The sequence below is a fragment of the Aquitalea sp. FG25 genome (genome assembly GCF_057809375.1).
In genome coordinates, this window is sequence record NZ_JBMDJV010000003.1 from 53091 (window position 1) to 154345 (window position 101255).

General features: G+C 52.6%; 149 protein-coding genes (2 of these 149 cut by a window edge). 125 read left to right on the forward strand and 24 right to left on the reverse strand.

Annotated features, from left to right (window positions below):
• The 20 genes from csy1 to pilV (ACODR9_RS03445) form a co-directional block, all read left to right on the forward strand.
• A protein-coding gene (gene csy1 / locus ACODR9_RS03350; RefSeq protein WP_488807604.1) for a type I-F CRISPR-associated protein Csy1 crosses the window boundary here: on the forward strand, nucleotides 1-748 show its 3' portion. It extends 617 nt beyond the left edge of the window; 748 of the gene's 1365 nt are visible here — the last part of the coding sequence; the start codon falls outside the window, past its left edge; the stop codon is at nucleotides 746-748.
• Nucleotides 738-1787: a type I-F CRISPR-associated protein Csy2 gene (gene csy2 / locus ACODR9_RS03355; protein WP_488807605.1), complete on the forward strand. Its 1050-nt coding sequence runs from the start codon at nucleotides 738-740 to the stop codon at nucleotides 1785-1787. Before csy1 ends, csy2 begins: the two co-directional genes overlap by 11 nt.
• A 2-nt stretch (nucleotides 1788-1789) precedes the next feature.
• On the forward strand, nucleotides 1790-2833 hold the full coding sequence (gene csy3 / locus ACODR9_RS03360; protein ID WP_488807606.1) for a type I-F CRISPR-associated protein Csy3: 1044 nt from the start codon (nucleotides 1790-1792) through the stop codon (nucleotides 2831-2833).
• Entirely contained in the window at nucleotides 2833-3426 is a 594-nt protein-coding gene (gene cas6f, locus ACODR9_RS03365) for a type I-F CRISPR-associated endoribonuclease Cas6/Csy4 (RefSeq protein ID WP_488807607.1), read from the forward strand. The genes csy3 and cas6f overlap by 1 nt, the downstream gene beginning before the upstream one ends.
• A 164-nt stretch (nucleotides 3427-3590) precedes the next feature.
• Nucleotides 3591-3749 (forward strand): hypothetical protein, encoded by a 159-nt coding sequence (locus ACODR9_RS03370; protein ID WP_488807608.1) that lies wholly within the window; start codon nucleotides 3591-3593, stop codon nucleotides 3747-3749.
• A 251-nt stretch (nucleotides 3750-4000) separates the two neighbouring features.
• A complete protein-coding gene (locus ACODR9_RS03375; RefSeq protein WP_488807609.1) occupies nucleotides 4001-4828 on the forward strand; it encodes a hypothetical protein in 828 nt (275 codons plus the stop codon).
• Between the two features lie 475 nt (nucleotides 4829-5303).
• Complete coding sequence (locus ACODR9_RS03380) at nucleotides 5304-5771, forward strand: hypothetical protein (protein ID WP_488807610.1); 468 nt, start codon at nucleotides 5304-5306, stop codon at nucleotides 5769-5771.
• 688 nt (nucleotides 5772-6459) lie between these two features.
• The gene (locus tag ACODR9_RS03385) at nucleotides 6460-7203 is read left to right on the forward strand and encodes a head GIN domain-containing protein (RefSeq protein WP_488807611.1); all 744 of its coding nucleotides are present in this window, start codon (nucleotides 6460-6462) and stop codon (nucleotides 7201-7203) included.
• A 13-nt stretch (nucleotides 7204-7216) separates the two neighbouring features.
• Nucleotides 7217-7498: a hypothetical protein gene (locus ACODR9_RS03390; protein WP_488807612.1), complete on the forward strand. Its 282-nt coding sequence runs from the start codon at nucleotides 7217-7219 to the stop codon at nucleotides 7496-7498.
• A 103-nt stretch (nucleotides 7499-7601) separates the two neighbouring features.
• Nucleotides 7602-9014 (forward strand): shufflon system plasmid conjugative transfer pilus tip adhesin PilV, encoded by a 1413-nt coding sequence (pilV, locus tag ACODR9_RS03395; RefSeq protein ID WP_488807613.1) that lies wholly within the window; start codon nucleotides 7602-7604, stop codon nucleotides 9012-9014.
• Nucleotides 9015-9059: 45 nt separating this feature from the next.
• A complete protein-coding gene (pilV, locus tag ACODR9_RS03400; protein ID WP_488807614.1) occupies nucleotides 9060-10376 on the forward strand; it encodes a shufflon system plasmid conjugative transfer pilus tip adhesin PilV in 1317 nt (438 codons plus the stop codon).
• A 102-nt stretch (nucleotides 10377-10478) separates the two neighbouring features.
• Nucleotides 10479-11834 carry an O-antigen ligase family protein gene (locus tag ACODR9_RS03405; RefSeq protein ID WP_488807615.1) on the forward strand — a complete coding sequence of 452 codons (1356 nt, stop codon included), beginning with the start codon at nucleotides 10479-10481 and terminating at the stop codon, nucleotides 11832-11834.
• A gap of 183 nt (nucleotides 11835-12017) precedes the next feature.
• A complete protein-coding gene (locus tag ACODR9_RS03410) occupies nucleotides 12018-12578 on the forward strand; it encodes a hypothetical protein (protein WP_488807616.1) in 561 nt (186 codons plus the stop codon).
• A 123-nt stretch (nucleotides 12579-12701) separates the two neighbouring features.
• The gene (locus tag ACODR9_RS03415) at nucleotides 12702-12995 is read left to right on the forward strand and encodes a hypothetical protein (RefSeq protein WP_488807617.1); all 294 of its coding nucleotides are present in this window, start codon (nucleotides 12702-12704) and stop codon (nucleotides 12993-12995) included.
• A gap of 220 nt (nucleotides 12996-13215) precedes the next feature.
• Nucleotides 13216-15315, forward strand: coding sequence for an SPFH domain-containing protein (locus ACODR9_RS03420; protein ID WP_488807618.1), 2100 nt, complete (start codon nucleotides 13216-13218; stop codon nucleotides 15313-15315).
• Between the two features lie 165 nt (nucleotides 15316-15480).
• The gene (gene pilV / locus ACODR9_RS03425) at nucleotides 15481-16806 is read left to right on the forward strand and encodes a shufflon system plasmid conjugative transfer pilus tip adhesin PilV (protein WP_488807619.1); all 1326 of its coding nucleotides are present in this window, start codon (nucleotides 15481-15483) and stop codon (nucleotides 16804-16806) included.
• A gap of 120 nt (nucleotides 16807-16926) precedes the next feature.
• Nucleotides 16927-17649: an HNH endonuclease gene (locus ACODR9_RS03430; protein ID WP_488807620.1), complete on the forward strand. Its 723-nt coding sequence runs from the start codon at nucleotides 16927-16929 to the stop codon at nucleotides 17647-17649.
• 215 nt (nucleotides 17650-17864) lie between these two features.
• Entirely contained in the window at nucleotides 17865-19268 is a 1404-nt protein-coding gene (pilV, locus tag ACODR9_RS03435; RefSeq protein ID WP_488807621.1) for a shufflon system plasmid conjugative transfer pilus tip adhesin PilV, read from the forward strand.
• Between the two features lie 246 nt (nucleotides 19269-19514).
• A complete protein-coding gene (pilV, locus tag ACODR9_RS03440) occupies nucleotides 19515-20780 on the forward strand; it encodes a shufflon system plasmid conjugative transfer pilus tip adhesin PilV (RefSeq protein ID WP_488807622.1) in 1266 nt (421 codons plus the stop codon).
• Nucleotides 20781-20952: 172 nt separating this feature from the next.
• Nucleotides 20953-22410: a shufflon system plasmid conjugative transfer pilus tip adhesin PilV gene (gene pilV / locus ACODR9_RS03445; RefSeq protein WP_488807623.1), complete on the forward strand. Its 1458-nt coding sequence runs from the start codon at nucleotides 20953-20955 to the stop codon at nucleotides 22408-22410.
• Between the two features lie 238 nt (nucleotides 22411-22648).
• On the opposite strand, the gene ACODR9_RS03450 is transcribed toward pilV (ACODR9_RS03445), so the two are convergent.
• Entirely contained in the window at nucleotides 22649-23134 is a 486-nt protein-coding gene (locus ACODR9_RS03450; protein ID WP_488807624.1) for a hypothetical protein, read from the reverse strand.
• 150 nt (nucleotides 23135-23284) lie between these two features.
• Here ACODR9_RS03450 and ACODR9_RS03455 point away from each other — a divergent pair, with 150 nt between their 5' ends.
• The 54 genes from ACODR9_RS03455 to ACODR9_RS03720 all read left to right on the forward strand — a co-directional run bounded on the left by ACODR9_RS03455 (nucleotide 23285) and on the right by ACODR9_RS03720 (nucleotide 55701).
• Nucleotides 23285-23629 (forward strand): hypothetical protein, encoded by a 345-nt coding sequence (locus ACODR9_RS03455; protein ID WP_488807625.1) that lies wholly within the window; start codon nucleotides 23285-23287, stop codon nucleotides 23627-23629.
• A gap of 42 nt (nucleotides 23630-23671) precedes the next feature.
• Nucleotides 23672-24631, forward strand: a complete 960-nt coding sequence (locus ACODR9_RS03460; RefSeq protein ID WP_488807626.1) for a hypothetical protein — start codon at nucleotides 23672-23674, stop codon at nucleotides 24629-24631.
• Nucleotides 24632-24649: 18 nt separating this feature from the next.
• Nucleotides 24650-25588, forward strand: coding sequence for a hypothetical protein (locus tag ACODR9_RS03465; protein ID WP_488807627.1), 939 nt, complete (start codon nucleotides 24650-24652; stop codon nucleotides 25586-25588).
• Nucleotides 25585-26133: a hypothetical protein gene (locus ACODR9_RS03470; protein WP_488807628.1), complete on the forward strand. Its 549-nt coding sequence runs from the start codon at nucleotides 25585-25587 to the stop codon at nucleotides 26131-26133. The genes ACODR9_RS03465 and ACODR9_RS03470 overlap by 4 nt, the downstream gene beginning before the upstream one ends.
• A gap of 95 nt (nucleotides 26134-26228) precedes the next feature.
• Complete coding sequence (locus ACODR9_RS03475) at nucleotides 26229-26447, forward strand: hypothetical protein (RefSeq protein ID WP_488807629.1); 219 nt, start codon at nucleotides 26229-26231, stop codon at nucleotides 26445-26447.
• A complete protein-coding gene (locus ACODR9_RS03480) occupies nucleotides 26444-27298 on the forward strand; it encodes a hypothetical protein (protein WP_488807630.1) in 855 nt (284 codons plus the stop codon). Before ACODR9_RS03475 ends, ACODR9_RS03480 begins: the two co-directional genes overlap by 4 nt.
• 263 nt (nucleotides 27299-27561) lie before the next feature.
• Nucleotides 27562-27912, forward strand: coding sequence for a hypothetical protein (locus tag ACODR9_RS03485; protein ID WP_488807631.1), 351 nt, complete (start codon nucleotides 27562-27564; stop codon nucleotides 27910-27912).
• A gap of 9 nt (nucleotides 27913-27921) precedes the next feature.
• A complete protein-coding gene (locus ACODR9_RS03490) occupies nucleotides 27922-28674 on the forward strand; it encodes a hypothetical protein (protein ID WP_488807632.1) in 753 nt (250 codons plus the stop codon).
• On the forward strand, nucleotides 28664-29044 hold the full coding sequence (locus ACODR9_RS03495; RefSeq protein WP_488807633.1) for a hypothetical protein: 381 nt from the start codon (nucleotides 28664-28666) through the stop codon (nucleotides 29042-29044). Before ACODR9_RS03490 ends, ACODR9_RS03495 begins: the two co-directional genes overlap by 11 nt.
• Nucleotides 29045-30121 (forward strand): hypothetical protein, encoded by a 1077-nt coding sequence (locus tag ACODR9_RS03500; protein ID WP_488807634.1) that lies wholly within the window; start codon nucleotides 29045-29047, stop codon nucleotides 30119-30121.
• Nucleotides 30108-30431 (forward strand): hypothetical protein, encoded by a 324-nt coding sequence (locus ACODR9_RS03505; protein WP_488807635.1) that lies wholly within the window; start codon nucleotides 30108-30110, stop codon nucleotides 30429-30431. The genes ACODR9_RS03500 and ACODR9_RS03505 overlap by 14 nt, the downstream gene beginning before the upstream one ends.
• A 182-nt stretch (nucleotides 30432-30613) precedes the next feature.
• Nucleotides 30614-30922 carry a helix-turn-helix domain-containing protein gene (locus tag ACODR9_RS03510; protein ID WP_488807636.1) on the forward strand — a complete coding sequence of 103 codons (309 nt, stop codon included), beginning with the start codon at nucleotides 30614-30616 and terminating at the stop codon, nucleotides 30920-30922.
• A complete protein-coding gene (locus ACODR9_RS03515; RefSeq protein ID WP_488807637.1) occupies nucleotides 30912-32264 on the forward strand; it encodes a type II toxin-antitoxin system HipA family toxin in 1353 nt (450 codons plus the stop codon). Before ACODR9_RS03510 ends, ACODR9_RS03515 begins: the two co-directional genes overlap by 11 nt.
• Nucleotides 32265-32366: 102 nt before the next feature.
• On the forward strand, nucleotides 32367-33722 hold the full coding sequence (gene pilV, locus ACODR9_RS03520) for a shufflon system plasmid conjugative transfer pilus tip adhesin PilV (RefSeq protein WP_488807638.1): 1356 nt from the start codon (nucleotides 32367-32369) through the stop codon (nucleotides 33720-33722).
• Between the two features lie 98 nt (nucleotides 33723-33820).
• On the forward strand, nucleotides 33821-35293 hold the full coding sequence (pilV, locus tag ACODR9_RS03525; protein ID WP_488807639.1) for a shufflon system plasmid conjugative transfer pilus tip adhesin PilV: 1473 nt from the start codon (nucleotides 33821-33823) through the stop codon (nucleotides 35291-35293).
• 3 nt (nucleotides 35294-35296) lie between these two features.
• Complete coding sequence (gene pilV / locus ACODR9_RS03530; protein ID WP_488807640.1) at nucleotides 35297-36760, forward strand: shufflon system plasmid conjugative transfer pilus tip adhesin PilV; 1464 nt, start codon at nucleotides 35297-35299, stop codon at nucleotides 36758-36760.
• 115 nt (nucleotides 36761-36875) lie between these two features.
• Nucleotides 36876-37118, forward strand: a complete 243-nt coding sequence (locus ACODR9_RS03535; RefSeq protein ID WP_488807641.1) for a hypothetical protein — start codon at nucleotides 36876-36878, stop codon at nucleotides 37116-37118.
• Nucleotides 37119-37126: 8 nt separating this feature from the next.
• Nucleotides 37127-39229 carry a hypothetical protein gene (locus tag ACODR9_RS03540; protein ID WP_488807642.1) on the forward strand — a complete coding sequence of 701 codons (2103 nt, stop codon included), beginning with the start codon at nucleotides 37127-37129 and terminating at the stop codon, nucleotides 39227-39229.
• Nucleotides 39230-39256: 27 nt separating this feature from the next.
• On the forward strand, nucleotides 39257-39514 hold the full coding sequence (locus tag ACODR9_RS03545; protein WP_488807643.1) for a hypothetical protein: 258 nt from the start codon (nucleotides 39257-39259) through the stop codon (nucleotides 39512-39514).
• Nucleotides 39507-40016 (forward strand): hypothetical protein, encoded by a 510-nt coding sequence (locus ACODR9_RS03550; RefSeq protein ID WP_488807644.1) that lies wholly within the window; start codon nucleotides 39507-39509, stop codon nucleotides 40014-40016. The genes ACODR9_RS03545 and ACODR9_RS03550 overlap by 8 nt, the downstream gene beginning before the upstream one ends.
• Nucleotides 40013-40387 carry a hypothetical protein gene (locus ACODR9_RS03555; protein ID WP_488807645.1) on the forward strand — a complete coding sequence of 125 codons (375 nt, stop codon included), beginning with the start codon at nucleotides 40013-40015 and terminating at the stop codon, nucleotides 40385-40387. Before ACODR9_RS03550 ends, ACODR9_RS03555 begins: the two co-directional genes overlap by 4 nt.
• Before the next feature lie 3 nt (nucleotides 40388-40390).
• Entirely contained in the window at nucleotides 40391-40798 is a 408-nt protein-coding gene (locus tag ACODR9_RS03560; RefSeq protein ID WP_488807646.1) for a hypothetical protein, read from the forward strand.
• Nucleotides 40799-40810: 12 nt separating this feature from the next.
• The gene (locus tag ACODR9_RS03565; RefSeq protein ID WP_488807647.1) at nucleotides 40811-41008 is read left to right on the forward strand and encodes a GATA-type transcription factor; all 198 of its coding nucleotides are present in this window, start codon (nucleotides 40811-40813) and stop codon (nucleotides 41006-41008) included.
• A 93-nt stretch (nucleotides 41009-41101) separates the two neighbouring features.
• The gene (locus ACODR9_RS03570) at nucleotides 41102-42112 is read left to right on the forward strand and encodes an AI-2E family transporter (protein ID WP_488807648.1); all 1011 of its coding nucleotides are present in this window, start codon (nucleotides 41102-41104) and stop codon (nucleotides 42110-42112) included.
• A complete protein-coding gene (locus ACODR9_RS03575; RefSeq protein ID WP_488807649.1) occupies nucleotides 42109-42387 on the forward strand; it encodes a hypothetical protein in 279 nt (92 codons plus the stop codon). The genes ACODR9_RS03570 and ACODR9_RS03575 overlap by 4 nt, the downstream gene beginning before the upstream one ends.
• Nucleotides 42388-42667: 280 nt before the next feature.
• Nucleotides 42668-42883, forward strand: coding sequence for a hypothetical protein (locus ACODR9_RS03580; RefSeq protein ID WP_488807650.1), 216 nt, complete (start codon nucleotides 42668-42670; stop codon nucleotides 42881-42883).
• Between the two features lie 151 nt (nucleotides 42884-43034).
• Nucleotides 43035-43208 carry a hypothetical protein gene (locus ACODR9_RS03585; protein ID WP_488807651.1) on the forward strand — a complete coding sequence of 58 codons (174 nt, stop codon included), beginning with the start codon at nucleotides 43035-43037 and terminating at the stop codon, nucleotides 43206-43208.
• Nucleotides 43209-43383: 175 nt separating this feature from the next.
• The gene (locus ACODR9_RS03590; RefSeq protein ID WP_488807652.1) at nucleotides 43384-43794 is read left to right on the forward strand and encodes a hypothetical protein; all 411 of its coding nucleotides are present in this window, start codon (nucleotides 43384-43386) and stop codon (nucleotides 43792-43794) included.
• 66 nt (nucleotides 43795-43860) lie between these two features.
• Nucleotides 43861-44235: a hypothetical protein gene (locus tag ACODR9_RS03595; RefSeq protein WP_488807653.1), complete on the forward strand. Its 375-nt coding sequence runs from the start codon at nucleotides 43861-43863 to the stop codon at nucleotides 44233-44235.
• Between the two features lie 346 nt (nucleotides 44236-44581).
• On the forward strand, nucleotides 44582-44896 hold the full coding sequence (locus ACODR9_RS03600) for a hypothetical protein (protein WP_488807654.1): 315 nt from the start codon (nucleotides 44582-44584) through the stop codon (nucleotides 44894-44896).
• Between the two features lie 165 nt (nucleotides 44897-45061).
• On the forward strand, nucleotides 45062-45322 hold the full coding sequence (locus ACODR9_RS03605) for a hypothetical protein (RefSeq protein ID WP_488807655.1): 261 nt from the start codon (nucleotides 45062-45064) through the stop codon (nucleotides 45320-45322).
• A gap of 13 nt (nucleotides 45323-45335) precedes the next feature.
• Nucleotides 45336-45599 carry a hypothetical protein gene (locus tag ACODR9_RS03610; protein WP_488807656.1) on the forward strand — a complete coding sequence of 88 codons (264 nt, stop codon included), beginning with the start codon at nucleotides 45336-45338 and terminating at the stop codon, nucleotides 45597-45599.
• Nucleotides 45600-45861: 262 nt separating this feature from the next.
• Complete coding sequence (locus ACODR9_RS03615) at nucleotides 45862-46173, forward strand: hypothetical protein (RefSeq protein WP_488807657.1); 312 nt, start codon at nucleotides 45862-45864, stop codon at nucleotides 46171-46173.
• A gap of 143 nt (nucleotides 46174-46316) precedes the next feature.
• Nucleotides 46317-46637 (forward strand): hypothetical protein, encoded by a 321-nt coding sequence (locus tag ACODR9_RS03620; protein ID WP_488807658.1) that lies wholly within the window; start codon nucleotides 46317-46319, stop codon nucleotides 46635-46637.
• Nucleotides 46638-46671: 34 nt separating this feature from the next.
• Complete coding sequence (locus ACODR9_RS03625; protein ID WP_488807659.1) at nucleotides 46672-47100, forward strand: hypothetical protein; 429 nt, start codon at nucleotides 46672-46674, stop codon at nucleotides 47098-47100.
• 10 nt (nucleotides 47101-47110) lie between these two features.
• Entirely contained in the window at nucleotides 47111-47716 is a 606-nt protein-coding gene (locus ACODR9_RS03630) for a hypothetical protein (protein WP_488807660.1), read from the forward strand.
• A gap of 198 nt (nucleotides 47717-47914) precedes the next feature.
• The gene (locus tag ACODR9_RS03635) at nucleotides 47915-48190 is read left to right on the forward strand and encodes a hypothetical protein (RefSeq protein ID WP_488807661.1); all 276 of its coding nucleotides are present in this window, start codon (nucleotides 47915-47917) and stop codon (nucleotides 48188-48190) included.
• A 308-nt stretch (nucleotides 48191-48498) separates the two neighbouring features.
• A complete protein-coding gene (locus ACODR9_RS03640; RefSeq protein WP_488807662.1) occupies nucleotides 48499-48774 on the forward strand; it encodes a hypothetical protein in 276 nt (91 codons plus the stop codon).
• A gap of 306 nt (nucleotides 48775-49080) precedes the next feature.
• Nucleotides 49081-49362 (forward strand): hypothetical protein, encoded by a 282-nt coding sequence (locus ACODR9_RS03645; protein WP_488807663.1) that lies wholly within the window; start codon nucleotides 49081-49083, stop codon nucleotides 49360-49362.
• A 1-nt stretch (nucleotide 49363) separates the two neighbouring features.
• On the forward strand, nucleotides 49364-49717 hold the full coding sequence (locus tag ACODR9_RS03650; RefSeq protein WP_488807664.1) for a hypothetical protein: 354 nt from the start codon (nucleotides 49364-49366) through the stop codon (nucleotides 49715-49717).
• Between the two features lie 116 nt (nucleotides 49718-49833).
• Complete coding sequence (locus ACODR9_RS03655) at nucleotides 49834-50181, forward strand: hypothetical protein (RefSeq protein ID WP_488807665.1); 348 nt, start codon at nucleotides 49834-49836, stop codon at nucleotides 50179-50181.
• Between the two features lie 68 nt (nucleotides 50182-50249).
• Nucleotides 50250-50537, forward strand: coding sequence for a hypothetical protein (locus ACODR9_RS03660; RefSeq protein WP_488807666.1), 288 nt, complete (start codon nucleotides 50250-50252; stop codon nucleotides 50535-50537).
• A gap of 303 nt (nucleotides 50538-50840) precedes the next feature.
• On the forward strand, nucleotides 50841-51263 hold the full coding sequence (locus tag ACODR9_RS03665) for a hypothetical protein (RefSeq protein WP_488807667.1): 423 nt from the start codon (nucleotides 50841-50843) through the stop codon (nucleotides 51261-51263).
• A 2-nt stretch (nucleotides 51264-51265) separates the two neighbouring features.
• Nucleotides 51266-51421 carry a hypothetical protein gene (locus tag ACODR9_RS03670; protein ID WP_488807668.1) on the forward strand — a complete coding sequence of 52 codons (156 nt, stop codon included), beginning with the start codon at nucleotides 51266-51268 and terminating at the stop codon, nucleotides 51419-51421.
• Nucleotides 51422-51537: 116 nt separating this feature from the next.
• Nucleotides 51538-51954, forward strand: a complete 417-nt coding sequence (locus tag ACODR9_RS03675) for a hypothetical protein (protein ID WP_488807669.1) — start codon at nucleotides 51538-51540, stop codon at nucleotides 51952-51954.
• Between the two features lie 72 nt (nucleotides 51955-52026).
• The gene (locus ACODR9_RS03680; protein ID WP_488807670.1) at nucleotides 52027-52362 is read left to right on the forward strand and encodes a hypothetical protein; all 336 of its coding nucleotides are present in this window, start codon (nucleotides 52027-52029) and stop codon (nucleotides 52360-52362) included.
• Nucleotides 52363-52387: 25 nt separating this feature from the next.
• A complete protein-coding gene (locus tag ACODR9_RS03685) occupies nucleotides 52388-52753 on the forward strand; it encodes a hypothetical protein (protein WP_488807671.1) in 366 nt (121 codons plus the stop codon).
• Between the two features lie 13 nt (nucleotides 52754-52766).
• Entirely contained in the window at nucleotides 52767-53015 is a 249-nt protein-coding gene (locus tag ACODR9_RS03690) for a hypothetical protein (protein ID WP_488807672.1), read from the forward strand.
• Between the two features lie 524 nt (nucleotides 53016-53539).
• A complete protein-coding gene (locus ACODR9_RS03695) occupies nucleotides 53540-54064 on the forward strand; it encodes a hypothetical protein (protein ID WP_488807673.1) in 525 nt (174 codons plus the stop codon).
• A 66-nt stretch (nucleotides 54065-54130) separates the two neighbouring features.
• On the forward strand, nucleotides 54131-54403 hold the full coding sequence (locus ACODR9_RS03700; RefSeq protein ID WP_488807674.1) for a hypothetical protein: 273 nt from the start codon (nucleotides 54131-54133) through the stop codon (nucleotides 54401-54403).
• A 76-nt stretch (nucleotides 54404-54479) separates the two neighbouring features.
• A complete protein-coding gene (locus ACODR9_RS03705) occupies nucleotides 54480-54845 on the forward strand; it encodes a hypothetical protein (RefSeq protein ID WP_488807675.1) in 366 nt (121 codons plus the stop codon).
• 98 nt (nucleotides 54846-54943) lie between these two features.
• Entirely contained in the window at nucleotides 54944-55147 is a 204-nt protein-coding gene (locus ACODR9_RS03710; RefSeq protein ID WP_488807676.1) for a hypothetical protein, read from the forward strand.
• Nucleotides 55148-55175: 28 nt separating this feature from the next.
• Nucleotides 55176-55412: a hypothetical protein gene (locus ACODR9_RS03715; protein WP_488807677.1), complete on the forward strand. Its 237-nt coding sequence runs from the start codon at nucleotides 55176-55178 to the stop codon at nucleotides 55410-55412.
• Nucleotides 55413-55416: 4 nt separating this feature from the next.
• Nucleotides 55417-55701, forward strand: coding sequence for a hypothetical protein (locus ACODR9_RS03720; protein WP_488807678.1), 285 nt, complete (start codon nucleotides 55417-55419; stop codon nucleotides 55699-55701).
• Between the two features lie 63 nt (nucleotides 55702-55764).
• On the opposite strand, the gene ACODR9_RS03725 is transcribed toward ACODR9_RS03720, so the two are convergent.
• Entirely contained in the window at nucleotides 55765-57966 is a 2202-nt protein-coding gene (locus ACODR9_RS03725) for a helicase C-terminal domain-containing protein (RefSeq protein ID WP_488807679.1), read from the reverse strand.
• A gap of 84 nt (nucleotides 57967-58050) precedes the next feature.
• On the opposite strand from ACODR9_RS03725, the gene ACODR9_RS03730 reads away from it, so the two are divergent.
• From ACODR9_RS03730 to ACODR9_RS03745, 4 genes are read left to right on the forward strand one after another with little or no spacing between them, the layout of a single operon-like run.
• Complete coding sequence (locus ACODR9_RS03730) at nucleotides 58051-58764, forward strand: hypothetical protein (protein WP_488807680.1); 714 nt, start codon at nucleotides 58051-58053, stop codon at nucleotides 58762-58764.
• Nucleotides 58751-59479 (forward strand): type IV CRISPR-associated protein Csf1, encoded by a 729-nt coding sequence (csf1, locus tag ACODR9_RS03735; protein ID WP_488807681.1) that lies wholly within the window; start codon nucleotides 58751-58753, stop codon nucleotides 59477-59479. Before ACODR9_RS03730 ends, csf1 begins: the two co-directional genes overlap by 14 nt.
• A gap of 11 nt (nucleotides 59480-59490) precedes the next feature.
• Nucleotides 59491-60501: a type IV CRISPR-associated protein Csf2 gene (gene csf2, locus ACODR9_RS03740; RefSeq protein WP_488807682.1), complete on the forward strand. Its 1011-nt coding sequence runs from the start codon at nucleotides 59491-59493 to the stop codon at nucleotides 60499-60501.
• Nucleotides 60501-61151 (forward strand): hypothetical protein, encoded by a 651-nt coding sequence (locus tag ACODR9_RS03745; RefSeq protein ID WP_488807683.1) that lies wholly within the window; start codon nucleotides 60501-60503, stop codon nucleotides 61149-61151. Before csf2 ends, ACODR9_RS03745 begins: the two co-directional genes overlap by 1 nt.
• Before the next feature lie 290 nt (nucleotides 61152-61441).
• On the opposite strand, the gene ACODR9_RS03750 is transcribed toward ACODR9_RS03745, so the two are convergent.
• From ACODR9_RS03750 to ACODR9_RS03760, 3 genes are read right to left on the reverse strand one after another with little or no spacing between them, the layout of a single operon-like run.
• Nucleotides 61442-61708, reverse strand: a complete 267-nt coding sequence (locus tag ACODR9_RS03750) for a hypothetical protein (RefSeq protein ID WP_488807684.1) — start codon at nucleotides 61706-61708, stop codon at nucleotides 61442-61444.
• Nucleotides 61683-61931 (reverse strand): hypothetical protein, encoded by a 249-nt coding sequence (locus ACODR9_RS03755; RefSeq protein WP_488807685.1) that lies wholly within the window; start codon nucleotides 61929-61931, stop codon nucleotides 61683-61685. Before ACODR9_RS03755 ends, ACODR9_RS03750 begins: the two co-directional genes overlap by 26 nt.
• Nucleotides 61919-62122 (reverse strand): hypothetical protein, encoded by a 204-nt coding sequence (locus ACODR9_RS03760; RefSeq protein WP_488807686.1) that lies wholly within the window; start codon nucleotides 62120-62122, stop codon nucleotides 61919-61921. The genes ACODR9_RS03755 and ACODR9_RS03760 overlap by 13 nt, the downstream gene beginning before the upstream one ends.
• A 41-nt stretch (nucleotides 62123-62163) precedes the next feature.
• Here ACODR9_RS03760 and ACODR9_RS03765 point away from each other — a divergent pair, with 41 nt between their 5' ends.
• From ACODR9_RS03765 to ACODR9_RS03785, 5 genes are all read left to right on the forward strand, one after another.
• Nucleotides 62164-62439, forward strand: coding sequence for a hypothetical protein (locus ACODR9_RS03765; protein WP_488807687.1), 276 nt, complete (start codon nucleotides 62164-62166; stop codon nucleotides 62437-62439).
• A complete protein-coding gene (locus tag ACODR9_RS03770) occupies nucleotides 62429-62710 on the forward strand; it encodes a hypothetical protein (RefSeq protein WP_488807688.1) in 282 nt (93 codons plus the stop codon). Before ACODR9_RS03765 ends, ACODR9_RS03770 begins: the two co-directional genes overlap by 11 nt.
• Nucleotides 62710-63045, forward strand: a complete 336-nt coding sequence (locus ACODR9_RS03775) for a hypothetical protein (protein WP_488807689.1) — start codon at nucleotides 62710-62712, stop codon at nucleotides 63043-63045. The genes ACODR9_RS03770 and ACODR9_RS03775 overlap by 1 nt, the downstream gene beginning before the upstream one ends.
• 162 nt (nucleotides 63046-63207) lie before the next feature.
• Complete coding sequence (locus tag ACODR9_RS03780) at nucleotides 63208-63417, forward strand: hypothetical protein (protein WP_488807690.1); 210 nt, start codon at nucleotides 63208-63210, stop codon at nucleotides 63415-63417.
• A gap of 15 nt (nucleotides 63418-63432) precedes the next feature.
• Nucleotides 63433-64251, forward strand: a complete 819-nt coding sequence (locus ACODR9_RS03785; RefSeq protein WP_488807691.1) for a hypothetical protein — start codon at nucleotides 63433-63435, stop codon at nucleotides 64249-64251.
• A 218-nt stretch (nucleotides 64252-64469) separates the two neighbouring features.
• Here ACODR9_RS03785 and ACODR9_RS03790 read toward each other — a convergent pair whose 3' ends face one another.
• Together ACODR9_RS03790 and ACODR9_RS03795 are read right to left on the reverse strand one after the other, a co-directional pair.
• A complete protein-coding gene (locus tag ACODR9_RS03790; protein ID WP_488807692.1) occupies nucleotides 64470-64781 on the reverse strand; it encodes a hypothetical protein in 312 nt (103 codons plus the stop codon).
• Nucleotides 64782-64817: 36 nt separating this feature from the next.
• Nucleotides 64818-65117: a hypothetical protein gene (locus ACODR9_RS03795; RefSeq protein WP_488807693.1), complete on the reverse strand. Its 300-nt coding sequence runs from the start codon at nucleotides 65115-65117 to the stop codon at nucleotides 64818-64820.
• A gap of 147 nt (nucleotides 65118-65264) precedes the next feature.
• Between ACODR9_RS03795 and ACODR9_RS03800 the strand changes: the two genes are divergently transcribed.
• The 4 genes from ACODR9_RS03800 (at nucleotide 65265) to ACODR9_RS03815 (ending at nucleotide 68902) form a co-directional block, all read left to right on the forward strand.
• Complete coding sequence (locus ACODR9_RS03800) at nucleotides 65265-65786, forward strand: hypothetical protein (protein WP_488807694.1); 522 nt, start codon at nucleotides 65265-65267, stop codon at nucleotides 65784-65786.
• Between the two features lie 56 nt (nucleotides 65787-65842).
• Nucleotides 65843-66925: a hypothetical protein gene (locus ACODR9_RS03805; RefSeq protein ID WP_488807695.1), complete on the forward strand. Its 1083-nt coding sequence runs from the start codon at nucleotides 65843-65845 to the stop codon at nucleotides 66923-66925.
• 348 nt (nucleotides 66926-67273) lie between these two features.
• Nucleotides 67274-67972 carry a hypothetical protein gene (locus ACODR9_RS03810; protein WP_488807696.1) on the forward strand — a complete coding sequence of 233 codons (699 nt, stop codon included), beginning with the start codon at nucleotides 67274-67276 and terminating at the stop codon, nucleotides 67970-67972.
• A 231-nt stretch (nucleotides 67973-68203) separates the two neighbouring features.
• Nucleotides 68204-68902 carry a response regulator transcription factor gene (locus ACODR9_RS03815; RefSeq protein ID WP_488807697.1) on the forward strand — a complete coding sequence of 233 codons (699 nt, stop codon included), beginning with the start codon at nucleotides 68204-68206 and terminating at the stop codon, nucleotides 68900-68902.
• 13 nt (nucleotides 68903-68915) lie between these two features.
• Here the strand turns inward: ACODR9_RS03815 and nrdG are convergent, their stop codons facing one another.
• From nrdG to ACODR9_RS03830, 3 genes are all read right to left on the reverse strand, one after another.
• On the reverse strand, nucleotides 68916-69374 hold the full coding sequence (gene nrdG, locus ACODR9_RS03820) for an anaerobic ribonucleoside-triphosphate reductase activating protein (RefSeq protein WP_488807698.1): 459 nt from the start codon (nucleotides 69372-69374) through the stop codon (nucleotides 68916-68918).
• Between the two features lie 4 nt (nucleotides 69375-69378).
• Nucleotides 69379-71559, reverse strand: coding sequence for an anaerobic ribonucleoside-triphosphate reductase (gene nrdD, locus ACODR9_RS03825; protein ID WP_488807699.1), 2181 nt, complete (start codon nucleotides 71557-71559; stop codon nucleotides 69379-69381).
• Between the two features lie 276 nt (nucleotides 71560-71835).
• Nucleotides 71836-72540 (reverse strand): hypothetical protein, encoded by a 705-nt coding sequence (locus tag ACODR9_RS03830; RefSeq protein WP_488807700.1) that lies wholly within the window; start codon nucleotides 72538-72540, stop codon nucleotides 71836-71838.
• 205 nt (nucleotides 72541-72745) lie between these two features.
• Between ACODR9_RS03830 and ACODR9_RS03835 the strand changes: the two genes are divergently transcribed.
• From ACODR9_RS03835 to ACODR9_RS03855, 5 genes are all read left to right on the forward strand, one after another.
• Nucleotides 72746-73132 (forward strand): hypothetical protein, encoded by a 387-nt coding sequence (locus ACODR9_RS03835; RefSeq protein ID WP_488807701.1) that lies wholly within the window; start codon nucleotides 72746-72748, stop codon nucleotides 73130-73132.
• A gap of 163 nt (nucleotides 73133-73295) precedes the next feature.
• Nucleotides 73296-73715, forward strand: coding sequence for a hypothetical protein (locus tag ACODR9_RS03840; protein ID WP_488807702.1), 420 nt, complete (start codon nucleotides 73296-73298; stop codon nucleotides 73713-73715).
• Between the two features lie 53 nt (nucleotides 73716-73768).
• A complete protein-coding gene (locus ACODR9_RS03845) occupies nucleotides 73769-74098 on the forward strand; it encodes a hypothetical protein (RefSeq protein ID WP_488807703.1) in 330 nt (109 codons plus the stop codon).
• Nucleotides 74099-74143: 45 nt separating this feature from the next.
• Complete coding sequence (locus ACODR9_RS03850; protein WP_488807704.1) at nucleotides 74144-75019, forward strand: hypothetical protein; 876 nt, start codon at nucleotides 74144-74146, stop codon at nucleotides 75017-75019.
• A 77-nt stretch (nucleotides 75020-75096) separates the two neighbouring features.
• Nucleotides 75097-76248, forward strand: coding sequence for an AcrVA2 family anti-CRISPR protein (locus ACODR9_RS03855; RefSeq protein WP_488807705.1), 1152 nt, complete (start codon nucleotides 75097-75099; stop codon nucleotides 76246-76248).
• Nucleotides 76249-76462: 214 nt separating this feature from the next.
• Here the strand turns inward: ACODR9_RS03855 and ACODR9_RS03860 are convergent, their stop codons facing one another.
• Nucleotides 76463-77323: a hypothetical protein gene (locus tag ACODR9_RS03860; RefSeq protein ID WP_488807706.1), complete on the reverse strand. Its 861-nt coding sequence runs from the start codon at nucleotides 77321-77323 to the stop codon at nucleotides 76463-76465.
• 268 nt (nucleotides 77324-77591) lie between these two features.
• Here ACODR9_RS03860 and ACODR9_RS03865 point away from each other — a divergent pair, with 268 nt between their 5' ends.
• From ACODR9_RS03865 to ACODR9_RS03875, 3 genes are all read left to right on the forward strand, one after another.
• Nucleotides 77592-77909, forward strand: coding sequence for a hypothetical protein (locus ACODR9_RS03865; RefSeq protein ID WP_488807707.1), 318 nt, complete (start codon nucleotides 77592-77594; stop codon nucleotides 77907-77909).
• A 137-nt stretch (nucleotides 77910-78046) separates the two neighbouring features.
• Nucleotides 78047-78367, forward strand: coding sequence for a hypothetical protein (locus tag ACODR9_RS03870; RefSeq protein WP_488807708.1), 321 nt, complete (start codon nucleotides 78047-78049; stop codon nucleotides 78365-78367).
• 62 nt (nucleotides 78368-78429) lie between these two features.
• Complete coding sequence (locus ACODR9_RS03875) at nucleotides 78430-78660, forward strand: hypothetical protein (protein ID WP_488807709.1); 231 nt, start codon at nucleotides 78430-78432, stop codon at nucleotides 78658-78660.
• 578 nt (nucleotides 78661-79238) lie between these two features.
• On the opposite strand, the gene ACODR9_RS03880 is transcribed toward ACODR9_RS03875, so the two are convergent.
• The 5 genes from ACODR9_RS03880 to ACODR9_RS03900 are packed head-to-tail and all read right to left on the reverse strand — an operon-like array spanning nucleotide 79239 to nucleotide 80856.
• On the reverse strand, nucleotides 79239-79742 hold the full coding sequence (locus ACODR9_RS03880) for a hypothetical protein (protein ID WP_488807710.1): 504 nt from the start codon (nucleotides 79740-79742) through the stop codon (nucleotides 79239-79241).
• Nucleotides 79743-79750: 8 nt separating this feature from the next.
• On the reverse strand, nucleotides 79751-79963 hold the full coding sequence (locus tag ACODR9_RS03885) for a hypothetical protein (RefSeq protein ID WP_488807711.1): 213 nt from the start codon (nucleotides 79961-79963) through the stop codon (nucleotides 79751-79753).
• On the reverse strand, nucleotides 79950-80300 hold the full coding sequence (locus tag ACODR9_RS03890; protein ID WP_488807712.1) for a hypothetical protein: 351 nt from the start codon (nucleotides 80298-80300) through the stop codon (nucleotides 79950-79952). Before ACODR9_RS03890 ends, ACODR9_RS03885 begins: the two co-directional genes overlap by 14 nt.
• Before the next feature lie 15 nt (nucleotides 80301-80315).
• On the reverse strand, nucleotides 80316-80639 hold the full coding sequence (locus ACODR9_RS03895; protein ID WP_488807713.1) for a hypothetical protein: 324 nt from the start codon (nucleotides 80637-80639) through the stop codon (nucleotides 80316-80318).
• 28 nt (nucleotides 80640-80667) lie between these two features.
• Nucleotides 80668-80856: a hypothetical protein gene (locus tag ACODR9_RS03900; protein ID WP_488807714.1), complete on the reverse strand. Its 189-nt coding sequence runs from the start codon at nucleotides 80854-80856 to the stop codon at nucleotides 80668-80670.
• Between the two features lie 122 nt (nucleotides 80857-80978).
• Here ACODR9_RS03900 and ACODR9_RS03905 point away from each other — a divergent pair, with 122 nt between their 5' ends.
• The 18 genes from ACODR9_RS03905 to ACODR9_RS03990 all read left to right on the forward strand — a co-directional run bounded on the left by ACODR9_RS03905 (nucleotide 80979) and on the right by ACODR9_RS03990 (nucleotide 91377).
• Entirely contained in the window at nucleotides 80979-81440 is a 462-nt protein-coding gene (locus tag ACODR9_RS03905; protein ID WP_488807715.1) for a hypothetical protein, read from the forward strand.
• 74 nt (nucleotides 81441-81514) lie between these two features.
• Nucleotides 81515-81679 carry a hypothetical protein gene (locus tag ACODR9_RS03910; protein ID WP_488807716.1) on the forward strand — a complete coding sequence of 55 codons (165 nt, stop codon included), beginning with the start codon at nucleotides 81515-81517 and terminating at the stop codon, nucleotides 81677-81679.
• Between the two features lie 136 nt (nucleotides 81680-81815).
• On the forward strand, nucleotides 81816-83135 hold the full coding sequence (locus ACODR9_RS03915) for a DUF8535 domain-containing protein (RefSeq protein WP_488807717.1): 1320 nt from the start codon (nucleotides 81816-81818) through the stop codon (nucleotides 83133-83135).
• 659 nt (nucleotides 83136-83794) lie between these two features.
• On the forward strand, nucleotides 83795-83971 hold the full coding sequence (locus tag ACODR9_RS03920) for a hypothetical protein (protein ID WP_488807718.1): 177 nt from the start codon (nucleotides 83795-83797) through the stop codon (nucleotides 83969-83971).
• Nucleotides 83972-84320: 349 nt separating this feature from the next.
• Nucleotides 84321-84557, forward strand: coding sequence for a hypothetical protein (locus ACODR9_RS03925; protein ID WP_488807719.1), 237 nt, complete (start codon nucleotides 84321-84323; stop codon nucleotides 84555-84557).
• A gap of 108 nt (nucleotides 84558-84665) precedes the next feature.
• Complete coding sequence (locus tag ACODR9_RS03930; RefSeq protein ID WP_488807720.1) at nucleotides 84666-84869, forward strand: hypothetical protein; 204 nt, start codon at nucleotides 84666-84668, stop codon at nucleotides 84867-84869.
• A 5-nt stretch (nucleotides 84870-84874) separates the two neighbouring features.
• The gene (locus ACODR9_RS03935) at nucleotides 84875-85114 is read left to right on the forward strand and encodes a hypothetical protein (protein WP_488807721.1); all 240 of its coding nucleotides are present in this window, start codon (nucleotides 84875-84877) and stop codon (nucleotides 85112-85114) included.
• 103 nt (nucleotides 85115-85217) lie between these two features.
• Nucleotides 85218-85499, forward strand: a complete 282-nt coding sequence (locus ACODR9_RS03940; RefSeq protein ID WP_488807722.1) for a hypothetical protein — start codon at nucleotides 85218-85220, stop codon at nucleotides 85497-85499.
• 51 nt (nucleotides 85500-85550) lie between these two features.
• Nucleotides 85551-85835, forward strand: coding sequence for a hypothetical protein (locus ACODR9_RS03945; RefSeq protein WP_488807723.1), 285 nt, complete (start codon nucleotides 85551-85553; stop codon nucleotides 85833-85835).
• A 663-nt stretch (nucleotides 85836-86498) separates the two neighbouring features.
• Nucleotides 86499-87032 carry a shufflon system plasmid conjugative transfer pilus tip adhesin PilV gene (gene pilV, locus ACODR9_RS03950; RefSeq protein WP_488807724.1) on the forward strand — a complete coding sequence of 178 codons (534 nt, stop codon included), beginning with the start codon at nucleotides 86499-86501 and terminating at the stop codon, nucleotides 87030-87032.
• A gap of 1326 nt (nucleotides 87033-88358) precedes the next feature.
• Complete coding sequence (locus tag ACODR9_RS03955; protein WP_488807725.1) at nucleotides 88359-88556, forward strand: hypothetical protein; 198 nt, start codon at nucleotides 88359-88361, stop codon at nucleotides 88554-88556.
• Between the two features lie 72 nt (nucleotides 88557-88628).
• Nucleotides 88629-88964: a hypothetical protein gene (locus ACODR9_RS03960; protein ID WP_488807726.1), complete on the forward strand. Its 336-nt coding sequence runs from the start codon at nucleotides 88629-88631 to the stop codon at nucleotides 88962-88964.
• A gap of 28 nt (nucleotides 88965-88992) precedes the next feature.
• Nucleotides 88993-89424, forward strand: coding sequence for a hypothetical protein (locus ACODR9_RS03965; RefSeq protein WP_488807727.1), 432 nt, complete (start codon nucleotides 88993-88995; stop codon nucleotides 89422-89424).
• A 69-nt stretch (nucleotides 89425-89493) separates the two neighbouring features.
• Entirely contained in the window at nucleotides 89494-89928 is a 435-nt protein-coding gene (locus tag ACODR9_RS03970) for a hypothetical protein (RefSeq protein ID WP_488807728.1), read from the forward strand.
• Between the two features lie 46 nt (nucleotides 89929-89974).
• Entirely contained in the window at nucleotides 89975-90211 is a 237-nt protein-coding gene (locus tag ACODR9_RS03975; RefSeq protein WP_488807729.1) for a hypothetical protein, read from the forward strand.
• A gap of 14 nt (nucleotides 90212-90225) precedes the next feature.
• Entirely contained in the window at nucleotides 90226-90567 is a 342-nt protein-coding gene (locus tag ACODR9_RS03980) for a hypothetical protein (protein ID WP_488807730.1), read from the forward strand.
• A 17-nt stretch (nucleotides 90568-90584) separates the two neighbouring features.
• Nucleotides 90585-91160 (forward strand): hypothetical protein, encoded by a 576-nt coding sequence (locus tag ACODR9_RS03985; RefSeq protein WP_488807731.1) that lies wholly within the window; start codon nucleotides 90585-90587, stop codon nucleotides 91158-91160.
• A 25-nt stretch (nucleotides 91161-91185) separates the two neighbouring features.
• Nucleotides 91186-91377 carry a hypothetical protein gene (locus tag ACODR9_RS03990; protein ID WP_488807732.1) on the forward strand — a complete coding sequence of 64 codons (192 nt, stop codon included), beginning with the start codon at nucleotides 91186-91188 and terminating at the stop codon, nucleotides 91375-91377.
• Between the two features lies 1 nt (nucleotide 91378).
• Here the strand turns inward: ACODR9_RS03990 and ACODR9_RS03995 are convergent, their stop codons facing one another.
• From ACODR9_RS03995 to ACODR9_RS04025, 7 genes are all read right to left on the reverse strand, one after another.
• Nucleotides 91379-91825: a hypothetical protein gene (locus ACODR9_RS03995; RefSeq protein WP_488807733.1), complete on the reverse strand. Its 447-nt coding sequence runs from the start codon at nucleotides 91823-91825 to the stop codon at nucleotides 91379-91381.
• Nucleotides 91826-91858: 33 nt separating this feature from the next.
• Nucleotides 91859-92530, reverse strand: coding sequence for a hypothetical protein (locus tag ACODR9_RS04000; RefSeq protein WP_488807734.1), 672 nt, complete (start codon nucleotides 92528-92530; stop codon nucleotides 91859-91861).
• A gap of 157 nt (nucleotides 92531-92687) precedes the next feature.
• Entirely contained in the window at nucleotides 92688-92909 is a 222-nt protein-coding gene (locus tag ACODR9_RS04005) for a hypothetical protein (RefSeq protein ID WP_488807735.1), read from the reverse strand.
• 71 nt (nucleotides 92910-92980) lie between these two features.
• Nucleotides 92981-93349: a hypothetical protein gene (locus ACODR9_RS04010; protein ID WP_488807736.1), complete on the reverse strand. Its 369-nt coding sequence runs from the start codon at nucleotides 93347-93349 to the stop codon at nucleotides 92981-92983.
• Entirely contained in the window at nucleotides 93346-94044 is a 699-nt protein-coding gene (locus ACODR9_RS04015; protein WP_488807737.1) for a hypothetical protein, read from the reverse strand. The genes ACODR9_RS04010 and ACODR9_RS04015 overlap by 4 nt, the downstream gene beginning before the upstream one ends.
• The gene (locus ACODR9_RS04020; protein WP_488807738.1) at nucleotides 94044-94250 is read right to left on the reverse strand and encodes a hypothetical protein; all 207 of its coding nucleotides are present in this window, start codon (nucleotides 94248-94250) and stop codon (nucleotides 94044-94046) included. The genes ACODR9_RS04015 and ACODR9_RS04020 overlap by 1 nt, the downstream gene beginning before the upstream one ends.
• A gap of 3 nt (nucleotides 94251-94253) precedes the next feature.
• Nucleotides 94254-94379, reverse strand: a complete 126-nt coding sequence (locus ACODR9_RS04025) for a hypothetical protein (protein ID WP_488807739.1) — start codon at nucleotides 94377-94379, stop codon at nucleotides 94254-94256.
• 446 nt (nucleotides 94380-94825) lie between these two features.
• Between ACODR9_RS04025 and ACODR9_RS04030 the strand changes: the two genes are divergently transcribed.
• From ACODR9_RS04030 to ACODR9_RS04070, 9 genes are all read left to right on the forward strand, one after another.
• Nucleotides 94826-95413 (forward strand): hypothetical protein, encoded by a 588-nt coding sequence (locus tag ACODR9_RS04030; protein WP_488807740.1) that lies wholly within the window; start codon nucleotides 94826-94828, stop codon nucleotides 95411-95413.
• A gap of 27 nt (nucleotides 95414-95440) precedes the next feature.
• On the forward strand, nucleotides 95441-95971 hold the full coding sequence (locus tag ACODR9_RS04035; RefSeq protein WP_488807741.1) for a hypothetical protein: 531 nt from the start codon (nucleotides 95441-95443) through the stop codon (nucleotides 95969-95971).
• A gap of 163 nt (nucleotides 95972-96134) precedes the next feature.
• Nucleotides 96135-96374, forward strand: a complete 240-nt coding sequence (locus ACODR9_RS04040) for a hypothetical protein (RefSeq protein WP_488807742.1) — start codon at nucleotides 96135-96137, stop codon at nucleotides 96372-96374.
• Nucleotides 96375-96428: 54 nt separating this feature from the next.
• The gene (locus ACODR9_RS04045; protein WP_488807743.1) at nucleotides 96429-96680 is read left to right on the forward strand and encodes a hypothetical protein; all 252 of its coding nucleotides are present in this window, start codon (nucleotides 96429-96431) and stop codon (nucleotides 96678-96680) included.
• A gap of 72 nt (nucleotides 96681-96752) precedes the next feature.
• Nucleotides 96753-96980 carry a hypothetical protein gene (locus ACODR9_RS04050; RefSeq protein WP_488807744.1) on the forward strand — a complete coding sequence of 76 codons (228 nt, stop codon included), beginning with the start codon at nucleotides 96753-96755 and terminating at the stop codon, nucleotides 96978-96980.
• Between the two features lie 10 nt (nucleotides 96981-96990).
• Nucleotides 96991-97221, forward strand: coding sequence for a hypothetical protein (locus tag ACODR9_RS04055; RefSeq protein WP_488807745.1), 231 nt, complete (start codon nucleotides 96991-96993; stop codon nucleotides 97219-97221).
• A 207-nt stretch (nucleotides 97222-97428) separates the two neighbouring features.
• Nucleotides 97429-97698 carry a helix-turn-helix domain-containing protein gene (locus tag ACODR9_RS04060; protein ID WP_488807746.1) on the forward strand — a complete coding sequence of 90 codons (270 nt, stop codon included), beginning with the start codon at nucleotides 97429-97431 and terminating at the stop codon, nucleotides 97696-97698.
• Nucleotides 97691-99013, forward strand: coding sequence for a HipA domain-containing protein (locus ACODR9_RS04065; RefSeq protein WP_488807747.1), 1323 nt, complete (start codon nucleotides 97691-97693; stop codon nucleotides 99011-99013). Before ACODR9_RS04060 ends, ACODR9_RS04065 begins: the two co-directional genes overlap by 8 nt.
• Nucleotides 99014-99174: 161 nt before the next feature.
• The gene (locus tag ACODR9_RS04070) at nucleotides 99175-99360 is read left to right on the forward strand and encodes a hypothetical protein (RefSeq protein WP_488807748.1); all 186 of its coding nucleotides are present in this window, start codon (nucleotides 99175-99177) and stop codon (nucleotides 99358-99360) included.
• A 27-nt stretch (nucleotides 99361-99387) separates the two neighbouring features.
• Here ACODR9_RS04070 and ACODR9_RS04075 read toward each other — a convergent pair whose 3' ends face one another.
• Entirely contained in the window at nucleotides 99388-99822 is a 435-nt protein-coding gene (locus tag ACODR9_RS04075) for a hypothetical protein (RefSeq protein WP_488807749.1), read from the reverse strand.
• Between ACODR9_RS04075 and ACODR9_RS04080 the strand changes: the two genes are divergently transcribed.
• The 3 genes from ACODR9_RS04080 to ACODR9_RS04090 form a co-directional block, all read left to right on the forward strand.
• Nucleotides 99805-100044: an Arc family DNA-binding protein gene (locus ACODR9_RS04080; RefSeq protein WP_488807750.1), complete on the forward strand. Its 240-nt coding sequence runs from the start codon at nucleotides 99805-99807 to the stop codon at nucleotides 100042-100044. The genes ACODR9_RS04075 and ACODR9_RS04080 overlap by 18 nt on opposite strands.
• Before the next feature lie 15 nt (nucleotides 100045-100059).
• The gene (locus ACODR9_RS04085) at nucleotides 100060-100518 is read left to right on the forward strand and encodes a hypothetical protein (RefSeq protein ID WP_488807751.1); all 459 of its coding nucleotides are present in this window, start codon (nucleotides 100060-100062) and stop codon (nucleotides 100516-100518) included.
• Nucleotides 100519-101020: 502 nt separating this feature from the next.
• Nucleotides 101021-101255 carry the 5' portion of a hypothetical protein gene (locus ACODR9_RS04090; RefSeq protein WP_488807752.1) on the forward strand. Its footprint extends 41 nt past the window's final position, so only the first 235 of its 276 coding nucleotides appear in the window; its start codon is at nucleotides 101021-101023; its stop codon lies off the right edge, out of view.

Sequence of the window (101255 nt, forward strand, 5' to 3'; positions counted from 1 at the left end):
CCTTTCGTACGAAATATTCCTGCGAATCTCAGAACACCGCTTCGGTGAGGCTGCGAAAGAAGCAAGAGCGGCAAGGCGCGAAATGCGTACCCACCCAACAGGCTTTTGTGAATACCCAGACCTAGCAATTGAGGAGAAAGGTGGATCGAACGCCCAGAACGTTTCCTATCTGAACGCTAAGCGCACCGGCATCAACTACCGGCTCGCCTCGCTTCCGCCAAACCAGTTGAATATCCCCCAGGCTGATCCCGAGTCTTTAGATACTGTATTTCGCGATTCGTGCAAAACCAGAGAGGTTCGCACGGCGCTGAATGCACTTCGCGATTACTCCAGCAGTGATGATTCTGAAGCCGGCAGGGGAAAGAAGAAGCTGAGTGGATCTGATAAAGCGCAACTTCTCCAGGTCATTTTTGATGGGTTGATGCAGCACACCGCGACATTGCGTTCCCAGCTGAAAACAGGTTGGTCTCGTGATCCTGATCTGGAATGGCCATCCGAAGAACGCTATTGGCTTGATCCACTGCGTGCTGCAACAGAACCTTCATTTCTCAATGCGATTGCCAAGCAGGACTGGGCGTTCCTGATTGCAGAGGGATTCGCGGCCCATGTAGCCAAAGCTGCGAATTGGCCGGCCATCCTGCATATGCAGTCTCTTATCGCCGAATGGACTGCTGAAATCCATTTCGATTGCTGCGCAATCGTTGAAGAGGCCGGTATCAATATGCGTGAGGTAGATAATGCCGTTTGATCCAACAAGTCGCGTTGAAGGCCTGCTAGTTCTGCCTTTCCAGCGAGTTCAGAATGCGAACACATTCGCAGGTCAACACACATGGGGATGGCCCGCCATCACCAATTTCACGGGATTCATGACTGCGCTTGCTCGCAAGCTTGGTCCCAAATCTGGTTTGGAGTTCCATGGTGTAGGTGTTGTTGCCCACGGCTACCAAACTCAGGTTTACGGCGGCTTCATCAAAAAGTTCGTTCAACCACGCCATCCGCTCAATAAACATGGCACACCGCCGCCCATCATCGAGGAGGGGCGCATTCATCTGGATTTGACTCTTGTCTTTGGAGTGTCGGGGAAATCTCTCAGCCGAGACGCAGAGGGGCGTGACGCGCTTGCTGCTGACATTCTTGAAGTCACCCAGTCCATGCGCTTGGCCGGAGGCTCATTCGTTGAGCCAGTCCGGATCGCTCAGCCACGACTCATCCCGTTGCCGGCTGATGAAGATCGTCGTGTAGACATCATCCGGCAGGTTCGCCGCAGCTGGCTTCCCGGGTTTGCCCTTGTAAGCCGTGATGCCGTTCTGGATGAGCATCTGGCACATCTGTCTACCGATGATTCTCAAGCAACACGTCTCGATGCATGGCTGGACCTTTCTCGCCTGAATTTTCGACCGATAGAAGAAACGACTGCGGCTGGCGAAGAAGGTGCTGTATCCGAAGTGGCTTCCATCGACGATGACTCCCCAAAGCCGGTTGAGTGGCGCATTACCAAATCCAGCCTGTCGGGGTGGATTGTGCCTATCGCTGTTGGTTATGGCGCTGTGTCTCGTGTTGTACCGCCAGGCTATGTCGAAAATTCACGCGATAAGAGCGTTCCGTTCGCTCTGGTCGAGTCGCTTTACAGTATGGGCGAATGGCTTTCACCCAGGCGTCTCGCCAACGTCAAAGATTTACTCTGGTATCCAGATCATGACCAGGCTGCCGGTGTTTACCGGTGCCGGAATCACTACCAGCCAGCAGTACCCGTACCGTTCAATGAAACCGAAGCAGCAGGAGAGTAAGCATGGCCAAGAAAGCAGCAAATACCGATTCCAAATTGCCTAAAGTCCCGTCTGTTCTGGCCTTTGAGCGCAAGATCGATCCCTCTGACGCCATGTTCTTTTCCGGTGTATGGGGTGAGCGTGATGCAGATGCAGCGTGGGAGCCTGTGAGTGTTACGACCAAGTCTGTTCGTGGCACTGCGTCGAATCGCATGGCCAACGAAGAAGACCTGAATAAGAAAATCAAGAACCCCAACCTTCAGACAATCGATGCAGCGGCATTGCCCTATGAGCATGACACGCTGAAGATTCGCTTCACCGTTCGGTTTATGGGAAATATCGCAGTGCCGAATGCATGCAACGATTCAGACTTCCGCGCACTGTTGGAAGAAGTCGTGCGCGGCTATGAAAATGAGGTGGGCTTCGAAGAACTCGGCTACCGCTACGCCTACGCAATTGCTTCCGGTCGTGCAGCCTTCCGTAACCGTATCGCAGCACAGCAAGTAGAAGTCCGGGTACAGAAAACAGTCAAAGGCGAAATGGCCAAGGGGCTCCTGTTTGATGGACTCTCATTGCCTTTGCGCGAGTTCGATGAGCATGGCGATGTGCGTGCGCTGGGCAACCAAATTGCCGAAGCATTTTCCGGCAATGACCCACTCCTGCTCGAAGTAGTGATGTATCTCCAGTTGGGCCACGGAGCAGAGGTATACCCATCCCAGGAGCTGATTCTCGACAAGAAGGCCGACGAGAGTGATGGCAAGAAGTCCCGCACGCTGTATAGCGTCACGCGTGGTGGCATCAGCATTGCAGGCATGCACTCTCAGAAGATCGGCAACGCCATTCGTACGATTGATGACTGGCATGGCGATGAAGATCAAGGCCCGATTGCAGTCGAACCCTACGGCTCCGTCACTACCCAGGCCAAGGCATACCGTTCGCCAAAAACCAAACTCGACTTCTACACGCTCTTCGACAACTGGGTTCTGCGTGGTGAAACGCCCGAGTTGAATCAGCAGCACTACCTGATCGCGAACCTGATTCGCGGTGGTGTCGTCGGGGGCGCTTGATGGACCACTTTCTGGATCTGCGATTTCTGCCGGATGAGTCGTTCTCCCTGAACGTGCTGCTGAGTGCGTTCTATGAGAAGTTTCACCGCAATCTGTGTGAACATCCGAGGCAAGTTGGCATGACATTCCCCAAGTACAAGCAGGCCACCAATTCCCGCCGTGGGACCAATACGACCTACGTACTGGGGGGCTGCATTCGACTTATTGGCAGTCAGCATGACCTGAATGAACTCCGGGAAGCAAAATGGCTCGGTGGTATTCGCGACAACCTGATGGTCGGCAAGGTCAATCGGGTGCCGACTGATATCGCAGGCTTTGTAAATGTTCGTCGCGTGCAACCACCGACTGCCAGCAAGATGCGTCGGGAGATTAAGCGGTGTGTTGAACGTCTCTCTATGACGGAGGAGGAGGCGATTGCGAAGGTGTCAGGCCTGAATAGCAAGTTGTCGCCACTCCCGTTCATTCAGATGCACAGCCGGTCAACTGGCCACAACTACAGGCTCTTTATCGAACAAACTCCGGCCGACTCTTCCGTGCCGGGGGAATTCAATACCTTCGCAATCTCCACGATTGCATCCCTGCCGATCTGGTAGCGCATATGGGCCGGTCCCTCAGGGGGGCCGGCAAATGTGCGCATGGGCAGCTTCGAGAACACTTGGACCTAGACACTATGTCTGAACCTGCCGGAAGGCAGCTATGAATCAACAGTGCAGCACTGACTGCCGGCCAGGCAGAAATACCAAACCGGAGAGCCCACATGTCTCGCGATGAGAAGAACTCTGCAGCCTACGAGGATTGCGCAAAATTTGCCGAACCATCATATCCAGGTGACCCGGTATTCATGAAGTTCTATCGGTACTGGAGGGCGATTGCGCGCTTCCCGGGTGATGAGTGTGAATTGGATTTTCGCGAATGACCAAAAGCCATGCAGGGCCTCAGTCGTTGTGCGATTTATTCAATAAGGCATGTCCTATCGGAGGTGGTATCCAGTACAAACCGCTTTGGGACAGTCAGCCTAAGGTCACAAGGACAAGGTCAAAGGCCTACGTCCGTAGTGATGGGCTCTAGTAATTTTCGTTGATGGAAGCGGCCATCATGTTGATCTTTCCTGCTGCGCCCCTCTTATAAGCGCGCAGCAGAACCTCAGTTCAGAAGCTCAATCCAGATATGCCACAAAGTAATTTCAATACCGCCGGCGCACTCGCGCTATCCCTTGAACTTGGCATTGAAGCATTCCGGTACTCGCTACTCGGTACGGGGTATTCGCAACTTGCGCAACTTGCCTTTGTCGCTGGCAGTGCGGCAGCGACAGAAGGGCATCCCATCGGCAACTCGTTTGTTGATCGCTATGGGAATCTGGACGATGGATGGCGATCACAGTGCCTGCGGTGGTATTTCCAAAAAGGATACTGGTCAACCTCGAAAGAGTTGGCCACCGAGGATTTTTACTCTTTGTCCTATGAGAATGGTCGAGTTCGCATCATCAGCAGGTGCGTGGACGGGGCAACGGGCGATATTGTGCTTAACCAGGCCATGATCACCCCCTTGTTCAACTTGCTTGCCAACTCTGACCCTTCCAGCTTTATGCAGTGGGGAATGGATCCTTTTCCAGTGGGTGGCCACCCAGTATTTCTGTTCATCGATGATGCAAATCACCCGCAGTCTGGCCAACTCATGATTAATCCCGATACGCACCCGTGCAGAGGCAGCATCTCATTTGGCGACCGTGATCGTGAGTGCCGGCAGATCGGGGCATTCCTTCAACTCGAAAGTCAGGTTCGCAACCTCTTTGTTACCCGACAACCATCAATAAGCGCCAGGCAGATGGCGAAAGACCGTCTACAGGTTATCGCTGACAGGGTAGGCATCCACTTCCTTCCCGACGATGGCTACTGTACGTCTTGCGATGGCGATGTCACGTATGTGTTGGCAGATGTTCCGGCGGGGGCGTCAATCACAGGCTGCCCACTTTGCCATGCGACGTGGTGCGACTAATGCGGCTGACGAACGACCACTTCATAGCGCTGCGATCGTTGGCACAGTGCAAATGGCGGCAAGACGATGTTTTGTACTGGAAGGTGAGCGGCAGGTGGGTAGCTGTATATCCCGATTCACTCAGCATTTATGCGCGTTTCCGGGTAACGGCGTATGAGCTGATTGATGATCTGGTTGAGCGTGGACTGGCAGAGCGTTCTAACCGAACTTGCTGTGAACACCATCGACATGAGCTTGAGTGGAGGATTACGCCGAAGGGCATGGCAATGATCCAGCCGTCTGCGAATCGAGCGCCAGGCATTGAAAAAGTTGCGCCGCGCAGAAGGGGGCGTTTCGCGAGGTTTCTTGCCTATATCAAGTGGCGGCTCAAACCCTATCTCCCGTTCATGATTTCGCGGAAAAATTGATCTCTTGTTTCGTCCTGCTACTGTGACTCCCTAATTTGGCAAAACCCTATTGGGGAAACACATATCTCATGAAGTCAGTTTTCTATCTTCTTATTGCAGGCCTCTTTGCAAGTCAAGTAAACGCAGCTGAGACAGTGGGCGGCGATGCTAATCTTCAGCGCATCCGTGAGGAATCGCATTCGGCCAATGCGCCTACGCATGTGCCTTTTACTCTTCACACCGGCAAGGGCCAGCTCGAAACGAAGATGGCTGACCTTTTAGCCTCTCAAATCACTAAACATGAATACGTTGCTTCTATTGCCGGCCCTGTAAATTGCAAGATGCCCGCTGATCCGCATAACCCCAAGAAAGGGGAGTGTTCCGTCCACTTGGCCACCATGCAAGAAGGCTGGTCGTTGGTGAAGGTTGATGATGCCTGCTATCGCTCGGAGTTAGTTCTGGAACGCTGGGAAAGCATGGAAGTCATGGGTCGCAAGATTGAACTGCCGGTAGCGCAAGAGACGATGTCGTCAGTCCCATGCCCAGGCAAGGGATAGAGCAGTCCCTTGGTATCTTGTATTAGTCGAAGCAGCTGAAGGATTTACGATTTATGGACGGTAAGCAGGAAGAGCAGGGCCATGAGGCACCCGCTGGCAAGACTAGTGTGGTTCCTGTGTGGGTCTCAATCGTTCTGCTCATAGTGGCTACAGCTGCGTTGTGGCGATTCTGGGAATGGATTTTCGACCTCATTTCCGCTCTTTGATGGATGATGAGAGTGTCCGGCCCCTACCTGACTATTGCTGCAGAAGCATTTTCGCGACTATCTTCGGCAACCGGCCAGTTTGTGACGAGTGTGGGCAATGCTCATCCCTTTGTACTGTCATTTCTGATTCTAGGTTTCAGTTCATATGCAGCTTGGGTGAACCTCAGTTGCTTGAACATAAACAAGTCCCATGCAAGGGTGCTGAGGATTCTCAGTGTGTCCGGGAGCGTGGCAAAGGTTGGCTTCCTGTTGATGCTGCCGGTCTGCTTGTATCTGATGGCGAGTCCTGATCCATGGTTCGTGCTCCCCATTGCAACACCATTCGCGCTTTTTATCGGAAACTTCGCATCTACGCGGCCTCAAGAGACATAGGAATGCTCCAGACGCCGGGTGAGCGCCTAGACTCGACTCCAACCGCAATGTGCGGCACTTCTTCACTATACTTGCCAGTTCAAAGGCAACTTGGCCATCAAGGTTTTCCGATGCATACATATTTCCGTAAGTTGTTCCTATCGTTGTCTGCCATGCTCATAGTGCAAGCAGCCGCAGCATCGAACACCATAATTATTGACGGCAACACTGTCTACTCTGGCTCTGGCAACGTCACGATTGTGAATGGCGCAATTGTCGGGGGAGGAGGCAAGGCCGTTCAGGCGAAAGGGGCTCCCCAATCGCAGGTACGATCTGTTGGCACGTTCACTGGTATCAGGGTTGATGCGCCAGCCCAAGTGGCTTGGACAGCAGGCAGTGTCCCCAGCCTGAAAGTGATTGCCCCACCGAACATCCTGCCTCTTGTAGAAACGAAGGTCGAATCCGGCAAGCTCATCGTCAAACTGAATGGTTCAGTTTCCATGTCCAGCCCCATCCAGGTAGTTGCTGTCGGGCAGTCACTGGAGGATATCAAGATTGCTGGCAGTGGAAGCCTGGTCGCTACCGGGATTCATGGCCAATCATTTAAGGTGCGAATCAGTGGTTCCGGCGAGGTCACCGCCAGTGGGGTTGTGCGCCAGGTCGATGTTGGGGTGAGTGGTTCGGGTGATGTCGATATTCACCAGATCAAAGCTGTATCGGCCAAGGTCGAAGTATCCGGGTCGGGTGATGTGAAGGCCTTTGCGTCTGAATCCGCAGATGTTGAGGTGGCAGGCTCCGGCGATGTCTCTATCTACGGGAGGCCAGCAAAGCGCAATAACGACAAGTCTGGATCTGGTAGCATTAGATACCCCTAAATATCCAGGGGGCATGATGCCAATCGTTCGTATATTCGATAATCAGTGGGCGAACACCAATGCGGTTGGTGGCGTTAAACATTCCGTTGAGGTCGTCGGTGAGGAAGAACGGGAAGTGACGGAGCTGACGTACTTTTCCGGTGATCGACTTGCCATCCTGATAACGACAACATTGCTTTCCGACAGGGCAATGTTGGATTTAAGGCGTGCCGTGCACCGTGAGGTGATCGCCGCTCTTCAAAATGGGCGTGACGCCAAGACGATTCAGGAGATCATCTCAAACGAACCGTTCTGACTTTTCAGCACAACAATCCAACCCGGCACTGCCGGGTTTTTCTTTTCATTAGCGAGAATGGGGAGTTACAGGTCCTTTTCACGAGTTGGCCATGTGATTACTGATGGCAACCTCATGGGTTATGAAATGGATACCTGCATCGGCCCGCCAGGCGGGTGTGTCGCTACTCGAAATCTTACTTGCACTCGCGATCAGTACATCATTGCTGATCGGTATTAGCTCGTACATCTGGGATCAGACGCGGTCCCAGCAGGATGTCATTGCGGCTCAGTATCAGAACATGATCGCGCAGGCCGCCCAAAATTACATCAGCGACAACTACACCACCATGCTGTCAGGCAGTTTTCCGGCATCGATTACGGTTTCTCAGTTGATTTCCGGCGGCTACCTATCCTCAGGCATGTCATCGACCAACGTCCTCGGTCAAACCGTCTGTGTGAAGGTGACTTCACCTGTATCGAACGCATTGTCAGCCCTTGTCATGGCAACGGGGACTTCAACAACCTACGCCAGGGCTGCACACATCGCAACGCTCATCGGTGCCCTTGGTGGTGCTGTTGACTCGACAAGCTCAATGAAGGGCACTGGCGGGTCGTGGGTTATCAGTTCTTCAAACTTGAGTTCCTACGGCACATGTTCCAGCGGCTCGATGAGCGAAGGGCAATTTGCTTCGTTCCTGTACTTTGCCAACGGCAGTCTGGTATCTGATTTCTTGCATCGTTCGTATGTTGGGAGCCTATCCGCAAACACGATGAATGTTCCTTTGGGTCTATCAACTCAGACGCTTGGGAATGGATGCTCATCGAGCTACGTAGGATTTGTCGCCAGGGATACGACTGGAGGAATCCTCTCGTGTATGAACAATTCGGGTGTCTATACATGGACTGCCGTCGGGGGGACATGGAAATCTCCGGTGACTACTCATGACAATCTCCCCACCACTGGCAACACATCCGGGGATGTACGGATCACGACAGATACTGGTCGTAGTTTTGAGTGGAATGGCACGACATGGCAAGCCCTCTCTGTTGACGAGTCCGGCAATTTTGCCGTCCCCAACGACCTGACTGTCACTGGCAATGTCACCGCTTCAGGCACGCTTGCTGTGACAGGTGCCATCACTGGCGGAAGTACTGTCTCTGCCTCAGGGCTAGTTTCCGGTAGCACTCTCGCATCCACCACTACGGCCACTGCAGGAGCTGCATGCACGACCGTAGGCGCTTTGGCTCATGACTCTACCGGCAGTGTTCTCTACTGCAAGAAAACCACCATGGTTTGGACGGCCCTTTCTCAGACTGTATTCGGGACAGGTGTTGGCCAGTACTGGTGGACCTTCGGGTGCAACACGACCGCCCCAAATCCAGCAAGCAGTACGTCTACAACATGTGGCGGGTATTGGTACAACGGCCAGACTGTTGGCTTCGGAACATGGACGTTGATTGAGCAGCTTTATACCGGACAGACGGTCGGTGGCAACGTAAACCTTTATTGGGGCCTGTACCTGCGTACGTCCTGACCCTTTAGTGGGCAAATAAATACCTTTCAGAAATTAGGATGATGGATGAATAAGCAGCAAAAGGGCGTCACGCTTCTTGAAGTTCTGTTTGCGTTGGCCATAGCTACTTCCATGCTGATTGGTCTTAGTTCCTACCTATGGGATCAAACCAGGTCACAACAGGATGTGCTGCTTGCCCAGTACCACAACATCGTCACCCAGGCTGCACAGAACTACATCCAAGACAACTACACCACCATCCAGGCGGGGACGTTTCCGGCCACCGTCACGATTAGCCAACTTATCTCTGGTGGCTATCTGTCTTCTGGGATGGCCAGCACCAACACTCTCGGGCAGACCGTCTGCGTCAAAATTATCCAGCCCACTAGTAGCACTCTCTCTGCACTGGTGATGGGTACAGGGGCAGTTACTACATATGGCCGCGCCGCGCATATCGCAGGCCTGATTGGCACACTTGGTGGAGCAGTCGATTCGACTGGTGCTGTGAATGGTGCCGGCGGTAGCTGGACGATCAGTTCAAGCAATGCGGCGTCGTACGGGGCATGCAGTAGCGGTGCACTGGCTATCGGGCAGTTCGTTTCGATGTTGTACTTCTCGAATGGGGCGCTTGTTTCCGATTTCCTCCATCGGTCGTACGTGGGCAATTTATCTGCCAATACGATGAATGTCCCTCTGGGCCTGTCCGTCCAAACTTCAGGCACGACATGTTCATCCACCTATGTAGGCTATATTGCCCGGGACACTTCAGGCAATGTACTGGCATGCGTCAATTCGAGCGGTACGTACACATGGACTGCTACCAGTGGTTCGTGGAAGTCGCCTGTGACCAACTATGCGGCTTTGCCGCTTTCAGGCAACAGTGACGGCGATGTCCGCATGGAGCTTGGGAATTATCGGGCCTATGTCTGGAGTGCATCCGGGTCCGCATGGAAAGCCATTGCCGTGGACAACAGCGGCAACTTGTCGGTGCCAGGAACGCTGACTGCCGGCGCATTGAGCACCACTGGCACAGTTACAGCAAGTGGAACGATAACGTCCTCAACAACCGTAGTCGGCAAGACTCTTTTATCCACTCTTTCAGCTACAGAGTCTTCTTCATGCGCTGGATATACAACCGGTTCTATCGCTACAAATGCGGATGGATCAGGCACGGTATTGAGTTGTCAGTCTGGGGCGTGGCAGAAGAGCCCAACTGCGATTCCGTCTGGGACGATCTGCGGATATGTTACTAACAATGGTGCTACGGGGTCCTTTTGTCAGGGATACAACCCGACATCGGGCTGTCCTTCTGGCTACTCCCGCAGTCAGTGGAATATTTCTCCTATTGGAAATGGCATCCTTTCATTCTGCTACAAGAATTAGCAGCGTTACTTAAGTGACCAAAATTGATGATTTAGTCGAAAAGTTGCGTGAGATTCTGTTGGAGCTAGAGTCGAGGCCATCTTTCCATCAGAGCAGGATCGTATGGCTTCTTTTCCTACTTCCTTTCACGCTTTTGAATCTGGATGGCGTCAGGTCACGGCGCTGTTGCTTTCATTTGTGTTCGTCGCTCTTTGCAGCGTATCTCACACGGTCGCACTTCGGTATGTGATCCAAGTTGTACTGCTAGCGCTTGCGTTCCCTCCCTCGCCGGCGTTACTGCCACTGTTCCGGAAGTGGGCAACTCCGCTGGCGCTTTTTGCGATGCTCGTGTGTTATGCAGCCCTTCATGCATTCCTGCTTTCCTATTGGACGGAGCAATCCGTTGCTGAGGTCCGCTCTCAATTGGTCATTCCTGCATTGTGGTTGATTGCCGGTCTAACCACTTTTTATGTGCAGCGGCGATTCAGCATTGTCGATGTGGTGATTGCCGGTGGCATCTTCCTCGCTCTTGCTGAGTTTGGGCTTGAGGCCTATCACTTCGTGAAAGAGGGGAGTTGGCCTTACCTTGAGACCTTTTCGACTGCCACTCACCTTGAGTTCACATTCTTCATCAACTTTGTGCTGGCCTTTGTAGTTTCGTCACTGTGCTTCGGAAACCTTGGCAAGAGCAGGCCGACGAAATTCAGCAAGGGTTGGTTGATGGTGATTATTTGTCTGTTCGTATTCGTCAGCCTGCGGGCTGCGGCACGAAATGGAATGATCGGCATGGCTTATCTGAGCATGTCCATGCTTGTGCTCTATTCGCTCATCAACGGCCAAAAAAAGAGTTTGGCCAGGATGGCTTTTATCTGGGTTGTAGTCTTGGTCACCATGGGTGCGCTTGTCACTTATGCAATCAAGAAAGATGTACGTAATCTCAGCTTCGTCGAGTCAGTGAAGGAGGGGTGGGACTACCAGCATCACCCGGCATGGACCGGGATTGGCAAGTTACCATTAATGCCAAATGGCCAGACCGTTGATGATTCAGCGTTCAAGCGGACGGCGTATATCCACAGCGGGTTGGATCTGATGATGGCGAAACCGCTGGGTTACGGGTTTGATCGTGGGGTATTCCACAAGGCGGCTGAGGTCGCCGGAATCAAAAACGCCTTTGGTCATGCTCACAGCGGCTTTATTGACCTCGCTGTGTCTCTCGGGGTGCCAGGATTGGTGCTGTGGTTTGGCTTCTGCATGAGCTTGTTCCTTATTGGCTATCGGCAGCTCCGGTTTTCGCACAATGTGCTGGGACTCATGCTCATGCTCATGGTCGGGGGCTTTGTCGGTCGAATGATGATCGAAAGCATTTTTCGTGACCATGAGCTTCAGTTGTTCATGTTTGTGGCTGGCGCTCTGCTGGCAGAGATGTCTTCGCAAATGGCAGGTGGATTGGAGATCGAACGTGGCAAGTCAGCGAACTGAGTACATTATGTTTACCGGCATCGCGTGCTGATCAACGGTGCCACGGCTACTGGGAGGACCACACTCAGTCGGAGAGTGGCAGACGCTATCCGTTCGAGCGCTCTCTTGCAAAGCCCTAGCATTGCACCGGTCCAGATTGTCAGTATTGGCCGATGCGGCAATGAAATTCATGCGGAAACACATTTGTCGATTGACGACCCGGACTTTGATGAGCGTCTGGCGGGGATAGATCTGAAAAAGAGCGTGCTGGTTATTGATGATGCGTTCGATGATCAGGCCGGTCTATCACGCTGGATTGATCTGGCTGAGCATGCTGTCGGGATGATGGTCGTTTCTGTCCATCTCGGCCATTTCATGAGAATACCGGCGGATCAAATCGAAGAGTTTCAGGTAATCCCACTTTTCAGGTCTTCCGGGGAAGTTCCATTCCGCGTAGCCATCGATTCCCCGGTGGACAGGGCAGAGCGGCGACTGGCTAGACTTCTGCGCTATGGGTCACGACGGACCAAGGTATTTATCAGAAAGCACGCGCACTGGTCAGCTCCACTGACGTTGTACAACTTGAAGCCTCGGCCTGTGTGGAATCCTATGGAAAACCTGAGTGCCGCCGATCTTTCCACTAGGATTGCGAATTTGATGTCTTCGCCTCATGAAGACGATTTGTTTGAACGGCGAGGTGCCGAGATGGCGAAGTTGATGCAAGGCACCATGTTTGTATGTCAGGACTGTGAAGATCAAGGCTGAGATGCTTGGTGATTGCATTGCGGAAGCCTGCGGGTAGACTGGGTATTCAATAGTCGTTACCGGGTCACGCAGTGCGCAATGAACTTCTAATCGGTCGGCTCAATACAGCGATGGATGATGATTATGGATAAATTCAGCTTTGTTTGGCGCAAAAATCGCGATGCTACGCACACTGGGCCATGGGTGCGTAAACATATTGTCGCAGCGTCTCCGGAAGATGCTGTCTCGCGGATGAACAAGCACATCGCGGCTTCGATGAAGCCAGGGCATGTAGCTGATCTTGATTACCTGTTCCACAAGATTGGTGTTGGTGGTCTCCATGGAGACGACGTGGTCAACTATACGCTGAAGGCGAATGATCCATGCTCAGACAGGGTGTTCGTGCGCTGCGCCAATCTCTGTTGCAATTTGGCATAGCATCCAATGTACGTGATTTTGTTAGGCTTTTAGACAGTCCTCCGTTTGGGGAGGATTTTTTTTGCCAATGATGTTGCAGAAAATTTGTAATTTGAAATTGGAGGGAGCAATCTGGCCCCGTTTAGATGTAATTGAGATTGTAAAAGTGATTTTGAAGCAGGCTCATAAAAATGGGCTGGCCATAATCAAAGTTAAATATTATTAGAGGGCGCGTTACATCATGCATGAAGTTATCGATTTCGTTATGGCGGTAGTGCCATGGCTTTTTGCAATTATTATCCTCATCACTTTTTTTACTTCCACAATTGTTTTCGTACCTGCTGACAAGTTGAAAGTGCCTGAGCGCAAGTTTTTTGGCAAAGAACTGCCAGACGGTCGTGTCATCGCAATGTCCAATGAAGTGGGTATCCAGGCAAGAACATTGAAACCCGGCCTGCACTTTTTTGTGCCTTTTCTTTATACCTTTCATGATGTCGCTCTCACAACGATTGCGGATGATGAAATCGGTCTTGTTGAATCGATCGATGGCAAGCCCGTTCCTCAAGGCCGAATCTTCGGTGAAGTTGCTGAAGGACATGATCTGTTCCAGGATGGCGAAGCATTCATGAAGTCCGGCTTTAAGGGCCGCCAATTGCAGGTTATCCCTCCGGGGCAGTATCGCATTAACAACAAGCTCTTCAAGGTTTCGAAAGTAAAGGCAACGGAAGTTAAGAGCGGCTTCATTGGCATCGTAAAAGCACAGGATGGTAAGGCTCTGGAAACTGGCCTGCTGGCACCCAGTGTTTCAGGTCATAGCAATTTCGAAGATGCCGCTGCGTTTCTAAAAAACAATGGTTATCGTGGTCCGCAGATTGATGTGCTGCGCGCCGGTCTGTACCGTATTAATACCTTTCTTTTCACTGTTGAAATCATCCAACAAGTTGAGATTCAGCCTGATCATGTTGGTTTAGTCACTGCTCTCGATGGCAAACAACTGCCCGCTGGCGAGTTCATTGCGATTGAAGTTGATGGCCATGAAGACTACCAAAATGGCCAGGCGTTTATTAATGCTGGTGGTCAGCGTGGTCCGCAGCTTACTGTCCTGCGCCCGGGTCGTTACAACATTAACCCACTGCTGTTTGTGGTTGAAATGGCCGACGCTGTCAAGATCGAACGGGGCCAGGTTGGTGTAATCATTTCAAACGTCGGCATGAAGTACACACCGCCATCCAAACCGAAAGCTTTAAGCTCTGCACAGAGTGTGACTGCGGTTGAAGGTGAATCGGTTGAAGAGATGGTTTTTGTTGATCCGCATGCCGAACCAACGGAGCACTATGTTGTTCCTGAAGGTTACAAAGGCATTCAGAAGCATGTCTTGCAGCCAGGTAGTTATTACATAAACACCCGAGCTGCTATCGTCCACAAAGTCCCGACCACTAACGTGACAGTTGATTGGGATGATGATGAAAAAACGAGGTTTGATCCTATTGTTGCCATCAGCAAAGATGGTTTCAAGATCAACATGAACGTCAAGGTGATTTTCCGTGTAATGCCGGATTCTGCACCCTATATGGTTGCAAAGATCGGTAGTATTGAAAACCTGCTGAGTGGCGTGCTGCATCCGCAAATTGACTCTTCGTTCCGCAATTCCGCCAGTGTCGCGAATGGCATGGCATTTATGCAAAATCGAAGCGTTCAGCAGGAAGAGGCTAAGAACCATACTGCTGATTGTCTCAATAAATATCATGTTGAGACTGTGGACGTTCTCATTTGCGCAATTGAGTTGCCACAAGATTTGATGGATACCCAAACTCGCAAAATCATTTCTAATCAGCAGATTGAGATGTTCAAAAGCGAGGAGGAGGCTCAGAGTGCTCGAATCCAGGTCGAGAATAAGAAAGCCGAAGCGAATGCTCAAGCTAAGCTAGTTGACGCGAATATGGCTGTGAGTATCGAAGAGGCCAACAAAAAGCGGATCGTCATTCAGGCACAAGCCAAGGGCGAGGCGCTTGTTATTGAGGCCAAGAGTGACAAAGAAGCTGCAGAGATTCGAGGCCAAGGTGAAGCAGCGCGAATCGAGGCCGTTGGTCAGGCAACAGCTGGTGCTTACAGTGCCCAGGTTGCAGCACTGGGTGCTGGCTCTGTTGCCTCCATCGAGATGATCAAGATGATTGCCGATAAGGGCGTCAAGATCACCCCGGATGTCTTGGTAACCGGTTCCGATGGTTCGTCAGGCCTGCTGAATACCTTCCTTGCCCAGAGTATTGTTGGCAAGAGTGACTTGCTGAGTAAGCAAGTCGGTGCTGATAAGACTCTGGCCGGGAGTGCGCAGGAAGCATAACGCGTTCCGATTTGTAGTGATTCCGAAAAGCAGCCAACTGGCTGCTTTTTTCGTTCTATGCAACATGGTGGATTATTTTAGAAAAGAGGTAGTTACACGTCCTTTTCGCAGCCTTGTCGATCTCTTACATCGGTAATTATGGTTCATCTGTAATTGGATGAGCACATGGATTACGCAATGAGGTCCCCTATTTCGCAACTGGGGGCTACCCTTTTAGAAATACTGCTGACGCTTGCAATCGCCGCTTCACTGCTCATTGGCATAAGCTCGTATCTTTGGGACCAAAGTCGCAGCCAGCAGGACATCGTAGCCGCTCAGTTCCAAAACCTTATCGCTACGGCAGCCCAGAACTATGTCCAGGATAACTATCAAACGCTCCTTTCGGGATCATTGCCGGCCACGATTACAGTTTCACAACTGATTACTGGTGGCTACCTGTCTTCCAGCATGGCGTCCACAAACGTTCTTGGCCAGACGGTTTGCGTCAAGGTGGTATCGCCAGTATCAAATTCCCTTGCGGCACTTGTGATGGCCACCGGTACAGCGACTACCTATGCACGGGCAGCACATATTGCGGCACTCATTGGCGCTCTCGGAGGTGCTGTCAACTCCAGCGGCGATCTCAAAGGCACTGGCGGCAGCTGGTCCATCTCATCTTCAACTCTCAGTGGCTATGGCAGCTGTGCATCTGGCTCTATGGTGGAGGGGCAGTTTGCCGCCTTCCTTTACTTCTCAAATGGATCACTGGTTTCTGACTTCCTGCACAGGTCCTATGTTGGGGCTTTGTCGGCCAACACCATGAATGTTCCACTGGGTCTTGCCGTGGAAACCTTGGGAGGAGGGTGCAGTTCTACTTATGTGGGCTTCGTTGGAAGAGATAGCACCGGGCAGATTCTTGCATGCACTTACAACGGAAGCTCCTACATCTGGACAGCGACCGGCGGTACATGGAAAACGCCAGTTACGGACTTTTCATCGCTGCCAACATTGGGCAATTCCAATGGCGACGTACGGATGGAACTGACCAACTATCGGGCCTATGTATGGCAAGCCACGCCTAAAACGTGGAAGGCCCTCGCCGTCGATGACAGCGGAAACATGAGCATCCCCGGAACGCTCACAACTGCCAATATTTCGGCTTCCGGCACCATTGCAGCGACAGGAACAGTCACATCCAGCTCGACAACATCGGGCAATACCCTTGTTTCTAATCTTCTGGCCACCTCGGGAGCTTCATGCACGGGTTATACGTCAGGTGCGATTGCCAGGAACTCCGATGGCACCGGCAAATTGCTTTCTTGCCAAAGTGGCGTGTGGGCCAATCTGGGGGGATTGTCTGAGAGCAATTGCGCGTGGTACGGGACATCATCCGGTGGTGACAATACTTGGCATACCGATATGTGTCCGACCGGCTACTACATGAAAGGTTGGCATGCCTTTGCCTCGACTTACCTTGACGATAACGATGCAGCGTATTGTTGCCAGCCATGAGACCAGAGGGCTGCATCTGGTCTTGCTTGCTCCTTAATTTGACTATGCGGACTGTACCGGCACTTTCGTGGGCAGATGTCCGCACAGGGGTGCAGAAATGACTGGTGGAGAGCAAGGTTAATGGAGCAGTTGGACAAGTTGCTGTACATCCAGGGCGGGCGTTGTTTCTTCTGTCGCAAGGTGATGACCAAGGACGAGGCAACAGTTGAGCACTTGGTTGCGATAGCGAATGCCGGCGGCAATGGCGAAGACAACACGGTCGCCTGCTGCAAATCGTTGAATCAACTTCTCGGCTCGCGGTCGCTTAAGGAAAAGCTGCACATCCTGTTGGCACAGGGTAGTAATTTCTCATGCCCTCCAGTTGGCGTCCGTCTTTTAGACACGGGCTATCCAGCGAAGTCAGTAGCATCCGTTACGGTTGTTTCTGGCAAGCAAAAAAAGGGCAAGTCGGCAGGTTGCAAGAAATCGAAGCCCAAGGGAAAGCCATTGACACATGGAGGTCATAAGACGGTGCCAACGAATGTGGTGCCCATCTCCTCGGTTCAGGCTGATGCAAGCGGGCTGGATGTCATGCGCACCATTGCGTTGGTCGTGAAAGACCCGCGCCTTGCTCAGTCAGCCAGTCCCAAGCGCCGTCTCTCATTCTGCAATCACCTGCTTGCATCAAGCTTATTGAAGAGCGCGGGACTGACCACTCGGGATCATGCAAGCGTGGTGTACGAAAAAATGATCAATCTTGGCCTGCTTGTCGAGCACAACGGCAATCTCGTCTATCGGTTTGATCAGAGCCGTTTAGCGAAGGTTCTTGCAGTGGACCAACACATCTGCATGACGAACGCATAATTATGATGGATCTTTTATTTAGTATTCCCGGGAATACACGCAAAATTTGTATTCCCAGGAATACTCGCGAAGGTTGTATTCCCGGGAAAACATAAGAAATGCCACGGGCATAATGACGATCTTGTTGGCCTATTCGTATAGTTACATGGTCTTTTCATAGACCCCTGTCTTCGAGCCACCTATTAGCATTCCCTTAGCCGAATCAGGGAATAGCAATGAAGACGCATAATGGAAGTTCGTGTAGGACGTTGTTGAATCAGGCGGGGCTCTCACTGATTGAAATCTTGCTTGCGTTGGCTATCGCCACGTCCATGCTGGTAGGTCTGAGTTCCTATATGTGGGATCAGACCAGGTCCCAACAGGATGTATTGCTTGCCCAGTACCACAACATCGTCACCCAGGCTGCACAGAACTACATACAGGATAACTACTCCTCCATCAGCGCTGGCTCGTTGCCGGCCACCATCACCGTTGCGCAACTCATCTCCGGCGGCTATCTCTCAACAGCAGTCAGCAGTACAAACGCGCTTGGCCAGACCGTGTGCGTCAAGGTTGTTCAGCCAGAGAGTGGTTCCTTGTCAGCAATGGTCATGGGGACTGGGACAAATACAACCTACAGTCGGGCCGCACATATCGCATCGCTGATTGGCGCTTTGGGTGGTGCAGTTGATTCAACCGGCGCAGTGAAGGGTGCTGGTGGTAGCTGGAACATCGACTACAGCACCGCAGCAACATACGGCACATGCAGTAGTGGGGTACTGTCGGCCGGTCAGTTCGTCAGCTTCCTGTACTTCTCCAACGGTTCATTGGTCTCGGACTTTCTGCATAGGTCCTATGTCGGCAGTTTGTCTGCCAATACGATGAACGTACCGCTTGGGTTATCTTTAAAAACAGCCGGTGTTGATTGCACCGGCTACGTCGGCTTCATCACTCGCGACACTTCAGGCAACGTACTGGCATGCGTGAATTCGAGCGGTACGTACACATGGACCACTACTAGTGGTTCGTGGAAGTCGCCAGTGACCAACTATGCGGCGTTGCCGCTTTCAGGCAACAGTGACGGCGATGTCCGCATGGAGCTTGGAAACTATCGTGCCTATGTCTGGAGCGCTTCCGGGGCGGCGTGGAAAGCCATTGCCGTGGACAACAGCGGTAACATGTCCGTGCCAGGCACCCTGACGAGTGGGCCCATTAGTGCATCAGGGACGGTAACCACTACCGGCCAAGTTTCCGCAACAGGTGCTGTGAGTGGGTCTACATTACTCGCGAATTTGACTGCGACGGCAGGAGCCAGTTGTTCCTCTTATCCCGCTGGCTCGATTGCCAAGGACAATACCGGCAAAGTTTTATCCTGCCAGGGCGGGCTATGGGCAAGTAGTACGCTATCCCTCACCACAGTAACAGCTGCTTTAACAGGATGGTCGTGGCCAGCTACAACCGCGTCTTGCGGTGCTGGGAAGACCATTATATCGGGTGGGGTTGACTGCAGTAGCGGTGGCGGTGCTTCGGGCGTCGAAGTAAGCAGGATGAATGGCAATGGCTGGTACGGGCAGTGTTTTACCCAAAATGGCTTTGGGCGCAATTTGACCGTCTATGTCTATGCGTATTGCGCGGGGTAGGGTGATGACTCCCGGCCCAAAGCAAAGCTGATTGGTCTAAGTTCATACTGTGACTTGCTTCAAATGAGAAGAAAACAGGCGGGTCATTTGTGTATTACAGGACTTGTAGGGTCTTTTCGCCGCAGGCCAGGATAGGGTCTCTAAGTAACATCCCTTTAACAGAAAGGGATGTTGATGATGCGTGGCAAGCGAAGGCACAGGCAAAGCGTTAGGCCGCAGTTCGGTATCAGCCTCATTGAGGTGTTGATGACTTTGGCTATTGTCACGTCCATGCTGATTGGTCTCAGTTCCTACCTATGGGATCAAACCAGGTCACAACAGGATGTGCTGCTTGCCCAGTACCACAACATCGTCACCCAGGCTGCACAGAACTACATCCAAGACAACTACACCACCATCCAGGCGGGGACGTTTCCGGCCACCGTCACGATTAGCCAACTTATCTCTGGTGGCTATCTGTCTTCTGGGATGGCCAGCACCAACACTCTCGGGCAGACCGTCTGCGTCAAAATTATCCAGCCCACTAGTAGCACTCTCTCTGCACTGGTGATGGGTACAGGGGCAGTTACTACATATGGCCGCGCCGCGCATATCGCAGGCCTGATTGGCACACTTGGTGGAGCAGTCGATTCGACTGGTGCTGTGAATGGTGCCGGCGGTAGCTGGACGATCAATTCAAGCAATGCGGCGTCGTACGGGGCATGCAGTAGCGGTGCACTGACTATCGGGCAGTTCGTTTCAATGTTGTACTTCTCGAACGGTAGCCTTGTTTCTGACTTTCTCCACCGCTCGTATGTAGGGAATCTATCGGCGAACACGATGAATGTTCCCCTTGGACTACCGCTGAAAGCAGCAGGTGTTGATTGCACGGGCTACATGGGTTTCATCGCCAGGGACAGTTCAGGCAATGTGCTGACGTGCGTGAACTCTTCAGGGTCGTACACGTGGACTGCAACAAGTGGTTCATGGAAGTCGCCGGTAACCAACTATGCGGCTTTGCCTATTACCGGCAATAGTGACGGCGATGTCAGGATGGAGCTTGGTAATTACAGGTCCTATGTCTGGAGTACTTCCAGTTCTGCGTGGAAGCCTCTGGCTGTGGATGATAGTGGCAACATGTCTGTACCAGGTACGCTGACAGCTGGGAACCTATCGACGACAGGGGCAGTGATGGCTAGTGGCACGGTAACGTCCTCAGCGACCATCTCAGGCAAGACACTTCTTTCAACGCTTTCTGCTATATCAGGGTCTTCTTGCGCAGCCTATACACCAGGTTCCATAGCAACCAATTCTGACGGCACAGGATCAATTCTCACATGCCAAGGTGCTTTGTGGACCAAGTTAAGCTCGATGCCGACAGTTGCCACTGGTAACGGAGGGACTTTGCCGGCAGGCGGGACATGGACATGGTACGCATCGCGAGGTGACCAGTGGCGTGCTGCTGGAACTAATGCCGGTGGCACGGCCCCCTTTTGTAGTATTTGCTGGTGGATTGCGATCAAAGTTAATTGATCGCTTGTGTTAGGTAGATCAGCTGCGTAGCGAGAGAGCGGGTAGGATTTTGAATCCTTCAGCTGAGATAAAATAGGCTGGTCATTTGTTTATTGCGGGACTTAGAGGGTCTTTTCGCCTCAGGCCAGGATAGGGTCTTTAAGTAGCATCCCTTTAACAGAAAGGGATGTTGATGATGCGCAGCAATCGAAGGCACGGGCAAAGCGTTGGGCAGCAGTTTGGTATCAGCCTCATTGAGGTGTTGATGGCTCTGGCTATTGCCACGTCCATGCTGGTAGGTCTGAGTTCCTATATGTGGGATCAGACCAGGTCCCAACAGGATGTACTGCTTGCCCAGTACCACAACATCGTCACCCAGGCTGCCCAGAACTACATCCAGGACAACTACTCCACGATCAGCGGTGGCTCGTTGCCCGCCACCATCACTGTTGCGCAACTCATCTCCGGCGGCTATCTCTCATCAGCAGTCAGCAGCACAAACGCACTTGGCCAGACCGTGTGCGTCAAGGTTGTTCAGCCAGCGAGTGGTTCCTTGTCTGCAATGGTCATGGGGACTGGGGCCAATACAACCTACAGTCGGGCCGCACATATTGCATCGCTGATTGGCGCTCTGGGCGGTGCAGTTGATTCAACCGGCGCAGTGAAGGGGGCTGGTGGTAGCTGGAGTATTGATTACAGCACTGCAGCAACATACGGCACATGCAGCAGCGGAGTGCTGTCGGCCGGCCAGTTCGTCAGCTTCCTCTATTTCTCGAACGGTTCTTTGGTCTCGGACTTTCTGCATAGATCCTATGTCGGCAGTTTGTCTGCCAATACGATGAATGTTCCCTTGGGTCTCGCACTTGAATCACTTGGGACAGGATGCAGCTCAAACTATGTTGGATTCGTAGGTAGAGATAGCACCGGCCAGGTTCTTGCGTGCGTGAGCAATGGCAGTTCTTACTTGTGGACTGCGCTGGGTGGGACGTGGAAGTCACCAGTCTCGGATTACAACTCACTACCCATGACAGGTAACAGCACGGGGGACTGCCGGATCACATTGGACAACGGCAGAACTTTCGAATGGAATGGATCATCGTGGCAGGCCCTTTCTGTTGATCAAAGCGGTAACCTCACAGTCCCATCGACTTTGACTGCAGGTGCAGTGGCCGCCTCAGGGACAATTACCTCGGCATCTACCGTTTCTGGCAAAACGCTGATCTCTACTCTGGCAGCAACAAGTGGGGCCTCATGCTCTGGTTATTCAGCAGGTACGCTGGCGAACAATGCAGACGGATCAGGATCAGTACTCTCCTGCCAATCTTCAAAGTGGGCAAAACTAGGCGGCGGGATAACCGGGAGCTACACGAATATAGGGACAGGGACGGGAACCTACACTGGATATAACGCCAATAGCTACGCAGTCATGATCATGGTGTCTGGTGGTGGCGGCAGTTCAAATGCTGCGCAGCTTTTCGCTTCGGTTGGGAGTTTCGGTACTGTCGTGTCCAGCTCTACAAACAATATGAACTATTCCAAATATGTGAGCATCACTTTTGCAGTACCAGCCTATACCTCCTACACGATTACATCCTATCCGTATGCGAGTGGAGCCGCTTCATTTACCATTACACAGTTCAATTTGAACTAACAAGAAACCGCCTTGGAGGGCGGTTCTGGCCGGGTTTCAAAATGTCAGTAAACGGACCTCAATTGCTCTCGGCCGGCTTCTGTGAGTATGAACGTATCAGGCTCTGCGACACATAACATCCCGGCCTTGCACAGCGCGTTTATGGTTTGCTTGGCATGCCGCTCTGCAGCCTTTCCGACCAAGTACAACTTGCCGTCGCCTTTGTAGGCATCAAGCAGCGCATCTTCCTGTTTTGGAGTTAGTTGCATGCGGCGGCACCCAGGATGCGCAAAGCTTGGCGTACGGTATCGGACTCTGCCATCTGAAGTGGGTCATTCGTATCAGCCCAATGCTCTTTGGCGTAGTCTTCTAGGTGATGAGCACTCGCCGGTAACTTGCCCGTTTTCTTCCAGACGCTCACTTCAGGGCAGCGATGAACAACACTGTCACCGTTCGTTGATACTTTCAGTGCGGAATTGATCCGGGCCAGGCCCTCAAGAGTGATGGCCGGCATCCCCGACTCGGTCGCAGATGCTGGATCGCCTGAGATAATTGACTCAATTAGTGCAAGGCCAGCCTTGGCCACCTCAACTGCATCGCTTGTGGACAAGATGGGGCCATCCCCAAAACTGCGGCATTGGCCATGGGCAGTCCAGTCCAGTGTCTGGCCAACTTGCTTCAGTGCGTCAGCTACCAATTTCAGCTTATCGGCATCCGCCGTGATAGTGGTGCTTACTGTGCTCATAATTGCTCCAATGTCTATGCAGCTATCCTATTGGGGAGCGGCAGAATGTCAAATTGGAAGATTTGTAGTTCGCAGGATGATTTCCCGGCTTTTTTGACATTGGGTTAGCTCTTGGTACAGTACGGCACAAACAACCGGAAGGATTCAGTCTTGGCCGAAGTGCAAACGAGCGGTGCGATTTTCAAACTGTTTTATGGCGACGAAACTATCTGGGTAGGCGACACTTTTCATGATGACACTCTGATCAGAGTCGATGGTAAGGAATACGACAGTGAAATTATCGTCGAAGAAATTTCGGATGGGTCTGTAGTTGAAATCGTGCATGGCTATGTGGTCATGGACTCAGACCAAGAATGCAGTTTTGAGGTTTTCTTCAACAAGTGGCTGGCCATGCAGAGCCAGGCAGATGAGCAGGTGCTTGTGGTCCGTGTAGCAACTGCAAATCTGGACGCAGTGAAGGCAGCAATCGAAGCTGCTGGTGGTCAAATTCAATAGCGCCATGACCCGGTCGGGTAGGGGTGCATCAAGGCAAATACTGTGAAACAAGATTTCGAAACCATGTTCTGGACTGATTTGGTCCAGAAGCTTCACAAAGCGAACCCGAGCGTTGGGCTTTATGTAAGCCCTTCGATGCTCACCATGCTTGATCTCAGCGAAAACACCAGCGAAGCGCGAAATAAGGTACGCAAGATGGTGCTCGAATGGGCCGCATCACCCAAGCGCTGGAAGCAAGCTATCCCGGAGGATCACGACAAGGCGATTTCCTTCGAGTACCGGGACGATCACGTTTACATCAAGGCCCAGGGTGATGGTGATGATTGGCACTTCCACGTCGAGCACGACGATTCCCGAAATCCCCGTGTGTGGGTGACTGAGGTAATGGTCTCCTACGACGAATACGGCAGCATGGTTGGTGTTCGCAATGCATGTACCGCATTCGGCCAGGCCACACCCACGTATTCGACGCCGGCAGTGCTCAAGTCAATGATTCAGGCCGGCATGCTGAAGGACTTCGAAATGCAGGTTGGTGTAGCGCCCATTTTTGTCAGCGACCAGCAGGGCGTTGATAAACTGGTGGATTTCCTTGATGACCAGAATCGCACGCTTCCTGTGATGATTTTCACGCCTCTTGATGACAAGGGTATCTATCCGCTTGATGTGCGGATGGTTGCTTACACAATGCAAGGTGTTGCGCATGTTTTTGCACTAGACGGCTGGGCTGCGCGTGAGTTGAATAAAGAGTTCGGCCGGGCGCTGGGCGCGTTTGGTGGGGCCATCAGAACCTACCTACCGATGCTGAATCGAGCCGAGCCTCAGAAGCATCCCCTGCTCCTGCACAGGTCGATGCATGGCAAAAAACCCGCTGACCTTGAGAACATCCTGATTCGCTGTTCTTTCCGGACAAACTCTCACCAGGAGCAGGTCTTCAAAGAGTGGGAGGATATCCAGAAGTCCTTTGTTGGTAAGCCTGAGTTTGCCAAGGTTGTGCCCATTTAGCGCCGGATATTCGCCCAGATGAAGAAAGCCACCGAAGGCATGTTCTGGACAGATCAGGTCCATGCCCTGCAGCATAGAAACCCGTACACATGCGTCTTTGCGCAGCCCAACACCATTTCATTCATGGATCTGGTGGATGACAGTGAAGAGTCCCGGGCAAGCATCCGGCAACTGGTGCTGGAGTGGGCCGCTACAGAAAGGCGTTTGCGAAAGGGCATTCCTGCTGAGCGCGGCGGCATTCTATGTCACGAATACGAGGACTCGAATCTCTTCGTTAAAGTGCAGGGCGATGCTGACTATTGGCACTTTCATGCGGAATGTACTGAAGGCACCGGTCGTCGAGTCTGGGTGATTCAAGTCATGCTTACTTGCCAGGATGGACTGTGTAGAGTGGGTGTCCGAAACGCGTTTGCCACCACGACGGATTACATACCATCCTATGCGTGCCCGTCGATCATGCCAACCCTAGTTCAGAGTGGCTTGATGGTCGATGCCGACTTTCCAATTTCGTCTGAGCCCACTCGCGTGTACGGGTACGATTCGATTGAAGCACTGATGGAGTTCGTCAAGAACGAAAGCCGTGTGCTGCCCATTCTTCTTTTCAGCCCGTATCCCGGTCAATCGCATACGCCGAGTGATCACAAACTCTTCGCGGAGCAGAATCAAGGGACAGTACACGTCTTTGCGCTCACCCCTTGGGCAGAAAATACAATGCGCCGTAAGTACGGACAGGATATTGCAGTGTTCGGTGGTGGCGTGCGTATATTCCGAGCACTGTCGGGGCCTTTCATCGAGACGGATCATCCTGTGCTGTCCCTCAAGCACATAGCTGGCAAGTCCCGAACGTCGATAACCAACAAACTCCGGCGTCTCTCATTTGGCCAAGAGCTTCATTTGGCATCTATGTTTGAGCGCTGGCAGAAGTATGCGCGTCCCAAATCCGAGGTCCTGTCGTGAACCGCAATACCAAAATCATTCCGCTGCCAGAACTCACAGAGGACCTGACGCGCCATCCCTTTGCGTACGCCAGAGTTTCGCGCCCGTTCATTGATGATCTGGTGAAGCATATTGCTGGTCGGCGCGTGCTTGAATTGTTTGCCGGGCGGGGAATGCTGGCCGGCTACCTGCATGCGGCCGGGGTGCAGGTGACGGCCACGTCGCTGCATTCCGGTTATGATGGCCACTCTCAGGGTACTTATGCCGAGGTCTTGATCCACGAAGCCGAAGATGCCGTGTTGCAATTCGGCAAGCTCGCCGACATCCTGCTTATTGCATGGCCAGAAGTGACTGAGAGCGTGCTGTCTTCATGCCGGCTATGGGAAGCGTTCCACCCGGGTGGGGAAGTCATCTATATCGGTGAGGTGACCGACTATGCGGAAAGCCAATATGCAGGTTGTGCATCGGATGCTTTCTTCGAAGCCATGGACTGGCATCACCGATTTTCGAGCTATCCGACACCGAACTACATGGAGCGGGCTTTAGTTGGGCGTATTAAAATTTAATTTGTGATCGGATGGAGTGAGCGTAATTTCTCGGAAAACTTGCATTCAAATGTACTCATGAGACGATGCCCCCAATCTAATTTGGGGGCTTTTTTATGAACCGACGCATCCTTGTCGAGGCACTGATGGGGGCCAGTTTGCGCTCGAATGTCAGCACCTTGCGGGTATCGCCTAAGAAGGGCAAGCCGCACATCTTCAGTTCGCATGGCTGTTTGGTCGTAGCCAGCGGAACAGCCAGGCCGGAATCGAAGGTGGATGCCCTGATGTATTGTGACAACCGCTATCAGTCGCGGCAGGCAGTGGGGCAGGCATGATCGAATCCATTCATGCACTGAACTTCGCGGGCGTCCCGCATCTGGAAACATCCAGGTTCATGCTGTCTCACCCCGAAGGCATCACATTTTCCAAGGTCAGACCCAACGTTATCATCGGGCCGAATGGCGCAGGCAAGTCATCGCTGCTGACAACCATGTCCCTGCTGACACTCACCTACACGTTGGGTATCTCCCATCCCGACCGAATCTATCTGGATTTCAACCCCACGAGCCGGGACCCGCAATTGTGGTCGCAGCGCAAGAAGTATCACGAATGGTTATTCATGGATGGACTGACCGTGAAAACGGACAACGCGCCAGCGATGTACTTCCGTCCGTATCACATCCCCGGCAACGAGAAAAATCCGACGCATGCCCTGTTTTCAGGCTATAGCAGCCAGGCAAGATCCTATGTGCATTTGACGCGGCACAAATCGTCCGGCCAGCAGCTGCAGGCCTTGCTGGGAAGAATTGTTGCGGTGCTCAAGGGGGAGGAAAGCGTCCCCCCGCACAACATCCACACATGGGTTCGGGAGAAAGAGCGGCTTGAGAAGGAAGGTGGCCGGGAACTGTGGCGCGACGACTTCGCACGCCTCAAGGTGATTGTTGACCGTTTTGGTTCTGCGCCAGCTGACGCGCTGCCTTTGGTTATGCTGGATGAGCCTGACCAGAGTCATGATGCGATAGCCACGCGTAGCCTGTGGCAGGCCATTGAGAGTGCCGACACCAGCCGGATGCAGATCATCGTTGCAACTCACAGCCTGTATCCGATCATGCATCCCGACAAATTCCACATCATTGAAGCCGTTCCAGGCTATGCCAGTGAGGTGATCAAGGCGTTTGGCCTGTGAGCCAACTTGCGTTTCATCCGCCTTGTGTGAGCATGTCGCATAGATAATTCGTGGGGTTGGCGGAATGTAAGATGTGGCTCGAAATGATGTTGTGGCGCTGGAAGGTATTGAATACCAAGCAATTGAACATAAGGGTGGCGCGTGTGGCTTGTGTTCCGCTCGCCGCAATGAACAACTCTCCCTGTGCCTGCCACCGTGTGATCCGAATGTGAGACCGGAAGGACGAGCTTTGCGCTGGGCAGAAATTCGGAAGGAGAAGAATTATGCAGGTTGATGGTCGCTTGCTGTCGAAGGACGAATTAGCCGGTATTCGCGAGTATGTGCGTGCCGAAGTCGCGGGTGCCGCGAACGAAGGTAGTGCCGAGGTGTGTATTCGAATTGGTATCGGTGATGTGAAGCGCCTGTTTGGACATATTGATTCCCAGGCGGCATTGCTAGCTGAACGTCCTCAGGTTGCCGGTAGTGCCAAACATGAACGGGACATGCTGGCAGAGGCCATTCGTGATGCGGCAGTCAAAGCCGGGATTTGTTCACCGGATGTTCCTCTGACAGGCCCGCAGCTGCTGATGTTGTGCAACGACCTCGGTAGCAGTACGGCATCAATTACTGGCTAAGTGAAGAAGATGAAACCTACCATCCGTGAAGAGAACGGCGGCGAGCGCCGTGACGATCGTTATACCTTGGATCACCCCGCATTTGGAATCATGGAGGTCAGCCGGGTATCGGGTGGTGACCAGCGCCTGTACGGTTCTGATCTACGCCACAACAACGTGATTCGCGTTGCCATCCACACATCATGTGAATCGCGGAGCTTGTCACGTTGCGTACGGCACGAAGAGAAGCGGCTGGCCGAGTGGTATATGTCCGAGGCCCAGTGGGCACATTTCGTTTCTTCCATCGGTGGGGCCCATGGAACGCCAATCACCTTCAGGCTGCGGCCAGGCGATGATGCTGAGGTTTCAGCGGTGCCTCGGATCGATGTGGACCATACCGAGCGTGAGATTCATGCCAGGGAACTCATTCAGGCCAGCCGTGACGCATTGGCCAATGTCAACGAAGTGCTCAAGCAGGTGACCGAGTTGCACGCCAACGGCAAGGCCAACAAGACCCAGCTTGCGGAAGTCATCGAATCGCTGAAGTCCCTGAAATCGTTGCCCAACCACCTCGATTTCATCACCGAAAGCTTCGACAAGGCCATGGACAAAACCGTTGCGGCTGGCAAGGTGGAGATGGAAGCCTATGTGTCCAACCTGATCAGCCAGACCGGGTTGGAAGTGCTGCGAAAGCAGAGCGGGATGCTGTTGGGAGGTCATGGCCAACCGGCACCAACCGAAAAGCTGATTAGTGACCAGGATGAGTGCCGAGATGATCAGTAAGGACATGCTGGAAGGCCTCCGTGTCAGGCTTGAAGATATCAAGGGCTGGCGGTCGTGTTTCAGCGACCATTGGCCGGTGCCTGCAGATGATGTCGGGGCAATAGAACCCGGTGTGCATGTTGTAGGAAGTATCGATGATTCCGGCGAAAAGTACCCTCTTATCACCATCGATACTGCGCAGTACGACGAGGAGGAGGGCGCAGCCAAGATAGCGGCCCTTCTGGTGGCTACCAATCCGAATGTGGTGGCCATGCTGCTCGATCATATTGAACATCTTGAGCAAGAACTTCAATCTGCGAGGAATCTGCAAAAGTTGCATGATTTTCGAGGGCTGGCTGCAAAAAATGTTACTTCAGGGGAGTGTCAGTAAATGCCAACGAAAGGCGAAATTGTGGGCTTGCAGGAACGTCTCCTTGAGACGGTCGGTATCAAGACCACCTTGTCGAGCCATGTTATCGAAGCTGCGCCAGATCACCTCGCACCAGGCTTGTCCATTTCGCTACCGGGCGCTGAAGAGCAGGCCGCATTGCTGGTGCTGGAACAGGAAGGTGTAGATACCCCCTTCACCGACTCAAGGTCTGATGAACTGCAAGCAGCTGTAAGTCCTTCGGTTGTGGCCACGTTGCTGGATAGCATTGATCAGCTGAAAGCCGAGTTGGCCAGTGCCCGATTGCTTGCCGATGCGAACTCCGCGATGGTCAAGCGTGCCCAGGAGGAAGTTGCACTGATGAGCCGGCACCACTCGGTATCGGGCATTGATTTTGATCGCTACTGGGCGAAGCACTTCGCAAGCGACGGGTACGACAGCAAAGCCATGGAGGCAGCCCGGCATGCCTATGGTTCTGCCTATCCCGACTACATCATTGGTCTGGCCGATGGCATGCGCGAAGAGACGGATCCGGCGGACACCCAGCAGATCATTTCTGCGCTTGAATCTGGTATCGGCGTCATCACATCGCTGAACGACGGGCGCATGTATCAAGGGACGATTGCCGGCGATGACGAGCCGGTCTATTGGCAGCGACAGGAGTTCATCCGTTGGGCGAAGCAGGAAATCCGCCCTGAGATTCAGGTGGTGCTCGACCGCCTGAAGGACTCGGTTGAGCATTTGACCCGGTTCCCCGGAATGTTTGCCGCTGGTGGCCTTGTTTGGCTCGATGCGGCCATGCATGAGCCCCCCGAAGACTCGCTGTTCCTCATCACGCGTCAAGAAGTGGCTGATGGTGATGATGAATCGGGGATTTGCGACATGGCGGCAGGTTTCTTTGCCGAAGGCGAGTTCCATACCGGAACGCTATTCGCCGGCGAGCCGCTGGAGGATGGCGTCGAAGTGTTGTTCTTTGCCAAGCCTGTCTGGCCTGAGTTCTTCGACGCCAATGGTGTGCGACAATGCCAGCACTCCAGCGACAAGGACAGCAGGAAAGGTGAGCGCGATGACAAGCAGTAATATGGAACGCTACAGGATGGACGTGGGAAGTGCAGTTCTGCACGTCAAGGATGCCAGTGAGGCCGGTATCATCACAGAGCTGGACGACAAGTTCGATCTGGGTGAAGTAACGACATGCCGGGTAGTGTGGGGGGCTGACTCATTGGAGGATGCCCTTGCCACGCCCCGGGAGGACCAGGACATCCAGTGGACAAACAAGCTTGTTGCCATCCGTGGTGAGCCAGACGAGCGGGCGGAGGTGGACTTGCTCGACATCTTGCAGAAGGCCGACCCGCTTTTTGTCACCCTGCCGGCATTGCCGCCCGCCTGACCGGGTACTCCAGCCGCACAATCAATCGCCTTCGGGCGATTTTTTATTGCCGATGGCTAGTGCGGAGGTGTGCATTAAAGTATCCATTTCGTCCTTTGTGAATACTTTGATGCACCTTAAATAGCAGGCAGGGGTGCAGTGCAGTATACTTATTCCATCAAATGCCTACTTTGGTGTACTCAATGCGTACTCTTGCCGCTCTTGCCAAAGCACTCACCACTAGGATGAGCAAACTCACAATGACGAAGGTGGCCTTCGCCAATAAGTCCGGCGTCACCAAGCGCACGGTATACAACGCATTGAGCGGCACCGAAGACATCAAGGTCACTACCCTGTTCGCCATGGCCGATGCGCTGGGGCTGGAGGTTGTGCTTGTGCCCAAAGAAGCAGCTAAAGCTCTCGACACCAGCAGCTCGACTCATCATATCCCTTCAATTGTTGATATTGCCCTTGGTCACCCGCGCCAGTTTGGAGATTCCAATGATCGTTAAAGCACTGCAGATCAGGCTAGGAGAGATAATCGTTGGCAATCTCTTCCAGCTGGGCGCGGTAAATAGCAGTCCCCGATTCCGCTTCGTCGCGGAGGATGCGTTTGCACGGGAGGAGGCTAGCCAGTGCCTGTCGCTGTCGATGACCCCACCGCCGGGAGTTGAGCCGGTAGCCTTCTGGTCTGATCGTACTGCACCTCGTTTCAATGGTCGTATTGTCGGAGCCGAAACAGAACTTCCCGCCTTCTTCCAAGGCCTACTGCCAGAAGGCGTCTACCAGCGCCACATTGCCGAAATTCGGAATTGCGAACCGTCTGACCATTTCGAAATTCTTGGCGCGTGTGGGCTTGATCTGCCCGGCAAAGTGTATGCGGTGCCGGTGAATCTTGATGAGGCAACCTTTGCCGGTGTTATTGCGGGGACGGGGGGTAACATCGAATTTGAGGTTGACCCAGCTCCCATGGAGGAAGGTGTTTCCCTGTCTGGCGTTCAACCCAAACTGGGGGTTATCAAGGAAGGTGGGCGGTATGTGGCCAGAACCAGGAATCACGACACGCACATCATTGCCAAACTGCCGGTCGTAAACCAGCCGAATCTGCCTGAACTTGAAAAACTCTCACTTGAAATGGCCAGGGTGGCGGGAGTGAATACCTGCAATGCAGAATTGGTCCCCCTGTCTCAACTCCAGGTGCAGCACAACTATGATCTGGGCGATGTCGATACCCAAACCATGATTCTGGCGGTAGAGCGTTTCGACAGGTCACCCGCCCGCCGGATTCATGCAGAGGACTTTGGCCAGATTCTGGGCATATGGCCAAGGGACAAGTACCGTCCGTCGTACCTGCACATCGCCCGGGTGATGATGGCAGTGCCCTCGCTGGGTGACTCCGCAGTCTACGAATTGCTTCGCCGCATTCTTGTGAATCAGATGCTGGGCAACCCGGACATGCATGCCAAGAATATCGGGGTCATTTATCCGGGTGACGGGAAGGACGCCATTCTGTCGCCAGCCTACGATGTGGTGGCCTATGCAGCATACAACACCAGGGTTGGCCATGCGCTGCATATCATCCCGCCAGGCGGAGATGGGGCGGCAAAACCACGCATGCGTGCTCCAGCGGAAGGGGAGGCCCTGCCCGGCAAGCCAGCACTCACCAAGGACATGCTGCGAGTGTTTTGCAACGAACTTGGACTGCCGGAGAAAGTTGCGTCGAGAGCACTGAATGAATGCGTAAAGCATGCGTGTGGCCAGTGGCCGGCAATGATTAAGTCGGCATCACTAACTGAAATGCAGAAGGAGCGACTGCTGGCTCACTTCGATGCGCATTCCCGCATCAAGTTCTGATACTTGATTATATAGTTTGCGTAAAGACCTAGTTACCCTTGCTTTTCGGCCCATTCACTCAAGTTCACCTGATTGACAATCTCCCCGTCCATTGGGAGGTTTATGCGTCAATTATCTGCAAGGGTAAATTTCAAAGAGGCTGGGGTGTCGTTGGTGGAAGTGCTTTTGGCTCTATCCATTGCAACGTCTTTGCTAATCGGCATCAGTTCGTATCTGTGGGAGCAGAGCAGGGCCCAGCAAGATGTCGCGGTAGCCCAGTTTCATAATGTGATCACCCAGGCAGCGCAGAACTACATCCAGGACAACTACAGCACAATCCTCGCAGGATCGCTCCCTGCCACAGTCACCGTCTCCCAACTCATCTCTAGTGGCTATCTGGCTTCTGGGATGTCCAGCGCCAACTCACTTGGCCAGACTGTCTGCGTCAAAATCATCCAGCCGACTTCGAACGCGCTTTCTGCACTAGTCATGGGCACAGGAGCAACCACTACCTACAACAGGGCTGCGCATATCGCCGGCTTGATTGGTGCGCTTGGAGGTGCAGTGGACTCGACCGGGGCAATCAAAGGCACCGGTGGTAGTTGGACCATCAGCTATTCTGATGCTGCATCCTATGGAACGTGCAGCACCGGTACGTTGGCCATCGGCCAGTTCGTTTCGATGCTGTACTTCTCGAACGGCAGTCTTGTCTCTGACTTCCTTCATCGCTCCTACGTCGGCAGTACGTCGGCGAACACCATGAATGTTCCGCTGGGCCTGTCCACGAAAACAGTAGGCGTGGACTGCACCGGTTACCTCGGCTTCATCTCACGCGACACCAGCGGCAACATCCTCTCATGTGTTCAGAGCGGTACAGCTTATACATGGACGGCAACCGGCGGGTCGTGGAAGTCTCCCGTGACCAATTTTAATGCTTTGCCGTCAACGGGTAATTCGGATGGGGATGTCCGGATGGAGACCACCAATTACCGGGCATTCGCATGGAAGGCTGCAAATACCACTTGGGTGGCGCTGGCAGTGGATAGCAGCGGCAACATGTCTGTGCCAGGTACTTTGACAACCGGAGCATTGAGCACCACCGGCACGGTGACAGCGTCCGGGACAATCACATCCGCTTCCACTACATCAGGTAAAACACTGCTGCCAACTCTTTCTGTAACGGCAGGGGCAAGCTGCACTGGTTATACAACAGGGTCTGTAGCATTGAATGCTGATGGGACAGGAGCATTAGTGACATGCCAATCAGGATTTTGGACAGCTGTAGGGGCTTCAACAACGACCGCCGTTTCTATGGTGTACGGCGCAACGACAGTCGTGGGCCTCTACAAATTCTGCGCAACGGGTTTTGGAGCAAATGCAGGCTCTGTGTATCCGATAAGTTCTGCGAATGCCAATGGGCAATACACTTGGTATTTCACTGTTGGTACTGGTAATGGGCGCGTCAACTGTTTTAATTGAAGTTCCTGTTTATTTGCGAGAATGCCGAGTTACAGGCCTTTTTCGATCTCTTCTGATCTGGCCATCTAATTGACAATCTCCCCAATATCGGGGGATTCATGCGTCAGTTGGTGTCTAAATCAAGATTGCAACAGATTGGGGTGACCTTGCTGGAAGTGCTTTTGGCACTGACCATCGCGACATCGCTTCTAATTGGCATCAGTTCATATTTGTGGGATCAGACGAGGTCGCAACAGGATGTAACCGTCGCGCAGTTCCACAATCTGGTCACCCAGGCTGCCCAGAACTACATCCAGGACAACTACTCCTCCATCCAGTCCGGCACATTCCCGGCCAGCATCACCATCTCTCAACTCATCTCTGGTGGATATCTGGCTTCCGGGATGTCCAGCACCAATTCACTCGGGCAGACCGTCTGCGTCAAGATCATCCAGCCCACTGCCAGCACGTTGTCGGCACTAGTGATGGGCACCGGGGCAACCACTACGTACAACCGGGCCGCACACATAGCGGGCCTGATTGGCACCCTCGGTGGGGCGGTGGACTCGACCGGTGCAATCAATGGCACCGGCGGCAGTTGGACAATCGGATCAAGCACGACGGCAAGCTACGGAAGCTGCAGTAGCGGCTCACTGGCCATCGGACAGTTCGTCGCGATGCTGTACTTCTCGAATGGGAGTCTTGTCTCCGACTTTCTGCATCGGTCCTACGTCGGTAATCTGACTGCGAACACCATGAACGTGCCGCTGGGCCTGTCTGTTCAGACCTCAGGCGCAACGTGCTCATCGACTTACGTTGGTTTCATCGCCAGGGATAGCTCCGGGAATATCCTCGCCTGCGTCAATTCGTCCGGCACCTACACATGGACTGCAACCAGTGGTTCGTGGAAGTCGCCAGTTGCAAGTTATTTGGCACTGCCTACAACTGGTAATTCTGATGGTGATGCCAGGGTCGAACTGACCAACCATCGGGCCTATGTGTGGAATGCGACAGCTGCAGCATGGAAGTCCATAGCGGTCGATGACAGTGGGAATATGACCATTCCCAACATTCTTACAGTCGGATCTTCAACGATTGCCGGAAGCTCTACCAATACGGTTATTGGTCAGTCCGGTTCCCTCAAGGTAATGGATTCCACAGGCACCTCATATACCGATGCATATGTTGGCCGAGTTGTCGTGAATGCAACCGCTAGTTTAGGTGCTGCATGCAATCCGAATGGAGCGCTGGCTCAGAACGGCTCAGGCACGTTTTATACATGCACAAGCGGCTACTGGACGGCCATGGGGCAAAAGATAATTTGGGCCCAATTCAACGGTACAACAAATACATTTGTTGCAAGTAGCGGATTTTCCAGTGCAACACACACATCGACTGGTCACTGGAACGTCTATTTCACAACAGCATTTTCATCGGCCAATTATTCAATTGTGGCTTCGTCTCAGACAGACGGCAGTGTTGCATGTGGTGCGGTTCCAATGACAACAACCTATGCCTATGTAACCTGCACATTCCCAAATGTCGGCTTTTACGACATGACAAAAATTAGTCTCATGGCAATTGGGAATTAATACATGGGAGATCGCCGAAATCGTTTCTTCGGATGTGCCGGGCGAGTTTCACAATTCGGCCTTTCACTGCTGGAAGTCCTTTTGGCTCTAACCATCGCAACGTCACTTCTCATTGGCATCAGTTCATATTTGTGGGATCAGTCCAGAGCGCAGCAAGATGTGGCGGTGGCTCAATTCCACAATCTGGTCACCCAGGCTGCGCAGAACTACATTCAGGACAACTACTCAACCATCCAGTCCGGCACGTTCCCGGCCAGCATCACCATCTCTCAACTAAGCTCTGGTGGATATCTGGCTTCCGGGATGTCCAGCGTCAACTCACTTGGACAGACCGTCTGCGTCAAGATCATTCAGCCCACGGCCAGCACGCTGTCGGCACTGGTGATGGGCACCGGGGCAACCACTACCTACACCCGTGCCGCGCACATAGCGGGCCTGATTGGCACCCTCGGTGGGGCGGTGGACTCGACCGGTGCAATCAATGGCACCGGCGGTAGTTGGACAATCGGATCCAGTAATACTGCGAGTTATGGCACATGCAGTAGCGGCTCTCTTTCCATCGGCCAGTTCGTATCGATGCTGTACTTCTCGAATGGGAGTCTTGTCTCCGACTTCCTCCATCGTTCCTACGTTGGCAGTACTGCTGGGAACACAATGAATGTTCCGCTGGGCCTGTCCACGAAAACCTCAGGTGTGGACTGTACCGGCTACCTTGGCTTCATCTCACGAGACACCAGCGGCAACGTGCTTTCGTGCGTACTCAGCGGTTCGGCTTATACATGGACAGCAACTGGAGGGTCGTGGAAGTCCCCGGTGACCAGCTATGGCTCGCTTCCATCTACCGGCAATACTGATGGCGATGTCCGGATGGAGACCACCAATTACCGGGCCTTCGCATGGAAAGCAGCAAGTGCTGCATGGGTGGCGCTGGCTGTAGACAGCAGTGGGAACATGGCAGTACCAGGCACGTTGACTGCGGGCGCACTGAGCACCACCGGCAACGTGAATGCTTCGGGAGCAATCACTTCTGCATCAACGGTAACCGGCAACACCTTTGCCCCAACCTTGACCGCGACAGAGGGGGCCTCGTGTGCGGCCTATCCTTCAGGGTCGGTTGCGAATAACTCGGATGGTAGTGGGCTTGTACTCACTTGTCAGAGTTCGGTTTGGCACACGCAGCTTGGAAGTTACAACCTTTCATGCGGGACGGTCTCCAGATCGCTTGGCGTAACCTATACAAACCCACTGTACAAACCCATCACTGTTTCTCTCAACATCAACCAGAGCACGGGGGTTGGTGGATATGCGGTGTATGTGAATGGCGGGATGGCGTGCTACTTGGTATCTGATGTTGGGTACTCTCAGGGTACTTGTACTGTGACGGTGCCGGCCAAGGGGACGTACATGGGGACGTACGCGGCTGGGGTGAATGCGCCAGCAAGTGCCCTGTGGAATGTGTGTTCGTAATTCTTATGGCTTTTGAAACAGCCCAGTCATTTAGTCCAAGACTTGCAAGCTTCGTACTTTGGCGTACATTCCGGCCATCGAATAATTGCAGGTATTACCTGCAGGCGGTGTTGAAATGGAAACGAAGGATACAGGTGCGCTGGTTACAGATCAGCAGCTGAAGCAGTGGGAGCATGACCTCGCCAGGTTGGCCAGCAAGATTGCGTCGGCACGGGGCAAGCAATGCGCGGTTGTGGTCATCACGCCGGCCATTGAGGACTACGAAGATACATGCCCTCAGCTAATCGTTGAGGATGCGCTGTGCATTAGTGAGCGCGGCTGGCCAGATACGTTTGGTTTCAACATCTTGAACGCCTGAGGCCGCTTGTGCACACCGAAGAAGAGCGCATCGAGGACTTGCTCAACAGTCCGCATTATTGGAGTGTCGGCAGTCTCAATACCCGTGGCGTCAAAGTCCCTCCAGGCGTGCGGCATGCTTCTGCGCTTAAGCGCCAATGGCTGGCCATGGGTAATCCAAAGCGCGTTGAGGACTTGGCCAGGATCGAAGCATGGATGGAAGAGCAGGGCTATCTAGTCAGCCCGATCTGCGGTAAGGGCCGCTGGTTTCTGCTACATCCCTCGGCACCAGGCCAAACTCAACTGTTCAACGAGCGGATGGTCCGCAACGTGTCTCACACCGTTTCGACTTCGGACATGCTCACCGTATTCGATGCGGCCGGCGGCAAACTGCATGTGTTCCATCTCTTCATGGAAATGCTGGAATACATCCATAATGATGGAGAGGTTCGCAGTCTTCGCCATCTGTTTGAGGCCGCTCGTTCGCAAGTTGCCATGGCCCACATCCGTGGGTTCGTGCGCTGGACCTTGTCTGGTGATGCCGGCACATACTCAAGATTACGCTTACCGGGCCGCGTCATGCACTTGCTGGGCCGCGTCTCAGAACATGATCGCCATGTGCTTATGTTCGGCTTGAATCTTTCACGCGTGAAGGATATCGCAGGCCTCAACTGGGAAGCGTACCGGGAGGTGAAAGCAAAACCGCGCAAGGTGTTCCGCTACCTGCCTGAGATAGAGCAGTGGAAAATCCTTACCGGATACTCCAGTCCTGATTTACGCCTCCCTTCTCTCGATGGTTTTAAGGTCGGGGTACTCAAGGCCTTGCTTCGTGAAATTGGCACCGATATCGCTGGTGCTGATGCTGTAATGCGTGAATTGTTGAACTGCTCAATTCGGTTGGTCCGGCTGTTCGCGTCGGTGGATGCGATCAAGCAGTTCATTGCGGCCAAGGGGTACGCGTTCGACCCGCAGGGCGTTCATGATGCGGGCCAGTTTACAGTCCCGTCCCGACATGCTCAGTGGACACCTGCCAGGTGGGCTCCGTTATGCCTCAGACACCCGGAGGCAGTCCGTCATTCAGGTAATTTTCCCGAGCTGGAGAAGCGGCGCATTTTCCCACAGTCGCTCAACGAACTGAGAGATTGCGTAGGGATGCTTTCCTACCCCGGAGTCTTGGCCAAGGAAAAGCCGCTGGCAATCATGGGGGCCAAGCTCGGTCTAGGCGAAGAAGAATTCAAGAAGCTGCAGAAATTCTGGCGATTGAAGAAGCCGAAAACTGCTTCCTTCGTTCCCGGCATACACGTTTCCGGCGAAACGGTTGGGCTTCCAGGGTGGGTGGTGAGAACCCTTCCTGAGTATGACATCCGTGGTCCGGTGCTTGGGAAGATGTCTTCCTGCTGCCAGCATATTGATGGCCACGCATGGTCACCGTCTATTGCCGGTGCCTCAAGCATCTATTCAAGTTTCATGGTGGTAGAAAAGGCCGGCCATGTGATGGCGCAGATGTGGGTCTGGAGAGGGCGTACAGGGTCGGTGGTTATCGACTCCATTGAAAGCACGCACCGCGAAAAGCCAGCACTTGCCGATATCCGCACCATGCTAGTTCACGCCTTGCCGTCGCTCATCAGGCCGGCCATGGGTGTGCATGCCGTTCTGATTGGTTTGAGCGGGACCGGGAGGGCCGCAGGCAATATCGGGCACGAGATGTTCCCGGACGAATTCGTTTCCAACGGTGGACGCAAGAAGACTCTCGATCTCCAGGTAAGTGACGCAGGGTATTCCGATGCCTACTACCAGTCGTGCCTTGTCGGTTCCACTGAAACCCAGCGTGCGAATGGTGCCGTTAGGGTCGAGCACGCCCCTGATACCGACTTTGAGGACATGCTGATTCAATTCGCGAAACAACAATTACTCGGGGTTGATGCGGATGATTTCAGGTTCTACGTTGAGGGCGGTGGGTTTGCATCTACCTATATGCGTCTCTTTGCACCGGACGAAGAACGTCCATCTCAAGGCCGACGCAACCGTGGACCAGCAGACGTGCGGCATGCTTTCCTGTCTCTTCCTCTTCCAATCGGTGACGCGTTCCGGATCAGGGATCGTCTGTTCGATGGCCCGGGATATTCATTCTGACAAATTCATTGAAAAGCAGTTTTCGATATGAAGCTATCAAAAACACAGCAGCGCGTAGTTGATCTGATGCGCACCGGCTGGGAGCTGCACTCTTCGGACCTTGGCGTCCTGTTGCAAGAAGGTGGCGTAGGGCGTGGCGGTGAGACCGAGAAGGTGTCTCGGTCAACCCTTGAAGCGCTCCTCGATCGTGGCGTCATTGTTCGTGGTGAATCGGAGTACCCGGGCGTCAAGTACCGCTTGGCGATAGGTAACCAATCAAATTCAGGGGAAGCTACTCATGAGTGAACATCCATTTGGAAAGCCAGAAGGTGGGATCAGTTTCCTGTCTACGGAAATTGCCGCAGGCACAGTAATTTTTGGGGTCTCTTGCACTGGCAGGAGCCGTTTGCTGCAGCAGATAGCAGACCATCAGGGCGTGAGCTATGAGGAGATCGTGCGTTCATGCGAACCCACGCCTGAAGAACTTGAACGACGCCGCGCTGAGCGGGAGGAAGCAAACATGAAAGAAGAGAAGCGACTCATGGCAGTGCGCGAAGCGTTCTGGCTAACCACCGCCTCAGATGATTCTGAGTTGTCACCCCTCCATGACTCTCTGGTATCGCAGATACCAGGGGTGACCGAAGTATCGTATGAACAAAAGCGCATCTTGTTCATGATGCTGCCGGCCAGCATCATTGGCGGAGCGATCAGTTGGGGACTCGACGATACTGAAGTCCGGGATGAGGTGTACGTTTTCGTGCGGGACAACATCGTGGCCGTAAAAGCAGCGCTGGGAATCGAAGCATGACCCTGCTGAAGCTCTCCATCGCCTCCGTTTTCATGGCTGCATCCCTTGCTGTGCATGCAGGCTTCTCGACCACTATCAAGGACATCGCGGTAACCGCGCCACCGGTGGTCAATGATGGCTACCTCAAGGTGTTCTTTCACGGTTACGAGGGCACCCAGGTAATGGTTTGCCCTCGCGGCTCTCATCTGGATCTGACAACGAAAACGCTACGATGTATTGGCCACTTTTCTCCAGACGGAAAGCCGGTAACCCCACAGCGTGCCCTTGACTTGGCCTTCGGCAAGGACAAGGTAAAGCTGGTCGGGCTGGCTCCGTTCCATAAGTGGGGCCAGGATGAAGAAGTGGTTCTTTTCTACCAGAATTGGAAGTAGAGAATGCGCATTCATTCCGTTCTGGCCAGCCTGATTGGTGGTTGCTTTGCGTCGGGAGTGACCTTTGGTGCTGGTTTGGGGCGTCACTATGAACCACCTGAGCCGAAGCCGGCACCGGTGATCTATGAGCAGCCTTCGTTTCTCATGGTGAACGATGGATTCATCAAGGTGATGACTACAGGCTTTAATGGCCCGGTGATGCTGGTATGCCCCCGTGGCGTGGCGACCTCGCTGGTGGCCGGGCGCATTGCTTGCATGAAGGGCGGGGAAGTCGGAGATCCGCCAGTTACTGGCCAGGGCGCACTCGATCTGGCATTTGGGAAAGGTGTGGTGCGAATGGTTGGAATTGCACCTGCCAATGATGGACGCGCCAACGCCGTCATTGTGTTCTATCGAATTGCAGCTCGGTAAAGGAGAAGGACCATGCTTGGGAAAAAACCAGAGACTGAAGCTTTGCCGGTAGTGCGCGAGGTGTACGCACTGGAATTCACCATGGCATGTCCGTCATGTGGAACCTTGCAGCGCGACTGGTCACAGTGGCCGCTCGGCGAGGAGACAGAATGTGATCGCTGTGGTGTGAAGTTCAGAATCGCCAAGGACGCCAAGATCATTCAGCGTTGAAGGCAAGCTGTGCATGGGCCAGAGAGCCCGGTATGTCGAATTTTTTCAAGGGAAGCACAATTGGGTAACAAGATTCAGTCTGGTGTAGCGGGCATGGCGTTCGCGCTGTGCATTCTTGGTTTTTTGATGGCGCACGCGGTGCCGGCATTGCTGTCCGGACTGCTGATGTTTCTCGTAACGCGCAAGCTAAAGGACGTTCTGGCCGCAAGAGCGCCGGCCAGGTTGCGGAATGTTCATGTGGCCGGTGTGCTTGCAGGCTTTCTCAGCGTAGGTCTGCTGGTGCTTGTTATCCTGATTGCCAGGACATACTTGGGTGCCGATGCGCTCGGGCCGATGATGATGACTGCAACTGATACCCTGCAGAATCTCAAGCATTACTTGCCGGCCGACATCAGCGCCGCCATTCCTGATCGCATCCAGGACGTGAAGGACCTTCTGGTGGCCACGATGAAGGAGCACTCGAAGGAGTTGGCAGGCGCTGGAACCGGGATGCTGCATGGCCTCTTGCAAGTAGTACTTGGATGGGCAATTGGTATTTTCATCGCGATCAATCCCATGAAAGTGAATTCAGGCAGTCCTTTGTTTGCGCAAGTCTGGCTCGATGCGTGGATCAGATTGTGCCGAGCGTTCTCTGCCGTTGCTCGTGGTCAAGCTAAAATCGCTGCCCTGAATGCCGTTGTAAGCGGCATCTTCCTGTTTGTGGTTATGCCCCTTTTCGGTTGGCCACTGCCATTTGTGAAAACGATGATTCTTGTGACCTTCATCTGCGGCCTTATCCCTGTTGTCGGTAACTTCGTTTCCAATACGGTGCTTTGCGCAATAGCGTTGACAGTCTCATTCCATGCCGCACTGGCAGTCCTAATTTTCATGTTGATTGCCCATAAGGTTGAGCTGTTGTTTTCCGCAAGAATTCAAGGGCACTCTATGGGTGCGTGCATCTGGGAGTTGTTGATCGTGCTGTTCGTGATGGAATTCCTTTTCGGGCCGGCCGGGATGGTCCTTGCCCCGGTGCTGTATAGCTTCGGCAAACATCTGCTAATGGACAAGGGGTGGCTGGATTCGCCCAATTCGACATCCGGTGAGCACGGGAAGGTTCAGGCATGAAACTGCAGGAGATCGTGCGACACGTGAGGATGCCTCTTGTACTGGCTCTGCTAGTGCTGTCTGTTATTGCTAATGCTGTGTTGGCCCTGAAGATCCACCGCGATACAGTTGCTTTAGAGGTCGGGCACAGAACAATGAAGTCGATTGCAGAGCAGCAGGGGATGCTAGCCAAGGTGCCAGAGGGTGAGCGGGCGAGGCTGGAACAATTCCTTGGCGAGACATGGGTGGAGGTGGTTCGGAAGGCGAGATTGCCCACGCCAACAGGCCGGGATTAGCGGTGCCGAACCTTGCACTGTGAGGACGTTGGGTTAGCATGTCCAAATCAAATGGTCAGCAGGTAAATTATGGAAACCCAAAGCGACTGCAAGGAAAACTACCCGGCTCTGGAATGCCCTCTTTGCGAGAGACTGGTCAAGCCCAAGAGCTTGAATAAGGATGGTTCGGTCACTTATTCATGCCCGGCAGACCATGTCCACCATGGAAATACCCACTCGTGGCGCATTCTCAAAAATGGCGAGATGGTTGATGTCTAAACCGATGATGTAGGGGAAGATTATGAACACAAAGCTTCTGTTTTGGGATTTCGGCGATGCCTCTTGCGGTATCGCGGGTAACAGCACATCTGTGGAATTGAACCTTGAAGGCGCTAGCCAGGAAGAAACGGCAGACAACATTGCTCATGCCAAAGCAGTACTTTCAAAAGCATTCGAGGAAATTTGGGACGGTGGTCCGGTCACAGCAGTAACAGAGGCCGAAGCCAAGGCTTTTTAGTCCAATTTGTGGTGTGAGTTTTCAGTACCAGATGGACCCGGCTACAACAACATGGCCGGGTTTTTTAATGCTCATTGAAAGTGTTGCTGAAGGGTGACGAATTGCAATCGCCCTGCATTGGCGTACGGTATCTTTATTTGAGGAGGTGAATATGTCGATGGTAATGGATGGGAAGGAACTTAGTGATGCGCAGATTGAGGCAGTCAATCCGGTAATTGCTAAATATATGCAAAAGGCGCGTATCGACAAGAAGTCCATGGAGAGCGAATGTCTCCAGGCGATGATTGATGCCGGTTGTCCGCTCCATCCTCAGGATGTGGAATAGACTCTGTATGACCAGCAATACTAACCAGATGGTGTGCCGGGCTTTCTCAGTGAGGCAAGATGGCAAGATGCAATGGACTAATTGTGAGAGCCAGCTGGAAGCATTTCTTTTGAATTAAGTTGCTCTTGCGGGCGGCGCGAAACGTGCTTGGTTCGCATGGGTCAGGAAGTGATCAGTGATCGAAACAACAACTGAAATTGCACTTGCCTCTCATTGTGGCCGGTTGGGTATTGATGAGCTTGGTGATCCCGGCGAGGAAGTGGAAGTATATGCACTTCTTCCCGACGATCGTTTGGTCATTATTTCCTATGCCGTCTTAGTGAACGGCTATCCGGAAAAGGTTGTGTTGTGGGCGTTTGAGGCGGACACAGCGGTTCAAATGCCGATTGGCCTTTATGCGATGCTTGAGAATATGCCCGCCGAGCGGGAGAACGAACTTGCCAGGCGCAAGACGGCCAGGCGCGGGACGAAGCGGTTTGAGAAATTCGCCCCATTTGCTGGTGATCATGTGTTCCGCGATATCGACATGGCCAATGACATCGTTGAGCTTGGTTGGGCCAAGTTCTGGGCCGAGTATTACCCCTGAGTTTCCGTGGGGGCTATCTGTTTGACACCGCGCAAATGTGCGGCATGTCTTGTTCCGCACATGCCAATGATTTGGAATAATGCATTTGATCTTTTGGAGCTAAAAATGTCAGTCATGAATACTTTGGGTAGTTGTCTAGCAGATAGCAGCCAAGACCCGTTTGAGCCACGGGCAGAACCGGCACGAAGCATTTACCGTGCTTTCCAGGCAGAGGCGGCTCACCGTCATGAGCGGTCGGTAGAAGAGTGGAATTCGGCTGAAGTGTCAGCCGTCCATCAAGAAGCTGCCAAGCAGGCCAATATTTATGGCCTTCGTATTCCGACTCGCGAAGATGTCGAAGAGGCACGGGCCTATGCGATGGGATCTATCGACTATGCCATGACGTGGATCTACCAGCTGAGCAAGGTTATGACACGGCTGGATATGCCCAAAGCCTGCTGAGCCGTCGCTACCAAGCAACTCCACAATACTGAGGTCATCATGGAAGGTCTTCTGTTTTGGTTTGCGAGGGTCAGGTGGAGTGCGCTCATTGCGGGGACACCAAGCAGCACGTACGAGGCGTGAGAGACACAAACGACAGCCTGAAGATCCACTACTGTGGCACCTGCAGAAAACCGCTCTATCCCGCGACGAACACATAAGCGCAGGCCCTGTGCAATTCGATGTGCCGGGCAAAGATGGCTAATTCGGCAGCAATTTCGCATTACATTAGTCATAATGATTAGCTTTCAAATCGTTGCGTCACGGGTTATGATGGCGTCGTCTGGAACTACTCTTTCGCTTGTGTATGCCACAATCTGCATCCATTTCATCCAACTTCATTACGAAGAAGCGTCTTGCTCGCGCAAGCATTCGCCAGAGTCTTTCCTGTGATGGCGTGGATAAAGGTTTCATCTGGATGGATGGTAAGGATATCGGTTCCTACGTCTCCTACGCGAAGAATCGTGGTGGCAATGTTGCCCCTCTACGTAAAGCGTTCGCCAGCCGTATCCTGCGGCATGGTGTATGTATAGAAGTGGAAGCCGGATCGCCGCGTGTCCTGCTGGACAAGGTTGCTGCTGAGATTGAAGCTGCAATTGTTGAGGGCAAGTGGCTCGACTAGCCAACAAAGCTGTATCCCACCCAAAATCAAAGGCCATCATCGCATGGCCTTTTGTGCTTTTGTGGCATGACATAAGTAGATATGGGGACGGCATGTTTTCTGTGAAGATTTGACTATCATGCAGCTTCAGGTCCAATAGCATCATCGTCAAACGGGATGCATGCAGTGAACTCACGACGCATTAACTTCAAGCCGGGTGCAGCGGTAAAGCCGTGTCCGTCTTGCTCCAACCAGATAACCTTCATCATCATCACTGATCAGGTCTCGATTGATTGCTGCGAGACATGGGCGCAGTGCGTGTGTGGATTCGAGACACCGTCCTTGCATCGCTTTGAGACTGTGATGGGCGGTCTGGACGACGATGATGTTATTGCCGCGATCAGTTGCTGGAACGAAGCCGTGGCCACCATCAAACCTAAACCTTAATCAGGGGCAGAGCATGGACAGCATGCAGTTTTCGTACAGACACCCGGCCACCGGTGAGATGGTCAAGGTTGAAGTCTCGCGCCAGGATGTGCGAGTTCATATGGAAGAATTCCTCTACGAGCAGCTGGGAAAGCAGATTTGTCATTGCCAGCCCATCGGTGACACCAATGTCGTGGAGTGCAACTGCCAGGAAACCATTGAAGAATTCGAACTGCTGCTGGACGAGCCGGATGTACTCAGCTTGGCTCACCACCAGGGCGGTCATGGCCATGTTTAAATTGAACTGGCCGGCTTCGCCCAGTCCATTCTGGTACAGCAGAGGTGCGTAATGATTGAGATACTCCGACTGTCCGTCGAGGAAGATGACGCTATTCCCATACCGGCAGGTACGCTGATGGCATTTGTTCAGTATCAGAATATGCCTGAGGGACTTGAATTAGACATTCTGGATGCATATGCCAGGAACTTGTCAGGTTTATGTAATCTGAGAGCATTGCACTGATATCAGGCTTCTAATCGGTAACATATGGGAAACGGAAATGTCTACTGAATCTGATAATGAAGTGCTCTTGGGGCACCTAAAGTCAACACGCGAGTGCCTTGCCAAGTCATTGGGTCATATACCCGAGGTGAGGAAACAAATTGCGAAGCTTGATGAGGCGATTGCTAACCAGGCGCACAAGTCATTGTCCGGAAAAGGCTTTGTAGTGGCTGGAATTCCGTTTCTTGAGGTGACCGTCTCCAATGGTGAGGCGCACATCCATACACCCCACGTTCTCCCTGAAACAGCAGTCGCCATGCTGGTAGCAAGACTGACAACCGGCATTACTGTAAAACTTTCGCCCGAATAATCCTCTCATCGTTTCCCTGTTTTCTTGCAAATCCGATTGTGGTTGATATTGTTGCGTCCATCGTAACGGGCATGCCTGCCATCTGGCAGTGAATAACAGAGGACGTTCCACTGTATGCCAATATCAACTAAATCGAGAAATTAATGCAAAGCCCCTCCATCAAAGCCAATTCCAGAAACGCGACGCTGCGCGCCATCAACCCGACCATTTACGCTCTTTTGGAGCCGGTTTATGAAAAGTTGGATCGCTACACGCGGAGTACAGGCCCCGCTCTGGTTGGCTGGGATCAAAAGCAGCGTCGAATTTGCTGCATCGGTGGTGAATCCAGGACCGCAGAGAGCTACGTCAAGAATGCTCCGGACATGATCATTGGCTTTTTTGATGCGCGTTCGACTTTCGACGACCTTCAAGAGGCTGTCTGCTACTTCGTAACCAGTACCGACGTGCAACTTGAAGCCGCCTAATAGGCCACCCCCCCCATATTTGAGTTGAGCAACCATGACCCATTATAACGACCAGCGTCCGTTTCCGTTGAATCAGAGGCCTGCTCTATCATTTCCCGGCATCAGCTCCGGGAGGATGCTTGGCATCTTCTTCGTACTTGGTCTGATCTACCCGGCTATGGTAATCGCCATTGCAGTGAATTTTCCGTCCATTTCCAAGGGTATTCCGCTCATCTTTTATGCCTTGCCGAGCATATGCATTCTTCAGGCCTACCGAATCAAGACGACATTGCGTCTTGTAGTGCTAACTGGTGCGATAGAAAGCACGCTGATGGCGACCTTCTATTTGAATTGCACTCAGGCGTCTGAAGGACTCAGGGTGATCTCGACTGGTTGCCTGCTTTTTGCTCTGTGCCTCGACATGGTTGTCGCTCTGAGTGTGCGAGAGTGGTCTGGCGAGGCCAGCCGCTGCAACGACTGCTAATGAGGCCATTGTGAAGCGCAACATTCAAATCAGAGTTGAAGTGGCCATCGCAGCATTGCTTGCGATTGGTGGCGCTGTCTACGCCGGCCAGCCATATGTGATGACGCAGAACGGCCTTGTGCAGCCTCCAGCGCCTCGGAAAGTTGTCATTGACGAGCGTCAGGTTAAGCAGGCATGCGTGAAGGGCCTCCAGGCGCTTGAGCGTGCTGATTCGCGAATTGCGCCAGAGAAGGTGTCGATGCGATCAATCGCTGGTGGCCTTTTCTTGTGCGACATCCAAGCACAACAGGTGGAAGGGCCAGGCCTTGTCATGGTCAATGGCAAGATCACCACGACACCTGTTCGTTATTCGGTAACCTTCGATCCATCCACTGGCCGAACAAGTGCGTTCCGTGTTGATGACACTGAGGCAATGAGGGCGGCAAGGGCGGTGTTGGCCGAGGCCTTGATCACCACAAAGGTGGAATCATCAACGCAAGGCAGAGTTGATATCAATGCTGATGTGAACGGTTTAGGCTGCAGGATCGCCATGGAAAGCGTGGCGATACCCGGCACAACAGATCAGCGTTGGCTGGCCAAGTCGTGGAATTGTGGGAAGTGGCGTCATGGACCATAGACGATATCCGAGCCGTCATGTGGTAAGTGCGTACACCACCGATGTATCCGGCCAATACTGGCGTTGCACATTGAGTTGTGGCCATTCGGTTATTGCCTACGGGCGAAAGCCGGCAGGCAATATCGTCCCGGCGGCACCGAAGACGGCATCATGTCGAGAGTGCGCTTTCGCTTCAATCCAACCAGTTAGGGAGCGGGCGTGACTTTCACTCAATTCGTCAAATGGATCGAGCAGCAGAGCATCTTCAGTGCGATGATCGTCATTGGTGGTTTTCTGTTCTCAATTGCGATGGTTCGCGCTGTATTCCTGATGCCATTGATCGTGGCGCACCTATCGACAGTAGATTGTCGGATGGGGCGCGTTCAGTATATCTGTCGTGTACTGCGCTATCTGGCAGATCCAAGTTCATTGCCAGATCGTGTCGATTTTCGGGTGGCCGAAGAAGGCAAGGGTAACGGCCATGGGCGTAAATAGCGTCGGCACTGCGACTTGTCGCCATTGCGGGTCTGTCTATCGTCTATTCACGATTTTCAACCGTGACATGCAGGGCCTGTGCAAGGTCTGGCGTCGTCGCCATGAGCGTGGATGCCAGGCACGCACACCAGCAGAGCGTCGGAAGTGGGCCAGGCGCTATATCGCGCTTGCTGACGAAAGCAGCATCACCATCGACCTGACCCACCCGGGCATGATTGATACCCACCCAGCTCAATGACTCCGGGGCAAGCCTTGCACTTTGAATCGGATGGAGTAGGCTCCGGTCATCAACGTACAGGGAGTAAGCCATGATTGGTCCAGCAGGTTTTATGCAAGCCCCGAAGGAGCGCCGGCGAATCGGCGAGTTGCCTGTTCAAGGTGATCGCGTCGTTGTACCGGCGAATGTCCCTGTCGTGACCTCCGGCCCGCGCAAGAATTTCACCACGAAGCGCCGTCAGACCGTCACCGTAGTTTCAGTCTATTCCGATAGAAATTCCATTCGTTGGGCCGGCTCTGGTGGCTGCTGGTGTGAAGTCAGCATCGAGGACATCCTGCAGAAGGGCGAGCCAAATACCCCGGCCTGAAGGCCGAGGTTTCCCGCGCACTGCAAATCTTTGCGCTTCCTGTCCTGATGGTTCTATCATTCCCCGCCACTCCAGGTGCGCTAGACGAGTACTGCAGTGGGCACCCGGATGCTGGCCGTAGATCATGTGAACCTGTTGAGTGATACGCTCAACAACAATGCAGCGGTGTTCCCAATATCAAAGGGGAACGCGCTTTGGGCCGGAAGCAACCACAACCCTTGTCATACAAATGCGTGCGATGCGCAAGGCCGCTGGCCATGATGACCAGGAATGCATAGAGCAATAATTGAGATTTAAGGATCCACTATGAGCGAATCATCCAACACAGTAGAGCTGACGATGCAGTGTCAGAGCGAATGCCAGTACGAAGCCACGCTTGAGCGAGTCAAGGCCGTAGCAGGCGTAGCCATTAGCATCAACCTGACAGGCCGCTTTGTAGCCACGCCGGTCCTACTGTCCGGACAGGGTGATGACAATGCACTGAAGGTGCGTATGGTATTTGATGTGGCAGCGCTGGAAACGCTGCCAGGTAATGTCATCGGTCCCGAGGCGGCATTGCTGGCTGTAGAACACGCAACGAGACATTGAAATGACAACACTCAATTTGCCAATGGCTGGCGCAGTAGCAATCCTCATTCTGGCCTACATGGCCGGCGCACTTGTGTTTCATACTACGCGCCGGGCAGGCGAACCGACTGTGCGGATGTTGCTGAGGATATTGGTGGGTGTGGCAGTCATGCTGAGCATCATCGTATTCCCGCTTCGTGCCTTGTGGTTGGCTGACATTCAGCTCCAAATCCCGGACTACCAACTGATTCTGAATGCTGAAAACCGGTGGCTTCCGCTGGTGAGTCTGTTCGTAGCCGCATTCGGCTTAGCTAAATTGAGGAAGAAAGCGCCAGCACCGGGTGCCGACGATCAAAAGGACGGCACTACATTCTGAACCACGAGAGAAGGCCGATGCGTTTGCTTAGGCTTCCTTGGTATCTGATGGGTGCATGATTTGCATTCAATGTTCCAGGTGCTAATTTGTGCGCATACTTTTTCAGGAGAAGCCCAATGTCCAAGAGCTTGATGGTTTCAGCATACGCCAAGGTATCCCAGCCGCTGTGGGTGACCCCATTCGAGGCGCGTGACTACCTCATTTCGGAACGGTTCCAGCCTGATGTGGTTGCCGAAATCAGTGACTGGTTTGCACGCAAGTTGTCGATGCAATATGTGGCAGGTTTCCGTGGGTTGACGCAGCCCTTGGTCGTCAAGTCGGACATGACAAGACAGTTGGCCAAAATGGGCTTTGCACAGCTTCGCGCTCTGGAAATTGTGGACTATCTTGTGGAGATGATGCCGAAGCTGTACCTCAAGGGGTGTAGTCATCGCGACAGTGGCTACGTCGCCTTCCATTTCTGACAAAGCAAAAACGGCCCGTGAACTACACGTGCCATTCAATCCGAAAGATCTCTTGTGATGGTGGGTGAATGATCCTACTTGGCCATGAAAGCCAGGCCGATGCAGAGGCATCGGGTGATTTACTTTCGCAGATGGGATGGAGAACCATTCGGCTGCTTGAAGAGTGTGTTGAGATGCAGGGCATAACCCGGCATTCTCAATCGACCACGCTGACTGCGCTGGAAGATGCTGGCTTTGTGTATGTTCGGGAAGAATTGTTCTTTAGTGAGATGACACTGTACATCTCCCCTTGCCATAAGGGAGAAGAGGCCTTGGAAGTGATCTGGTCGCGCAAAGGCGAGGCCAGTAATAGGTAGGTAGCAATGCCCATTAGCGCAAACAAGGTGGAAGGGAAACCACGATTTGTTGGGCAGTAGATTAGGCGATCACGACAGGGTCGGTGCGGGATGGTGTGATATCCCGACCGGCCTCTTTTTTTGTTTATCGGGTTGTTGGGAGGAGGATGCAAAATTCGACATTCTTCTGATTCATGATTTTTCGGAATAATTGCGGACAGCTTGCTTTTTGGTACTGCCGCACGTTTTGTTGGTCAACTTGCAATTGATGGCAGGTTTGATAACGTGGTTTCAACTGCACAGCTGAACAGCAAGGAATAGAGAATGAATCATAAATTTGAGCAAGGCTGCTTTGTCGATTGCGATGGAGAACTGAAGGACGTGGCCAATCCAGGCGAGGGTCTGACCTGCAAGGTTGAGGGTAGTACGGTCTTGCTGCTGGGTCCGCACGACCAGGAAGATGGTGCAAGCGTGATTGGCGAATACTGCTTCTACCCGACAATTGATGCCGTCCTCGCACAAGGTTTCAAGCTGGGTCCGGACGGTGAGTTGATCCCGCTCGTGCTGGAAGACGGTAAGTTCTACAAAAATGCCCAGGGGGTCATCGAACAAGTCTTCTTGAAAGAGCACGACAGTGATTTCCCGTTTGAAGGGGCGACGAGCTTCTTCCGCTATATGCGCGACGGTCGTTACATTCCCGAGCGACACATGCCATGCGCCGTGTTCAACCTCGTTGAGGCGATGTAGCGATGGGCCAGGCCAGGGCGCGCAAGGCCGAAATCGAACGGCTCAAGGAAACTCCCAAGAAGCCCAGGATGGGCAAGCCTGAACTGCGCCGCCAAATGCTCAAGGAGATGGCCACGGTGTTGACGACGGTAGTCCGCCGGGCAACAGGGAAACAATAATCGAGGCATTTGATGCAGAGCTGCAGGTAGAGCCGAGGTCTGAACGGTTTGCCTGCAAGCATGGACATTCACCGATTTCTCGGAAAAGTTTGCTGAAACTAACCGTGGAGACACTAATGAAACTGATGAGCGCACTTGCAATGATTTCCCTCTCGACCGCTGTGTTCGCTGGGGAGCAGGTTTGCATGAAGCAAGTTGACCTGACACTGACCCATGGCTCATTCACCCAGCAGTTGCCTTCGCTGAAGGTGCAATGTGGTGGCGATGCCATGATCAGCGCCGAAGGCGTTACCGTAAGTTGGAAGCAGACTCAAGACCTGATTGTTAGTCAGGTCGAAACGGGCAATCCCGCTGAGATTTCATCGATGGACGGCACGCACCATAAAGCTATTGAGCAGGTTCAACGCCAGATCACCTTGGCAGGCCCGCTTGCGGATTCGTTCACTGTGCCGTTCGGCGACAAGTTGTTGAAGGTGAAAACCACTTGGATGACCGTGGCCGACAACAGCAAAACCTACGCAGCGAAGCCGTAACGGAAAATAGTCGCCTTACCCATGCCGGCACCACCGGCATCAGCAAGACGAATCACCCAGGAAGGAATTTGTATGACCAGCAGCAGAAGAAAGACTGTGGATATGGACGGTGACTCGGCACTTCTCCCGTACTCGTTGGCGCAGCAGTCTGCAGAAGACCGCCAACTGGATCAGGTGCTTCGCTGGCCCAAAGTGAAAGACGCGCTTTTTGCCTTTGAGAGCGCCGAAGCGAAGCGTGACAGTGTGAGTAGGAAGCTGGCGGGCGGTTCCACTGCCGTATCTGTCGCGGATCTAGCGCGGGTGGAAGGTTGCCTTGCAGACGCAAAGGCGACACTTACCCACCTAGCTGCAGAAAATCCGATCTTGGCACGACACCCTACCATTTCCCGACTTTCGGCAAACTCCTGACCGGCACGGAAAATTGTTATGAGCAATGTTGTTCAGCTACGGCCCTCTCTCGCTGAGTGTTACCGCTTCGCTGATATCGGAAAAGTCTCTGATGGACGCTATACCTAAAAGCATTCGCCGTGTGTGTCTCGGTTACGACGCAAGGCGTGATCCGAAAACTGATCGTTTTTGCGTGCGCTGTCAGCGGGACATTCGCCCTGACCAGCAGGCCCGGATCGTCCGCCTCGTGAGTGATGAGCCAATGGTTTTGCATCCTGACGATGCTGGGGACTACGGCGAAGATTGGCTTATAGGCAAAGATTGCGCCCAAGTTGTTGGTTGGGAATTTACCCGGCCTGAACATACAGAACTCGCCAGCAACAACAAAGAGGCTCAGTCGAGCCTTGCATAAGTAAGGGTGGAAAATGAAACAAGGCGAATATAACACCGTAGTTATGATGGAGTCGGGTAAAGGGATGTCTATTCCTCAAGAACAGATTGCCCCCCTGAGTAAAGCCGTTGTAATCGATGTTGGTCCAGCTCACGGTGGACTTGTTGATTCCGTGCGCGAAGGAAAGACAACCACATTTGAGGAGGTGCAGCTTCTGCAAGGTCGGGAAATTGAAGTAGAAGAATGCCCTGAGCTGATGTTAGCGCGGACCTCACGCCAGTAATCTCGGAAAATTTCACAGCCTACGACGTGGGATCTATTCTTTAGCGGTCTTAGTTTTCTGCCGGATGGCAGCTTGGCAATGCTATAAGTTCCCCGCCTTATCCCTTCCTAAAAGCAGCGTAGAAAGCGCTGCACGCTGAAGCTCTGTAGTTGGAGTTCGACTGCCGCATGGCAGCTTTGGAAAATATCACGACGGCTCATGCTATGGCCAGGTCGTTTCCTGCCGGTAGGCAGTGTTGAAGTTTCAAGCGCGTTGTGGCTGGCCAGGCACGGCGTTATACTCGGGGTTCTCTATGCCAACTGGCATGCGCGTCTCCTGACGCAATTACCCCGGGCACCCGCCCTCAGTTCCTCTAACTGGCGCTATCTGCCGGATCAGTTCTGAATCACACCAGCCACACATCACTCATTGCATGCGCTTCGCCATGCGGTGTTGTTTCGCGTCCGGCTATTTCAACCAAATCATCCTCGACTACCCTTGCGCGTTCGGCTATGGGGGGAGTGGATTTCAACAGGAATCAGACCATGGAAATCAAAGATGCAGTCGTTGTTGTTGGTGCAGTAGGCGATCACACCGACCTCGCGCTGAAGTTGTGCCAAGCAATTGGCTTCAAGGCCTTTCGTGTGTTCAAGAAGGGTGAGCCAGGCGTTGTCATCGCCAGTGTTGAAGACGACTGGGTTATGGAAGAGGGCTTCGATGACCTGTCCGAATCTATGTTCCGTTTGGGCCTGTATGCGCCGGCGGCACTGTACGAAAACGGGCTGATCGATTGCAACCATGATCGCAGCATGAAGGAAGTATTCCGTGCGCTGATTTCGTGGTTCGTTGAGCGCTGTCAGTTTCCGGAGAATTGCCCTGCAGGATGGGAAATCACCCGGAATGTTGAGGACGTTTTCCATCGGAACTTCATTCCTGAGGTGGTCAGTGCCAATTCTGGCTGGATTCTGAGTGCCGGCCGCATCATTGTCGATTTCGGCATGGAGCGGGTGGTGGTCAATCTGCCGGAAGAATATCAGCCGATCTTCGGCATGCTGCAAAACGTGCGCTGAGCGCAATTCATATACCCATAGGGGCCAGGCCCTTATGGGCCAGCACCGAATTCAAGGATGTTGATCATGAATACCAAAACCAATACCGCCGAAATTCACACCGAAGCCGAATGGCTTGTCGAAATCCGCCTGAAGGACTGGAAGGCAGACTTGCCCAGCGGCTCGCGGATTGTTACCTACGAAGAAGTGCTGGCCCGCGATGAATATGGCGCACGTCACACTGGTTTCGACCAGTTCGAGCGTCGTTGTCAGTATGAGCCGATCATGAAACGTAAAATGTCGCAGCTGGGCCTGACCAAGGCTGATTGCTGTGCGGCGGACGCTGTAGCACTGACCTAAGTAGTCAAACCATACCCAGGGGGTGATCAGCCCTCTGGGGCTGCTCCCTGTTCAAACGTAATAGGAGAGTAGAGCGATGTCTTACAATCAAGGACCGTGGGCGTGGAAGCACCTCACTAACAAAGAGGGCAAGCATGTGGCCACGCAGTTGGTCACACGCCATCCCGGCGTTCCTCACAATGATCCTGTGATCTTTGCCCTGCGCGAAGACTGGATGCAAACACCGACTGGTACCCGTGCGAAAGCCATGGATCTGATTCTGGCAGCACCGGAATTGCGTGATGCACTGATCCTTGCCCGCCAGGCCATGATCAAGGCCTTGCCTCATCTGGATGCTGACAAGGAAGCCATTCATGTTGGCGAGTCGCTTGCCGAGGTCAATGAAACGCTTGGCAAGTTGTTTGGCTGGAAAGATGGCCAGCCGGCCATCCCCAAGCAGTAACGTCTGACATGGCCACCATCCTGGTGGCCATCACCTACCATACCCAGGGGGGAACGCCCCTTTGGGGCGCTCCCCTGCCTATCTGAAGGAGTGAATTTATGGCTGCAACCCGTGTTGAAGAACAGTTCCTGATTACCGATCCGGATGGTGTGATTGAGCCTCAGATCATCACCGGGCGGGACTCGCTGCGTATGGCGCTTGATGCTGGTTTCAAGGACTCCAGTAGCGATGACGTGCTGTTCGATGAAGTGGCCAATCGCGATACTCGCCGTGCCAATGGCGGCTACGGGCTTGGGCTCTAACTTTCAACAGATGAACTGGAGAAATTAAATGTTGAAAGACAGCAAGGCTGAACGTTGGGCGAATCGTCCTGTGCGTTTCAAAGTACGACGTTTTCTCAATGTAGTGCAGGCATTTACTGGTGGGATGATTTCTTTTCGCCAATTCATGTTTGCCCTCAATGACCCGGTGAATGTGACTGCTGTTGTGATCCGCCCTGCAAGGGGAGGAGGCATGCTGCTGGTGTGTCCTGAAGCACAAGAAATTGCATTCGGGACGGGGGCGTGAGGCAATGACATCGCCACCCGATCTGCCGAAGTCAGTGCAAAACCATGTCCGTTACCATCTGTCCCGGCTCCGTGAGCATGAGCGTGCCCTAAATGGGGTCGTTGCTGCCCGTGGCAAGGGACACATTCTTGCCCTTGAACTTCGTGATCGTATTGAAGACATCGAGATCAATAAAAGCAGCCTTGCAGAGTTCCGTGAGCTGGCAAGCGAGAATGGTGTGGATGGTGACCATGTGATCAATGAACTTGCCGGTGAACCCAGTTTCGAGCAGTTTGGGCACCCCGCATAACCCTTGCCCGAGAGGGCAGGATTGAAACAAGAAACCCGGCGAAAGCCGGGTTTTTTATTGGTGCTAGGCCATTTCAGCGATGAGCGATTCAGATTCCTTGAAGCGTGCGCCTGTTGGCTTTGGCTTCGCTGTGTATGGATTGAACACCCGCCGGACGGTCGTGTAGATCGCGTTCTTCTTCTCGATGCGTTTGTCACCGAACCAGATGTGCCGGTTTAGCAGCCCCTCGCGACGAACAAGACGGCCCAGGCCTTGGCGAAGCATGCGGATGGTCTCGTATGTTTCTGCAATTGGGATCGACTTCGCACGGCGATCATGGGTCAGTGTCTTGTTGCACCGGAACGGGATGCGCGGGATGAACAGGTCTGTCAGGAGCGTGTCATCAACGGCTTCAACTTGATGGTCGCTGAGGTCAATGCCTGTCCATGCTGTACCGACACCCAGCCAGATGGGTTTCTTGCCAGCAGCGTGCAGTTCCCGAAAGAGGGAGGCACATTGCGCGGCAGAACGCTGCTCACCCTGCGTGATGACACATTCTTGAAGATCGGCCAGGCGTGCGCTCATTGCAGCAGCTGCAGCGTGACTGGTTAGCAAGACGAGAGTGCCGCCGGTGGCGCGGTTGTAGATGGTGCGGGCCTGAGACGAGATGATGTCGTACCAGTTGTCCGTGTTGGCCGGCTCTGCTGGAGTATCAAGAATATGAAATTCGGGCGTACTGGTGATCCATTTTGCGATGACAGGCTGGCGGAACACGACTCGGTTTTTGGGGATGTTCAGCACCCAGCGTGAGTAGTTGCCTTGGAAGCTGCCGTCTGTGTCGGTGACATACAGAGTGGCAGACACCAGTACTGCGGCGCTGCAACGCTCCCAGAGCGCATTAAGCGGCTTTTCCAGGTTGGCACGGCCAACAGTGAACAGAGGTCGCTCTTGCACCGGTGAAAGGCCGATTTGGACAGTTGCTTTGTTGGACAGGGCATTGTCAAACATCGCTTTAGCGAAGCGGAGGGCCTTACGGGCTTCCCGGGCATCCAGCGAGGTCCTACTGGTAATTGCAGGCAACTCAGCCAGCGAATTGCGCAGCTCAGAAACGTAGTATTCCAGCTCGTGGAAGTCCCGCATCAGGCCGGACTTCCCTGTCTGGTAGATCTCCTTTTGCCGCCATATTTTCTGCTCGACCATATCCAGGGCGGCTTTTGCAGTCCGTGTCTTTCCTGCCGGAAGGCCAGCAGAATCGATCCGCCGGCCAAGGGCATGTAGGTGGATGGTCTGGCAGTTCGCAGCAGCAAACGATGCTTCCAGCAGATGGGCTTCATCCACCAGCAGGGTGCCAATTTTTTTAGGTAAAAATCCGCTTGAGCCCAGGTCGGTGAAGCGGCAGTCAGTTGCCAGTGCCATGTGGGTGCAGACGATGATGTCACCCTTGCCGAAGTCCCTGTCCCGTAGGGCGCGATAGATTAGTTCTGCCGGATTCTCTGTATCTGCGCCATCGTTGAGGCGCAGCATTTCCAGCGGAATTTCATCCCCACCAAGCGATACCAAGTCGTCAGCCAGCCAGCGTAGCGAGCCGTCGATGGCATTGTTGAGGGCTTTGGTTTCCTCAGTCACGGTTGGGCCATGGGAAGCAAACCACTCGACAAGTGCTGGGTTCTCATTGTCTGCCAGCCATTCTTCAAGTGCGACCGGGTCGATGAAGTTTCCTCTACCCAGAATTATCTGGGGGGAGCAAGTGGGGTCAACGACACGAAGCTCATTCGCCAGCTGGCGCATGATCGGAAGTGGAGCCGAAATGACCACAGGTCCGGAGGCTTTCGACTTGATGGCCATGGCAGCAATCATGCGGCCTTTGCCGGTGCCGGTAGATGCTTCGGCAAGGATGATTTTCCCATCCTCAATGGCTTTTATTGAGTCATCAAGGAGGTTGTGGAGAATCGGACGGATGTGGGTTTTTATCCCTTGCGATTGATCTTCATTCGCGGCGATTACATCTGTAAATGTGTTGCCATTTGAGTGGGTTATGGCTGACGCAATCAATTCTGCAGCCAAAATCGCAGGTGCGGCATTATGCCGTTGTGATTCTGCTTTAAGAAGCACTTCCAGAGAATCTGGCATGCTGACGGTGAAGCGTTTTAGCAAAGCATCAGGAACCGGTTTCCGGTCGTATTTTTCGTGCAGCGCGGTCCTGATTAGACGGCATACGAATTCTGAACGAGATTCATCGCCATGCTCAAGATGTTCCGGTAGTGCACCAAGTTTTATGATCTTCATTCCGGCTTCCATGATTTTCCGATTCGCTTGCAATCTTACAGAACAATCCTAAACTCCGTCCACTTCTTAACCGGGTTAGCAAGTATGCAAGTGAATCCCCATTGGCTGTGTATTAGCTTCAATCTGCAAGATTCTTTCTTCGGTGATGTTGCACGGCGGAAGACTGCAGATTTACTTGATTTAACAGGCGGCAATAAAGAGTTGTCTCAACGCCTTTTCCATTATGAAAATGGAATTGCCAAAGATGGTTTTAGCCCGCTGAAATTCCAATCGCGTAAAAATGGCTTTGCTATTCTCGGTTATGGAGAAGAAATGCATGTCGTCATGCGTGAAATGGCTGGCCACATTGCCATTGCGTGGAGCGCTTCCCTACGGCAACCGGTCACGCAAAGCTATGCCAGCGGCCTTTGCAGCATTGAAGCTCGACCGTTCTCCCTGCGTTACGTGATTCCCAGGTTGGTCATCCAGAAAAAGCCGCGCCATCTTGAGGCTTTCAAGAAAGACCCCCAAGCGCATGCATCTGCACTCATTAAGCGAAGCATCCGCGAACAATGTAACTTTCTGAAGATTGATTGCCCTGACCTGAATGTAAAAGTACTTTCGTGGGAAGGTGATGTCGCCGCGAAGTTGGGTCATGGCACTGCCGCATTGCTGACGCTTAAGCATGTCACGATTGAAATCAATGCAATGCTCTCTGGATGGTGGTCACTGGGTTATTTGACCGGCAAGGGATATGGCATGCTGAATGCCGACTACGCTGCTGCAATGCGCATGGAGTCCCGCTATGTGGCCGAGTGATATTTTCGCCCAGGCCATGAAAGGCCTGCCGACCCCTGATCTGTATTGGGAGAAAGAGGACGGCTGTAATTGCGGCCATTGCGGCAAGCCAATTAAAAAGGGCGATCCATATTCGCCAATCCAGTCTTCTGAGTTTTTCTCGGATACCCGTGATCTGGCTGTGCGCAATGGTATTTGTTGCCATGCATGCTTCTGGCTTCGGAAAAAGACTTCCATGAACGGGTTGATCTTCACGGTTATTACCCCGGAAGGTATTTTCCCCATTTCCAAGGACATCAACAAAGCTTGGCTCTTCCTTGACCCGCCGGAACCCCCATTCGTTGCTGTTCACACCTCATCCAAAATGCAGCATCTGGTTTGGCGTACGCCGGTAACGCTCTCAAAAGAGTTGATTTACATGCGGCGCGGGAGTGATCTATTCACCATCCGCCCGGCCAAGTTGCGCCAGGTAATGGCCATTGCTGAAAAAGTACGTCTTGCACGTATCGAGGCAGGTGAGAAGAAAGCCCCGTACACCATCTTTGCCGTAACCGACCGTGATCTGCGCGACTCTGGCCATGGCCGGCTTTCCCCGATCGCACTGAAGTACATGACAACGGAAGACTTCAAGGTTTGCACCAAGCTGACACCCGGCGAAGTGTGGGCCTTGACCTTCCTGCTTACCAAAACGCAACCGGCTCCAACCCGGCCCGAACCCAAAACACTGGTACTTTAAAAGGATACGTTGTGAAGATCGAAATCATTTTTACCAACACTACTCAGTACCACTCCAGCCAACCGGGTGAAGCTCGCGTTACCCTCAATGGTGAGTTCACCTCGGGTCCGACTGGCTTCCCCTGCATCCGTACCCGCTCTCTGCCTATCATGGCGCAAACCGGTGACGAAGAAGGAACCGTACGTCCGCGCTACTTGCCGATCATGCCTGCCAACAGCCTGCGCCATAATCTGCGCGAAGGCATGATTGAGCCGATCTTCGACGCCTTCCGGGGCAATGTCACTCTGTCCGATAGCGCTTATGCCGCCGCATTGTCTGGCAACGCATCGGGCAACCCGGACGGCATCCAGGCCTCCTTCGAGGAAGTACGTACTATCGGCAAGCATCCGTTCCTCGGCGTTTTCGGCGGTGGTCCCCGCATGATCGCCGGTCGCTTGCAAGTGCATGACGCCATGCCGATCACCCCGGATACTCTGCGACTGCTGGGCGACTACGAAGACAAGGTTGTTTCCGGTCGCCTGACTCAGGTCGTGTTCAAGCGCCGAGTTGATCCGGTGCTGGATGCCGACGCAGAGGATGCTGAACTGATCACGAATGCAGAGCAGGCCATTACTGAGTGGAGCAATAAATTCGCCAGCGGCAAGGAAGGCGAAGACTCCGCACGCGGCCTGCGCTCCTTCCCGGCGCATGAGGTGGTGATTCCCGGCCTGAACTGGCTGTGGCGCGTCGGCCTGCGTAAGCCGACCAAGGCCCAGGCGGGTCTGTTGCTGCTCGCCATCAAGCGAATGCACAAGTCCATGCTTGGCGGCATGAATTCCCAGGGCTATGGCCTGATTTCCATCAGTTCCGTGATTGTCGATGGTGAAGAGGTCTGGGCCGGTAACGGCTTTGACGAGTCTTCCGATGTCATCAACTCCTACTTTGCCGCTTGGGCTGAGGCATCGGACGAAATCACTGCCAACGATTTCGAGGCATTTGCCATGAGCAAGAAAGCCTCGAAGAAAGAAGCTGAGGACGCTTGATGCAACCGTTCCGCATTACCGTCCACTTCGGGAGCAAGGTGATGATGCCTGAACATCCCATCCATCTGGACGCGGTTCTGTCGGCCCTCAAAGTCGAGCGTGAGGAGGAGGGTGGCCATGCTGATCCGTGGAGCACTCAGCATGATCTGCCCCTTGATCGCTATGTCACCAAGTCCGGTGAGTGGGTATTTAAGGCCAGCATTTTCCGGGGCGACCCGCTGATAGAGCCATTCCTTGTATTCCAGCGAAGCGGCTTCAGTCTTGAGCGGGTGACCGAGGACATCGACGCCGGACTGGTGAAGCGTAATGCGGCAATCAACCCTGCTGGCGGCACGTTCCGTAACACGGTGAACTCGCTTCACTCGACCCTGATGGATTCGGCCGTAGCAGAAGGTGTTGGCGACATCGATGCTATCCGGGAGCTGATCAGCGACCTTGAGTATCTGGGTGGCCGGCGTTCGTTGGGCTTCGGCTATGTGAAGTCCATCCAGGTTGAGCCAATCGAATCGGCAGACTGGTCGGTACGTGCCATGCCTGTTGATACCGATATTCCGCTGTCCGGGAGCATGGCAATGGCCATGGGCAATCTGCGAGCGCCGTACTGGAAGAAGACAACTTCCAAGCCAGTTCTGATGCCAATGGATCTCTGACGGTAGCACTCCATCTGGAGTGCTATAGGAAGTTCGGAATCCCCCGCGCAGGCGAGGAATTCCGTGTGATGACGTGATGGAGACTAGCGCAAAGGTTTGTTCCTGCAGCGCACTTGGGGGAGAGCGCAGCGCAACGTTTTCACTCTGGTGGGGGTGAGCGGTGGCTATGGCTTGAGTTGAGTCACATGCAGTTCGCATTCCACGCATTTGCGTGGGTGACCGGTCGGTAAATTCCGTATCCAGGAAAACCAAATCGTATTCCCCGTCAGTTGGCGGGGGTGAGCACTACATCACAATACAAGCATTCCCCGCATCGCGGGGGTTAAAGCAGCGGCTCGGAAATAGAGCATGTCCCGGGGAAGGACCGGACAACTGGTCGATGCATCACTATCCCGATGGCTGGTCAAGCATCGTTCCTGATTCACGATGTCCTCAACCGGGGCATTGATCGGTGTCTTGATGCGCAGGCCCTCGGCCAGGAAGTTACTTTTGATAGCCAGCAACTGCGTGTCTATCCTCTCGATGAATGCCTCAAAGCGCTGCTTGAGCAGAAGCATGGCATGGGTCCAGCGATGCCTCGGTATCTTCTCTTACGGCAGTTGTAGCGCCAAGATTGGCCAGAGCTGCCTCGGCCGAGAAGCGTGCCGCACCGGCAATCCCTCTGATCGATTCAATGTGCTCTTCCATACCCTCAAGGCTGTTCGTCGGCGTGCGTTCCACAATGTCTCGTACAGCATTCAGCAGCATCTTGATGATGTCGTCTTTGTTCAGATTGGCCATGTATATACGCCCGAATGGCGCTCCTGTACGGCAAAACAGCACACCATACATGCTTTGATTTGTTCCGCAATAAAACCGCGAAATGATGCCGCCATTCCGGTCAATTTGTGGCTTTCACAAATATTTATGCCGGTGATTTCGCCGAAAAATTGAAACCAGTCCATAGATTTCAAATAATCGCCTTCATTCACGAAGGCAGGCTCATTTGCTGCCTTTCAATCAGGGGATGGTGATGCAGAACCGCAAGTATTCACTCTTTGAGGTGGTGTGCATGGTGTTGATCGCCATTACAGCCACAATAGGAATTGTTATTGAAGCCTTGGATTCTAAGGCCACTTCCGAAGAGTCACACCTCGTTTCGGATTACATCATTACGAACGAGCTTTCTCCACAATTTCAGGAACGATTCGACCAGATCAATAACGATTGGCCACCATCAAGAAACAAGATGGCAAACCTTCTACTGGATGCCGAAATCGCCGTTCTAAGGAAGCACTATGACCACTGATAATGAACAGCGCGGAAGCGTAAATGAAGCTGCTCATTCAACTGGCAATGGGAGCGTGTTCGAACCACTGGATCAAGTGGTCTCCGTATACGGAGAGAAGATGACGGTGCGTGATGTTGTGCGCTGGTACAAGTTTTTCCGCTCGGTTTGCATTCGGTTAGCTATTGCCTTTCTGCTGGTTTCCGGGGTCTTCGCTGCAAGTTCGTGGTGGTATGTGACCCACGATTTCACGCGGATCGTATACGTTCACGACCAGAAAGTAGGGCATTAATGGCCGCATATAACGTGGACTCATCCCCTGCGGTCTCTCAACATTTTGTGCAGGCGATTATCGATGCAAATCCACCAGAATCGTCTGAGACACATTGGGTGATTTTGGGATGTCTCGTGGTGACAACCTTCTGTGCTGCTCTTGAAGAAAATGGACTTCAAGTATCCAGTCATGAATTGGCCAGGTTGATTGAAACACAGGGGAAGGGGCTAGAGTCGCTTCCATTATCTGAAAAGGTCAAAGAAGACTTGAAGCAAATCCAGGCCTACCACCCTCATTTTTACCAATCCACTTTGGCCTGCACGCTGACAACGATCGCCAATATGAAAGGGTAGTCGGCCCGCCTCATTCTTGCATCCAGGTCCGTTTGTGATTCACTTGCCGTCATTCAGGAGTCGTAATGTTTCAAGTAGTTCTTGCTGTTGGAGTTCTGTTGATCATCGCCTCTCCCGTAATTGCTGCAGTGTGCATCCGAATAGATATCTGGAGGAAAAGTCGTGACTGAATTCTTTCGTGGCATTGCTGGTGTCCATCGCCACCGGCAACGTCGCGATTATCTGTGCCGGCAGAACCGGCTTCAAGGGGCGCTGAAGCGCTCCATGCCAGTCCTGCAGTTTGTTGAACATGTAGAGCGCGTCATTGTGAAGACCTATGCCAAGCACCCGGCATTGGCCCAGCGTCTCCGCGTTATTTATGGTGTGCGTTAGCTAGAAGGGATGTGCATGAAGCGAGCTGTTATTGCATTGATTTGTGGTCTGACCATTTCTGCGAATGCACATGCCGGGTTTGGAACCGGCCTGCTGCTGGGATACCTCTTCGGTGCCTCAACGCAACCCGAGAAGACCGTGGAGCACATCCGAGACCAGATTTCGCCTGAGGACGAGCTGTATCGCGAGTTCACCCGTAACAAGGAAGCCGCGCAGGTAACGACTGGCGATGACCGGGAAGCCCTTCTGCGCAGAAACCGCGACATCGCGGGTCAGTTGGTCCAGAAAGCCCGGGAAAATTATGTCGCCAGGTTCGATCTGAAGCTGAATGAGATCAAGCGAACTGTGGTCGAGACCGATACGGCGCAAACCCACCTGAACGATGACATGGGCCACCGAGTAGGCACAGCCCTTGACTCACTTACCTTCCAACAGCGCGAAACACCTGAAGCAGTACGTGCTCAGCGAAGCCAGGTGGTCTACGGACTCAGCTTGGCCGGCACAAGTCCCTTGCCCATATCCACCTTCGACATCCTTGTTGATGGCAAAAAGCTGCCGGTGACCAATGGAGTGCCCCAGTACACAGCGGTAGAGCAGTTTGGCCACAACCAGGTCGAATTCCAATTTGTGGACAAGAAAGACCCTTCCGTCAAATTCACCATCAAGCATGAGTGGGATGTTCAGAGCGCACTCTCGATGGCAAGCGAAGTCCGGGAGCAGGATCGACAGACTCAGCAGGAAAATTCGCTGTCAACTTTATTCTATTTAGGGATGGGGTGCATATTGATAATTTTATTTATTTCCATGGTGAACATTGTCCGCAATGATAAATAAAGATCGGCGCTATCCGCAAGAATAAAGAAAAGCGCCACTGCTGTGCTTTGGTATTAAGCATGGCAGGGCGCATGAATTAGCCGGGATGATTTCTGGGGTGCAGTTAAGTTTACCAGTGCGCTTGTTTTGGCGTTGGCAATAATCGCTTTATTTTATAAGGCATTGCATTCGTTTTTCTGAACTTTGTTTTATGTAAGGTTAAGTTGGCAAGATCAAAATTACAGATTGAAATCTGCATTTTGAGACTTGTATTCCTTTTCCAATGCTGCTTTATGTTTGTTTATGATTTCATTGGACATCATGTTCTGCTCACTCACAATATTAGCAAGAGCCTTGGAGTGTTCGCGAGCGATGACTTTTAAGTCGTATGCCAGTAGTTGAGACTTAATATTTGCAAAGAAATTGCCAACTGTGGCGCTACTTGCATTTTCGCCGCTTTTCAACATGATCTGTCCGTCCTTAATTTCAAGGCCGTTGACCGATAGTGCTTTGTTGATGATGGCATCGATTTCGGCAAAGCTTATGCTCATTTGAATATATCCTCCGATTCGTTAAGAGCGCAAAATTCAAATACTTTTTTTTGGAGAAGGCTTGTTGGCAAGGTTGTTAAGATTTTGTTCAAGTATGGTTGTCGTTACATGGGACTTTTCTTCAATTTTAATTGATGTAAAAGCCACCAAGATTTTCTGAACTTCAATTTTGGCTTTTGGAATGGCAGCGTCGAAGTTTTCGATGCAATTGTTTTTTCTGGCATGTTCTCGAAACTCTTGGCATTTATCTATTAGCCAGTCTGTTCCGAGTTTGTTGTTTTTCATTTGCATTGCAGCGTTCTCTATTGCCATTGTGAAATCTTTAATACTTTTCATTTTTACCTCACAGTGATGCAGGTTAATGTGATTAAAATTAAAGTGGTCTTTCTATCTTTGAGTTAATCTGTATTGCATGATAGGTTTTGCATTTGTGGTTTTGCTTACTGCCACTAATTTATTTCAATTCGCCGAGAAAAAGGCATTATGTCTACTAAAGAAAATGCATCAAAAGAACCAACCCACCACTTGATGACGTGGATGATAATTGCGCCATTGGCCTTGTTTCTTATCATGACTACTCTATACATGTTGAGTTATGGTGATGGCGGGAAATCAAACCATAAGCCTATCAGCGAGCAACTTCGTATATCACTCAATCCATCTATTGTCGCACTTTCCCTGAAAGATGGGGAGTACATCGTCATATTCAATCAAGTCCTCTACGTTGAGGCAAACAAGGGCCCTATGGGGACGCAGTTTTTTGAAGAACCCTGTGGAGCAAACCTGCCAGAAGTGAAGCTTCAAGTTGTAAAGGGCAGACTTGCTGAAGTTGTGACTTCGGAAGCACTGCTTTCGAATGTTGATAAGGCCTCCGCGGTGGACTGCATCAACCGCTCTTTGCGGAAGATTACGCCCCAACTGTACGAAAGTCTTGATGACTCACGACGGGCGGATGAGCAACAACACCAGCAGACCGCGAAAGCCAAGAAGTCTTGGGGTCAATGAGCAATCGCAGTGGTGGCATCGGCAAGGTGCGTTACCCGGTAACGGAGGGGGAGTAAATGAGCAATACCAAGGTTTCAGAAGTGCGTCATGCCATTGATGCGCTATCCACCGCACTTTCGGTCGTTGAGCAGCAACTGGCTGGCAAGAATGACGAGCTGACCCGGCTGAGCAGGAAGCGCCGCGATTTTCTCAACGATACTGCTGAGACCTTGCTACCCAGCATTAGCACTTCAGTACTTGAACGCCTGCGCAATGACGTGCGGAGCTTCGTAGATGCACGCGTAGAGAAGTCATTCTCTACATGGCGGAAGGTATGGGGACTGTTCCCCAGGCCGGGTACGGCGGATGCGCTGAATGTGTTGCGCTCCCAGCTCATCGCGCACCTGTCTAAAAGCAAGTTCGGTCTGATAGGTGATCTGGATAGCCTGCTGGATTCATTGCGTCGTGAGCAGGCCGAGCTGGACGAAAAATCGCGCCAGATGCGTGAGCTGCTGCAGTCGTTGCACGATCTGGCCCGAAGCAAGGCACCGGTGCCGGAAGCGCTGGCATCGCATATTGAGCGGCTTGGCTCTTATGCTGGCCGGTCGAGCAAGTTCTACTCGACCAGCTATGCCCGGTATCGGACAGCAGGGGATGTGGCACTGCAAAGCAGCTTCAGCACCACCAGCGCCGCGTCATCGTCCAGCGACGACAGTGACATCTGGATTTATATGCTGACCGACATTCCAACCAGTTTCCGCACGCTAGTGGCCGATGCTGTTGTGGAGCATGGCAAGCACCGCCAGGCAGAGAGCTTTGTCGAGCTGCAGTCGCAGTACAGCAAGCCGAGCTATCAGGAAACTGATCTGCTCCCATCACGATATGGCTTGAGTGATCCGGTGGGATTTTCACAGCGTGAAGAGAGTGATGATCGCCCGGTATCATTCTTCGACCGGTCATCGACGGGAACAAGCCGAAGTCGCGATGATGATGATTCCAGCACCAGCCGGCTCTTTTCGCCCGCTTATGAGCCAGACACTGTCAGCAAGACAAGTGATTCGTTCGTGTGCCGTGCGTCAGAATCTTCACAGAGCGATCCGGGTGGATGGGCATCAGACGATAGTACTGATGACGGATCCTGCTCAGCGGGAGATGATTGAGCGATTGTGCGAATACGGCTGTGCATGCGCCCCTGTTCGATACGTGCGCTCGCAGTTAGAATTCAGATGTGTCTTCCACTGCAGGTAGGCAGCTTGTAGTAAATGCAAGTAGTAAACCTGTCTCTGCCGTCAGGTAGCTTTGTGATTGTTTGAGCTTGTCATACTGCTCTGCCGGAATGGCAGCTGTGTATCATCTGGCCCGCATGCTTGTGCGGGTTGAAGCGTTTTGTCGGGGCCGAATTCATTGCCGGGATGGCTGTTTATGGCCTCATGATTTCCCTGTCGATTTGCATTAATTTCCTCCTCACGTAGCCTTGTTTCATCAACACCAGAACAAGGCTACGACCGATGACCATCAAGATTGCAGTTCACGTCCTGACCCGCACCAAGTATTCCAGCCATGCGGGAGAGCAAGCTGCTTTTGAGCGCTGCATAGCATTCAACCAGCCCATCGCCGAACTACTGGCCACGCAACCGCCGGGAACGATGCTCAATGGTGATTGCGAAGTTTTCTGGCTGACACGCCAGCCAGGCAACACGGCATACGACCTCGTTCACAGCTTTTCGATCGACCCGGAGGAACGTTTCCAAGCTGGCATGCAACTGGACATGATCGAAGGTCTCAGCGACGAAGATATGAACGAGATAGCTGATCGCCTGCAACAGATGGTTCAGAAACCCACCTTTGTGGCCAGTGATTCGGTTCTGGTGCCCCTTTTGTTCGACAACCCTGTCAGCGAAAACCATGTTGATGACGTTGATACCTTTGAAGTCGTTGCACATGACGCATTCAAAGCTGATCCGATGACTGCTCCGGATCCTCGTACGCTTGAGTTGGGTGAGGGCTGGGAAAAGATCGGCAAGAACCACTGGCTTGCCAGCTTTGAACTGAACGGCCCGCGTGTACATCTTGAACTTGAAGCAAACCTTTGGCGTGTCTCTGTCCGCCACTATGGCGGATATGTGGCCAAGTTTGAAAATCTGGTCTTCGACAGCTTCAATTCGGCAAAGCCGGCCGCTATCCAGCGCCGTGAGGAAATCCGCTAGTTAGGCCAGGGGGCGTCAAGGCCCCCATCCAAGGGGGGTGCGGGAGATTGGATATTGTCCGAAGACAATAACAATTTGTATCAAATAACACATTCACCTTTGATATACGCTTGCATATAATGAACCGCTAGGTTCAATCGCCCGTTTGAGCAGAAAAACGGCTATTGAATGAATGCACTGCTTCTGCCTGAGAACTGCATCAGGCAAGAAGACAATTAGTAGGGGAAGAAAATGCGTATTCTGCTTGCCGCAGATGACCATCTGCCTGTCGTAGGAATCGGAACGTACTTTGAAGAAGAGGCATGCGACGTGACACAAGTCTCCAGCCTCAAAGCTGCGCTGGAGCATGTCATGGAAGGGACGTGTGATGTGGTCCTGCTGGGTTCTCATCTCAGCGGCTTGGCTAACTTTGATATCCTGAGTCAGGTTCGCCAGTACAGCGATGTGCCCGTACTCCTGCAAAACAGCAATCCAAAGGAAGAACTCAAGATTCGTGGTTTTGAGCTTGGCGCAGACGATGTGCTGGATACTGATTGCAGCCCGCGTGAAGTGATGGCAAGGGTGCGTGCGATTCTGCGACGTACCGGGCTGAAGAGTACGGCAGGAGATGATGCGGACAGACTGGTGGCGGGGTATTTGACCTTGTGGCCGGGTGAGCGCGTTGCCTACATCGGCGAAGACAAACTGGAACTGACCAGTACCGAGTACACCATCTTGGAACTGCTCGTAAAGAATACAGGCAAACCGGTTCCCAAGGCATCTATCAGTCGGGAAGCCCTTGGACGCAATCTCGCTAGGTTCGACCGTAGCGTGGATGTCCACATCAGCAGTATCCGTAACAAACTCAGCCTCGCCAGCCCAGGGCGCGAGTACATCAATACGGTAGTCCGGGTCGGCTACCAGTTCGTCAAGCAGCCATCCCTCATGTGATTAGTCGGCACCCTTAGGAGCCGCGTAAGTCCTGAATGTGCATCAGCCGCTGATTATCGGAACCCCGCCATGGCTTTGTGGTGGGGTTTTCCATTTCATACCGGCCATCAATCAGCACATCGACGAACTCCATGACTGGCAGGCCCTGCACCTCTTCATGGGTATACCCGGTCCACATCCAGATATCTTTTTCTGGATAGCGTTCCTTGAACAGCCTGCACAGGTCAGTGATTGCCTCGCGATTTGCCGGCAGCAATGGATCGCCACCTGACAGGCTGAGCCCATGATGATCTGCGCATGCTTCCAGCAGTTGGTCACGTACCTTCTCAGTGAAGGGTTGGCCAGACAGGCGGTTCCAGGTTGAACTGTTGTGACACCCAGGGCAGGCATGCGCGCAACCAGTGACAAAGAGGGTCACACGCAGTCCTTCGCCATTCACTACGTCGCAGGTGTAATAGCGGTCATAGTTCACAGCGTTACAGCGTTTCCGCCGGTTCTGCTGCGCGAGCAGTCACAGGTTGGGTCGGTGCGTTGTAGTGTTTCACCCGGCGCATCACTTCTTTCTGCTTGCCTGCATTGAACGGTCGGGCGTTCGGACTGCCCAGGTAGCCGCAGACACGGCGTGTGACCGATAGGCTGGCGCTGTCGTGATTCCCACAGTCAGGGCAAACAAATCCCTCATCCGTGGCCAGTGCCTCGCCCATGAAGCCGCAGGCTCCGCACGAATCAACTGGCGTATTGGTTCCGAAGTAGGGGACAGTACTGACCGCTTTATCCCAGATGGCTTCCAATGCCTTGAGGTTGTTCTTCATGTTCGGGAGTTCGACGTAGGTGATATGGCCACCGGTGGCCAACTCAGCAAAGCCCTTCTCGAAGCCGATCTTCTCGAACGGATTCACTTTCCGGGCCACATCCAGGTGGAAGGAGTTGGTGTAGTAGCCCTTGTCTGTAACGCCAGGCATTTCGCCATACAGCTTGGTATCAAGCCTGCAGAATCGGTGGCATAGGGATTCACTCGGCGTGGAATACAGGGAGAAACCCCAGCCAGATTCTTGACGCCACCGGCGTGCGGTCTGAGACATGACCTCGACCACCTTGTGCAGGAAGGTCTGGATCTCCTCGCTGTCAGCCGGGTGGGTGCCATCCGACATCAGCAGGCCCACCTCATGCAGGCCGATGTATCCCACCGACAAAGACGATCTGCCATTCTTGAACAGTGGCAGGATGTCTTCATCCGGCTTCAGCCGCACCCCGAACGCGCCTTCAGTGTAGAGAATCGGAGCGACATTGGCCTTCACTCCCTCCAGGCGTTCAATGCGGGTCATCAGCGCTTTGTGCGCCAGTTCCATTTTGCTGGCCAGCAGGGCGAAGAACTGGTCTTCATTCTGCTTTGCTTCAATAGCAATCCGGGGCAGGTTGATGCTGACCACGCCCAGGTTGTTGCGTCCGTCCAGTACTTCATTGCCTTGTTCGTCGCGCCATACTGGCAGGAAGCTACGGCACCCCATCGGGGAGACCGGCTGAGACGACCCGGTCAATTGCCGATTCAGCTTGGCGGAGATGATGTCCGGATACATGCGCTTCGATGCGCACTCTAGCGCCAACTGTTTGATGTCGTAGTTCGGGTCAGACGGTTTTAGGTTCAGGCCTTCCTCAATGAAGAAAACCAGCTTAGGGAATACCGGTGTGATGCCCTCCTTACCCATGCCCTTGATCCGTACCTGCAGGATGGCTTTCTGGATGGCACGTTCTGCCCAGTCCGTGCCCATGCCGAAACTGAATGTCACGAAAGGTTGCTGACCGTTGGAGCTGAACAGGGTGTTGATTTCGTACTCCATGGCCTGCACACCATCGTAGGCTTCTTTCGCACTGCGCTCCCGAGCATAGCGATCGGCATCGGGGATGCTGTATTCGGCTGCAAGGGCCAGGTTCTTTTCGTAGGTGCGGTGAACGTAGGGGGCCAGAACCTGATCGATGTTGGGGATGGTGGTGCCGCCGTATTGGTGGCTGGCCACTTGGGCGATGATCTGCGCAGTCACAGCGCAGGCCACGCCGATTGACTTCGGACTTTCGATGCCAGCATTTCCCAGATGGAAGCCCTGTTCAAGCATGCCCCGGAGGTCTACCAGGCAGCAATTCGTGAATGGCAAGAACGGGGCATAGTCCAGATCGTGGTAATGGATGTCGCCGCGTTCATGCGCTTGCAGAACATCCTTGGTCAGGAAGTTGCTGGCAAACTGCTTAGAAACGATACCGGCCATCAGGTCACGCATCACCGGGAAGACGTTGGCGTTCTTGTTGGCGTTCTCAGTGAGTACGTCAGCATCGGTTTTGTCTACCAGGCCCATCAGCTGCGCATGCAGGGTGGTGCCGCGCACGCGAATGATGTCGCGGTCGTGGCGGTACTGAATGTAGAGCCGTGCCACTTCCGGGTGGCTGGCCATCAGGGCATCTTCCACGTACTTCTGGATGGTCGGGATGTCCAGATCGCCTTCACCCACATTGCGACACTTGGCCTCGACCGATTGTGCTACGTCAAATGCAATCGCGTTGGGCTGCTCCGCACCGGCGGCAACTGCCGCCTTGAGGCAGGCCGTGGCCACTTTCATGATGTCGAATTGGGCTATGGTTCCATCGCGCTTGCATACGTTCAGCATTACATTCTCCATGGGGAACAATGGGACAGGCTGGGCGTGTGCGACAAGAAGGTGACACCCGCTCAACTCGTGATGGAGTTGAGGTTAGGCACTACATATAGTTACGTCAACGAATGTTGAGCTATAGATAGCGGTATTTTTGAATTCCTTGATCTAGGTCGTGACCGCACGCCCGCCGCCAGTTAGGACTTGTTAAGCCCCAACTCAGTTAGAATGGCAACTGCCGAATTGATGGACGCTTGGGGAGTTCAACAAGCGTCTACGGCCTATCCGACCTCAGAGGAATGTAATTTCTCTCTGCATGGATGCTAAGCGGCCATGCTTGTAGTACTCCATCAGCAACTTCCCCACCTTCATCGTGTAGGCCTCTTGCCCCTCATTTTCGAAGCATTGCAGGAAGACCATTACTAACCAGTTGATGGCCTCATCAGCCAGGGAGTCGTTTCTCTCAGCTGCGATAGACTTGAACGCTTGGTACACATGGTTGTAGATCGTCAGAATCTGTTCATCGGTCGTTATGCTGGTCGGGGCCATATGCAGTTCGGCACCCTTCTTCCGGATAGCACGCACCATCCTCGCATCCTCAACATAACGAGGAGGAGGGGCGCTCGGTGTCGGAGGCGTGATTCGATGCTCTACCCATTCACCAAGATCAAATGATCCATCCTTGATGCCGACCGTCACCCCATACTTCCTGCGGAAATGTGAGATGTTGATGGCGATGTCTTGTTCATCTGTGTAGACCTTGAATGGATCTTTCACTGGCATCCAGGCTTCCGTTCCGTAGGACATGCGCAACTGGTCAAATGCAGCACCAAGCAAGTTGAGCTGGACGATGCGCGGTGAGTTCTTGAAGACCATGTAGGCGGTCACATCATCCGCATATGCTGGGTTGAGATGTGCCATCGCCCCAAAGACAAATTGGCCTACCGTGATTCGTACTTGAGTAGACCAAGGCTGCTCAAGGATGAGTTCAGCCATGTGGGCGTTGTGAGCCATGGCGTGCCCTGCACCAGCGGTAAGAAGACCTTTCCACAATGACATAAACGACCTCACCTCGAATGTTATGCGCAGGTCATGTTATGCCGCTGGTGTGAGGGTGGCAATAATGATCACTTCGCCAATAATTTGACCACCATCCTCGTTTCGGTAGAGTCGCATCATCTGTACTGACTAGAAATTTCAAATGCTAGACAAATTTGAAACTGTACTTTTGATTGGCGTCACATCGTTTGCCGGCGTCCTCATTTATATCGCAGCTCACCATGTGCTCAACTACACCGGTGTGGACGAGGAAGAGGGCATGGCAGTCGTGACCGACAAGGACTTTGATGAGGAGTCTTTCACGGTCACCCCTGTCCTCATTGGAAAGACAGTGATCGCTAGGCCTGAGCACCACCCGGAGGAATATCATCTGACTGCTACTGTTGGTGGAGTCAGTGGAGTGGAATTTGAGGTCGATGCGGAAACCTATAAGCAGGCATCGGCTGGCACTGAGATCGCGGTTACCTTCCGGCGCGGGAGATTAAATGGTGCGATTGATGTGACCAGCTACACGATGGCATCGCATTAACCAGAGCGTCATAAGGCATGCGAGATCGGGAACTTAAAGGCCCGCAGGTTTCATCATGTTGTCCTTTGTCCTGTCGCTTGCGATGGTGGCAGTTTTGTACCGGCTTCAATCCAGAGGCCGGTTTTTTGTTTATCGGTGTGATCAGGGCATCGATTGAAGTTTCGTGAACAACCTGTACAGTTCCGCCTTTTCTCGCTTCAAGATGTCTGTGATGTTCGACTGGGTTCAAGTGTTGATTGTCGGAACAATCACGGTGTTTCTGAGCTGTATTTTGTATGTGCTGGGCCATGACCTTTGCAACTACGTCAGCGTTCCTGATCAGCCAGGCACAGCCTTGGTCACTGGTAAGGTGATAGCACCAGCATGGACGGTCCTGATCCCGGAGAAGGCCGGCAACACAATGGTCACCAGACCTGAGTATCAGGATCCTGTGCACCACCTGCTGGCCACCGTTGGCACATCAAAAGCCGTGGAGTTTCGCGTGGATCAAGGAACGTATGAGCGGGTATCAGTAGGATCCCGACTTGCAATAACTTTCCGCCGTGGCAGATTAGACGGTGTGATAAACGTGACTGGCTACTAGGATGCGATTGCCGGTAATAAATAGCCCGGGGATGGGCGAGAAAGGATACTGACATGCCGATGCCGTCTGTCGAGATTGCTCAACAAGAAGTGCTGCTCAACATCGTCCATCACGATTCCGGCGAAGAGCCGGAAGAGGCCTGCACGAATACGCTGGTGGTGGCCAAGGTGCGCGAAGTGTCGTACCAGTACCTGAACATGCCGGTAAACGAAGCCATCAAGCAGCTGGTGGCCGATATAGCACAAGATGCGATTCTGGACCCGGCCGTGCCGGTGCCGCGCATGCTCACCATCGTGATCAGCCAGTTCAACAAGTCCACACGGATTGACTGGCATGGTGCAGTAAGCACGCTGGCACGGATGGAACTGTTGAGCCGTGCATAACTTAGAGCCGGCCCCTGTCCGGCCAAACTGGATCTGATTATGGCAATGCGTTGGAAACTAACTGGCCTCAAGACCGGCCTTTCGGCCATCGGAGCTGGGCCGCGTCCGTACACGCTCAGTGAGGGAGGCGTCGATTTTGCGGATGTCTACCCCAAACGTGAACGCATGGATGTGATCGGCTGGTATTGGGTGACCAACTCTGACGCGGGACTACCCAGGCGAAATACCTGCGAAAAGCTTTGCCCTGACGCAGACACCGCGAAGGCTGAAGCAATGGAGTTTGTGAAGGCTTGCCGGGCACTGGCCAGCCGGTTGGAGTGGATCCCGGACAACCTCGCCTCGGGTGCGGCTTTGCACCCTGACGCACCTGCTGGTGTCATGCTGCGCAGTGACTCGCGGATAATTTGTGCGGCAGTTCTGCCCCTTATGGAATCACGGCAGGGTGTCATGCAAGTTGTGGGATGGTGGTGGCAGACGTTCGGGGTCGCTGGGCTGCCGGTGGAACGCACCATTGAGAATTGCGTGTCCTCCATGGCGAAAGCGCAGCAACAAGCGCTGGCGTTCGTAATCACCAACTGGACCGATGCTGATTGTCAGCTGATGGTTGAGGCCATCCATAACCCGGCACATGCCGCGACAACGACCGGTAACGCCAATGCACCTGCACCTGATGGCTCTGACGCTGTACCGCCGGCCGGTTCAACGGAGGATCAGCTGCTTGCTGCACTCCATGCATCCCAGAAGCGCGACATCTTCATTGCCGGCCTCCAGGCGCTACACCGGGAACGCACAAAGGCCTTCAATGTGGCTTGTGATGTAGCGGCAATGACCGGTTCGCCAGCGCCCGACAGGACCTTGTTTGGAATTGCGGAGGTGGCCGACATGCTTCGCTGGGCGGGGGCTTCTGGAGTGAAATTCTGAACTAAACAAGATGGTATTATTACCCACTTTTCGCACGAATCTCGCACCGGTGCTCTAATCTCATGCAGCAGACAAAAATGACCGAATACTCACCTTACGCCCCAATTCGTTATCGTGATTCGGATTGGTGGCGGTACGCGACAAAAGCAGGTCAGGTTGGTTATATAAGAGCAAACGGCACATTGCTTGGGGATGTGCCTAGCATGATTATGGAACACCTGATCGTCCCTAAAGCAAGGGCGGCACGCACCCAATTTGATAGCGATCATGCTGGAGATGCGATTTTTACTCAGTACTTTGCTGGTTTACTTCAGTTGCGCCACTGGGTGCCATTGGTCGCTCAGTACGAGGAAAATGGAAGGCAGATTTTTGATCTTGATGACAACCTAGTCGAAATGCTAGCTCATACTGATGTTGGTGAGTGCACACTTCAAGATTGGAATCCGCCATATGATGCCTTCTTTTTGAGGTTTGGAGCCCAAGAGAGTATCAAGCTTCCTTTTGATGATGGATATGAATATCTGGATGGTGCCTTCGTTGCCGTTACCCCTTGGGGCAATCAAGAGTCAAAGCAAGTTCGCATCAAAATTGGCTTTACAATGGTGCATAAAGATGGTCGAGGAGTAGCAAATCCGGGTTGGTTTCTTGATCTAAATCCATCAGAACAATCAATGCCAGTAATGGACGGGTTTGAAGCATCAATCCAGCGACGTATATCTGATTTCAAAGATGGCAGTGAAGTTGGCAACAACGAAGCTCTTTTTGAATGTCGGGTTTCAATTCTTGAAGAGTCGGTTGATTTGATGCGCCAGGCTGTGCAGCTCGTTGTTAATTCTCTTTTCTATATCGAATCGTTAAAAAACAGTTCAGGAAGTTGGAATTCAACTCCAGGGCGAGATGCGCCAGCATCAAAGATTGTTGAATGGAATCAGGCCAGGCCCGAAAAAAGGGCAAAACTCAGATCGAAGCTAACTGCTGATGGATATGCAGTTGTAAATCTTGTAGGCACCGAGGTCAGTAAGGCAAAAAGTACTGATTTGACAAGTTCTGTTCGCGCACATTGGAGGCGAGGGCATTGGCGCATGCAAAGAAAAGGCCAGAATTTGTCAGTAGTTGAACGTAAGTGGATTAAGCCTACTCTGGTAAATGCTGACAATGCCACAGATCGAGATGAGATGCCCGGGCACATATACGTTGTAGGCAACCAAGAAGGTGATACCATTCACTAGAATATCTGATGGTGATCCATAATAAGATGGTAACTATTTCACTTGGCATGTAGATTTTTTAATAGAAGTCAATCAATCAAATAGGCCATCCATTATTCCATGGGTGGCCTTTTCTATTCACAGGGTGACTGGTCAAGCTGGCATCGAACCAAGAGTGATTTGACGATCACTTGCTTGCTCCATCTTGGAAGACATCAACAAGGTCACGGCCTTGTCAAAGGCGGGGGATGCTGCAAGGGTCCATGGCCTCGGACTCACCCGTCCATTCAGAGGGATCGACCGGGGCAGGTAAGGAGGCAAGGACTTCAAGGATGGGGGCGATATCAATGCCTGTTTCCTTGCGGCTGAAAAGGTACATTTCCGTTCCGCCTTCGGGTGCGTACATCCCCTGCCATTGCGATTTCCCGTACTGGAAGCCGTTCTCTTCGGCCCATGCAGCACGCTGTGCGTGCAAGCTTTGGACTGCAAGAGCGTACGGTTCATCACACATCAATGTGCGCTTGGTTTCAGGGTCAAACCAGGCGGTGGTGTGATCTTGCCCAGGTAGGCTCCTGCGATCCATGGATGCGTGGATACTTGGCCTGATTGTCATCCTCGGACGCAGGCCGGTTGCTGCCATGAATTCAAGGGTACGAGCTGCCTTTGCGATGCTGAGGCGGGCGCTTGCTTGTGAGTGCGTCAGGCCCAGGTACTTGAGATGGCAATCATCCTTGAATGGGAAGTTCATCAACGAGCGTGACTCGTTCGCATCGACAACTTGCGCCACTTCAAAAAGCGGCTTTGGCAGATAGATGGTCAGGGTTTCACGACCTGCCGGCACGTCAGCGTTCATTCCGGCAAACCACTCTGCAGTGATCCGTACTGGATAGGTGACGATGGATGCGGATTGAGCCGGTTCACTCACTGGGTTCGCAATAGACAAGCTGTTCTGTGCGTGACGGAAGTTGCTGTAGCCAGCCCGCTGTGCAGCGATGTCCTGTGCTTGATGAAGCGTGATGCCGAGGTCAGTCTTGATGTGCTTGGCTTGGCGCTTGATGGTGACCAATTTGGTCGGTTTTTGGGATGCAAGTTCCATGGCGTTTCCTACGGCCTGTTGGTCTGTTACCCGCGACCAGCCACCGACCAGGAAAGTCATTGGCTTGGCAATCCATACGTTGTAGTGACCTGTGCTGCGAACAGCTGATTGGAGCGGGTAAATAGCGCCAGGCCGGCACCAGAGCTTCATCTTGCCATATCCGGCAGACAATCTCTAGCCCAATGTACTATGGCCTCTGTAGTGATTTCGCTGAAAAGTTGCGTTATAAATCCGACTTGATATGCTTTGATTATCTTTGGAGCTAATTATGAAAAATCAAAGTGGGTTTTCCCTTATTATTGTCGTTGGGCTGACAAGCATTGCTGCAATATTCATCGTCTTGTTGTTTGCGTTTAAAGCTGAATCCAATGCAATTAGTTTTGTTGCTTCTAAGAGCGACAAAAAAGTGACGAAGTTTGTCAATTTCCAATATAACAAATGCATGCGAGGCAGCGTGAAGCCAATGTCGTTTGGGGATTGTGAGGAATACATTATCAATGCGGCTGAAGTTCTAAAAGATGAAGCTTTTACGAATCAGGTTGCAAAGTTCATTCTGGATGTCCATGATGCAATGAAGCAAAAATAACTTTCTAGCAATTTATTCGCGCTGCAATTCATACTTTGGTTTTGTAGCAGCAGGATTTATTTGAGTGGCAATAGATTTTAGGTTCTCCATTGAGCCGATGAGTTGTTTGCTATATCCATTTAAAGAGGCAATGCATCTTGATTTCCATTTCAAAACGATATTACTCTCGCGGGGTTGTGGTAGATTTTTTGCTGTATTTCGGGTGGGTTATCCTTCTGCTTGTTATTGGGGTTTGTTACTTTCTCCGTACACCTGCGGAAAGTGGCGAAGATAAAGCCAAGGTAGCAAAGTTCGTTGAGGCTGAGTATAAGGTGTGCACACAGCAGCCAATGTTCAGCAAAAAGGTTACCTTGCAAGAGTGTTCGTTTGATATCGTTGATAAGGCATACAAGGTTGGCGGTGAAGGCTTCAAAAGTAAGGTCAGTGCCTATTTGAACAAGCTAATCAATAAAGAGTGAGCGCTCAAGAGAGTCGTTGGCTGCGGTCTAAATAGTTACGAATTTAAGCATAGGGTGTGGAAATGGATACGGTAAATAAGGGCGCTGTAAACCGCCAGTTTTTAGACTCGATCAGTATCGATCTACGTCTGGACATTGTAGGCGCGATCGCCAAGCACTATGAAAGACCTGAAGAGGTGATTCTTGAGGAATTTACCTCTGAGCATGCCGAGTACCTGTACGAGTATCTGCAAGACCCGCTACGTATGGCAGTTTACAATCAGCTGTACAAGGGTGATTCTCCAGCAGGCTAGGTTCAAGCGCTCTGATACCGCAATACGTAATGGAGGTCTGTGTGAGTATATGTTGTAATATAGCGGTTGAGTTTCACCGTGTGGTTTCCTCGGGGGATGTCTCAGTTATTAATGAGCTTCTATTAAAACGGCTCAATCCGATGAATCCTTCAGAGAGTGAAACCCATCTTGAAATGACGGACCCCAATGATTTCGAATATAAAATGCGTGGTTATAGTGGGTTCAGTGTGGATGATAATGGACGCCTCTATGATGATGAACATAATGGCTATGTCGCATCAATAGGTTGCGGGTATGGTATTCCGGCCGGCGCATTTGGCCACATTTCGTACACGCGGAGGTGGTGGTCTGAATCCTATCCGGAGGGGCCACTTCCATTGTACGTAGTGACCATCCTTACTTTACTTAGCTGCGAACTTGTAAAGCGGGTCTGGTATTTACCTGACGAGCAGCGCACTTGCGATTGCATTACTGCTGAGGGTGCGCACCTGTTGCTTGATCAATACATCAAAATCGGAAAGCGAATTTAGTTCTATTTTTTTCAAAGAAAAAGCCTCTATTCCTAGAGGCTTTTTTGTTTATTGGTTGGAAACCCATGGTTCTGAATAGACATTCCAAAAGTCAGTCCAGTCAGGCGGGGAATGCTCACCGGTCTTTTCATCCAATGTCCCAGCGAACAGATCGTCTGCGCTACTGGTGCAGCGAAGGGCAATCGCCGGGACAGATGGTTCGCCTTCAAATAGATGTGCGATTGGGGCCCAGTGGTTCACGCTGCCGCTGGCCGGCAGGTGATGTAGCAATGCTTCCCGGATGTGGCACGCCGTCCGCTGGTAGTCTGCCCGCCCTATGTAGGCGAGATCGCAGGTAAACAGCAGCATGACGCGCAAACAGGCGGGTATATCTGTCCGCGCTTGCAGATTCCACAGGGCTGCGCTGTTGAACATCCATAAGTGGCGGGAACCCAGATAGCGTTCGCAAAGCACGCCCCAGAGAAGCGGCCCTGTTCCGTTAGCGTTCTGGAGGGTGAGCATATCGGTGGCATGCTTGCCAGGCGCCAGCCCCTTGAGGGTGGAGTAGGTCATGTGGATCCTCAAAAAGGGTAGACGGACATCCAGCCAGCTTCAAGGCCGAGAATGGCTTCCAGCGATCGCGCAATGGGGTCGCTCTTCTTCGGTTTGCAGACGCTGATGATCCTACTTACGCTCATGCCGGCGGCTTCGCTCAATGAACTTGCACTGCCGTGGGTTCGAATCCGGCGATCAAAATTGACGCTCCGGATGTGGTAGATGTTAAGAATGGTCATTGGTGGTCGTGCTACGGGCGACTAGCTGGGCGAAGATCGCGCCAAGTGTTTCGGGGTCAAGGCTGCGGATCTGTTCGACTACTTCCTCTACGGTGTTGCCCTCAATGCAGATCAGCTTACCTTCTTTGCCGTGCTCTCGATCAAACCAGCCGGGCTCAATGCCCATGTTGCTTTCTATCTTGCGCGCCAGGTCCTCACCCATGTTTCGCTCATGGGAGCGAATGGTGGAGATGTACCCAGGGTTGGAGCCGGAAGCATTGCAGAAAGAAGCGGCGCTTCCTGCAGAGGCGATCACTCGCTCAAGGTTTATACGCCGGATGTGATGAATGTCGATCATGGTCTTGGTGATTGGCTACTCTTCGCAGCTTTCATGCGTTTTGATAATGATGGGGAGGTGGGCAACCACTTCCCGTGGTTCGCGCAATGCGATAGCCATGCGTTCACACCAGGTGGCCATCGTTTCCAGCGCGGCATCAAGATTGTCAGCTTCCAGGTCGGTGAGGGTAAGTTTTGCCCCCACCTTGCCGGTGACAGGATCAAGAACGAGGTCGAGGTCCTGTGTGAGTCTTGTACCGGTATCACCCGGAGTTTCGTGGGCGATTTCGTATCGGGCTTTGACCACTATTTGAAGCGGATTAAGCTCGACCCGCTCGATGTTCTTAAGCTTGATGCTCATTCGCGGCTTTCCGTCGCCGACAGGCTGTTCAGCGGTTGCACAGGACATTCTCCAGAGGCGCGTGGATGGTGCTGCATTCCTCGCACAGCGTCTGCTTGCTGGCCGCGTCTGCCTTGGCTCTGTCGTACTGCTTCACCGCCGCATTGAGCTGGTCACACATCCAATCCAGGATTTCGTCTGTCACCTCAGGGGTGGGCAGGCTGTCGATGTCAGCCACCGCAATCCGTAGTGTACCGCACGCCAGGACGCCATTCCCGTGGTGCCACCGTCCGGTCAGGGGCGGCTCTTTCTGCTCTGCCGAAGTCTCAGTTTGTATATTCGTCATGGGGTGCCCAACTAATGTTTGGTTTGGTACTACTCAGCCGGCTTGAACGTTTGGGGGTCAAGGCGAGTAATGTGGTGGTCTATCTGCAAACCATTCCGCAACCGCCACCGGTGATCACACTTAAAGCAGTGGCCTTCTGTGTGCATCACTGGACCGGCTTCGAGATATCCGCTTCCACGATTCAGCAAGCCGTCCTTGACTTCCCATGTAGTGGTTGCCTCCAGCAGCTCGATCAGCTCAAGCGTGGTCGAGCGACAGTTGGGGCAGCGGACGCTGGTTTGTGCTGGCACGAAGTTAAGCGCATCGTTATCTGGGAAGTCCTCGCGGGTGAGCATGGTGAGCCTGTAGATGTTGTTTCCAGACTCCACTGTGCCTTAGAAGCCAAGAATGTCAAATCCGCCTCGAAAACATTGCCAGTCCGGTGCATCAGTGGTTTTTTCTGCAATCCCATGCGGATACATTTCGCCAATGTATAGTGATTAATTTGCATAGAGTATAGTTATCCTCTGGTGCAGAGTAGTGTAAAGGGCGATTAGACACAGGAGCGCGCATGGCCCGGTTCGCCAAGAAAGTGATGCTGGCTCCAGGGGATTACCCATGGACGATCATCAGGGTCGATGACAGGGATCGGTATATGGCTGCGCTCGAAGAGGCCAGTGTAAATAAGAATGTCACGGAATCCGCTGATTTCATTGCAAGTTGCTTGCAATCGTGATTGTATTATGCTTCTTAACCATAGATTCGACTTGAACTCTAAAATGGCTACTGGCTGTTTAGTTTTTTCAGCCTAACAATCTTGCAGATTATTTGCAATTTCTTTCCCCAAAGCCTTTTTCTATTGGAAGATCAGAATGCGCTATGTGACGAAACATGATGTTAGAAGCACGCCGCAGAAAACAGATAACATTCCGGGCAATGGGGATGTTCTTAAAGAATATTGGACAACCGAACCAGAAAACCGGTCTGCGCAACTTTTGAAGGAAGTAGTGGATGTCCTTCAATATGCTTACGAGAAGGATTTTTGGATTCAATGTGATTGCCACAAAGATGCATTGCTGACTATACATTATTCCAAAATCAATAATAAATATTGGATGCGCCGTCTTACCGAGCGTGGCAATCATCTTGGTAACTGCGTGTTTCAGTGGGAGGAGAAGGATGGAGAGCTATTAAGCAACCGAAAAGGGGATAATAAGCCGGTAAGACTTCCTGATTTGCCGAACGTTTTTGAGGATGCATCGAAAGACGGCGCTAAGGCGGCAGCGGGAGGAGGGGCTGCGCCCAGGGCGGTTGGCTTTGGAACCCCGCGCAAGGATAAGTTGCAGCAGATGTTGTTTTGGATTTTTTCACAAGCAGGCCTGAATATTCGCAGTGTAAACACGAAGAAAAATGCAAAAGGCGCTAAGGACGATATATTAAAGGTTATTTCGGCTGCAAAGTATAATGACAAATTAGCTTTGAGTGATTTCGTTTGGTTGACATTTAAAGCATTTTCAGAAAATTGGATGGGAAACGCTTTTCGGAAACATATCAAAAATGGCTCTTGGCCAGAAGGTAAAAGAAAAGCTGGATACCTCATTCTGACCGTGCTTGGTGTTGATATTGAGTCTAGCACTCTTCGTCTTCTTTATGAAGAAGAGCTGCAGATTAAGGGGCATATTGCAGTATATGGTAGAGGCGGAGAGATTTCAGGCCCTTACATTGCAATCGTGAAATGTTTCATCTCTGATGACTTTACAGAACTCCAGGCTGAGCGGGCATACTTGCACCCCGTTGTATCAAATAACGACTGGATGCTTGTTGATTCCAATTTGGAGCGTCAGGCTGTAATAGCTATTGACAGGTTTTTTCAAATGGTAAAATCTAAGAATCTATATCCTTTATGTAAAAAACCGCTTGAGGATTCTACTGTAATTGTCAACAATGAAGAGCAAGGGGTGCGCCCGGATTTTATTGTGCAGTATCCAGGCAAATCATTTGAATTGATGATAGAAACCATGGGTTCCGATGATCAGAAGTACGTAGAACGGAAATTAAGAACGCATTATCTGATGAGAACTTTTGGCGATCTGTTTGAAGATGATCGATTCTCCCTAAGTCAGGCCGATGCAGATGCAAAGCTGCATAAAGCCATGTGGGTCTGGCATTACAGAAATTACCCTACCTCTTAATGCCATCTCACGACTGGCGAGATTGCACAATTGATGATTGTGAGATCTGCCAAATGCTGGTTGATGATGGAGTGATCATCGCTTGTGATCATTGCGCGGAGCCTGGCCACACTGATGCACCGGGCGGATGGGTGCGAGGAAAAGATGGGCTGGTTTATTGCGATACCTGTGCCGGTCTTCTGAATGTGAGTTTGGCTAGTCAGGATTAGCTGAAATTTATCACCGCACCCTGAAAACTTTCTACTTATTATTGATGGCAGTGCTGATCTACACTGGACCGCGAACTGAGCAGTACGCAGAATAGCCGCTCTTAATTCCTGTGGTCTGCAGGCACTAGAACTTTCTAATAGTTGAAAGGTTGTTTAGAAAGGAATGAAGTCAATGAGTGGAACGTAGATGCTGCTGTAACGCCGGATGATTTGCTGATGATTGTTGCTTAGGCTGCAAATGGACTCAAAACTCAGGTTCTTGCCTCGCCCGCTTTGGCTGATCCCCGTTTCGTATCTGTGATGGCAGCACTGGACAAAATTGCGACTAATTTGCGCGATCTGGAGCATGATTACACACTGCTAATTGCAGGACATGGCCATGGAAGTAAATAGTTGCCGGGAAACTGATTGTTTGCATCCATATTAAGCATGGGTGCAATGGAGAACACTATGCTTGTTAAGCGCTATTCGACATTAGAAGAGCGCCTGCTTATAAAAAGGCGGGAGCGGCCGTTTGAGGTTGCCATCGGATGGTTGCTCGGCCTGAGCTGCATGGTTCTATTTAATGGGGCCGTCGTCGGAACAGTCGTGTTGTGTATGAAGCTGCTCTCTTTGGCCGGACTGTAAATATGTATTCCAATGCGACCAGCGCGATTAAGCGTGCTAAACATATTCTTGCCTTAGTGGATGACTACCATGAAAGGCCCACATCGGATAACCGTCATGTCTTGCGTGTTGCCTTGATGAACGAATTCGAGTCAGTTGCAGCGCCGCCAATTAAACAGGAGGATCTAGTTGATCGATGTTGGTACTGGATTGAACACGACATGGGGAATGTAAAGCAGAGTGCCCCTGCAATGTACCTAGCTAATGTAGAGTGTTTCTACAGTTATGAATTTGCTGGCATTCCATTCAGGTTCGTGAAGGTACTTCGCCATGCGTAAATCAACAATTTTTTCATCGTTCGACTTTTCTTATGAGCAAGTTTGAGCACTGTCAGGCGGGCGACAAGGTGTGTCTGGATAATGGCTACCTCGGTGAGGTGGTGACGGTCTCCGCAAAGCGCTTTCGTGCCAAGTTTGCATGGTCGAAGCCAGTAACGATTTCGAGCGGCGATACGACCCAGGAATCCACCCACTTCATCACGGAGTTTCGCAAGAGCGATGGCCGTAGCGTGGGTGGGAAGACCTGTTCATGGGCAACGCCTGCATGATCTAAAGCAGGGCGCGAATGGGTCGGTTGGTTTGACAATGGGAACCGCAGTTGCATAGTCATCCCAGCACTATCAACCGACCCCAAATAAACCAAGAAAGCAGTAGCAATGAAGATTCAGGTGATGCTCAAGAAAGATGCCAGCGGCTATACGGTCCTCAGCGGCCAGATGCGACTGAAAGTCGCCTTGTCAGTTCGTGACGAGGTGGTCGTTGAGTCGCCCGGGGTCGGGGCCGTATTGATTGCCAAGTTGCCTGATGGTGGTCTGGTGGCAACCCAGGATGGGAATACCATGGCACTGCTTGGCTTGTAACAGAAATGTCAGCATGGAAACCGCTCACCGATGAGCAGCGTCAGGCCGCTCATGAACTCCCTATTGGTCAGGCGCTGCACATTGATGACAAAGTCGAGCGCAGGGCCGAGGTGAACCGTAAAGCGGTAGCAACCGGCACTGCGGCTGCGCTTGATCTAGTGTCTGTATGGCTCGAAGAGCAATCGCCGGAGCTTCATGAGAAATTCGTTGCGGCTTTCGGCGAAAATCATGAACGCAGTGTTTGATCCTGCATTGAGATGCTATCACTGGATGCGGAACTAAGTTCAGTAATTTATGTTGAGCCTGATTCTATGGCTTAGATTTAGACCTGCACAAGGCAAGTTGCGAATGAAGATTTTAGATTGTGATGTGCGTTGGCCAGGCTTTGGCAAGATCACCATTATGGTCGCTTTGGCTGTGGGTCTCTGGAGCCTGCAGTTTGTGATGGGGCTGGGCAAAACTAATGCATTTGACGCAGGTGCAAGTCTAACCGCCATGATTTTTGGCTGTGTGATAAATTCGGTCGGTATCAGTGTTGCAAATGGCTGGAAACCGGTGCTGGTGACCATTGTTGGATGTGCTCTTGTAATGATGGTTTATAGGCTGGTTTTTTCTTTTTTAGCTGGGTGAAGAAATTTCAGACCGAATGCACAGCTGCTGATAGGAAATACGGGGAATGGCTTGCTGCAAACGACCGCATCAAATCCATTGATTGCCACGTATGCTGGGTTTATTCTATTTTGCTTAGTAGCTGTACTGGCTCATGTCGTTTTCGTGATTTCGAAAGGCCCTGATTTTTTCGCTTCTCTTACGGCAGTGAGTCCGTGGGCAGCAAGTAGCGCCATGGTAATTGGCTATACTTCAATAGCGGTGTCTTCCGTATTATTTTTGATATCAGAATTCAGTCAAAGAGCAGTAGAAATGGATCAAGAAAATATTGATCTCGCAAAAAAGTCCGCAAGGTAACACTCTTGTGCTCTGCTCTGGCACTGCCATTTGTAATTTATTTATTCTGCATGTTGTTCTTTTTCTCGCAGTCAATAGTAAAATCCTTTCAAGCTTTTTACTTAATGGTTCACTTATTTAGGGTGTCTGTTTGATGCAACCACAGTGGCGGTATTTTCTCGACGGCGAAGAGTGGGTAGGTGGCGCGGTGCTTTGGCTCTGGGCCCGCACTTGGGAAGAGCCTCGATTGGCTTTAGCGGATGATGATGAACCAGGTAGTTGGGTGTACGACTATGGGGCGCGGGTGGGTGCAGCAGGCGAGGAGTTTCCTACCCACTGCTGTGACCCGGTGAGGCCAATCCCACCCAATCTCTGAACGGAGTATTTGATACTGCATTGAGATGTAATCAGATATGCAGAAACAAAATAGGGGGCGTCAAGCGATCGAGGCCCCTTCTTATTGGGTTTGGCACGGTTGATGCGATATCGTTTTCCTTAACCGGTAGTTACCCGGTCTTTTCCATGAGATTGTTGAGAAATTCCACGCGCAAACTTCCCTGATCATTATCTGGGGAGTTTGAAGTGCGCGGACGAGAAGTCGTTTCAAAGGGTCGAGTCAGTATTCAACCCAAGCCGCAATCAGCATTTTGGCCAGCTCGACTTCTACAGGACGGCATGTCACTAATGGAAGTCTTGCTGGCTCTTGTGATCTCTACATCCCTGCTGGTGGGCATCAGTTCGTACCTTTGGGATCAGACACGTTCGCAGCAAGACGTGACCGTCGCGCAGTTCCACAACCTGATCAGCCAGGCTGCGCAGAATTACATTCAGGACAACTACGCCACCATTCTGGCCGGGAGCTTTCCGGCTACCGTCACGGTTTCCCAACTTGTCTCTGGTGGCTATCTCTCTTCGGGGATGTCCCCAACGAATACACTCGGCCAGACTGTCTGCGTCAAGGTCATCCAGCCGGCAACCAACACGCTTTCTGCACTGGTCATGGGCACCGGGGCCACCACCACATATAACCGGTCTGCGCATATCGCCAATTTGATTGGGGCGCTTGGTGGGGCTGTCGATTCTACGGGTGCAATCAAAGGCACAGGCGGGAGTTGGTCGATCAGCTTGGCAGATGCTGCCAGTTACGGGACCTGCAGTACCGGGACGCTCGCCATGGGCCAGTTCGTCACGATGCTTATTTTTCCGGCGGCAACCTGATTTCTGACTTCCTGCATCGGTCGTATGTCGGCAATACCGCAGCCAACGCCATGAATGTTCCGCTCGGTCTTTCAACGAAGGTCGCCGGGGTGGACTGCACAGGCTATCTGGGTTTCATCTCGCGAGACTCGACCGGCAATGTGCTTTCGTGTGTGCAAAGCGGCAGTACGTATACATGGAATGCAACTGGCGGGTCGTGGAAATCCCAGGTGACCAGTTATGGCACGCTACCATCGACTGGGAATACTGATGGCGATGTCAGGCTAGAGACGACCGATTACCGGGCTTACGCATGGAAGGCGGCGAGTAGTGCATGGGTGGCTTTGGCCGTAGACAGCAGCGGGAACATGGCTGTACCCGGCACGTTATCCACCGGCGCACTTACCGCGACCGGAAATGTGAATGCGTCGGGAGCAATCACATCTGCATCCACCGTAACCGGCAACACCTTGCTCTTGACACTCTCAGTTTCTGAGGGGACCCCTTGTACATCTTACACAGCCGGAACCATAGCAAATAACTCTGATGGATCAGGAGCGTTACTCTTTTGCCAGTACGGCATTTGGAGTGGTTTGGGTCTTGGCAATGGGCAGACATGGCAAAATGTTACTGCATTAAGAAGCTTAGATAGTAATTTCACTAATACAAAAAGCCGTCCAATTTATATAGCAGTTTGCATGGGAGTGAGTGCTACTGCTTTCTCAACATTGACAGTTAATGGAATTGACGTGTGGAAAATGTCTGGCGCATCACCGTCTGGGACTGGTTATGATTGCGGCAATGCAATTATACCCATTGGAGGATCTTACCGTGCTCACTCTGGGATAGGTTTTCTTGCCAGTTGGAATGAGTTCCGGTAGCCATGAACATTGCTAGCCCGTCACCACCCCCGTCACGCTTCGCTATTTCCCGGTTCGTTTGACATTGCGTCAGGGTAGGGCATATTCACTCGCATCTAGTCCGCATCATCTCAAGGAAGACACTTGATTGTATTCGAGAGTCGTTTCAAGAGCGGCAGCGTGACAGGCACGCAGGGCAAGGCGACTTGCCCGGCATACCTTCATCTAGTGGTTAGGATCATCCAAACAGGGAAGCGCAGGTTCAATTCCTGCTAGCGCATAGATCGGGGTCGCACCCGTTTGCGTAATCGTCTAGGGAAAGGACGCCCGAAATGGAGAACGCAGGTTCAAATCCTGCAGGTGTGCAGGTTGGTATCCAATCCGGCCCGCTCTTAAAACGGCTCTGCATGTAGCTTCAGTGCACGAATTCGATGACTGAATTCGGCTTGATGGATTTTTGAATAACGCCGAGCAGAAGGTTTTAACGATGAATAAGAAAGAAGTAACGCAAGAAGACATCGAGGCAGCAATCTGGCTGCAGAACGATAGCGCATATTTGCACAAAACGATGGTTGAACACCGCAACAAACCCCAGGGTGCGTGCAGCATCTGGTTAACTGTGCGCATTCAAGAAAACGCGGCCCATTCTGCGCGCCTGGCGCGCAAGTACATGGGCCTTGAATAGCCCCGCAATGAGTTTGAGTGTCGTGGTCATCTGACGCCGGCAAAAACAAGAAACATGGAGAGTTCGCATTTCATGAGCGCATATCGAGGCATCAGGCCGAAGATCAGTTTTGAGTCGGAAATCCACCCGCTGCGCCGACAGCAGTTCGCATGGTTTAAGAGGTCCGAGGGCCTTGAAGCAGCGCTCTATGCTGGCAAGGAAATGCTGGTGTGCATTAACGACGATGGCCAGACGTATGAGCTGACCTACCTCGACTTCGCCCATCCCCAGGCATTTGCATCTGTCGAGGATGCCAAAGAAGCAGCCTCAGACTTCGCCAGGGCGGTACTGCTGCAAATGCTGGAGTATGTTGGTGTCCGCGAAGATGATCATTCGCTCCGGAATTGCCTTCTGGCCAGCGGGCAATAGCTGTCGCTCACACAAAAGGTAGGGCTTAATGAGCAAGATTCGCGACTGGATACGCAGTATTTCAGACAAGAAAATCCGTGCAGGATATCTAGCGGGCAACTTCGACGTTGCTGTGCCCTTCAATACCCGCGAAATAGATGGTGTCGGCTTGACCCAGTTTTTAAGCTGGGTTGCGCTTCTTGCCGTTCTACTGATTCAGCACTCTATGCTTGTTATCTGTCTTGTGGTCCTCTCCATTGGTTTGTCTGCGCTGGCTGTGCTGCTACTGGAAAACTCTGCTGTGACATTACCTATTGATGCTCGGGCTGACAAGTTTCACTTTGATATGTTTGGATCTACGACCAGGGCTGGCCTTTGGTCTCCCATTGCACATATGGTTGCGTTCGGCACAGCCGCTCCGTTCCGATGCATTCTCGTTCTTATTCTGTTGGGCGACTTGAGAGGCCTTGGCACGATTTAGAGATTCAGTTATTCAACAGTAGAAGTTCGTGTTGGCTTTGCGCCATTGAATTCCAATAGGAGTGAGTACTTGTCGATCTACCTTGAATACTTGCTTGTCTTCTTTGGTGTCGTTCCATTCGTAGTGACGCTGGTCATTGAAGTCTCAGCCCATCCAATGGGATTTGCAGCATACCCATTGATTCCCAAGATTGTTCTTTGCGCATCCGGCATCGTGATTATTGTGTGCGTGGTATGGCAGATTGTCGATTTTATTGTTGCCAGGCTGAGGGAAAAGCTGTTGCGCATTTCAAGCAACGAGACTGGATTTATGTTTCGTACTTTCCAAAGCCTTAATCGGAAGCAGAAAGCTCTGGTGGAGAAGTACGAATTGCAACTCGGTATATTTGGTCTAGTGATGGTCCATGTCCTCATGGCGCTGGTTTTGGGGTGGGTGGTGGTAGCAGTTTGGCTTGGCATGATTGCATTGATTAGTCTGAATTTTGCCATGACAGACCGCTTATAACCGGGGGTCGGCAATGCAAACGCCAGCGTGCAAACCGAGCAAGGCAATGCTCTTCTGGCTCGACTGGTTGGCCCAGGGGGGCCGGATTGAACGCACAGCCGCATCGAGCCCTGTCGCGGTCAGATCACCAAAGCGCATCGGCTGGGAGATGCTGGACAAGCTGGAGGCCGGTGGCTGGGTCATCTGGAGCGAACCATTCAACGCTAGTCAGAAGTACAGAATCATCAAGTACCGCGTGCTGCTCACCGAGAGTGGCACTGCGGCCGTGTCGGACAATTGCTGAATACAGGATGTTCCATGGTCCAAACAGAGAATAGGCCCGAAGTTCTGGAATTGGCTGAGTACGTCAGCTCGAAAGACTACAAGCAACTTGCCATGCTTGCGCGCCAGGCGAACATCATTTGCATCGTTGACTACACCATTCGCACTGCCGCCGTTGTACGGGATGTAGGCCAGACCCAATACAGTCTCCACCGGGAAGAGGAGTTCTTCCAGATTACCGCCCGGGGCATCGGCTATGTCTCCGCTTTCAGCGAGGAGGAATTCATCGCGCAGTGTGAACACCGGAACGTTGAGTTCATCGTGCCAACACGCGCCGGCACGGAAATTACGATGTCTGCAGACGCAGGCACCCCTTAAGCAGAATTAGGATATCCATGTTCAACTTTTTTCAGAATCACCAACTCGTGGCTCATGTGCGCCGAATTATGGGTTGGGTGAGCGGTGGTGTATTCAAGCGGATTGATGAGAATCGCGAGTTGCTTGAGTTGTTGCGCGACAAGGCACCCAACTTCGTATCAAAACATCCATGGGTGGTCGGGTGGCTGCAAGCCCAGGATGACTTTCTGTGCGAGCTTGCCGATGCAGTGCCACTGACCGAAGGCCGGTGCCTGCCTATGGCACTCAATCCATCCTCGGGGTTTCCACGGCCTTGGCCGGGCGAGACGGCGCAATCGCAGGGGGAGGTTAAGGGTGGGGGGAAGAGTAGCTTCGATAGCATCAAAGTGCTGGGCGTTGATCGGCGTGAGTTTGATGCAGACAACTACCGTGCCGTGCTTGGGACATCACTGCGGCGAGATCCGGAACTGCTGGTGATTGCCAACAGCCGGGCTAGTGACGAAGACTTCGCGTTCGTCAAAAGTGCCTTTCTATCCGGCCACCAGGTCATGCTGGTGAATTCCAGGGCAATGGCACCATCTTCTACCGAGTGGCTTCAGACGCCTACTCTGTAAACATCAACCTTGAAAGAGAAAAACCATGTTTGGTTTTGTGTTCATGCTCGGCATCATTGCCGTGCTGCATATTGTCCTGCACATTCCATTGTTCATCGCGCTGGCGATAACCGGTGTGCTTTGGGTGATCTGGAAGCTCAAATACATCATTCTCGCCGTCATCGGCCTTGAATTCCTGCTGGGCCGCGACAGTCGAGACACCAGCAGTGACGATTGAGCTAGATCCGCAACTCCCGCTTCCTAACCCTCCAGTCGGTAAGCATGCTCAGCTGGTCGGCCGGACAGGGTAATACGGCCAGGGCTTCGGCCCTGAATGCCGCTTCCAACTCTGCTTTGGCGATCATCAGCCGCATGCCGGCAATCTCTGACTGCAAGAATAGGCCCTGCGCCTCTTCTGCGGTATCACAAACATACCGAATGCGCCTCAGCTGGAACGAAACCACTTCGGTTTCAGGTTCCAGCCCCGGTACGTGGACGCCTGCCGCTTCCTCCCAGCTACTCCGGCACATGTGAACAGCGCGAACCGTCGTCTTGGTAGTGGCGATGATCTGGGCTGGCCAGCCGCAAGGCTCGCATTCGTTTGGACCGGGGCCAAGAATATATTTGCCCACCAGGTCAGGAGGGGAGAAGGCGGACAGCGCCTGTGCGGTGGTGTGTATGGCCATGTTGATTCCGTGTCTTGCACCTACGGGCTGGTGCTATGCAATCCTGCCGGGTCGGTATGCAGATCGTGGTCGGTCGTACCCGCCTTGCTTCAGCAGGCGCTCAGCGGCGTCAGCAGCGCAATGCCGCAGGCGTTCTTCAGAGATGCCGGGGAAGGCTTTTCGGGCATCATCAAGAATCCGGGTGGCCGTGGTGACGCCGGCACCGCGACAAAGCCGTACGATGTAGGCCACGATTTCGATGTCTTCCAGCTCAGCGGCCGGTCGGCGACGGTCGCGGTGTTCATGAACATGCCCAATGACTGGCCATCTGGGTTCGATGGTTTCGCTGTAGCCACAACCAGGGCACTTCATGCAGTCTTGCAGGGTGGCATTCTTCGTAGGGCAATCCCATCCGGCGCGCACGATCTGGTGGATGGAGAAAAATGCCTTCCCGGGCACCAGGGGCGTCCTGCAGCGTGGACACTCGCCATCAGCTGCTGACTGGGTGTCAGGCACCACGGCTGGCCCGGTGATGGCTATTTGTGCTTGCTGGAGCGCATCCGCTTTCGCGAGTTCCGGTGTTTGGCCAACGCCAATGATGAAGTGGCCGGTTCGCGTGCCATCATGCCGGCGAACATTCAGCGGACAGTGATACACCCCGGGGGAGTGTTCGAACGGTTCGCGAACAATTGCGAAGTGTGCATTAGGGAGTCCGTGCTGGCTCATCGAGCTTTTGTCCTTTCCTTTTCTCGGCGCGACGTTTGCATTCGTAGCAGGTTGCAATTCGGGAGCCTGAACCATCTCTGCTGCAACTGCATGGGGTTCTACCGAATTTGTTAATTACAAAGTTCTTTGCTACTGCACAACGCTTGCATGTACTGCCTTAACAGCCTGCCCCGCCATCACACACCAGTCTTGGTATATGCAGCGTCCGCCCAATGTCATCGCAAACCTCCATAGGGCTATCCTGCCAACGCGGGTCATTTACGTCTGTCGGGCAAACCATCACGCTGCTGTCATAGATGTAGACGCCCAGCTTCGCCGATGCACATGCTTTCAGCGCCTCTTCAAGCTTCGTTGCCGCCTGATGTTGGCTTGGTGTCATGATTTTTCCTCAGAGGGTTCAGTAGTGGTCATAGTTGTAAAATCTTATCCAGTGCATCATGGTGCTCTAGGTTATTGCCGGATCGCGGCACGCAACTGGATATCAAGCCCAAGAGCCATCTCTTCCAACTTCTGCATGTTTTCTGTCAGGCGAGAAGCGGCACTCCCCATCGCAACTTGAACCTGTTGGCGAATAGCATAGGCAGCATCCTTCGCTTCGAAGAGCGAGTTCAGGCGCTGCTCAGCTACAGCCACGGCTGGCTGGCTATCGGCACCAGTCAGGGGCGCATTACCACCAGCAGGTTTGTGTACTGCTAAAGCTTGATTCGCATCGGCGATGGCAATAGCGAGGCCGGAACTGGTCGATGCAGAATCTGACTGTTCTACGGCCAGCACCAGGGCTTGTAGTGCGTTGTACAACTGGTATTCGCAATTGGTCATTTCTTATGTCTCGGTTTTTTCACGATGGCCAGCAATTCCGCTACTGAGTGGGATTTGCCGCACTCGGGACAAACAGGGGAGTTCGAGGCCTTGTGCCAGTGCCGGGTACGCTGCCCACATATGACACATTTTTCGATGATGCTATCAAGGCCCATTTCCCAGCCCTTCAGCTCATCAGCGTCTTCCAGTACCAGAGGGATACCGGGCACGTTCGCAGGGTCTACATCTGCGGGTGAGTCACCGGGTTGATCCGGTCCTCCATTCGATGCCATGCACACGCACACAGTACGATTAAGCTGGTCACGCACGGTCACGGCAAGCCCACGAATGGTTTTCCCATCCCATAGAGCGATTACGCCCCCATTGCCGCGCTCGTACCCGTAAGTTTCGATCCTGCCATGGAGGGGAGGGACCGACTGTGCCTGTTCGTGGATAAAGGGCCAGGCATGTGCCTCGATTTCATCGACAGTCCGGCCAATATGAGTCACCGGCAAGCGGAGTGGGGGAGTCGGGGTCTGTTCGCCGCAGGGGACCACACTCATGGCTGCAAGTGCTGCCTTGTAGCCTTTCTGGAAGATGGGGTAATGGATGGTTTGCTCAGTCAGTGAAAGATTCTCCCAGGACGTGATGCCAGGGCATTCCGACTCAATGTAGGCCGCCCGGCAGGCCTCAATGTCAAATTCGGCATCCGCCATTATTTCCGGCCTCTTCGTTCTTGCTTCCACTGGGCACCGGAGGCATTCCGGCTCGATGCCATCTTTGGTCCCTTGCAGGTTACCCGGGGCGAGATGTGCGCTTGAATGTCCTGAATGTTGCGCGTTGCCTCGACGATGAGCATCTGGGCCGCGCATGCGGGATTGCCGCCGGCCACCATGAGCAGCTTTCGCTTTGATTCGCCCATGCCTTACGCGTCCACTTGCGGGTTTGCACCCATGTATTTGCCGAACTCGCGCATCACTGCCGGCGGCAGCTCCCAGCGGTCGCCCTTGCGCCACTTTTTCAGTGTTACCCTCAAAATCAGTTGGGGCATATGCATCTCCTCGATCATAGCTGGTGTTTCCAGCAGGAATGAATTTTGGGTCATCCTATAACAGAGTCCGAAAGATGCAAGTCGAGTGGGAAATGATGGCTAGAGAGTGAATTTACACAGCCCCATCCAAACTGCGAATGGGGCTGAAACTAACTTTAAGCCCAGCATGCTTGCAGCGCGACGGTAATGAGTAGTTCAGCTAGAAGGAGAATGGCCATCGCTAAACTGCGAGTCAGAACACTCCAAACAGCAGTGGCGAAGGCTACCAAGAACATTAAGGCCAGCAATAAGTCTGTAATCATAAACAAAGCTCCGTCATAATCAGCATCTGGCGGAATGCACTGTACTGTTCATGCGTATAGCGAACTTTTCGTAATTTCGATGTACATCTTTCATGTCAGGGTATTTGTGAAGCACCTGCCACATCACATCATCCGGAATGGCCTATGACTCTTAGCTTGTGTCAGACCTATCAATCTCTTCTGTGCATGCCGGTTGCGGCATTGCTTTTGTGCGGATGCTCAGTCAATTCGCAGCCATACCCCTCTAATTGGTCTCCCGCGATCACAAGTCAACAGGTATGTCCTGATCTGACGGGGCGATATCAGGTTGATGATGTAGATTGCAAGCCGAACCAATGTGAGTCGTTGTACAACAAGCTTCCTGTACCAAACATCCCGGGTAGATCATTAACTCGTGATCTGCCGGCTGTCGAGTTCGATGGCGTTCGAGAAGGGCGTCTCCAGATTTATTACCCGAAACGCGGTGATGGACGAGGTAACTCTTTCGAACTCCGTCAAGGCAAAGACTTTCAGTGCAAAGATGGCGAGCTTGTTTTTGAGATTCCGGGAAGAGTAATGGTTGGCGATGGCGCTTTTGGTAGGGAAAATGCCACATATCGGAATTTTTCTAAGACCAACGATGGAGCCCTTGTGATGCGAGAGTCCGTTTCCGGTGGTGGCATTATTTTCTTGGTTATTCCCGTGTATACCAGCAATGAGTCTTGGGTACGTTGGTTGCCTGATAATGAATGATGATCAACCTTATTGTTTTTCAATTCTATGAAATACTTAATAACTGCTTTGTGTGCTGGTGCGCTGCTTGTCTCATGCTTTAAGGTCTTTGCAGGTCCTCCGGAAATTCAATTTCGAGTTAATTCTGTTGCAAATACTTCTAAGGTTGAGTTTAAGCTTGCTTCATTCGATGCTCAGGCTTCAATGTACCAGACAAAATGGGTACGAAATGATGAGGACCAATCGTTGATTTTTGTAGCGCTCAAGCCGATTATTACAAATAACGATATTTTAGGAGCGTCAATAACAAATAATTCGTCTGAGTGCGGCAACGGATTTGGTGTGCATATATTCATTCGTCCCGATAAGGATGCGCTACTTCAGCAATTCAGTGATGAGCATATCGGTGATAACTTGGCTTTGATTGTTAATGATAATGTTGAGGGTGTTATCCAGATTCGCAGTACACTTAAGTCGCCGGCTATATTGATGTGTGACCCTTCGGCTTCTGCCGAGCAGGCTAAACATTTGGCACAGCTTGTTACTGGTCAGAGATTAAGTAATAATCCAGTCGATTAAAATACTGAATCCTTATCAACTGACTGTAGTTTCAATACGGTGCAGCATCCTAGAAGGCGTTATTTGCTAATCCTGATACGTATCCTCAACGGGAGAGGCTTGCATTTGTGCTGAATTAGGGCACTCTGTTTGAATTTGATTGAGTTCAACAAATGGTGCCCGAATGGCCGAACAAGCAAAGCCGGTAGATATCGCGTCACTTCCGTGGCCTGCCTCCTATCCCACCCCTCAGAGCGTTCAGGCGGCCATTCTTCTGGCCATGGATGACTTGCAGAAGCATGCCACCGATACTGTATGGCTCACCCCGGCAGAAACGGTATTCGAGCGTTTGGCCGGGTTGCATAGCCAGGCGGGCGGCGATCCTTCCGAGCTTGCCAAACGTTGGCCTCAGTATTTCAACTGAACTTGCGTATCCTACGAGGGTGTGTCGCATTCCATAGAAAAGGAGTAGTTCAGCATGTCCACTAAGCAAGAGGCGAAGGCCAGGATCAGAGCGGCGGAGAAGGGCTGCGACAAGGTGCATACGGCGTGGAATCAAGCCCACGCCGCTCTTTCCGGCAGCGTCAGCATGAATGGCTGCGGCATCTATCACGACAGGGGTGCCCCGCTTCGCCGCAAGTTGCTTGAAGCCCAGGCGCAGATCCAGATCGCGCTGGCAGGGCTGGATGAAGTCGTTTGGCCGGATGATGCTGACTACGACTTTGAGTAAGCCGGCAACTCTCACAAGCATCAACCAAGCATAAATCGCGGCCTAAGCCGCCCGGGCCGGCAGGGAGCCGGAATGGATTTAGAAATGGCTACCCGATTCGAAGAAGTACAAACTTTCCATGTTAAACACAGCCATCTGCACGATGGCACATGGGCCAGTGAGCGCTTTCATCAGCGTGCGTCGGAATTGCTTGAAGCGATGAGAACATCACTGGTCGCTGTTGCCGCCGGCACCTTATCTGCTGAGCAGGCTGCAGCTGAGGCGCAGAAGACGCTGGACGCAATCACAGCAACGGTCTGAGGGGCATCGCATGGCCAAGAGAGAATATTGGACGGCGCTGATCGGAAAGCAGGTGAGTGCCAAGAATTACCGGGATGAAACCGGCACCGGTGTCTTGCTGGACGTGATATCCGGGGTATGGGGCTACTGCGGGGATTCGGTTGCGCTGGTACTGGATATCAAGGACTCCCGTGGGCTGGACTTCTGGCCAGCAGGTCTTTGCTCTGCAACAGACGAGGCCGCTGCAGTTGCAACGCATTGAATGCCTGTGCTGGTCTTAGGGCACCTCAGACTATGTTGCCAATCCTATCCTTTTCATTGCGCTTTATGCATTCGCATAAAGATTGCGTTTTCTTATGCGTGAAATGTGCTAATTTATTTGTTCGCATAAATTAAGACCTCGCGAGTGCGTTTTGCGTGGCCTATTATGCGAATGCATAAATTTAGCGATTTTTTGTGGGGATGGTCCATGGTCAGTGTCAGTCAGAATACAACTCCAGTTGAGCCAAAACGGGTCTCGTTTTCTGACGTTGCCGGATTGGGCGCAGCGATTGCAAGTACACGTCGTAAGCAAAACCTCACCCAGTTGGATCTCGCCGAATTCGCCGGTGTCGGTATCACTTTCATCAATCAACTTGAAAAGGGGAAGGGCGGGGTGCGGCTGGACCTCGTTCTCAAGGTCCTTGCCGCGCTCAACATCAAACCAGTGCTGATACTCCCGGAGTATGGGGATGACTGAAAATCGGTTCCTCAATGTGTTCTGGAATGATGTACTGATTGCCAGGCTGGTTGAGCGCAATTCCATCTGGGCTTTGCAGTACGAGCAGGCATGGCTGTCTGATGCACGACGATTCCCCATTTCACCGTCGTTGCCTCTCCAGGTCGATGAGCATCTTGATGGTGCCAGCAAACGTCCTGTGCAATGGTTCTTCGATAACCTTCTTCCGGAGGAAATGGCCCGCACGTTGATTGCCAGGGATGCCAATCTGGTTGATGAGGATGCCTTTGGCCTGCTGCGGCATTTTGGTGCGGAATCAGCTGGCTCTCTCACACTGCTCCCGGACAACTACCTTCCTCATGTTGCAGGGGGATTGAAGCCACTGGCCGATCAGACCCTGTCAGAGTGGATTCGTGGATTGCCTGCCGTGTCGCTTGCCAGCCGGACAGAGAAGCGGATGTCCCTCGCAGGTGCTCAGCACAAAATGGCCATTAACCTTGTCGATGGCCAGCTATATCAGCCTGACGCTAACCAGCCCTCAACGCACATTCTCAAGCCCGAGCATCCAGACAAGGATAACTTTCCCCATTCCGTGATTAACGAGTGGTTCGTGATGACGCTGGCCAAGTGTGTCGGGTTACCAGTTCCGACTGTCACGCTACGGTTTGTGCCGGAAGCGGTCTACATTATTGAGCGCTTCGACCGCACCCAGAGTGATGGTCATCCAGTGCGTCTGCATGCGCTTGATGGGTGCCAGTTGCTTGGCTTGGACCGTACCGCGAAATACCGGCAGTGCACGCTTGGTCAGTTGGGCAATATCGCGAATGCTTGCTTGACACCTATCCCGGCGAAGATAGTCATCTTCGAGTGGATGATGTTCAACATGATGGTGGCCAATGATGATGCCCACCTCAAGAATGTTTCTGTGCTCGCTCAGGCCGGTAGCTACCGGCTGGCTCCGTTCTATGATCTGCTGAGCACAGCCATCTACGCTGGCCATGGGGCCGCATGGGCCGGTCGGAGTCTTCCGACAACGTGGGCAGACAAGCAAGTCTATGCCGACATCCAGTCCAGAGAAGACCTTGAGGAACTTGGCGTGCAATTTGGCCTTCCGCAGCGAGTCGCTAAAAATAGGGTTGACCAGTTCATTGCCCGTCTTGAGGCTGCAATACCGGCAGCATTACAAATCTTGTCTGATCGCCTTGCCCAGGGTGACGTGCCGGCCACATACATTGCGGGTTCCATGCGCCAGGTTCGTTCAATTCTTTTCTTGCCGATCAATGAAATGCTGAAACGGGTCGGCAGTGAATTGTCGATGTCCAGTGCAGTGAATTAGCCGGCACTCGGTGCCGCAGGCGATGGGCCTGATTTGAGCGTGGTTAGACACCATTGGCCTGAGTTTAGGCTTGCCAGCCTCGCCGGGGATTTCAGGGTTTGACTTGCCGGGCCTATCAGGCACGCTGGGCTAACTCAAAACCTTTTCAAGGAAGCCAAGAAATGCCCGTCACTCAAGAGATAATCGCCAATCTGGTTGCTGTAGCAGTCGGTCAAGTGGAGCATGTCTATATGGGCATGTGTCCGGACAAAATAGAAGGCGCACAGACGCGTGATCCGGATTGCCCTGCCTGCCAGGCGATCATTGCTGCCGAGAAAGCAGCCGAAGCCGCCAAACAGTCTGCGTGATCTGCCAGCCTGTAAAGTTGTTTACAGTTAAAACCACAAAGCTGACTTAACTGTAAACATCTTGATTAATACGAGCCTCTCTTCATGAGTCGAGCCGGCATATGGGAGGTGGCACCGACCTTTGGCCTGACCTTCTGTTCGGGACCGGGTGAGTGCCACCAGATGTCTGTCATGGGCGAAGTTCAGAGGCCAGGGCGCAATTAATTGTTGAAACTTGCTGCCTAACACCGCATCCGGCCGGCTCTTGCAAACGCATGGGTAGACCAGAAGATCGAGCTGGCGAGTCAGCTTGCCGTGTACGCCGATGAGCTGGGCATCCAGAAGAAAACAGTTGCACTTGTCTGTGGGTGCATCAACAACAATATCGCTTGATGTGCGAAGTTCAGCAGCCAAGTGTTCAGCAACACGCAGCTGCTGATGTGTAATTTGATTGAGGAACCACAAATGAACGATGGAATTCACCGATCGCAATGGCGCATGCCGATTCCGCTGCATGAACAGATAGAAAAAGCAGCGAAAGAAAATGGCCGCACCTCAGCGAATGCCGAGTTGGTAGCCAGGCTCAAAGCCAGTTTTGAGGCACCCATAGAAGAACTCACGGAAGATCGTGTTCGTCAGATCGTATCTGAGCAATTGCAGTCGGCGCTTGCCCCTATCTACGAAGCGCTCAATATTAAGCTTTAAGCCCTTGGGTTGATTATGACATCAAAGAGATTTCTCATATCCCCGGCCGGCGATTCCATCACGGACCCAGGCGCCAAACTGGTCATTGCACCCGATCAGGCTTCGGCAATAGAAGCCTACGTCTTGCAGGTGTATGTCCACGAAGAACTGTTTCGAGATTTTGTGCTTGATGATTCGGCGAACGGATCATTTGCGGAACGTTTCTTCTTTCAGACTGAGTTGGAAAAGAAGCGTTTCCTGAAGGGTGGCACGATCGGTACGGAGGACGAGATTGTGTACTCCCGTGTTCGCAGCTATTTCGTAGACCGGCCTGATCTGGGCGCGTGGTTTGTGAACTTCCTTCAGACAGGCAATGCAGACGGAGTGAGTGAAGACCTATTCACCTTCATTGCCCTGCGAGATGGCCAGCAGCATCTGCAACTGTCAGTTGTTGATGTGGATGATATCCCGGTGATATCCGCCGGGACAATCTGAACATCCAACCCGGGCAGCCCGCCCGGTCTATTTGTCTGGCAAGTAAAGCACAATGCCTTGCAGACAGTTAGCCAGGGCCTCATGCGAGTGCGGGCTTCTTAAGCCGCGGCCTTGATGTATACTGGCGTTTCTTACTGCCATTCGGCATGCGCATTGCGCACTTACCTGCAGTCACCAACCTCTCTCTTACTGCCTACGTGCAGTTTCGATAGCCTTCGAACCCAATTTCGGCATCAATGGATCATCTCTGGCCAACAGGCCGGGCATAATCTTGTCTTATGCCATTTTGGTGTTCTGCTTAACCACGCCAGGAATCTGGCTTCAAACCAAACCCAGCGGAGCTACGTTCCCCTCTGCTTTGACGAAACGCAGATTGCGGAATACGCCAAGGTAGTTGCCGAGCACTTTGCATTGAAGGGTATGTAGTAAAAGTGTGTGCTCTTCTTTAACCCAGGCTGGTGTTGCCCCAAATGGGGTACGCCAGTCTTCTCAGGTACAAATCATGAAATCGAATCTGAAAATCAGTCATCCTGCTCTTGCAAAGATTCAGGCTGAGAACGCGGCAGCTTCCACTGTCGAGACCTTGTTTGAGCAACTGAAGCGAAAGACTGGTATAGCATTGTCAGTTGAATCGAATCATTGTTCGGCACAGCACTTGGTTGTACTTGAGGCGTACGGCAACGCTTTTTACCAGAAGTTTCCAACGAAGCGTTTTGCCAGCCACTTCAGTTCGTACA

What these genes read in the sequence shown, in the direction of transcription:
- ACODR9_RS03375 (WP_488807609.1), top strand. Translation starts at nt 4,001, where the DNA reads ATGCCACAAAGTAATTTCAATACCGCCGGCGCACTCGCGCTATCCCTT.
- ACODR9_RS03865 (WP_488807707.1), top strand. Translation starts at nt 77,592, where the DNA reads ATGAAAAATCAAAGTGGGTTTTCCCTTATTATTGTCGTTGGGCTGACA.
- ACODR9_RS03390 (WP_488807612.1), top strand. Translation starts at nt 7,217, where the DNA reads ATGATGCCAATCGTTCGTATATTCGATAATCAGTGGGCGAACACCAAT.
- ACODR9_RS03850 (WP_488807704.1), top strand. Translation starts at nt 74,144, where the DNA reads ATGCGTTGGAAACTAACTGGCCTCAAGACCGGCCTTTCGGCCATCGGA.
- ACODR9_RS03550 (WP_488807644.1), top strand. Translation starts at nt 39,507, where the DNA reads ATGAGTGAACATCCATTTGGAAAGCCAGAAGGTGGGATCAGTTTCCTG.
- ACODR9_RS04085 (WP_488807751.1), top strand. Translation starts at nt 100,060, where the DNA reads ATGACATCAAAGAGATTTCTCATATCCCCGGCCGGCGATTCCATCACG.
- ACODR9_RS03885 (WP_488807711.1), bottom strand. Translation starts at nt 79,963, where the DNA reads ATGACCATTCTTAACATCTACCACATCCGGAGCGTCAATTTTGATCGC.
- ACODR9_RS04000 (WP_488807734.1), bottom strand. Translation starts at nt 92,530, where the DNA reads ATGAGCCAGCACGGACTCCCTAATGCACACTTCGCAATTGTTCGCGAA.
- ACODR9_RS04005 (WP_488807735.1), bottom strand. Translation starts at nt 92,909, where the DNA reads ATGACACCAAGCCAACATCAGGCGGCAACGAAGCTTGAAGAGGCGCTG.
- ACODR9_RS03725 (WP_488807679.1), bottom strand. Translation starts at nt 57,966, where the DNA reads ATGAAGATCATAAAACTTGGTGCACTACCGGAACATCTTGAGCATGGC.
- ACODR9_RS03680 (WP_488807670.1), top strand. Translation starts at nt 52,027, where the DNA reads ATGACCAGCAGCAGAAGAAAGACTGTGGATATGGACGGTGACTCGGCA.
- ACODR9_RS03405 (WP_488807615.1), top strand. Translation starts at nt 10,479, where the DNA reads ATGGCTTCTTTTCCTACTTCCTTTCACGCTTTTGAATCTGGATGGCGT.
- ACODR9_RS03570 (WP_488807648.1), top strand. Translation starts at nt 41,102, where the DNA reads ATGGCGTTCGCGCTGTGCATTCTTGGTTTTTTGATGGCGCACGCGGTG.
- nrdD (WP_488807699.1), bottom strand. Translation starts at nt 71,559, where the DNA reads ATGCTGAACGTATGCAAGCGCGATGGAACCATAGCCCAATTCGACATC.
- ACODR9_RS03505 (WP_488807635.1), top strand. Translation starts at nt 30,108, where the DNA reads ATGACAAGCAGTAATATGGAACGCTACAGGATGGACGTGGGAAGTGCA.
- ACODR9_RS03915 (WP_488807717.1), top strand. Translation starts at nt 81,816, where the DNA reads ATGCGCTATGTGACGAAACATGATGTTAGAAGCACGCCGCAGAAAACA.
- ACODR9_RS03670 (WP_488807668.1), top strand. Translation starts at nt 51,266, where the DNA reads ATGGGCCAGGCCAGGGCGCGCAAGGCCGAAATCGAACGGCTCAAGGAA.
- ACODR9_RS03995 (WP_488807733.1), bottom strand. Translation starts at nt 91,825, where the DNA reads ATGGCCATACACACCACCGCACAGGCGCTGTCCGCCTTCTCCCCTCCT.
- ACODR9_RS03660 (WP_488807666.1), top strand. Translation starts at nt 50,250, where the DNA reads ATGATCCTACTTGGCCATGAAAGCCAGGCCGATGCAGAGGCATCGGGT.
- ACODR9_RS03755 (WP_488807685.1), bottom strand. Translation starts at nt 61,931, where the DNA reads ATGGCCAATCTGAACAAAGACGACATCATCAAGATGCTGCTGAATGCT.
- ACODR9_RS03785 (WP_488807691.1), top strand. Translation starts at nt 63,433, where the DNA reads ATGAAGCGAGCTGTTATTGCATTGATTTGTGGTCTGACCATTTCTGCG.
- ACODR9_RS03910 (WP_488807716.1), top strand. Translation starts at nt 81,515, where the DNA reads ATGGCCCGGTTCGCCAAGAAAGTGATGCTGGCTCCAGGGGATTACCCA.
- ACODR9_RS03830 (WP_488807700.1), bottom strand. Translation starts at nt 72,540, where the DNA reads ATGGCTGAACTCATCCTTGAGCAGCCTTGGTCTACTCAAGTACGAATC.
- ACODR9_RS03715 (WP_488807677.1), top strand. Translation starts at nt 55,176, where the DNA reads ATGTTGAAAGACAGCAAGGCTGAACGTTGGGCGAATCGTCCTGTGCGT.
- pilV (WP_488807724.1), top strand. Translation starts at nt 86,499, where the DNA reads ATGGAAGTCTTGCTGGCTCTTGTGATCTCTACATCCCTGCTGGTGGGC.
- ACODR9_RS03600 (WP_488807654.1), top strand. Translation starts at nt 44,582, where the DNA reads ATGCCACAATCTGCATCCATTTCATCCAACTTCATTACGAAGAAGCGT.
- ACODR9_RS03685 (WP_488807671.1), top strand. Translation starts at nt 52,388, where the DNA reads ATGTTGTTCAGCTACGGCCCTCTCTCGCTGAGTGTTACCGCTTCGCTG.
- ACODR9_RS03610 (WP_488807656.1), top strand. Translation starts at nt 45,336, where the DNA reads ATGGACAGCATGCAGTTTTCGTACAGACACCCGGCCACCGGTGAGATG.
- ACODR9_RS03975 (WP_488807729.1), top strand. Translation starts at nt 89,975, where the DNA reads ATGCTCTTCTGGCTCGACTGGTTGGCCCAGGGGGGCCGGATTGAACGC.
- ACODR9_RS03790 (WP_488807692.1), bottom strand. Translation starts at nt 64,781, where the DNA reads ATGAGCATAAGCTTTGCCGAAATCGATGCCATCATCAACAAAGCACTA.
- ACODR9_RS03620 (WP_488807658.1), top strand. Translation starts at nt 46,317, where the DNA reads ATGCAAAGCCCCTCCATCAAAGCCAATTCCAGAAACGCGACGCTGCGC.
- ACODR9_RS03370 (WP_488807608.1), top strand. Translation starts at nt 3,591, where the DNA reads ATGTCTCGCGATGAGAAGAACTCTGCAGCCTACGAGGATTGCGCAAAA.
- ACODR9_RS03955 (WP_488807725.1), top strand. Translation starts at nt 88,359, where the DNA reads ATGAATAAGAAAGAAGTAACGCAAGAAGACATCGAGGCAGCAATCTGG.
- ACODR9_RS03795 (WP_488807693.1), bottom strand. Translation starts at nt 65,117, where the DNA reads ATGAAAAGTATTAAAGATTTCACAATGGCAATAGAGAACGCTGCAATG.
- ACODR9_RS03560 (WP_488807646.1), top strand. Translation starts at nt 40,391, where the DNA reads ATGCGCATTCATTCCGTTCTGGCCAGCCTGATTGGTGGTTGCTTTGCG.
- ACODR9_RS03800 (WP_488807694.1), top strand. Translation starts at nt 65,265, where the DNA reads ATGTCTACTAAAGAAAATGCATCAAAAGAACCAACCCACCACTTGATG.
- ACODR9_RS03860 (WP_488807706.1), bottom strand. Translation starts at nt 77,323, where the DNA reads ATGGAACTTGCATCCCAAAAACCGACCAAATTGGTCACCATCAAGCGC.
- ACODR9_RS03880 (WP_488807710.1), bottom strand. Translation starts at nt 79,742, where the DNA reads ATGACCTACTCCACCCTCAAGGGGCTGGCGCCTGGCAAGCATGCCACC.
- ACODR9_RS03615 (WP_488807657.1), top strand. Translation starts at nt 45,862, where the DNA reads ATGTCTACTGAATCTGATAATGAAGTGCTCTTGGGGCACCTAAAGTCA.
- ACODR9_RS03575 (WP_488807649.1), top strand. Translation starts at nt 42,109, where the DNA reads ATGAAACTGCAGGAGATCGTGCGACACGTGAGGATGCCTCTTGTACTG.
- pilV (WP_488807614.1), top strand. Translation starts at nt 9,060, where the DNA reads ATGAATAAGCAGCAAAAGGGCGTCACGCTTCTTGAAGTTCTGTTTGCG.
- pilV (WP_488807619.1), top strand. Translation starts at nt 15,481, where the DNA reads ATGGATTACGCAATGAGGTCCCCTATTTCGCAACTGGGGGCTACCCTT.
- ACODR9_RS03925 (WP_488807719.1), top strand. Translation starts at nt 84,321, where the DNA reads ATGAGCAAGTTTGAGCACTGTCAGGCGGGCGACAAGGTGTGTCTGGAT.
- ACODR9_RS04040 (WP_488807742.1), top strand. Translation starts at nt 96,135, where the DNA reads ATGGCCGAACAAGCAAAGCCGGTAGATATCGCGTCACTTCCGTGGCCT.
- ACODR9_RS03890 (WP_488807712.1), bottom strand. Translation starts at nt 80,300, where the DNA reads ATGATCGACATTCATCACATCCGGCGTATAAACCTTGAGCGAGTGATC.
- ACODR9_RS03815 (WP_488807697.1), top strand. Translation starts at nt 68,204, where the DNA reads ATGCGTATTCTGCTTGCCGCAGATGACCATCTGCCTGTCGTAGGAATC.
- ACODR9_RS03940 (WP_488807722.1), top strand. Translation starts at nt 85,218, where the DNA reads ATGAAGATTTTAGATTGTGATGTGCGTTGGCCAGGCTTTGGCAAGATC.
- pilV (WP_488807613.1), top strand. Translation starts at nt 7,602, where the DNA reads ATGGCAACCTCATGGGTTATGAAATGGATACCTGCATCGGCCCGCCAG.
- ACODR9_RS03920 (WP_488807718.1), top strand. Translation starts at nt 83,795, where the DNA reads ATGCTTGTTAAGCGCTATTCGACATTAGAAGAGCGCCTGCTTATAAAA.
- ACODR9_RS04045 (WP_488807743.1), top strand. Translation starts at nt 96,429, where the DNA reads ATGTCCACTAAGCAAGAGGCGAAGGCCAGGATCAGAGCGGCGGAGAAG.
- ACODR9_RS03645 (WP_488807663.1), top strand. Translation starts at nt 49,081, where the DNA reads ATGAGCGAATCATCCAACACAGTAGAGCTGACGATGCAGTGTCAGAGC.
- ACODR9_RS03640 (WP_488807662.1), top strand. Translation starts at nt 48,499, where the DNA reads ATGATTGGTCCAGCAGGTTTTATGCAAGCCCCGAAGGAGCGCCGGCGA.
- ACODR9_RS03690 (WP_488807672.1), top strand. Translation starts at nt 52,767, where the DNA reads ATGAAACAAGGCGAATATAACACCGTAGTTATGATGGAGTCGGGTAAA.
- ACODR9_RS03855 (WP_488807705.1), top strand. Translation starts at nt 75,097, where the DNA reads ATGACCGAATACTCACCTTACGCCCCAATTCGTTATCGTGATTCGGAT.
- ACODR9_RS04065 (WP_488807747.1), top strand. Translation starts at nt 97,691, where the DNA reads ATGACTGAAAATCGGTTCCTCAATGTGTTCTGGAATGATGTACTGATT.
- ACODR9_RS03810 (WP_488807696.1), top strand. Translation starts at nt 67,274, where the DNA reads ATGACCATCAAGATTGCAGTTCACGTCCTGACCCGCACCAAGTATTCC.
- pilV (WP_488807621.1), top strand. Translation starts at nt 17,865, where the DNA reads ATGAAGACGCATAATGGAAGTTCGTGTAGGACGTTGTTGAATCAGGCG.
- ACODR9_RS03705 (WP_488807675.1), top strand. Translation starts at nt 54,480, where the DNA reads ATGTCTTACAATCAAGGACCGTGGGCGTGGAAGCACCTCACTAACAAA.
- ACODR9_RS03490 (WP_488807632.1), top strand. Translation starts at nt 27,922, where the DNA reads ATGAAACCTACCATCCGTGAAGAGAACGGCGGCGAGCGCCGTGACGAT.
- pilV (WP_488807638.1), top strand. Translation starts at nt 32,367, where the DNA reads ATGCGTCAATTATCTGCAAGGGTAAATTTCAAAGAGGCTGGGGTGTCG.
- pilV (WP_488807640.1), top strand. Translation starts at nt 35,297, where the DNA reads ATGGGAGATCGCCGAAATCGTTTCTTCGGATGTGCCGGGCGAGTTTCA.
- ACODR9_RS03835 (WP_488807701.1), top strand. Translation starts at nt 72,746, where the DNA reads ATGCTAGACAAATTTGAAACTGTACTTTTGATTGGCGTCACATCGTTT.
- ACODR9_RS03750 (WP_488807684.1), bottom strand. Translation starts at nt 61,708, where the DNA reads ATGCTTCTGCTCAAGCAGCGCTTTGAGGCATTCATCGAGAGGATAGAC.
- ACODR9_RS04030 (WP_488807740.1), top strand. Translation starts at nt 94,826, where the DNA reads ATGACTCTTAGCTTGTGTCAGACCTATCAATCTCTTCTGTGCATGCCG.
- ACODR9_RS03990 (WP_488807732.1), top strand. Translation starts at nt 91,186, where the DNA reads ATGTTTGGTTTTGTGTTCATGCTCGGCATCATTGCCGTGCTGCATATT.
- ACODR9_RS03585 (WP_488807651.1), top strand. Translation starts at nt 43,035, where the DNA reads ATGTCGATGGTAATGGATGGGAAGGAACTTAGTGATGCGCAGATTGAG.
- ACODR9_RS03485 (WP_488807631.1), top strand. Translation starts at nt 27,562, where the DNA reads ATGCAGGTTGATGGTCGCTTGCTGTCGAAGGACGAATTAGCCGGTATT.
- ACODR9_RS03555 (WP_488807645.1), top strand. Translation starts at nt 40,013, where the DNA reads ATGACCCTGCTGAAGCTCTCCATCGCCTCCGTTTTCATGGCTGCATCC.
- ACODR9_RS03985 (WP_488807731.1), top strand. Translation starts at nt 90,585, where the DNA reads ATGTTCAACTTTTTTCAGAATCACCAACTCGTGGCTCATGTGCGCCGA.
- ACODR9_RS03730 (WP_488807680.1), top strand. Translation starts at nt 58,051, where the DNA reads ATGCAAGTGAATCCCCATTGGCTGTGTATTAGCTTCAATCTGCAAGAT.
- ACODR9_RS04035 (WP_488807741.1), top strand. Translation starts at nt 95,441, where the DNA reads ATGAAATACTTAATAACTGCTTTGTGTGCTGGTGCGCTGCTTGTCTCA.
- csy3 (WP_488807606.1), top strand. Translation starts at nt 1,790, where the DNA reads ATGGCCAAGAAAGCAGCAAATACCGATTCCAAATTGCCTAAAGTCCCG.
- ACODR9_RS03745 (WP_488807683.1), top strand. Translation starts at nt 60,501, where the DNA reads ATGCAACCGTTCCGCATTACCGTCCACTTCGGGAGCAAGGTGATGATG.
- ACODR9_RS03465 (WP_488807627.1), top strand. Translation starts at nt 24,650, where the DNA reads ATGAAGAAAGCCACCGAAGGCATGTTCTGGACAGATCAGGTCCATGCC.
- ACODR9_RS04020 (WP_488807738.1), bottom strand. Translation starts at nt 94,250, where the DNA reads ATGGGCGAATCAAAGCGAAAGCTGCTCATGGTGGCCGGCGGCAATCCC.
- ACODR9_RS03765 (WP_488807687.1), top strand. Translation starts at nt 62,164, where the DNA reads ATGCAGAACCGCAAGTATTCACTCTTTGAGGTGGTGTGCATGGTGTTG.
- ACODR9_RS03655 (WP_488807665.1), top strand. Translation starts at nt 49,834, where the DNA reads ATGTCCAAGAGCTTGATGGTTTCAGCATACGCCAAGGTATCCCAGCCG.
- ACODR9_RS03420 (WP_488807618.1), top strand. Translation starts at nt 13,216, where the DNA reads ATGCATGAAGTTATCGATTTCGTTATGGCGGTAGTGCCATGGCTTTTT.
- ACODR9_RS03935 (WP_488807721.1), top strand. Translation starts at nt 84,875, where the DNA reads ATGTCAGCATGGAAACCGCTCACCGATGAGCAGCGTCAGGCCGCTCAT.
- ACODR9_RS04055 (WP_488807745.1), top strand. Translation starts at nt 96,991, where the DNA reads ATGGCCAAGAGAGAATATTGGACGGCGCTGATCGGAAAGCAGGTGAGT.
- ACODR9_RS03650 (WP_488807664.1), top strand. Translation starts at nt 49,364, where the DNA reads ATGACAACACTCAATTTGCCAATGGCTGGCGCAGTAGCAATCCTCATT.
- ACODR9_RS03775 (WP_488807689.1), top strand. Translation starts at nt 62,710, where the DNA reads ATGGCCGCATATAACGTGGACTCATCCCCTGCGGTCTCTCAACATTTT.
- csy2 (WP_488807605.1), top strand. Translation starts at nt 738, where the DNA reads ATGCCGTTTGATCCAACAAGTCGCGTTGAAGGCCTGCTAGTTCTGCCT.
- ACODR9_RS03665 (WP_488807667.1), top strand. Translation starts at nt 50,841, where the DNA reads ATGAATCATAAATTTGAGCAAGGCTGCTTTGTCGATTGCGATGGAGAA.
- ACODR9_RS03805 (WP_488807695.1), top strand. Translation starts at nt 65,843, where the DNA reads ATGAGCAATACCAAGGTTTCAGAAGTGCGTCATGCCATTGATGCGCTA.
- ACODR9_RS03845 (WP_488807703.1), top strand. Translation starts at nt 73,769, where the DNA reads ATGCCGATGCCGTCTGTCGAGATTGCTCAACAAGAAGTGCTGCTCAAC.
- ACODR9_RS03695 (WP_488807673.1), top strand. Translation starts at nt 53,540, where the DNA reads ATGGAAATCAAAGATGCAGTCGTTGTTGTTGGTGCAGTAGGCGATCAC.
- ACODR9_RS03965 (WP_488807727.1), top strand. Translation starts at nt 88,993, where the DNA reads ATGAGCAAGATTCGCGACTGGATACGCAGTATTTCAGACAAGAAAATC.
- cas6f (WP_488807607.1), top strand. Translation starts at nt 2,833, where the DNA reads ATGGACCACTTTCTGGATCTGCGATTTCTGCCGGATGAGTCGTTCTCC.
- ACODR9_RS03385 (WP_488807611.1), top strand. Translation starts at nt 6,460, where the DNA reads ATGCATACATATTTCCGTAAGTTGTTCCTATCGTTGTCTGCCATGCTC.
- ACODR9_RS03580 (WP_488807650.1), top strand. Translation starts at nt 42,668, where the DNA reads ATGAACACAAAGCTTCTGTTTTGGGATTTCGGCGATGCCTCTTGCGGT.
- ACODR9_RS03960 (WP_488807726.1), top strand. Translation starts at nt 88,629, where the DNA reads ATGAGCGCATATCGAGGCATCAGGCCGAAGATCAGTTTTGAGTCGGAA.
- ACODR9_RS03450 (WP_488807624.1), bottom strand. Translation starts at nt 23,134, where the DNA reads ATGAGCACAGTAAGCACCACTATCACGGCGGATGCCGATAAGCTGAAA.
- ACODR9_RS03480 (WP_488807630.1), top strand. Translation starts at nt 26,444, where the DNA reads ATGATCGAATCCATTCATGCACTGAACTTCGCGGGCGTCCCGCATCTG.
- ACODR9_RS03625 (WP_488807659.1), top strand. Translation starts at nt 46,672, where the DNA reads ATGACCCATTATAACGACCAGCGTCCGTTTCCGTTGAATCAGAGGCCT.
- ACODR9_RS03495 (WP_488807633.1), top strand. Translation starts at nt 28,664, where the DNA reads ATGATCAGTAAGGACATGCTGGAAGGCCTCCGTGTCAGGCTTGAAGAT.
- ACODR9_RS04025 (WP_488807739.1), bottom strand. Translation starts at nt 94,379, where the DNA reads ATGCCCCAACTGATTTTGAGGGTAACACTGAAAAAGTGGCGCAAGGGC.
- ACODR9_RS03895 (WP_488807713.1), bottom strand. Translation starts at nt 80,639, where the DNA reads ATGAGCATCAAGCTTAAGAACATCGAGCGGGTCGAGCTTAATCCGCTT.
- ACODR9_RS03770 (WP_488807688.1), top strand. Translation starts at nt 62,429, where the DNA reads ATGACCACTGATAATGAACAGCGCGGAAGCGTAAATGAAGCTGCTCAT.
- ACODR9_RS03380 (WP_488807610.1), top strand. Translation starts at nt 5,304, where the DNA reads ATGAAGTCAGTTTTCTATCTTCTTATTGCAGGCCTCTTTGCAAGTCAA.
- ACODR9_RS03930 (WP_488807720.1), top strand. Translation starts at nt 84,666, where the DNA reads ATGAAGATTCAGGTGATGCTCAAGAAAGATGCCAGCGGCTATACGGTC.
- ACODR9_RS03515 (WP_488807637.1), top strand. Translation starts at nt 30,912, where the DNA reads ATGATCGTTAAAGCACTGCAGATCAGGCTAGGAGAGATAATCGTTGGC.
- csf1 (WP_488807681.1), top strand. Translation starts at nt 58,751, where the DNA reads ATGTGGCCGAGTGATATTTTCGCCCAGGCCATGAAAGGCCTGCCGACC.
- ACODR9_RS03710 (WP_488807676.1), top strand. Translation starts at nt 54,944, where the DNA reads ATGGCTGCAACCCGTGTTGAAGAACAGTTCCTGATTACCGATCCGGAT.
- ACODR9_RS03675 (WP_488807669.1), top strand. Translation starts at nt 51,538, where the DNA reads ATGAAACTGATGAGCGCACTTGCAATGATTTCCCTCTCGACCGCTGTG.
- ACODR9_RS04070 (WP_488807748.1), top strand. Translation starts at nt 99,175, where the DNA reads ATGCCCGTCACTCAAGAGATAATCGCCAATCTGGTTGCTGTAGCAGTC.
- pilV (WP_488807622.1), top strand. Translation starts at nt 19,515, where the DNA reads ATGACTTTGGCTATTGTCACGTCCATGCTGATTGGTCTCAGTTCCTAC.
- ACODR9_RS03545 (WP_488807643.1), top strand. Translation starts at nt 39,257, where the DNA reads ATGAAGCTATCAAAAACACAGCAGCGCGTAGTTGATCTGATGCGCACC.
- pilV (WP_488807639.1), top strand. Translation starts at nt 33,821, where the DNA reads ATGCGTCAGTTGGTGTCTAAATCAAGATTGCAACAGATTGGGGTGACC.
- ACODR9_RS03875 (WP_488807709.1), top strand. Translation starts at nt 78,430, where the DNA reads ATGGATACGGTAAATAAGGGCGCTGTAAACCGCCAGTTTTTAGACTCG.
- pilV (WP_488807623.1), top strand. Translation starts at nt 20,953, where the DNA reads ATGATGCGCAGCAATCGAAGGCACGGGCAAAGCGTTGGGCAGCAGTTT.
- ACODR9_RS03700 (WP_488807674.1), top strand. Translation starts at nt 54,131, where the DNA reads ATGAATACCAAAACCAATACCGCCGAAATTCACACCGAAGCCGAATGG.
- ACODR9_RS04080 (WP_488807750.1), top strand. Translation starts at nt 99,805, where the DNA reads ATGAACGATGGAATTCACCGATCGCAATGGCGCATGCCGATTCCGCTG.
- ACODR9_RS03595 (WP_488807653.1), top strand. Translation starts at nt 43,861, where the DNA reads ATGATTTGGAATAATGCATTTGATCTTTTGGAGCTAAAAATGTCAGTC.
- ACODR9_RS03980 (WP_488807730.1), top strand. Translation starts at nt 90,226, where the DNA reads ATGGTCCAAACAGAGAATAGGCCCGAAGTTCTGGAATTGGCTGAGTAC.
- ACODR9_RS04015 (WP_488807737.1), bottom strand. Translation starts at nt 94,044, where the DNA reads ATGGCGGATGCCGAATTTGACATTGAGGCCTGCCGGGCGGCCTACATT.
- ACODR9_RS03510 (WP_488807636.1), top strand. Translation starts at nt 30,614, where the DNA reads ATGCGTACTCTTGCCGCTCTTGCCAAAGCACTCACCACTAGGATGAGC.
- ACODR9_RS03475 (WP_488807629.1), top strand. Translation starts at nt 26,229, where the DNA reads ATGAACCGACGCATCCTTGTCGAGGCACTGATGGGGGCCAGTTTGCGC.
- ACODR9_RS04060 (WP_488807746.1), top strand. Translation starts at nt 97,429, where the DNA reads ATGGTCAGTGTCAGTCAGAATACAACTCCAGTTGAGCCAAAACGGGTC.
- ACODR9_RS03535 (WP_488807641.1), top strand. Translation starts at nt 36,876, where the DNA reads ATGGAAACGAAGGATACAGGTGCGCTGGTTACAGATCAGCAGCTGAAG.
- ACODR9_RS03565 (WP_488807647.1), top strand. Translation starts at nt 40,811, where the DNA reads ATGCTTGGGAAAAAACCAGAGACTGAAGCTTTGCCGGTAGTGCGCGAG.
- ACODR9_RS04010 (WP_488807736.1), bottom strand. Translation starts at nt 93,349, where the DNA reads ATGACCAATTGCGAATACCAGTTGTACAACGCACTACAAGCCCTGGTG.
- ACODR9_RS03905 (WP_488807715.1), top strand. Translation starts at nt 80,979, where the DNA reads ATGTTTGGTTTGGTACTACTCAGCCGGCTTGAACGTTTGGGGGTCAAG.
- ACODR9_RS03500 (WP_488807634.1), top strand. Translation starts at nt 29,045, where the DNA reads ATGCCAACGAAAGGCGAAATTGTGGGCTTGCAGGAACGTCTCCTTGAG.
- ACODR9_RS04050 (WP_488807744.1), top strand. Translation starts at nt 96,753, where the DNA reads ATGGATTTAGAAATGGCTACCCGATTCGAAGAAGTACAAACTTTCCAT.
- ACODR9_RS03415 (WP_488807617.1), top strand. Translation starts at nt 12,702, where the DNA reads ATGGATAAATTCAGCTTTGTTTGGCGCAAAAATCGCGATGCTACGCAC.
- ACODR9_RS03720 (WP_488807678.1), top strand. Translation starts at nt 55,417, where the DNA reads ATGACATCGCCACCCGATCTGCCGAAGTCAGTGCAAAACCATGTCCGT.
- ACODR9_RS03430 (WP_488807620.1), top strand. Translation starts at nt 16,927, where the DNA reads ATGGAGCAGTTGGACAAGTTGCTGTACATCCAGGGCGGGCGTTGTTTC.